Source organism: Achromobacter xylosoxidans (assembly GCF_002192695.1).
GTDB lineage: Bacteria > Pseudomonadota > Gammaproteobacteria > Burkholderiales > Burkholderiaceae_B > Achromobacter > Achromobacter xylosoxidans_C.
In genome coordinates, this window is the sequence record NZ_MTLG01000052.1 from 56,403 (window position 1) to 166,992 (window position 110,590).

The following is a 110,590-nucleotide window of genomic DNA, read 5'->3' on the forward strand; positions in this document are numbered from 1 at the left end:
TCTGCACCGTCAACGCCAACATCTGCGTCAGGTAGCTCATGGTCGATTCGCCGCCATAGCCCTGCCAGTTGGTGTTGGCCACGAAGCTGATGGCGGTGTTCAGGGCGGAATCCGGCGATACCGCGCCCAGGCCGGCGGGATTGAGCGGCAGCGCGCCCTGCAGGCGCTGCAAGGCGTACACGGCCGCGATGCCGATGATGTTGAAGGCCAGCACTGCCACGGCGTAGCGCTTCCAGCCCATCTCGGCCTGCGGGTCTATGCCCGCCAGGCGGTAGATGCCGCGCTCGATGGGGCGGCCCCAGGCGGTCAGCCGGGACTGCCCGTTTTCCATGGCGATGCGGATGTAGCGCCCGAGCAGGGGCGCGATCGCAAGCAGGACTGCCAGGTACACGACCAGCAATCCGACGAATTCGGCGGTCATCAGAATTTCTCCGGTTTGAACAGTGCGACCAGCAGGTACACGAACAACAGGGCGGCCGTCAGGCCGCTCAGCCAATAGAGCCAGTTCATGGTTGCTCTCCCGAAGACAAGGTTTCGCAGAACCGCAGCAGGGCGAAAGTCAGCCCGGCCATGACGGCAAAGATGACGATATAGATGGCATCCACGTATTTCCTCCCGGGAGCGGCGCTCCCTTCGAACGACGGGCCTGCGCGGCGTATAGGGATGCGCGCCGGGCAGGCGTAGTGACCAATCAGGACACCGGCAGGTTACGGAGCGGGGGGTAAAAACGGGGTATACGTTTGGGAGGGGGGTATAAATGAAACGTAAACGCGGCCCGCTGCCCGAATGCGGGCATGGCGCGCACGCGGCCGCGTTCCATCCTGGGGCGGCCCGGCGGTGGGGAATGAAGGCGGGGAGCGCGGGAACTGGAATGGCCGCAAGGCCTCCCAGAAAATCCCAATATTTAGAACATCGAACTCAAATTGCACCAATGTGGTGCAGGAAATATGTAAATGAATGCTCCTTCTTAGGGCATTCCCCTAGTGTGACAATCCCGCATCTGGTGCAGAATCTCATCCCATGCAGGTGAGGAGACAAAGCCCTGCATGGGCAAATACCGGCGGCACCGGTACATAAAAAAAGTAAAGCAGTACCCAAAAAAAGCAAAACGCACAGCGGCTGGCACCAGGAAGTGCCAGCCGTTGTCGCATAAAAAGCTGGCATTTCAAGTGCATAGGCTTTTCAAGCGCCGCGTTTCGCGATAATTAGACAGGGTTCGCTCATCCTAGTTATGTCGGAATCGCGCCTTTCATCCTCGAAGCCAGCCACGACTCCCTATTGGCGCCGCAACCTGCGGCTGATCCTGGTGTTGCTCGTCGCCTGGGCCGCGCTGACTTTCATTCCCGCCTTTTTCGCCCGCAGCCTGAGCTTCGACTTCATCGGCTGGCCGTTCGCGTTCTGGATGGCTGCCTATGGCGCGCCGCTGGCCTACCTGATCATCATCGGCATCTATGCCCGGGTCATGAACCGCGCCGATGAACGCTCCGAAGACGCTGGAGGGCGCCGCTGATGCCGTTTTTCAGCGGAGACACGCCCCAGCAATTCAGACTCCGGCTGCGCCGCATCTATGTGCTGTACACGGCGGGCTTTGCGCTGATGATCCTCTTGATGGCGCTGGCCGAGATCCTGGGCATGCCGCGCAACTGGATCGGCTATGTGTTCCTGCTGGTCACGGTCAGCTTGTACGCCGGCATCGGCATCGTCTGCCGGACCTCGGATCAGGTCGAGTACTACGTGGCCGGCCGGCGGGTGCCGGCGATCTACAACGGCATGGCCACGGCCGCCGACTGGATGTCGGTGGCTTCCTTCATCGGGGTGGCGGGCACGCTCTACCTGACGGGCTATGGGGGGCTGGCCTACATCATGGGCTGGACCGGTGGCTACGTGCTGGTGGCGATGCTGCTGGCGCCTTACCTGCGGCGCTTCGGCCAATACACCATTCCGGACTTCATGGGCGCGCGCTATGGCGGCAACATGCCGCGCCTGGCGGGCGTGGCCTGCGCGATTCTCTGTTCCTTCACCTACCTGGTGGCGCAGATCTATGGCGTGGGCATCATCACCACGCGCATGACCGGCATTTCCTTCGAACTCGGCATTTTCGTGGCGCTGGGCGGCATGCTGGTCTGTTCGTTCCTGGGCGGCATGCGCGCGGTCACCTGGACGCAGGTGGGGCAGTACATCATCCTGGTCATCGCCTATCTGGTGCCGGTGGTCTGGCTGTCCGTCAAGCACACCAACATGCCTGTGCCGCAGTTGTCGGCCGGCGTGGTGCTGCAGCAGGTCACCGAAAAAGAGGTCTACCTGCAGAACGACCCGTCCGAAATCGAGGTGCGCCGGCTTTGGCAGGAGCGCGCCGACGAGATGGGCCGCCGGATGGCGGCATTGCCCGAATCCTGGACGCTGGAAAAGGACAAGCTGCGCAGCCGGCTGGCGCAGTTGAACGCCAACGACGCGCCCATGGTCGAGATCCGCTCGGCCGAGCGCGAGCTGGCCGGCTACCCCGGCAGCGTGGAAGAGGCTCGCATCGCATGGGCGCAGGCCAAGGCCACCTTCGAGGCGCGGGCCGCGCCGGCCACGCCGCATGCGGAACCGTTTCCGTCCAAAGATCCGGAAGAGCAGCGCAACATGCGCATCAACTTCCTGGCGTTGGTGCTCTGCCTGATGTTGGGCACTGCCGGCATGCCGCACATCCTGATGCGTTCATACACCACGCCCTCGGTCATCGAGGCGCGCAAGTCGGTGTGTTGGTCGCTGCTGTTCATCCTGCTGCTGTATTTCATGGCGCCAGCGCTGGCGCTGCTGGTGAAGTACGAGGTCTATACCCAGGTGGTGGGATCCAGCTTTCTCAGCCTGCCCAACTGGGTGCATGCCTGGAGCGCCGTCGACAGCAATCTGCTGGACGTGACCGACGTCAACCGCGACGGCATCGTGCAGTTGAGCGAGATCAGCATGGGCGCCGACGTGGTGGTGCTGGCCATGCCGGAAATCGGCGGCTTGCCCTACGTGATTTCGGCCCTGGTGGCGGCGGGCGGCCTGGCCGCGGCGCTGTCTACTGCCGACGGCCTGTTGCTGACCCTGTCCAACTCCCTGTCGCACGACATGTGGTACCGCATGGTGTCGCCACGCATGTCGGCCGCGCGCCGCGTGATGGTGTCCAAGATCCTGCTGCTGCTGGTGGCCTTCGGCGCCGCCTGGGTGGCGGCGCGCAAGCCCGCAGACATCCTGTTCATGGTGTCGGCTGCGTTCTCGTTCGCCGCCTCGTCATTCTTTCCCGCGCTGGTCATGGGCGTGTTCTGGCGCCGCGCCAACAAATGGGGCGCGACGCTGGGCATGGCGGCGGGGCTGGCGGTGACGTTCTCCTATATGACGCACACGCATCCGTGGCTGCGCGAATGGGTGCTGGGCATTTCGCGCACGCAGCCGGTGGATCTGTGGTGGGGCATCCAGCCGATCGCGGCGGGCGTGTTCGGCGCGCCGGTGGCTTTCCTGACGATCATCGTGGTGTCCTTGCTGACGCCGCCGCCCGACCGCGCCACTCTGGCGCTGGTGGACTACCTGCGCCATCCGGGCGCGCCCAAGCCGCAGGGCGAGCGCGTCTAAGGCGTTCCGCAGGCGTCGGCGTTGCGGTTTTCCGGGTTGACGCAGGAAGCCCACAGCGCCGCGGGCATGGCTTGCAGCAAGGTATAGGTCTGGCCAGGCGCCCATAGCCAATGCACGCCGCCCGGCGTCTGGCCGGCGGCGTCCCAGATGCGCTTGCGTTGCGTGGCAGTCATGGTGAATTGCCGGTGGTCGCCGCTATTGCCTTGCGCCAATATTTGCGCGGAATCCCGCTTGGCGGCATAGATGCTGGCAAGCCCCTCGGCCGTCTTTTTGGGCCGCACGATGGCCCAATCGTAGTTGTACGAGTCCAGCTCGGGCGCTTCCCAGGCGGGGCCCGGCAGCACCAGCGCGGGGTAGGGATCCAGGCTTGCGCGGTACGGCAGCCCCAGCACGGGAGGCTCGTCCGCCCATGTCTGCCGTTGGCGCAGATAGCGTTGCGCCTTGCTGCCCTGGGCGTCATGCGTCACGACTTCAAACGCGTCGCCGGACTGGTCTTGATAGGAAATGGTGCGCAGCAGCCGGCCCGCGGCGTCGTGCACGTAGCGGGCCAGGGGCCGGGAGGGCGCCGAGCAATCGTTGGCGCCCAGTTCGGCCAGCCAGCCGTGGGCGTCGTAGCGCAGGCAGTAGCGCGCCGGCCGGTTGCGGCGGCCGTCCCAGGCGCGCGAGCGTTCCTCGTAGCCAGTCAGCCGGCCGGCGGCGTCATAGTAGAAGCGCGTTTCAGCGTCTGGCGGGGGCAGCGCGGCCTTGCCCGATTCGCGGGTTTCGTGGACGGCGTTGGCACTGTAACGGGCGATGCCGCACAAATGCTGGCGGCCGCCGGGAGCGCTTTCCCAGCGCAGCATGGTGGCGCCGATGCGGGCGTGCGGCGCGGCGGCGTAGACGGACCAGTCCACCTGTTCGGCCCAGATGGTGGCCAAGGCGCGTCCGTCCGTGGCGATGGCGACCTCAGGCAGCCATGAGCGGATGCGCGAGCCGTCCAGCGCCAGCAAGGTATTCGTGTCGTCCAGGGAAATATCCATCACCCTGGTATGGCGCTGCGCGGACACCGCCAGCGGTTCGCAGAGCGCGCTGGCCAGCCCCGGCGCTGTTGACAGTGCCGCCAGCGCAAGCAGGCGCCGCCCGGAGTCAAAGCGCGGCATTGTGCAGGTAGGCGATCAGCCCCCAGAGTTCGCTGCCGACCCCGCCCAGGCGCAAGGCGTTGTCGCGGGTGTCCATCAGCAGGAAGGGGTAGGCGTTGCGCTCCAGCTTGCCTGGAGGCGGCAGTCTGTAGGGCGTGAAGTGCTCGCCCGACAGCAGGTAGGTATTGGTCATGTCGCCGACATCCACATGCAGGTACCAGACGGTCAGGTCCGCGGCGTTCAGGGCCGCGTCCGATTCCGGATACAGGCCGCCCTGGCCGGCGGGGATGGCGCTGTCCAGCACGGCCATGAACACCGCGCGAGGACCGGATTTGGGAAAGTAGGCCCCTTCACCGCTGCGCTGCGTGAACGCTTGGCGGATGAATCCCGCGCCGCGCGTACCGGGCACCACCGTGCGGGCGAACAGCGCGTCCAGCTGGGCTTGCGACAAGGGGCCAGGCGTGGCGGACAACAGGTCCAGGTCCTGCTTGAAGGCGGTCAACCAGGTCCGGTAACGCACGAGCTCGGCCGCGCGGTTGAACTCCTGGGCCAGGGCATCGCCGGCGGGCAGCAGGCCCAGACAGCCCAGGCACAGCCAGGCCGCCAGCCAGCGGCGGATCCAGGAACTCGCCGTCGACCCGTCGCGGGGTTTCAATGGGAAACGGACTTCGAGAAGACGTTCATCACCACCACGCCGGCGATGATGAGGCCGATGCCGATGAGAGCGGGCGTGTCCAGGTGCTGCTTGAACAGCACCGCGCCCACGATGGAGATCAGCACGATGCCCACGCCGGACCAGATGGCGTAGGCGATGCCCACGGGGATCTCGCGCAGCGTCAGCGACAGGAAGTAGAACGAGATCAGGTAGCCGACCACCGTGATGATGGACGGCGTCAGGCGGGTGAAGCCTTCGGACCCCTTGAGCGCGCTGGTCGCGAAGATCTCGGCGATGATGGCCACGCCCAGGTAGAGCCATTTCATTTGCGCGTTCCTTCGGATTGCCGCAGCAGCACCAGCAGGGCGCCCGCGCCGCCTTCGCGCTCGGGCGCCTCGGAAAACGCCAGGACTTCGCTTTTCTGCACCAGCCAGGTGCGGGCCTTGTCCTTCAGCACCGGTTCCAGCCCCTGCGAACCGTAGCCCTTGCCGTGCACGATGCGCACGCAGCGGATGCCGTGCTCCTGGCATTCGTCCAGGAACGACAGCAGGGCGTGGCGCGCCTGTTCCACGCGCAGGCCGTGCAGGTCCAGTTCGGCGCCGGCGCGCCATTGGCCGCGGCGCAGGTTGCGCGCGGTGTCGGGCGCGGCGTCGCTGCGCACGAAGGCGGTGCCGCCTTCGGACAGCAGGTGCGTGATCTCGCCGCCGTCGGACACGCCGGCATCGGCGCGCGTGGGCGCTTCACCCAGTGCGTTGGCGCGGCGCAGCGCGGGCGCGGGTTCCGCCACGGGCTTGTGCTCCACCCGGGCGGCCTGCTTGATCGGCGTGACCGACTGCATCGTGCGTTTGAATGCCGCCATGTCGTCCACGGGGGCGGTTTCGGGCTTTTTCAGCACCGCCACCCGCTGGGCGAGGGCGGCGCGTTCGCGCTCGGCCTGCAGGTCTTTCTTCAGGCGTTTCAGGTCGGCCAGGCCGACCTTACTGCCCCGCATTCTCCAGCCACCGTTGTGCGTCCAGCGCGGCCATGCAGCCCGTGCCGGCGCTGGTGATGGCCTGGCGGTAGACGTGGTCCTGCACGTCGCCGGCGGCGAACACGCCTGGGACCGAGGTCATCGTGGCCATGCCGGACAGGCCGCTCTTGGTGACGATGTAGCCGTCCTTCATTTCGAGCTGGCCCTGGAAGATCTCGGTGTTGGGCTGGTGGCCGATGGCGATGAACGCGCCGGTGACCGCCATGTCCTCGGTGGCGCCGGTGTCCACGTGGCGTACGCGCACGCCGGTGACGCCGCTGTCGTCGCCCAGCACTTCTTCCAGGGTATGGAACAGCTTCAGTTCCATATTGCCGGTCTCGACCTTGCTCATGAGCTTGTCGACCAGGATGGGCTCGGCGCGGAACTTGTCGCGGCGGTGGATCAGGGTGACCTTGCGGCAGATGTTCGACAGGTACAGCGCTTCTTCCACGGCGGTATTGCCGCCGCCGACCACGACCACGTCCTGGTTGCGGTAGAAGAAGCCGTCGCAGGTGGCGCAGCCGGACACGCCGCGGCCCATGAAGGCCTCTTCAGACGGCAGGCCGAGGTACTTGGCCGAGGCGCCGGTGGCGATGATCAGGGCGTCGCAGGTGTAGATCTTGCCGGTGTCGCCCGTGAGGGTGAACGGGCGCTTGGACACGTCGACCTTGGCAATGTGGTCGAAGATCATTTCGGTGTTGAAACGTTCGGCGTGCTTCTGGAAGCGCTGCATCAGGTCCGGACCCTGCACGCCATCGGCGTCGGCCGGCCAGTTGTCGACGTCCGTGGTGGTCATGAGCTGGCCGCCTTGGGCCAGACCTGTAACAAGAACAGGGCTCAAATTGGCGCGTGCCGCATAGACGGCCGCCGTGTAACCGGCAGGGCCGGAACCGAGTATCAAAACTTTAGCGTGCGTAGGCGTGGACATGGGCGGGTATCTTTAGGTTAACGCCCAATTATAATGAGCCGCATGCCGCGTATCTCGACTGCTTCTCCGCGCGCCTCGCGCAACACCCGTAACGGGCCTTCCCCCCTGCAGACGCGCTTGTCCGCCCTGCTGCGTGAAGCCCGTTGGATCCTCTTCGCCGCCCTGGCGGCCTGGCTGACGCTGGTGCTGGCCACCTGGAACTCCGCCGATCCGGGCTGGTCGCATTCCGTCCCCGCCGGCGCCATTCACAACAAGGGCGGGACGCTGGGCGCCTATCTGGCGGATATCCTGCTCTATCTGTTCGGTTTTTCCGCCTGGTGGTGGGTGATCCTGCTGCTGCACCGGGTGCGCGCGGGCTACCGCCGCCTTGCCAGCCATCTTCGCGTTACCAATAGTAAACAGCCGGAAGTGTTGCCCCGCGTCCACTGGGAAGAGGGCATCGGCTTCTTCCTGTTGCTGGTCGGCTCGCTGGGCATGGAAGCGCTGCGCCTGGCCAGCCGCGGCACGCATCTGCCCGGCGCCTCGGAAAACACCAGCGGCGCCGGCGGCGTGATCGGCCAGACGCTGGCCGACCTGATCGGCCGTAGCATCGGCTTTACCGGCAGCACCCTGGCCTTCCTGGTCATGCTGGCCATCGGCCTGAGCCTGTTCTTCTCGTTCTCGTGGCTGTCCATCGCCGAACGCGTGGGCTCCTGGCTGGAAGGTCTGGTGCGCCGCGTGCGGGATTCCTATGCCGCCCGCGAAGACCGCAAGGTCGGCGAGGTCGCCAAGGCCGTGCGCACCGAACAGGTCGTGGCCAAGCAGGAAAAACTGGTCCACGAACAGCCGGTGCGGATCGAACCCGCGATCACCGTGGTGCCGAAGTCCGAGCGGGTCGAAAAGGAAAAGCAGCAATCGCTGTTCTTCGCGCCCTCGGGCGGCGCCGAAGGCGATCTGCCCGCCATCAGCCTGCTGGATCCGCCCCTGGCCAACCAGGAAACTGTGTCGGCCGAAACCATAGAATTCACCTCGCGCCTGATCGAAAAGAAGCTGGCCGACTTCGGCGTGTCGGTCACCGTGGTGGCGGCGCAGGCCGGCCCGGTCATCACGCGCTACGAAATCGAGCCCGCCACGGGCGTGAAGGGCAGCCAGATCGTCAACCTGGCCAAGGACCTGGCGCGCGCGCTGAGCCTGGTCAGCATCCGGGTGGTGGAAACCATTCCGGGCAAGAACCTGATGGGCCTGGAACTGCCCAACCCGCGCCGCCAGATGGTGCGCCTGTCCGAGATCCTGGGTTCGCAGACCTACCACGCCAGCCATTCCGTCGTGACGATGGCGCTGGGCAAGGACATTGCCGGCAATCCGGTGGTGGCCGACCTGGCCAAGATGCCCCACCTGCTGGTGGCGGGCACGACCGGTTCGGGCAAGTCCGTGGGGATCAACGCCATGATCCTGTCGCTGCTGTACAAGGCGGACGCGTCCCACACCCGGCTGATCCTGATCGATCCGAAGATGCTCGAAATGAGCGTCTACGAAGGCATTCCGCACTTGCTGGCGCCCGTGGTCACCGACATGCGCCACGCCTCCAACGCGCTGAACTGGTGCGTGGGCGAAATGGAAAAGCGCTACCGCCTGATGAGCAAGATGGGCGTGCGCAACCTGGCGGGCTACAACACCAAGATCCGCGACGCGATCAAGCGCGAGGAACCCATTCCGAATCCGTTCTCGCTGACGCCGGACGCACCGGAACCCTTGTCGCCGCTGCCCACCATCGTGGTGGTCATCGACGAACTCGCCGACCTGATGATGGTGGTGGGCAAGAAGATCGAAGAGCTGATCGCCCGCCTGGCGCAGAAGGCGCGCGCCGCCGGCATCCACCTGATTCTGGCCACGCAGCGTCCCAGCGTCGACGTCATCACTGGCCTGATCAAGGCCAACATCCCGACGCGCATCGCGTTCCAGGTGTCGTCCAAGATCGACTCGCGCACCATTCTGGACCAGATGGGCGCCGAAACCCTGCTGGGCCAGGGCGACATGCTCTACATGCCGCCGGGCACCGGCTTGCCGGTGCGCGTGCACGGCGCGTTCTGCAGCGATGACGAAGTGCACCGCGTGGTGGAAAGCCTCAAGGCGCAGGGCGAACCCAACTACATCGAAGGCCTGCTGGAAGGCGGCCTGGACGGCGACGCGGGCGAAGGCGCCAGCAGCGTCACCGGCATCGGCGGCGACGCCGAATCCGATCCGATGTACGACCAGGCTTGCGAAGTGGTGCTCAAGCACCGCCGCGCGTCCATCTCGCTGGTGCAGCGCCACCTGCGCATTGGTTACAACCGTGCTGCCCGGTTACTGGAGCAGATGGAGCAATCGGGTATGGTGTCGGCGATGCAGTCCAATGGCAACCGCGAGATCCTCGTTCCCGCAGCCGCTGCCGCCCGAGAGGAAGCTTGATGAAGATGTTCCGCCGACTGGCCGCCGTGGCGGCCCTGAGCCTGGCGCCCGCCATGGTGTTCGCAGCCAGCGCGCAGGAGCAACTGCGCGCCTTCGTGGCCACGGTGACCTCGGCCACCGGTTCCTTCTCGCAGTACACGGTGAACAACCAGGGCCGCACGCAGCCCGCCCAGACCGGCGTGTTTTCGTTCCAGCGCCCCGGCAAGTTCAAGTGGGCGGTGCAGAAGCCTTATGAGCAACTGGTGATCTCGGACGGTCGCCAGGTGTTCCAGTTCGATCCGGACCTGGCCCAGGTGACCGAGCGCAAGGTCGATGCCGCCATCGGCACCTCGCCCGCCGCCATCCTGTTCGGCTCGGGTTCGCTGGAGCAGTCGTTCGACGTTTCGGCCCTGCCGTCCAAGGATGGGATCGATTGGCTGCGCGCCAAGCCGCGCACCGCTGACGCGGGATTCTCGCGCGTGGACATCGGCATGAAGGACAACCTGCCGGTGCGCGTGGAACTGCTGGATTCGTTCGGGCAAACCACCCGCGTGGATCTGTCCGGCATTGCTGCCAACCCGCAGCTGCCGGCCAAGGAATTCCAGTTCGTCGCGCCCAAGGGTGTGGATGTAGTGAAGATGTGATGGAAAAAGCCTGGCAACGCCAGGCTTTTTTCTTGTGGTGACCCGCAAGACGCGGCCTTTCCCCGCCGGGCCGCCCCAAGGGGAAAGCGCCCCCTCGGGGGGCAGCTAGCCCGCGTTAGCGGGCGCGGCGTGGGGGCGCTTATACGCGATGCAGTCTACCTCGACTTTTGCATCCACCACGAGCGACGACTGCACGCAGGCCCGCGCCGGCGGGTTCTCCCCGAAGTACTCCTTGAACACCTTATTGAACGACGCGAAATCGCGCGCGTCGTCCAGCCATACGCCGCAGCGCACGACGTGTTCGGGGCCGTAGCCGGCTTCCTTCAGGATGGCCAGCACCTGCTGGATGGCCTTGTGCGATTGGGTCACGATGCCGCCTTCGACGACTTCGCCGTTCTCCATCGGCACCTGGCCGGACACGTGCAGCCAGCCGTCGGCCGCGACCGCACGAGAAAAGGGCATGTGCGAGCCGCCCTGGCCCGTGCCGCCGGCGACGCCGTAGCGGGTGATGCCGTTGCTGTCGGCGGTGGGAGCATGGCTCATGGTTCTCTCCTTGAAATGAATGGCCTGGGTGGCGCCGGGTTTTCGCCCGTTGCCTACTGGAAGTTCTTGCGCAGGTCGCCGCTGCGCGGCAGCCAGCGGCCGGCGCGGTCGCCGGTGGCCTCGCCCTGGCGGTACGACAGGGCGCCGTTGACCCAGACCGCCTCGATGCCGGCGGCGGTCTGCACCGGCGCGGCGAAGGTGGCGCGGTCGATGACCGTGGCCGGATCGAACAGCACCAGGTCCGCGTGGTAGCCCTCGCGCACCAACCCGCGCTCGGCCAGGCCGAAGCGGGAGGCGGACAGGCCGGTCATCTTGTGCACGGCCTCGGTCAGCGGGAACAGGCCCACGTCGCGGCTGTAGTGCCCCAGCACGCGCGGGAAGGCGCCCCAGAGCCGCGGGTGCGGCATGGGATCGTTGGGCAGGCCGTCGGAGCCCACCATGGTGAGCCGGTGCGACAGCACGCGGCGCACGTCGTCCTCGTGCATGTTGTGGTACACGGCGCCGGCAGGCTGCAGGCGCGCGGCCGCTTCCAGCAGGGTCAGGCCCCAGTCGGCGGCAATGTCGGCCAGCTTGCGGCGGGCCTGTTCCGGATGCGGCACGGACCAGGTGATGTCGATGTCGAATTCGTCCGTGACCTGCTTCAGGTCCAGGGTCGAGGAGCTGGCGGAATATGGGTAGCAGTCGCAGCCCACGTGCTGCAGGCGGCCGGCGGTCTCCAGCGCGGACAGCACTTCTTTCGTGCGGCCCCAGTTGCCGGCGCCGGCGCATTTCAGGTGCGACACCACCACCGGCACGCGGGCATGCTGGCCGATGTCGAAGGCTTCCTGCATGGCTTCCAGGATGGCGGCGAATTCCGAGCGCAGGTGGGTCGTGTAGAGCGCGCCGAACTCGTCCAGCGCCTCGGCCAGCAGCTTGACCTCTTCGGTGTCCGCGTCGAAGGCGGAGGCATAGGCCAGGCCGGTGCTCAAGCCGATGGCGCCATGGGCCAGCGCGTCGCGCAGCTGCTCGCGCATGGCCAGCACTTCCTCGCGCGTGGCGGCGCGGTCCAGCCGGTCCATGTGGTTGCTGCGCAGGGCGGTGTGGCCGACCAGCGCGGCCACGTTCACGGCGGGCCGCGCGGCCTCGATGGCGCGGGTGTAGTCGGCGAAGGTGGGGTAGCTGAAGTCCGCGCGCGCGCCCAGCAGGTTCATCGGGTCCGGCGGTTCGCCGCGCAGGGCCACGGGCGAGGCGCTGATGCCGCAATTGCCCACCACCACGGTGGTCACGCCCTGGGACAGCTTGGGCAGCATGTCCGGCGTGCGGATGACATTGGTGTCGTCATGCGTGTGCACGTCGATGAAACCCGGGGCCAGCGCCAGGCGGGTGCCATCGATGATCTGGCGCGCCGCCGCGCCGGGCAGGTCGCCGATGGCGGCGATGCGTCCGTTGGCCAGCGCCACGCTGGCGCGGTAGGCGGGTTCGCCGGTGCCGTCCAGGACCAGCACATTGCCTATGAGGGTGTCGTACATCTTGTGTTCCAGTTCAATCGCCCAGCGGCAGGCGGTTCGGGCCGCCGCGGTGTTCGTCCAGCGCCAGCTTGATGCGCCGCAGGCGCTCCCGGTTTTCTTCCTGGTTCAGCATGGCCAGTTCGGTCGAGAGCAGGTCTATGGCAAGCATCATCGCGTAGCGCGATGCCGAGGGTTTGTAGATGAAGTCGGTTTCGTCGGTGCGGATGGGCAGCACCACGTCGGCCAGTTCTGCCAGGGCGGAAGTCGCGTCGGTGATGGCGACGATGCGCGCCTGGTATTGCTTGACGATGCGGGCCGCGCCCACGATTTCAGGCGTGAGGCCCGAGGCCGACAGGATCAGCACCGCATCGCGCTCGTCCAGCGTGGCCGCGACCATGCGCAGCAGCACCGCGTCGCTGTACACGGCGATGGGATAGCCCAGGCGCACCAGGCGCGACTGCACTTCCTGCGCCAGCACGGCCGACGCGCCGCCCATGCCGAAGACGTAGATCATGCGCGCGCCGTCGACGATGCCGGCGGCCGCTTCGAACAGCTGTTCGGTGAAGTTGGGCAGATGCGCGCGCAGCGTGCTTTCGATGTCGGCGTAGATGCGGGCGTAGAAGGTGCTTTCCTCGGGCGGCGCGCTGGGGTCCAGGAAGCGGCTGCCGACGGTGCTGGCCTGGGCCAGTTTCAGCTTCAGGTCGCGCGTGTCGTCGCAGCCGACCGTGCGCGCGAAACGCGAGATGGTGGCGATGCTGACGCCGGCCTTGGCGGCCAGCTGGTCGACGGTGGCGCTGGCGCCCCAGATGATGTCGTCCAGAATGGCGTCGGCGACCTTGCGTTCAGTCACGCTCAGCGAGTCCCGCCGACTGCGTATCTGGAAGACGATGTCGCGGATGATGTTCATGTGGGCTTCCTGGGTCTGTTCTGGACTGGGCGGCTATCAGGCGGCCAGCTCGGCGTCGCTGATGCGCGAACACGCCACATAGTGGCCGGGACCGACGTTGGCGGCCTGCGCCTCGGTGGTCGCGCAGCTGTCGATGGCGTAGGGGCAGCGGGTGCGGAACACGCAGCCGGAAGGCGGATTGACCGGGCTGGGGATGTCGCCCTTCAACAGGATACGCGAGCGCGGGGCGCGCGGGTCCGGCACCGGCGCGGCGGATAGCAATGCGCGGGTGTAGGGATGACGCGGACGCGAGTAGACCTCGCTGGTCGGGCCACGTTCCATGACGCGGCCCAGGTACATCACCACGACCTCGTCGCACAGGTAGTCCACCACCGCCAGGTCGTGGGCCACGAACAGCATGGTCAGCCCCAGGTCGCGCTGCAGGTCCTGCAGCAGGTTCAGCACCTGCGCCTGCACCGACACGTCCAGCGCGGACACCGGTTCGTCGGCCACGATGAAGTCGGGTTCGACCGCCAGCGCGCGGGCGATGCCGATGCGCTGGCGCTGGCCGCCGGAGAACTCGTGCGGGTAGCGGCGGCTGTGGTCGGCGTTCAGGCCCACGCGTTCCAGCAGTTCGCCGATGCGCGCCATGCGGCGGTTCTGGGCGAGCTGGTGGGTGTCCAACGCTTCGCCAAGGATCTCGGCCACCGTCATGCGGGGGTTGAGGCTGGCGTAGGGATCCTGGAACACGATCTGCATGCGGCGGCGCCAGGGCAGCATCTGCTTTTCGGACAGCTTGGTGATGTCCTGGCCGTCGAACAGGATGCGGCCGGCGGTGGGCGCGAACAGGCGCAGCAGGGCGCGGCCCGTGGTGGTCTTGCCGGAGCCGGATTCTCCGACCAGGCCGACGATGGTGTTGCGCGGCACGTCGAAGCTGACGCCGTCCACGGCCTTCACGACCGGTGCGTGGCGCGCCTGCGAGGTGGGGAAGTGGACCTTCAGGTCCTGGATCCGCACCAGCGGCTCTTCGGCGCGGATGGGAATGGGGCTACTCGTCATATCGGATTCACCTTGATGCAGCGCGCGCGGTGGTCGGTCTGCACCGGCAGCAGTTCGGGCACGGCGGCGCGGCAGTCGTCGGCGGCCAGCGGGCAGCGCGGCGCGAAGGTACAGCCGGCGGGCAGCGACAGGACGTTGGGCACGTTGCCGGGGATGGCGCGCAGGCGTTCGCCGGAGGCCAGCAGGGCGGCCGTGGGGATGCAGGACAGCAGGCCGCGGGTGTAGGGGTGCGTGGGCTTTTCGAACAGGTCGTAGACGCCGGCGTCCTCGACCACGCGGCCGGCGTACATGACCGCCACCCGATGCGCGATCTCGGCCACCACGCCCAGGTTGTGCGTGATGAACAGGATGCTCATGTTCATCTCGGCCTGCAGCCGGCGCAGCAGGTCCAGGATCTGCGCCTGCACCGTCACGTCCAGTGCGGTGGTGGGCTCGTCGGCGATCAGCACGGCGGGATTGCAGGCCAGGGCCAGCGCGATCATCACGCGCTGGCGCATGCCGCCCGACATCTGGTGCGGGTACTCGTTGATGCGCCGCTCGGCCGCCGGGATTTCCACGCGCTCCAGCATCTCGCGGGCGCGCCGCAAGGCTGACTCGCGGGATCCGCCCTCGTGCTGCAGCACGGCTTCGGCGATCTGGTCGCCCACCGTGTACAGCGGGTTCAGGCTGGTCATGGGTTCCTGGAAGATCATGGCGATTTCGGCGCCGCGGATCTTGCGCAGGGTGGCGGGCGACGCCTGGGCCAGGTCGTGCTGCACGCCCTGGCGGTCGCGGAACAGGATCTTGCCGGCCTCGATGCGGCCGGCCGGCTTGGGCAGCAGGCCCATGATGGACAGGCTGGTCACGGACTTGCCGGAGCCGGATTCGCCGACGATGGCCAGCGTTTCGCCGCGGGCCAGGTCGAAGGTCACGCCGTCCACGGACTTGGCGATGCCGTCGCGGCTGTGGAACCAGGTCTTCAACCCTTCCACGGAAAGCACGACGTCTCGGGTGCTTGCGGTCATGATTACAGCTCCTTGCGCAGGCGCGGATCGAGGACGTCGCGCAGGCCGTCGCCGACCAGTTGCAGCGACAGCACGGACAATACGATGGCGATGCCGGGGAAGATCATGATCCAGTCGGCCGAGCCCATGTACTGCTGGCCGGCGTTGATCATGGTGCCCCAGGTGGGGATGTCGGGCGACACGCCCACGCCCAGGAACGACAGGCCCGCTTCGGCCAGGATCGCGTAGGCGAAGATGAACGTGCCTTGCACCAGGATGGGCGACACCAGGTTGCGCAGCACGTGCACGGTGACGATGCGCCAGGTGGGCACGCCCAGCGCGCGGGCCGCCTCGACGAAGGGCAGTTCGCGGATCACCAGGGTCGAGGCGCGCACGATGCGCGCCAGGCGCGGCGTGTAGACGATGCCCAGCGCGATCACCACGTTGACCAGCGAAGGCCCCAGCGCGGCCACCAGCGAGATCGCCAGCAGGATGTCGGGGAAGGCCATCATGGCGTCGATCAGGCGCGACACGAACTTGTCCGCCGTGCGGAAGAAGCCCGCGATCAGGCCCAGCGCGATGCCCAGGATGCTGGACACGATCACGACCGAGAAGCCCACCATCAGCGACAGGCGGCCGCCGTGGATGACGCGGCTGAACACGTCGCGGCCGAAGTCATCGGTGCCGAACCAGTGCGCGGCGCCCGGCGCCTTCAGCCGGTTCATGATGGACAGCTTGAAAGGATCGTAGGGGCTGATCCAGGGCGCCAGCAGCGCGGCCAGGACCAGCACGACGATCACGATCAGGCTGATCAGCACGGTCTTGCGCGACACCAGCAGGCGCAGGACCTGCCAGCGGTCGGCACCCGTGCCGGAATTTGCGGTAGTTGCGATAGCCATATCAGTAACGCACCCGGGGGTCGACCAGCAGGTACAGCAGATCGATGATGAGATTGATCAGGACATAGATGGCCGCGATGATCAGCAGCGCGCCCTGGATGACGGGATAGTCGCGGCGCAGCACCGCCGACACCACCAGGCTGCCCACGCCGGGCAGGCCGAACACGGTTTCGGTCACGACCGCGCCGCTGATCAGCAGCGCCGTGGTCAGGCCCAGCACCGTCAGGATCGGAATCAGCGCATTGCGCACGGCGTGCTTCAGGATCACCTTGCTTTCGGGCAGGCCTTTGGCGCGCGCGGTGCGCACGTAGTCGTCGCGCAGCACGTCCAGCATGCTGGCGCGGATGAAGCGGGTGATCAGCGCCGAGTTCACCAGGCCCAGCACCACGGCGGGCAGGATCAGGTGCGACAGGCGGGTCATGAGCGAGGCGTCGGGTCCGCCGTAGCCGGCCACGGGCAGCCATCCCAGCTTGACCGAGAACACCTGCATCAGCAACAGCCCCAGCCAGAAGCTGGGCACGCTGGAGGTGAACATCGAGAACGACAGCACTGACTGGTCCAGCGTGGTGCCGCGCTTGACCGCGGACAATATCCCCACCGGCAGCGCGATGGCGCTGGCGATCAGCAGCGACATGAGCGTCAGCAGGATGGTGGGCTCGGCGCGGTCGGCCAAGGCCGACAGGACCGGCTTGTTCATGAAGATGGATTGGCCCAGGTCGCCTTGGGCCAGCTTGCCCAGCCACGACACATATTGCACGGCCATCGGCTGGTCCAGCCCGAGCTGGGTGCGCAGCGCGGCGATGTCCTGCTGGCTGGCCTGCGGACCCAGCATCACGGCGGCGGGGTCGCCCGGCGTGACGCGGATGATCACGAACACGATGGTCGCGACGATGAACATCACGGCCACCAGCCCGACCAGCCGGTTTAAGAGATAACGCAACACGATGGATGTCCTAAAAAAGCGTCGTATCGTGGGGAATGGGTGGCGCGCTTGTGGAGATGGCGCGCTCTGTGCGAGGCATGCGTGGCGGGCTGCGCGCGGCAGGCAGGCTCATGCTTGCCTGCCGCGCGGATCCCTCTTACTTGGACTTCCAGGCGTTCCAGAAGTAGGGCCACGGCACGGCCTTGGTGCCTTGCAGCGACGGCGAGCGCGCGGCCTGGGCGTTGAAGTCGCCGACCTTGATGAAGGGCACTTCGTCGTACACGGCCTGCTGCACGTCAGCCCAGCGCTTGATGCGTTCTTCCTGGTTGCCGGCCTGGTTGAAGGCATCCAGCGCCTGGTTGCGGCGCGGCGTGTCCCACCAGCCCGGCGCGTCCTTGGACGGGAAGTCGATCAGGGCAGGCTCGGGCAGGAAGGGGCTGTGCGTAATGAAGATGTCCCACAGGGCCGGGTCCTGGCGACGCTGCGTCAGCGTGGCCCAATCCACCACCTGCATGTCCACGGTGAAGCCGGCGGCCTTCAGGTATTCGGCGGCCACCAGGGCCATCTTGTAGTGGAACTCGTACTGCTGGCTGGTCAGGATGCGGATCTTGCGGTCCTGCACGCTGGCGCCATCCACCAGCTTCTTGGCGCCGGCGGCGTCGCCCTTGTTGTAGACCTTGCCGCCCAGGGACGTGGCCCAGGGGTAGCCCTCGGGGTACAGATCGCCGTTGAGCTTGTAGAAGTTCTTGTCGCCGAAGGCGGCGTACAGCATGTCTTCTTCATTCAGCGCGAGCTGCACGGCCTGGCGGACAGCCAGGTTCGACATGATGCCTTGCTTGGTGTTGAGCACCAGGCGCGGCCAGCCGAAGGGCTTGAGCATGACGGGATCGGAGCGGCCGTTCTTGAGCTTGGGCAGCGATTCCACCGGCAGCGAGTCGACGTAGTCGAACTGTCCGGCCACCGCGCTTTCGACGCGGGTGTTGGCATTGCTGACCGGCACGAAGCGGATCTCGTCCAGGTACTGCTTGCGCGCGCCGCCAAAGCCGTCGGGCTCGCCTTCGCGTTGCTTGTAGCCTTCGAAGCGGACCAGCTGGATGTACTGGTCGGGCACGCGCGCCTTCAACTGGTACGGGCCGGTGCCGACGAATTCGGTCAGGGCCGGAGCGATCTTGCCCTTGGGCATGATGACGGCGGCGCTGTTGTTCATGGCCAGCAGCGCCGTCAGCGGCGCATAGGGCTGCTTGAGCGTGATGCGGATGGTGTTGGCGTCGGGCGCTTCGATGCCGGTGATGATCTTGGCGGCCATCTTGCCGCGCGTGGCGGTCTCGGTCCAGCGCTTGAGCGAGGCCAGCACGTCGGACGAATCCATCTTGGAGCCGTCATGGAAAGTGATGCCCTGGCGCAGCGGGATCGTGTAGGTCAGCCCGTCGGCCGAGACTTCCGGCAGCTTGTCGGCCAAGAGCGGGGTCAGGTTCCACTTGCCGTCGAAGGTGTACAGCGTTTCGAAGAAGTGCTGGGTCAGGATGCCCACCAGGTCGGCCGTGCTGGTCATCGGATCCAGCGTGGGCGGCTCGCCTATGGTGGCAACCGAGATCGTGCCTCCCTTGATCGGCGTGGCACAGAGGGCGGGGGTCGACAATGCGGTCAAGCCAATTGCGCCGGCCAGCAGCAGGCTATTGAGCCCACCGCCTCGCCGGGAGGTACGGAAGTTCATGATTCTCTCTCCAGAGGGTCAAAAACGGGTTTTTGCTTGTAGTAGTTAGAGGTTTGCGCCGGAATCCCGCGATTCCTCCTGCCCGCCGGGTACCGGCGCGGTGCGGCGGGCAGGGCCGTTCAGAAGAAGGTTTCAGCCACGTCGGTGACGCGGTATTGCTCGTCCACCAGCAGCACCTGGCGCCACTTGTCGAAGGTCAGGCAGGGGTGGGAGATGTCGAAGGCGATCATGTCGCCGACCTGGATGTCGTCGCCCGCGCCGATCTGCATGAAGGCGTGCTGGTCCATCATCGCGCTCAGCTTCCAGTGGGCGGGAGCCTGGCCCGGCGCGGCGTCGCGGCCGGGGCGGTACAGCGCGGCGGGCGTGGGCAGGCCGGCATCGAAGGCGGCGTCGCGCTTGCCCATGGCGATGATGGCGCGGCCCGGTTCGGGCAGCGACTGCACATAGGCCCAGACCTGCAGGGCGGGCTGCAGGCCGGGTTCCATCTTTTGCGCGACCGGGTTGTGGGCATTGATGCGCTCGGCGGCCGAGCGGTAGATGCCGACGTCGTGCGACAGGTAGCAGCCGGGGCGCAGCACGATTTCCAGCGGGGCGCCGATGTCCAGCTGCGAGAATTCCTCGGCCACCACGTCGAACCAGGCGGAGCCGGCGCCGGAGATCAGCGCCGGGCCGTTCTTGCGCAGGCGGCCGGCGGCGGCCAGGCCGCGCAGGGCGTCGGCGGCGCGGCGCAGGAAGGCGCGGATGGCCTCTTCTTCCTGCAGCACGCCCTCGTAGACTTCGATGCCGGCCAGGGCCAGGCCGGGCCATTTGCCGATTTCGTCGACCAGGGCCTGCAACTGGGCGTCGTCGCGCACGCCGGTGCGGCCGCCCTGGGGACCCAGTTCGATCAGCACCGGCAGGGTCAGGCCCTGTTCGCCGAAGTAGGCGCCCAGTTGCGCCGCGTTGGCGGGCGAGTCCACGATGCAGAAAAAGGTGAAGGCCGGGTCGCGCAGCAGGTGCGCGATGATGGCCATGTTGGCGCGGCCCACTAGTTGATTGGCCATCAGTATCCGGCGCACGCCATGCTGGTAGGCCGCCCGGACCTGCGGCGCGGTCGCCAGCGTGATGCCCCAGGCGCCGCCTGCGATCTGGCGCTGGAACAGCGCCGGGCTCATAGTGGTCTTGCCGTGCGGCGCCAGCTTGACCTTGTACGCTTCCATGAAGCGCTGCATCCATTGCAGGTTGTGGCGCACGCGGGCTTCGTACAGCACGGCCACGGGCAGGCTGACGTCCTCGTCGAGCAGGTTCCAGTTCAGCGCCGCCACGCCGGCGGTGGTACAGGATGCCGGAAAGGCGCCCAGGCCTTTGCCGTTCATGTCCAGGGGGGCTGCGGGGAAGGAGGAGTTCGTCATGGGAGGCGCCTGCTATGGAAAATATTTACGTCAAATCTGGTTTTTTTCATTATCGTGAAAAGAATTTACAAGCGGGAGTTAGGAGTTTCCCGTAGTCGGCGCTGGCCGCCGGTTGGCGCGACAATAGGAAAAACCTCCGACACAAGGAAGCGTCATGCTGAAAGTTGCTTTGGGCCAGTTCGCCGTCAGCCGCGTCTGGGAAGAAAACGCCCAGGTCTGCATCGACCTGATGGAACGCGCCCGCGCCGGCGGCGCCGGCCTGCTGGTCTTGCCTGAAGGCATCCTGGCCCGCGACATCACCGATCCGCAGATCGTCCTGAAGGCCGCCCAGCCCCTGGACGGCCCGTTCATGAGCCGCCTGCTGGAAGCCAGCCGCGGTTCGCAATTGGCGACGATGATGTGCGTGCACGTGCCCACCGGGGAGGGGCGGGTCTGGAACACGCTGGTGACGCTGCGCGACGGCCAGATCCTGTCGCAATACCGCAAGCTGCACCTGTACGACGCCTTCAACATGAAGGAATCCACCAACGTCACGCCCGGCGTCGACATCCCGCCGCTGCTGGACATCGGCGGCCTGCGCGTCGGCCTGATGACCTGCTACGACGTGCGCTTCCCCGAACTGGCGCGGCGCCTGGCGCTGGACGGCGCCGACCTGCTGGTGCTGCCGGCGGCCTGGGTGCGCGGCCCGCTGAAGGAAATGCACTGGGAAGTGCTGGTCACGGCGCGCGCGCTGGAAAACACCTGCTACGTGGCCGCCACGGGCGAATGCGGCGAGCGCAACATCGGCTGCAGCATGGTGGTGGATCCGCTGGGCGTGGTGACGGCGCGCGCGGGCGAGGCCCCGGCGCTGGTGTTCGCCGATATCGACCCCGAACGCCTGGCCCATGCCCGCAAGGTGCTGCCGGTGCTGGCGAACCGGCGCTTCGGGCCGCCGGGTCTGGCCTAGCGGTGCGCGGGGCGGGGAAGGCTTGCGGCCATGGTGTAATGCTGACTTGAATTACTTGCTGTCTTCCCTCATCTCCTGCCAATGAGCAACGATCTCTTCGCGGCCGATCCTGCGCATCGGCCTTACGTGCCCCTGGCCGAGCGGCTGCGCCCGCGCACCCTGTCCGACGTGGTCGGGCAGTCGCATCTGCTGGGGCCGGACAAGCCCTTGCGCGTCGCCTTCGAGTCGGGCCGCCCGCACTCCATGATCTTCTGGGGGCCGCCCGGCGTGGGCAAGACCACGCTGGCGCGCCTGATGGCGGATGGTTTCGACGCGCAGTTCATCGCCATCTCGGCGGTGCTGGGCGGGGTCAAGGACATCCGCGACGCCGTCACGGTGGCGCAGGTGGCGCAGGGCCAGGGACGCCGCACCATCCTCTTCGTCGACGAGGTGCACCGCTTCAACAAGGCGCAGCAGGACGCGTTCCTGCCGTATGTGGAAAGCGGGCTGTTCACCTTCATCGGCGCCACCACCGAAAACCCCTCGTTCGAGGTCAATTCGGCGCTGTTGTCGCGGGCGCGGGTGTACGTGCTGCAATCGCTCACGGCCGAGGAACTTCAGTTGCTGGTCGACCGCGCCGAGCAGGCCTTGAACGACGGGCTGGACGAGGGCGAGCGCATCCACATCGATCCCGACGCGCGCGAACAGCTGGCGGCCTGGGCCGACGGCGATGCGCGCCGCCTGATCAGCGCGGTCGAAGTGGTGGCTGAATCGGCGCAAGCCGCCGGCCGCGACACGGTGGACGCGGCCTGGCTGGAGATCTCGCTGTCGCAGAACCTGCGCCGCTTCGACAAGGGTGGCGACGCGTTCTACGACCAGATCAGCGCGCTGCACAAGTCGGTGCGCGGCTCCAACCCCGACGCCGCGCTGTACTGGTTCTGCCGTATGATCGACGGCGGCGCCGATCCCAAATACTTGTCGCGCCGCCTGGTGCGCATGGCGGTGGAGGACATCGGCCTGGCCGATCCCCGCGCCACGGACCTGGCCGTGAACGGCGCCGACATCTACGAGCGCCTGGGCTCGCCGGAGGGCGAACTGGCGCTGGCGCAGGCGGTGGTCTACATGGCCTGCGCGGCCAAGTCCAACGCCGTCTACAACGCCTACAACCAGGCGCGCAAGTTCGCGGCCGAACACGGCAGCGCGCCGGTGCCGATCCACCTGCGCAACGCGCCCACCAAATTGATGAAACAGCTGGGCCACGGCAAGGCCTACCGCTACGCGCACGACGAGCCCCATGGCTATGCCGCCGCCGAGCAATATTTCCCCGATGGACTCAATCCCTCCTTCTATCGGCCGACTGATCGCGGCCTGGAGGCTAAAATCCAGCAAAAGCTGGCATTCCTGCGCGAGCTGGACGCCCAGGAACGCGCCAAGAAACGGTAACGGGCTGCGCCCGTTGCTTCACGCAACCTCACCGATATCACCATGCTAGACCCGATACTGCTGCGCAAAGACCTGCAAACCGTCGTTGACCGCCTCAAGAGCCGTGGCGTGTCCTTCGACACGGAACGGTTCAATGAGCTGGAATCTCGCCGCAAGGCCGTCCAGACCGAAACCGAGTCCCTGCAAGCCCGCCGCAACGCGCTGGCCAAGCAGATCGGCCAGCTCAAGGCCAAGGGCGAGGACGCCAGCGCCGTCATGGCGGAATCCCAGGCCGTGCCCGTGCGCCTGAAGCAGCTGGAAGAAGAGCTGGCCGCGCTGCAGCAGCCGCTCAATGAACTGCTGATGTCGGTGCCCAACCTGCCGCACGCCAGCGTGCCGCTGGGCGAATCCGCCGACGACAACGTCGAAGTGCGCCGTTGGCTGCCCGGCGCGGCGGGCGCCGACGGCAATCCGCCGGCCCTGGCGTTCGAGGCCCGCGACCACGTCGCCATCGGCGAACCGCTGGGTCTGGACTTCGACATGGCCGCCAAGCTGTCCGGCGCCCGCTTCTCGTTCATGCGCGGCCCGATCGCGCGCCTGCACCGCGCGCTGTCGCAGTTCATGCTGGACCTGCAGACCGGCACGCACGGCTATACCGAGTGCTACACGCCCTACATCGTCAACGCCTCGACGCTGTACGGCACGGGCCAGCTGCCGAAGTTCAAGGACGATATGTTCGCCGTGTCCAAGGGCGGCGGCGACGACGATCCCAAGGTCGACGACCAGGGCAAGCCGTACGTGCGTGAAGACCAGTACCTGATCTCCACCTCGGAAATCACCCTGACCAGCGTGGCGCGCGACACCATCCAGGCCGCCGCCGACTTGCCGCTCAAGCTCACCGCGCATACCCCGTGCTTCCGTTCGGAAGCCGGCAGCGGCGGCCGCGATACCCGCGGCATGATCCGCCAGCACCAGTTCGACAAGGTCGAAATGGTGCAGATCACGCAGCCCGAGCAGTCCTACGATGCACTGGAAGACATGGTCGGCCACGCCGAGCGCGTGTTGCAGCTGCTGGGCCTGCCGTACCGCGTGGTGCTGCTGTGCACGGGCGACATGGGCTTCGGTTCGGCCAAGACCTATGACCTGGAAGTGTGGCTGCCGGCGCAGAACACCTGGCGCGAGATCTCGTCGGTGTCGAACTGCGAAACCTTCCAGGCCCGCCGCATGCAGGCGCGTTTCCGCAATGCCCAGGGCAAGCCGGAATACGTGCACACCCTCAACGGTTCCGGCCTGGCCGTGGGCCGCGCGCTGGTCGCCGTGCTGGAAAATCACCAGCAAGCCGACGGCAGCGTGCTGATTCCGCAAGCGCTGCAGCCGTATATGGGCGGCCTGACGGTGCTGAATCCGGCGTCGAAAGCCTGACGTTTTTCAGCTGTCCATCCGTCATTTGGCGGAATGGAAGACGGAGCCTGAGGGCTCCGTTTTTTTTTATTATCTGTACATATTCCTGTCGCCTCAGGCTATTAACCTGCCGGCGAGAGTGTTTGATTATGATGTGAGCAATTGTGTATTCCAATAAAAGGGCCGGATAGTTACGGCACAATATGCCCCGTGTGCTACACGCTTCATTCACTTAAATAACAAGGAGTTGCCCATGACTTCAAGAATGATTGGAGATTTTCGTGTGAGATGCTCCGTGGCTCAGGAAGACGAGCAGGGCTACCGCGTGCAGATATGGACCCGCCGGGTCGGCGGCACTGCGCCGGAAAAATGCTGGACCGTGCCTGGGCAGGCGCCGTTTTCAAGCCTGGACGAAGCCGAGCAGGAAAGCCGGCAGCTGTTCCAGGGCATCAACGGCGTGCGTTTCAACGGTGAACCGGAGTTTGCCCATGCGTCCGCATAATGGTTGGTGGCGGTCGTCGAGCGAGCCCCGCCGTTGGATCGATCTCGTTCAGGAAACGCCGCGGTGGAGCGATGGCAAGGCCAGCAAAACCCCGCAGCAACCGGCCGTGCTGGCCGGCAAACCCGTGCAGGCTCCCGCAGCCTGAAGGGTATTTCGCCGGGCACCGGACATTGCCCGCAGAAAAAAAGGCCACTCTTGCGAGTGGCCTTTGTCATTTCCCGGTTCAATGGGCCTGCGTGCGATGCACGGCCTGCCACTTAATCATCGTGGTCGTGTCCGCGGCCGCGGCCACGGTAATAGTCGTGTCCGTGCCCGCGTCCGCGGCCATAGTAGTAGCCTCGGTCATAGTAGCGGCCGCCGCCGCGGTAATAGACCGGCGCGGGGTAGACCACCGGCGGCGCGACATACACCGGCGCAGGGCGGTAATAGACGGGGGGCGGGGGCGCTACGTACACCGGCTGCGGCGCGACGTAGACCGGCGCGGGGTACACGACGCCCGGTATGCCGATCGAGATGCCGACGTCCACCCGAGCCAGGGCGACGCTGGAGATCAGCAGACCAGCGGCACCAGCACCAGCGATAAGCCATTTTTTCATGTTGCACCTGCCTGCCGCATGACGCAGCAAAGTTGAGTATTCGTTGATGCCATTTTCGGGCTTTTTGCGCTGGCAGAAGTAAGCGCACAGGCGTCAATCGCGACAATCCGCAACCGTCCCCGATGACGTGGCATGCAGTTTGCTGCTTCGCAGCACCGCGGGTCCGCCCGGGCGCGGCCGCGATTGAAATGGATTGAAATCGCCTGGAATCAGATGAAGCCGGACGGGCAGTTACAGCCGGTCACCATCCGCCCCTGTTTCCGGGTAACGGCGTTGCGCGGGCGCACCAGTCTTGCGGGCCCGCGACGGGCGCGCATCTAGGCGTCGGGTTCGCCGTCGGCCTGCTGGCGACGGAATTCGACGACCCATACCCAGGGGTTCGCAGCCCAGGCATGCGAGCCGTAACGCTCGCACCAGGTCAAGGCGAAGGCCGTTTGCAGCGGCACGCCCGGCAACAGGGCGGAACTTTGATACAGGGCCTGCGTGCCTTCGGCGCGGGCATCGGCCTCGGACAGCGTCTGCAGGCGTTGGATGCGCACGCCCACGATCACGGCGGTGGCGAAGGCATTGCCGGTTTCGTCGGTCAATTCGATGCTATCGCCCGATTTTCCATAAGGGCATCTGACCCAGCTGGAGGTCTTGCGCAGCTCGGACGGATTATCCAGCGATGGACCCATGGCTACCCATCTGCCGGAATCGGCGGCGTCCGCATACCAGACCGTGGTGAGTTTGGTCGGTTGCGGTTTCAGAATGCGCCGGCTTTGTATCTTGTGACCGTCCAAGACAGCTTGTTTAAGCGGCTCGCTGAATTGAAGAGACTGCCTTTTCATACGCTCGCGGTTCCTCTCACGATCAAAGCATATGCGCCAATGCGGCGACAGCCTGGTCGACGCATGCCTACTGTGCGGGCGGTTTGGGCCTGGAATCGGGAAGTATGCCGCCTCAAGCCCATCATGTCAGGCATGACCTGGATTTATGTGTCTTTTTGAATACGGCGCGGGGATGTTTGTATACTCGAAACATGACTACGAACCTGCATGATCTCAAGCCGGGTTACTACTGGTACACCATGGCAAACGACCCGCTGGCCATCATTCATATCCATGAGGACGGCGGCGCCACGCTGATGGGCACGGATTACCGCATCGGCGCCGAAGGCGTGGCCGACATGGTCCGCCAGGGCGAACGCTTTTTCTGGATAGAACCGCCTCAAGCCTGAGCTTGAGGGCGCGTGCCGCCTGGTCTGCGCAAGGCCGGCCGCCACGCGCGGCGCCTGGATTCCTGCCATGACCGATCTGTTGTTGAAGAATGTCCGCGCGCCGCAAGGCGCCGCGGTGGACCTGCTGGTGCGCGACGGGCGCATCCAGGGCCTCGGGCCCGGCCTCGCCGCCGAGCCCGGCGTGCCTGTCGAGGACGGCGCGGGCGCCTTGCTGCTGCCCGGCCTGGTCGAAGGCCACACGCACTTGGACAAGACCACCTGGGATTCGCCCTGGTACGTGAACCAAGTGGGACCGGCGCTGACCGACCGCATCGAGAACGAACGCAGCTGGCGCGCGCGCAGCGGCCATGACGCGGCCAGCCATTCGCGCGCCCTGGCGCTGGCCTTCCTGCGCGAAGGCACGACCCGCATCCGCACCCATGTCGATATCGACACCGACGCCGGGCTGCGCCACCTGGAGGGCGTGCATGCCACGCGCCAGGAGCTGGCCGGACGCGTGGAAATCCAGACTGTCGCCTTTCCCCAGTCGGGCCTGTTGATCCGGCCCGGCACCGCCGAGCTGCTGGACCAGGCCCTGGCGCAGGGGGCGGACGTGCTGGGCGGACTGGATCCCTCGGCCATAGACCGCGATCCGGCGCGGTCGCTCGACGTGTTGTTCGGCATCGCCGATAAGCACGGCAAGCCCGTCGATATCCACCTGCACGAGCCGGGCGAACTGGGCGCCTTCACGCTGGACCTGATCCTGGACCGCGTCCAGGCGCTGGGCATGCAGGGCAAGGTCGTCATCAGCCACGCCTTCTGTCTGGGCGGCGTGGACGCGAAGCGGCTGGACGGCTTGCTGCGGCGGCTGGCCGCCCTGGAGGTGGCCTTGCTGACCACCGCGCCGCCGTCGCGGCCGGTGCCGGCCGTGCGCGCCTGCCGCGAGGCCGGAGTGACGATCTTCGGCGGCAACGACGGCATCCGCGACACCTGGACTCCCTACGGCAGCCCCGACATGCTGGCGCGCGCCATGCTGATCGGCCTGCGCAATGATCTGCGGCGCGACGATGAGGTCGAGTGGGCGTTCGACTGCGTGACCGCGGCCGCGGCCCGCGCCTGTGGTTTCGCGGATTATGGCTTGGCGCCGGGCGCGCGCGCCGATCTGGTGCTGGTCGACGCCAGCTGTATCGCGCAAGCCGTGGCGACGCGCGCGCCGCGCCGCCTGGTTGTTTCCGGCGGCGTGGTCGTGGCCCGCGATGGCCGCGACGCGAGTCCGCAGGGCTGATTTCCCGGGCTCAGTCCAGGCCGAGCTGGGTCTCGGCCATTTCCACGAACGCCTGCATCAGCGCCGCGCGCACGCCGGAGCGCAGCCAGACCGCGCCCACGGTGCGCACTGGGCAGGGCGGCGGCAGGGGCCAGCGCCTGACGGGGGCGGACGGCTCGCCCGTGGTCGCCCAATCGGGCAACAGCGCCACACCCAATCCTTCAGAGACCAGCTTGGCGATGGAATCGATTCCATCGAGCTCGAAGCGCACATGCGGCCGCAAGCTGCGCGCACGCAGATAGTCATCGGCCATTTTGCCGCCCACCACGCTGCGGTCATAGCAGATGTAGGGTTCGCGCGCGATGACTTCCAGCGGATCGCGCACCTTCATGCCGGCCGGCGTGACCAGCACCAGGGGTTCCTGCCGCAGGTCGCGCCAGGCGCAGGTCTTGGGGATGGCGAACAGCGGATGCACCAGCAGCGCGCCGTCCAGCTCGCCTGACAGCACCTTGCCGTAGAGCAGGGTGGTGGGCGCGGGTTCTATGTAGATCTCGATGTGCGGATGGCGCGCGGTCCAGGTGCGCAGCACGGGCGGCATGATGCCGGTCAGCGCGGTGGGGGTGGCGCCCAGGCGCAGCGGACCGGCCGGCAGTTCGGTGTCGGACGCGGCGGAACGCAGGTCGCGCACGTCGCGCAGGATGGCGCGGGCGCGCTCGAGGATCCGCAGGCCGGCCTGCGTGGGTTTCACGGTGCGGCCGGAACGCGCGATCAGGGCGCTGCCCACGTCTGCCTCCAGCGCGCGCAGGCGCTGCTGCACCGTGGCGGGCGTCAGTCCCTGATGGCGCGCGGCCTGGGCGATGGAGCCCAGTTCCACCACATGCACATAGGTTTGCAGAAAGCGTGAATCCACGGGCAGGACCCTCCTGAAAAGACGTTTTTTCCATATTCTAAAGATGGATGAAGATAATTGTTGTTTTCTTTGGCCGCGGCAAGAATACGGTCAGCGCGTTGAGGCCGCGCACGCTGCGCCGGCCCCGCCCGACCATCCCGATTACCAAGGAGCCTGTTGTGCCCATTATTGAATCCATAGACGTGTGCGCCGCCGCGGTGCCTCTGGACAAGGTCACCTCGTTTTCGAACCGCAGCGTGTCCACGCGCCACTACGGCCTGGTGAAAGTTCGTTCCACCGACGGCGTGGAAGGCATCGGCTTCTGCTACGTGGGCAGCGCCGGCGGCGCCATTTTCGAGGCCGCGGTGCAGAACCTGCTGGGCCCCGTGCTGCTGGGCAAGGATTCCCATGCCGTCGAAGGCCTGTGGCAGGCCATGTACCAGGAAGCCCTGCTGCAGGGCCGGCAAGGCACGGTGATGCGGGCGCTGAGCGCCCTGGATATCGCGTTGTGGGACCTGAACGCCAAGACCGTCGGCCTGCCGCTGCACAAGTACCTGGGCGCGGTCGAACTCGACACCGTGCCGGCCTACGCCAGCGGCGGCTACTACCTGGACGGCAAGACGCCCCAGCATTTGGGCGAGGAAATGGCGAGCTACGTCGACAAGGGCTTCCGCGCCGTGAAGATGAAGACCGGCCGCTTGTCCCCGGCCGAGGAAGAGGCGCGCCTGAAGGCGGCGCGCGAGGCCATCGGGCCCGACGTCGAACTGATGATGGACTGCAACAACGCCTGGCAGGACGTGACCCAGGCCATGCAGTACATCCGCCGCTTTGAACAGTACGATCCGTACTTCATCGAAGAGCCCTTCGGCCCCGACGACATCGACAGCCACGCCAAGCTGGCGCGCCTGACGCGCCTGCCCATCGCCACCGCCGAGATCGGCTATGGCCGCTGGTATCACAAGGAACTGCTGGACAAGGGCGCCGCGGGCATTCTGCAGACCGACGCGGCCGTCTGCGGCGGCATCACCGAATGGAAGCGCATCGCCGCCACCGCGGCCAGCTACGGCGTCGTGGTCTGCCCGCACTGGTTCCATGACGTGCACGCGCCCCTGGTCGCCGCGACGCCCAATGCGCGCTACGTCGAATTCTTCTGGGACGACCAGGTCCTGAACTTCCGCAGGCTGGTCGACCGCCAGCTCACGCACAAGCAGGGGCGCGTGGTGCTGCACCAGGAACCCGGCCTGGGCTTCGGCTTCGACGAGCGCATGGTAGAACGCTACGGCAAGTGGAGCCGCGTCGCCCGCTGAGCGCGGCAGCGCGGGAGCATCGCAGCCAGGCCGCGCCAGACGGCCGGTTGCGGTGCGCAGTGGCAGTGTTTCGATAATCAGTCGCCGGCCATTGGACCGGCGCGCGAGGAGACGGCAATGCAACGTAGGCAATTCATGACCGGCGCCGCGGCGCTGGGGGCTGCGCTGGTCCTGCCGGCGGCGGCGCGGGCGCAAGACCTGCCGCAGGGGCCGGTGAAGATCGTGGTGGGCTTTCCCGCCGGCGGCGGCACCGATGTGCTGGCGCGCCTGCTGGGGCAGAAGCTGGGCGTGATGTGGAACATTCCCGTCATCGTCGAAAACCGCGCCGGCGCGGCCGGCATCATCGCCGCCGAACAGGTGGCGCGCCAGCCCAACGACGGCAATACGCTGCTGATGGCGCACGTCAACAGCCACGGCATCGCGCCGGGCCTGCAGCCCAAGCTGGCCTATTCGGTGGAGCGCGACTTCACGCCCATCGCCCTGGTCGGCAAGACGCCTACCATCCTGATCGGCGGCGCCTCGCAGCCGGCCAAGACGCTGCCCGACCTGGTCGCGCTCTGCAAGGCGCAGCCGGGCAAGATCGTGTTCGGGTCAGCCGGCAGCGGCTCGGCGCAGCATCTGGCGCTGGAAATCTTCAAGGCCCGCGCCGGCATCGACGTGCTGCACGTGCCCTACAAGGGCTCGGCTCCCCTGATGAATGACCTGCTGGGCGGCCACGTGCAGTACTGCTTCGAAGGCATGACCACCGCCACGCCGCTGGTGCAGTCCGGCAAGGTGATCGCGCTGGCGCAGACCCTGCAGCAGCGCTCCAAGAGCCATCCCGGCGTGCCCACCGTGGCCGAGCAGGGCTATCCCGGCTTCGAGGCCAGCATCTGGTTCGGCATGGTCGGTCCGGGCAAGATGCCGGCCGCCATGGTCCAGCGCATGAACCAGGACATCGACCGCGTCCTGGCGATGGCGGACGTGCAGGAAAAGCTGGCGCAGGTGGGCGCGGAGGACGGCGGCGGCAGCGTCCAGCGCTTTGCCGACTTCATGAAGCAGGAGCAGCAGAAGTACGCCCAGACCATCCGCGACGCCAAGATCGTCGCTGAAGGCTGAGGCGCCGTCCGCGAGCGGAAATTGATGGAGACACTGGCCCCCCAAAAAGTGTAAAAAGATATAACCTCGCCAGCCGGCGATCCCTGGGGACGGCCTCGATGCCGCGCAAGTTTGTAATCGGCATCGCCATCGCTCTCGCTGCCGCCGCGGCGCTGCTGCCCATCGGCTTCGCGCTGCACATGTCCTGGTCCCGCGCCGTCGCGGGCGAACAGCGCTACCTGGACGACCAGGCCCAGCGCATCCTCAGGGACACCCAAGACTTGCTGGACCAGACCGTGGCCACGCTGCGCGACCTGGACGAGCTCGCCTTCGATCCCTGTTCGCCGCAGCACATCCGCCATATGCGGGCCCTGGCCCTGCGGGACCGGGCCGTGGACGACCTGGCCTATGTGGCGGGCGGAGTCGTGCAGTGCACCACCTGGGGCGTGCCCAGCTACGAAGAGCCGCTGATTCCGGCCCAGGTCGAACTGGCCAACGGCGCGCGCCTGCTGCTGGACGCGGTGCCCGTCTTGAGCCCGGGCATCAGGATGGTCGCGGTGCGGCACGGCGATTACAGCGCCCTGTTCGAACCGGGCCGGTTCACGGAAAAAACGCTCACGGACGGCGCGCAGCTCGCCGTGGTGCTGCCGGGCGTGGGCATGTTGGGCACCCGCAACGACCCCGATCTCGTACTGGTGTCGCAGGCGCTCAACGGCGGCAAGCTGGACATCGACGAAGCCTATCTCAGCGCCGTCGCGCGCAACGCGGACCTGGCCGTCGTCCTGCTGGAGCCGCAAACCGAAGCCTTGGACATGTTGCCCCGCGAACGCCTGTTCTGGCTGCCCATGGGGACGCTGGTCGCGGCCGCCATGATCGCGCTGGTGGTCTGGCTGTCGCGCCGGCGCCTGTCCATCGCGGGCGAACTGGCCGCCGCCATCAGGCGGCGGGAGTTCGTCGTCCACTACCAGCCCATCATCGACCTGCGCACCGGCCGCTGCATCGGCGCGGAGGCGCTGGTCCGTTGGATCCGGCGTTGCGGCAACACGTTGCGGCCCGACCTGTTCATCTCCATCGCCGAGGACAACGGCCTGATGCCCCGCCTCACCGAAGAGGTGTTCCGCCTGGTGATACGGGACATGGAGGACCTGCTGGGCGAGGACCGTGGGGCGCACATCTCGGTCAACCTGAGCGCCAGCGATCTCAAGGACGGCCGGGCGTTGCGCATGCTGCAGCGCAAGCTGGAAGGCACGGCCATCGATCCTGGGCAGATCTGGCTGGAAGCCACCGAGCGTGGATTCATGGACGTGGACAAGGCCTGCAGCGTCATCGAGCAAGCCCGCGCGCAAGGCCACGCCGTGGCCATTGACGACTTCGGTACCGGCTACTCCAGCCTGTCGTACCTGCAGCGCCTGCCGCTGGACTCGCTGAAGATCGACAAGTCCTTCGTCGACACCATCGGCACCGATTCCGCCACCCACAAGGTAACGGACCACATCATCGACATGGCCAAGTCGCTGAACCTGCTGACCGTGGCCGAAGGCATCGAGCGCCAGGAACAGGAAGACCACCTGAAATCGCGCGAAGTGGATTTCGGCCAGGGCTGGCTGTACGGCAAGCCCATGCCGGCGCCGGAGTTCATTGCCTACTACAAGAAAAACGTGGCCAGCACGCCGCCGCCCAGCCGGCTGCCCGACGCGCGGAGGTAAGGGCGGCAGATGCGCCTAGCGCGCCTGCGGCTCCACCCAGCCCGCCGTGGCGGAAATCGAGCGGGCTTTTTCACTGAGCAGCCGCGCGGTGTCGGATTGCAGGTCGTCGTCGATGGCGCCCACCGGCCCCATCAGGGTGATGGCCGCCTTCATCTCGCCCAGCATGTCGAAAATGGGCGCCGACAGCGACGTGAAATGCGGCAGCAGCGCGTCGCGGCAGCGGCTCAGGTGGTGTTCGAGCACTTCCTCGCGGATGGCCTGCACGTCTTTCTGCGTGTAGGACTTGCCGCCGTATCCATCGGAACCGGCCGAGGCCATTTCCTGTTCCAGCAGTTCGCGCGTGCTGGCTTCCGGCAGGTGGGCCAGGAAGTTGCGGCCCAGCGCCGAGGACAGCAGCGGCAGCACGCTGCCCACTCGTAGCTCCAGCAGGGGACGGCTGCGGGCGCCTTCGACGCGGTAGACGATGGTCGGCCCCTTGTTGCCCCATACGCCCAGGAACACGGTGTGGCCGGTGATCGCGGCCACTTCGGCCATGATGGGCCGGGCGGTGGTGAACACGTCGAATTGTTCAAGGGCCGCCAGGCCCAGCCGCAGGGCGTAGGGTCCCAGGCCGTAGTGGCCGGTATCCGCATGCTGCTGCACCACGCCCACCTTCTGGAAGCTGACCAGGTAGTAGTGGACGTTGGGCACCGTCAATTCACAGGCGTCGGCGATTTCCTTCAGAGGCAGGGGGCGGCCGGCGCGGCGAATGACGTCCAGGATCCGGAATCCCACTTCGATCGACTGGATGCCCCTGCGCGCGGCGGCGGGCGCCTGTTCCGCATTCTTTTCCATCTTGCCGGCGGGCCTTGCCATTGCTGCCTCCACTGATTTTCTGGCGCGAGTGTAGCAGCGGGGCGCGTCGCTTCCGGCCAGGAGGCGCGGCGGTCGCGCCGGGTTTTCCCTAGCTTTTTCGGGTCCTGGTTTAAGTTTGATAATAGTTAATGACTACAGCATTATCAATCTAAAGCGATTGGGGAAAGCAGGCATGGAAGCGAATGTGGCAATGCAGCGGATCGACGCCGGTCCGACGCTCAGCAGGAAAGAGGAACGCCAGGTGGTGGTGGCCTCGACCCTGGGCACCTTGTTCGAGTGGTACGACTTTTTCATCTACGGGACCTTGGCCGTCTTCATGAGCCAGGTGCTGTTCCCGCAGGACAACCCCACCGTGGCGCTGCTGGCCGCGCTGGGCGCGCTGGCGGTGGGCTTCATCATCCGGCCGCTGGGCGCGGTGATGTTCGGCTACCTGGGCGACAAGCTGGGCCGCAAGTACACCTTCCTCATCACCGTGGTGATGATGGGCGGCGCAACCGTCCTGATCGGCTGCCTGCCCACCTATGAATCGGCCGGCCACCTGTCGTGGATCCTGCTGCTGACCCTGCGCGTGGTGCAGGGCCTGGCGGTGGGAGGGGAATACGGCGGCGCGGTCATCTATGTGGCCGAACACTGCGAGCCCAAGCGCCGCGGGCTGCTGACGGGCTGGATCCAGATCACCTCGTCGGCGGGCCTGATCCTGTCGCTGATCGTGATCCTGTGCACCCAGGCGTCCATGAGCGCGGAGGATTTCCGCCAGTGGGGCTGGCGCCTGCCGTTCATCCTGTCGATCGTGATGCTGGCGATTTCGATCTACGTGCGCGCCAAGCTGCACGAGTCGCCCGTGTTCACGCGCATGAAGCAGCAGAACCGCCTGTCCAAGAACCCGGTCAAGGAGACCTTCGGACAATGGTCCAGCCTGCGGCTGGTGCTGCTGGCGCTGATCGGCGTCACCGCCGGCCAGGGCGCGACCTACTTCACTGGCCAGTTCTACGTCATGATCTTCCTGCAGCAGGCCGTGCAGCTGGACCAGACCAGCGTCTACACGCTGATCCTGATCGGCTTCATCATCGGCGCGCCGACCTTCGTGCTGTTCGGCTGGCTGTCGGACCGCATCGGCCGCAAGTGGATCATGATGGTCGGCCTGTTCGTCGCCGCCATCGGCTACCACTCCATGTTCGACGTGCTGCTCAAGGCCGGCAACCCGGCCCTGGCGCAAGCGATGCAGAGCACCCCGGTACGCGTGCATGCCGATACCAGCGGCGGCGCCTGCGACTTCGGGCTGCAGGCGGCCATGATCGGCAGCCATGCCGACCACAAGAAGGTCTGCGTGCAAGCCAAGAAATTCCTGGTGGGCAAGGGCATCAACTTCGAATACGCCGCGCCGCTGCCCGGCCAGAGCATCGCCATGAGCGTGGGCGGCACGACCGTCAACGGCTTTGACCGCGCCGCCTACACCAGCGCGTTGACGGCCGCCGGCTATCCGGAGCGCGCCGATCCCGCGCGCGTCAACCGCACTACCATCATCCTGATCCTGGTGCTGATGACGGCCGTGGTCGCCATGGTCTACGGCCCGGTGGCGTCCTATCTGGTCGAACTGTTCCCGGCCCGCATCCGTTATACGGCGCTATCCTTCCCGTACCACATCGGCGCCGGCATCTTCGGCGGCATCGTGCCCTTTACCGCCACCTACCTGGCCCAGGCTAGCGGCAATATCTTTGGCGGCCTGATGTATCCGGTCGTGGTGACCGCGGTGGTCGGCGTCATCGGCAGCCTGTTCCTGCCGAATACCCGCGCCCGCGCCATCGACGAAGACGCTGCACACTGAGAAAAAAGGAGAGACATGTCCACGCAACAGAGCTTCAAGGCTGCCGTCATCCAGGCGGCCTCCATTCCCACCGACAGCGTCGCCTGCGCCGAGAAGGCGGCATCCCTGATCCGCCAGGCGGCGGAGCAGGGCGCCCGGGTGCTGGTGTTCCCCGAGGCCTTCCTGGGCGGTTATCCCAAGGGCAACTCCTTCGGCGCGCCCATCGGCATGCGCAAGCCCGAAGGCCGCGACGCCTTCGCCAGCTATCACCGCCAGGCCATCCGGCTGGACGGCGAGGAAGTCGCGCTGGTGGCCCAGGCCGCAGCCGACACCGACAGCTTCGTGGTCATGGGCTGCATCGAGGCCGATGGCGGCACGCTGTACTGCACCGTGTTGTACTTCAACGGCCGCGAAGGGCTGGCGGGCAAGCACCGCAAGCTCATGCCCACGGCCGGCGAACGCCTGATCTGGGGCTTCGGCGACGGCTCCACCATGCCTGTCTTCGACACGCCTTACGGCAAGATCGGCGCCGTCATCTGCTGGGAAAACTACATGCCCATGCTGCGCATGTACATGTACAGCCAAGGCGTGGCGCTGTATTGCGCGCCGACCGCCGACGACCGCGATTCCTGGATACCCAGCATGCGCCATATCGCGCTGGAAGGCCGCTGCTATGTCCTCACGGCCTGCCAGCACCTGCGCCGCGACGCCTATCCCGACGATTTCGAATGCGCGCTGGGCGACGCGCCCGACACCGTGCTGATGCGCGGCGGCAGCGCCATCATCGACCCGCTGGGCGAAGTGCTGGCCGGCCCGGATTTTTCAGCCGAGACCATCCTGTACGCCGAGATCAATCCCAACCAGATCCTGCGCGGCAAGTACGACTTCGACGTCTCCGGCCATTACGCCCGCCCCGACGTGTTCCAGCTGCAGGTCGACACCCGTGAAAAGCGCGCCGTCTCGGCGCTGAATGCCGGGGAGGCTTGAATCATGCATTTTGATTTCAGCGCCTTGCCGACGCAGACGGTCTACAACGTGCTGACCTCGACCGTCACCCCGCGCCCGATCGCGTGGCTCACCACGATTTCCGGCAAAGGCGTTGTCAACGCGGCTCCCTTTAGCTTCTTCAATGTCATGGGGCCTCAGCCGCCGACGGTCGCCATCGGCCTGATGCGCCATGCCAGCGGCGAACTGAAGGATTCCGGCGCCAACATCATCGAGAACGGCGAGTTCGTGGTGAACCTGGTGCCGGAGTCGCTGGTCGCGCAGATGAACCAGACCTGCGCCGATTACCCGGCGGACGTGGACGAGTTGGCCGCGGCCGGCCTGACCGCGCTGCCGGCAACGCATGTGCGTCCCCCGCTGATCAAGGGCTCTCCCGTGTCGCTGGAATGCGTCAGCCAGGCGACCATCGTGACCGGCCCGCGCCAGCTCGTGGTGATCGGCCGGGTGCTGGGCGCGCACGTCGACGATGCCTACGTCCAGGACGCCGAACGCGGCTACATGGACACGCCGGCCATGGGGCTGATCGCGCGCATGCACGGCGGCGGCTGGTACGCGCGCAGCACGGACCTGTTCCAGTTGGCGCGGCCGACCGCGCCGTTGTAAGGCAAGGTGTGGTCGCCGGCGCTGTTTGCGGCGCCGGCACCGCTTCAGGGGAATCCGCCGGCCTGCCGGCGATTCCCCTTTTTTCTTGTCAGGCGAGGACGTACACCCACGCTTCCTTGCCCGATTTCAAGAGCACCCGCACGCGCTTGTAGTCCGAAACCTCATAGCTGTCGGCCGCGGCGAGTTCCTGTTCGGTGATGCTGAATACCTTGCCGGGGACTTCGTCCTGCGATTGGCCGGTGGGTTTGACGATGGGATGGAATTTCTGCCCGCTCTTGCGCAAGACCTCGGGATCGGTGATCTCGACCATGGACCGCTGGTAGCCCAGCATGGCGTCATCCTCGCCGTCCAGCAGGCGGCCGAAGGATTCCAGCTGGACCTTTTCCAGCTGCAGGGTTCCGTAGGAAAACAGCAGGCAATTCCGACCATCAGACACGTTCCGTCGCTCCTGTAGGTGGCGGGCTCCAGTACGTCGCCCGCGCTGGCGGAATTTTACCGGCGTGTCTGTTCTCGCCATCCCGCTTGCGTGGCGTCAAGGCCGCGAACGGCGGAGGATGCGAGATTGATGGCCGGCAGTCTGGCGTTGGTTACGCAAAGGGAAGAGCTTGCGTCAATTCGCTCTTCATTTCCCCGGATGCGAGCCAAATCCGCGCTGATAGCATTCCGCCGGTTGTCTCGATTGTCCTCGCAACAGAGGCTCGCGGCGGCATTTTCCATATACAACGGACATAATTTTTGGGGGCGGATATCCAGGGGCTTGCGGGCATCTGGCTTGCATTGGCGGGGGCGATAGTCCGGCGTCGAGGCTTCTGCCTGAGTGCGTATCCGTGCTTGCCCCGGGAGTAGCCGGGAGCAATATGAACAACATGAAGCTTGGAACCCGCCTTGCGGGTGGATTCTCCATCCTGCTGGCCATGATCATCGTCATGTGCGTGGTGGGCCTGGTCAGCCTGGCCAACATCAACGAATCAGTCGAGACCGTCACGCAGCGTTCCCTGATCAAGGAACGCCTGATCAACGATTGGGCCCGCAACATCCAGTCCGGGGTGACCCGCACCACAGCGATCGCCAAGAGCGCCGATGCGAGCCTGGCCGGCTTCTTCGCGGAAGAGGCGGCAGCCTCCACCCGGAATTCCTCGGCGCTGCAGCAGCAGATCGAGCCGCTGATCCAGAGCGATCAGGAAAAGGAGCTGTGGGAAGGCATCCGGAAATCCCGGGCGGACTACCTGCGCACCCGCGACGGCATATTCAAGGCCAAGCAGGAAGGCAATGTGCAGGCAGCGGACACCATATTCAATCGGGAATTCCTGCCGGCCACGCGCCAGTTCATCGATCAGATCACGCGTCTGTCCAGCCTGCAACGCGCGGAAATCGACGCCCGCGCGGCCGACATAGCAGGCGCTTACGGCACGGCCAATCTCTGGATGATCATCATTGGCTCCGTTGCAGTAGTCAGCGGCCTGTTGCTGGCCGTTCTGCTGACGCGCAGCATCACGCGCCCGCTGTCCGAGGCTGTGCGCGTGGCGCGCACGGTGGCCGCCAGCGACCTCACTAGCGCCATCGCCGTGACCTCGCGCGACGAGATCGGGCAGTTGATGCGGGCGCTGGAGTCCATGAACGCCAACCTGGCCGGCACCGTCGCCAGGATACGGGCGGGCGTGGACAGCATCGCGTCCGCTTCCGGCGAGATCGCCGCGGGCAACACCGACCTGTCTTCGCGGACCGAGCAGCAGGCCGCGTCCCTGGAGGAGACCGCGGCGTCCATGGAGCAGTTGTCTTCCACCGTGAAGCTGAACGCCGACCGCGCCGTGCAGGCGAACCAGCTGGCCTCGGCCGCGTCTGAAACCGCGGCGCTGGGCGGCTCCACGGTCACCGAAGTCGTCAGCACCATGAGCGCGATTTCGGCCAGTTCCGTCAAGATCGCCGACATCGTCTCCGTGATCGAGGGCATCGCCTTTCAGACCAACATCCTGGCCCTGAACGCGGCCGTGGAGGCGGCGCGGGCGGGCGAGCAGGGCAAGGGCTTCGCCGTGGTCGCCGCCGAGGTGCGCACCCTGGCGCAGCGCAGCGCCCAGGCCGCCAAGGAGATCAAGACCCTGATCGAAGACACCGTGCGGAAGATCGACCAGGGCTCCGGCAGCGCGGAGCGCGCCGGCTCGACCATGCAGGAGATCGTCAGCGCGGTGCGGCGCGTGACGGACATCATGCGCGAGATCGCCGCGGCCTCCGCTGAACAGGCCGACGGCATCGGGCACGTCAATCTGGCGGTGTCGCAGATGGACGAGGTGACCCAGCAGAACGCGGCCCTGGTGGAGGAGGCCGCCGCTGCTGCGGGGTCCATGCAGGACCAGACGGCGGAACTGACCCGGGCGGTTAGCGCGTTCAAGCTGCCGGGGGTGACCCGGGCGGGCGCCGCCATTGCTGCGCCGGCGGCCTTGCAGCTCGCGGCCTACTAGCCGGGAAGCGCGGAAAAAGCCCCTCGGAAGGGGGCTTGCGCAGAAAAAACAAAAGCCCCTCGGAAGGGGCTTTTGAGTCGCACTTTTGACTGAATCATCAGTGCAGGAATACTGGCGGAGAGGGTGGGATTCGAACCCACGGTACGGGGATACCGTACGCCTGATTTCGAGTCAGGTACATTCGACCACTCTGCCACCTCTCCTTGCTGGGTTTCGTAACGGCGGAGTTCCTGGCTGGTCTGGGTTACCCCAAGGGCCGGGTCTTCCACTAAAGACCCCTGGTCGGAAGGATCTCGTTGTCGAAGCAGCGAAGCCCGCAATTCTACAGGATTTTTTTTGTTTGTGTAAAGGGGGTAGTTGAAAGTCCCCCACAGCGGGTTTCAACTGGCTTTCAGTGGCTGCGATCTTTGCCCAGAATTCCGACATGCCCGGCGTTCCTGTCCAGGCAGTCTTCCGTCTCGGCGCTCATCCCGGAACCGCTAGTCCCATGGATCTCATCCTTATCCTTCTGCTTGCGGCCGTGCTGTGTGTGCCCCTGACCCAGCTGTTGGGCCTGGGCGCCATCCCGGGCTACCTGCTGGCTGGCGTGCTGGTGGGGCCGTCCTGCCTCAGGCTCGTCACCAATGTGGACACCATGATCAATGTGTCCCAGTGGGGTGTGGTGATGATGTTGTTCATCATCGGGCTGGAGCTTTCTCCCAAACGCCTTTGGGCCATGCGTAACGAAGTCTTCGTGCTGGGCTCCTTGCAGATGCTGGCTTGCGGACTGCTATTGGCCGTGGTGTTCGGCGCGGCGCTGCGGCATCTGGCCGGCATGGAGTGGCAGGCGGCGATCCTTTGTGGCCTGTCGCTGGCCCTGTCGTCCACCGCGGTGGCGTTGCGGCTGCTGGACGAACGCGTGCTGACGCGCACGCCGCTGGGCAGGTCGGCGCTGGGGATACTGCTGTTCCAGGACATGGCGGCGATCCCGATGCTGGTGGCGGCGGGCCTGCTGGGCTCCGACGGCACTTCGGCGCCTTCCTTCAAGGAAGCGCTGATCGCCGTGCTGGTGGTCGCGGCCGCTTACCGTCTGCGATTGCTGGGCTGGGCAGCCAAGGCGCAACTGAACGAATTGTTTACTGCCGCCGCCTTGTTGATGGTGGTGGGCGCCGCCCAATTGTTCGACTTCGCCGGCCTGTCCGCGGGCCTGGGGGGATTCCTGGTGGGTGTGCTGATGGCCGAATCGCGCTACCGGCACGATCTGGAAAAAGCGATCGACCCCTTCAAGGGCCTGTTGCTGGGCCTGTTCTTCGTGGCCATCGGCATGTCCGTGAACTTGAAGGTGGTGGCCAACCATTGGCCTTTCATTCTTGTGGGCGTGTTCGCGCTGCTGCTGGTCAAGGCCTTGATTCTGTACGGCTTTTCGCGCTTCCTGGGTCTGCCGCGCTATCACCGCCTGCTGTTCGCCCTGGCGCTGGCGCAGGGCGGCGAGTTCAGCTTCGCCATCTTCAACGAAGCCTGGGACAACCAGCTGATGAACCTGGAACAGCGCGACCTGCTATCCGTCATCGTGGCGATTTCGATGGGCGTGGTGCCGATGCTGATCAAGCTGCTGGAACGCATACCCGAGAACCGGGGCGGCATGGCCGATCTGCCGGCGGCGGAACCGGCCCAGGACGAGACGTCGAAACCTACCGCGCCGCGCGACCCGCCGCCCGCCGCTTGACCCTGCGGGTCGTACGGGCATGGCATGATTGCCGTCATGCCGGGCAGCTACACTTGACCCTTGCTTGGCCCGTCCAATGTGCCTGTCCACAGGAGAATGCTCATGCTTAAAGGAAAAGTCGCCCTTGTCACCGGTTCCACCAGCGGCATCGGCCTGGGTATCGCCACTGCCTTTGCCCAGCAAGGCGCCGATATCGTCTTGAACGGTTTCGGCGATGCCGCCGAAATCGAAAAGCTCCGCGCCAGCCTGGCCGACAAGCACGGCGTCAAGGTCATCTACGACGGCGCCGACCTGTCCAAGGGCGCCGCCGTGCGCGAGTTGGTCGAGAACACCGTGCGCCAGCTGGGCCGCATCGACATCCTGGTCAACAACGCCGGCATCCAGCACACCGCCTTGATCGAGGATTTCCCCACTGAAAAATGGGACGCGATCCTGGCCCTGAACCTGTCGGCCGTGTTCCATGGCACCGCCGCCGCCTTGCCGCACATGAAGAAGCAAGGCCACGGCCGCATCATCAACATCGCCTCGGCCCACGGCCTGGTGGCCTCGGCCAACAAGTCGGCCTACGTGGCGGCCAAGCATGGCGTGGTCGGCTTCACCAAGGTCACCGCGCTGGAGACGGCAGGGCAGGGCATCACCGCCAACGCCATCTGCCCGGGCTGGGTGCGCACCCCGCTGGTTGAAAAGCAGATCACCGCGATGGCGGAAAAGGACGGCGTCGACCAGGAAACCGCCGCGCGCGAACTGCTGAGCGAAAAGCAGCCGTCGCTGCAGTTCGTGACGCCGGAGCAACTGGGAGGCACCGCGGTGTTCCTGGCTTCGGACGCCGCCGCGCAAATCACAGGTACGTCCGTCTCGGTCGATGGCGGCTGGACGGCACGCTAAAAAGGAATTCCCGAATGCTGTTTCTGCTTTCTCCCGCCAAGAAGCTGGATTACGACTCGCCGCTGCACATCGAGACGCATACCCAGCCGCTGTTCGTGGACCAGGCCGCGGGCCTCATCAAGGTGCTGAAGACCAAGTCGGCCGAGGACATCTCCGAGCTCATGAGCCTGAGCCCGGCGCTGTCCGAGCTGAACGTGCAGCGCTATGCCCACTGGAAGCGCAGCTTCACGCAGGCCAATTCGCGCCAGGCGGTGCTGGCCTTCAACGGCGACGTCTACGAAGGGCTGGAAGCCGCCACCCTGTCGGCCAAGCAGCTGGATTGGGCGCAAGAGCACGTGGCCATCCTGAGCGGCCTGTATGGCGTGCTGCGCCCGCTGGACCTGATGCAGCCCTACCGCCTGGAAATGGGCACGCGCCTGGCCACGCCCAAGGGCAAGAACCTGTACGAGTACTGGGGGCCGGCCATCGCCGATTACCTGAACGAGCGGCAGGCCGGCCAGAAGACGCCCGTGATCGTCAACCTGGCGTCCGAGGAATACTTCAAGTCGGTCGACCTGAAGACGCTGAAGGCGCGGGTGGTGCAGTGCGTGTTCCAGGATTGGAAGAACGGCGCCTGGAAGATCATCAGCTTCCACGCCAAGCGTGCGCGCGGCCTGATGGCGCGCTACGCGATCCTGCACAAGGTGTCCAAGCCCGAAGGCCTGCAAGGCTTCGACCTGGAAGGCTACAAGTTCGACGCCTCCGCCTCGTCGCAAGACAAACTGGTCTTCCGCCGCAAGGTCTGACCCGGCCCCGGGCCTCGCGCCCGGGACTTCCCGATCCCGCCAGCTCGACCCAAGGCGGTCACGCTGCCGCCGCCACCCGCGGCGCGTGCGTGGGATCGGCCAGCGCGTGCAGTTCCTGGCGGATCATGTGCGCCGCCTTCAGCATCTGCTTGACCGGATAAACCAGCGCGGCCTGTTCGCCTTCGGTGTCGAACTGGGTCGGCAGGCCGGTCGGCGCCTGTGCCCGATTCTCGTCCAGCAGGTCCACCATGCCGGTCAGCGCGCGCTGCACGGCCTCGGGCGTGGCCGGCAGGGCGGCCAGGATGGGTATGGCAGCGGTGATCTGCGAGGCCAGGATGTGGTTCTGGATCAGCAGGTTGTTCAGCTCGGGCACGCTCACCTGGTGCGACGTGGGCTCGCTCATCATGCGGTAGAACGCCTCGGCGAAATTGCTGAACGAGATGTGCACGTTCTTGCGCGCCAGCCGCCAGGCCAGATCTGCGTCCGTCACCGCCGGGGTTTCGCCGGCGGCGGCGCCCACCGGCGCGCCGTGGGCCTGCATGGCCTCGACGTAGCGCAGGCCCGCGATCAGGTATTCGCGGTTGGCGCGCGTGGCCGCGGCCGCCAGCGGCTTCAGGTAGCGGGCCTCCCACCAGGGCAGGATGTAGCTGCAGATCAGCGCCAGCGCGCAGCCGATCAGCGTGTCGATGGCGCGTTCGCCGATCACCGCCATGGAGACGGTTCCTGGCGACACGAAGTGGAACACCAGCACCACGAACAGCGTGTTGAAGGTGGCGCTGGCCATGTAGTTCAGCTGCACCAGGCTGTTGCCCATGACGCAGGCGCCCAGCAGCGCCGCGAACAGCAGTTCCGGCCGGTCGGTCAGGTTGAACAGCAGCAGGGCCAGGATGCAGCCGATCAGCGTGCCCGTCAGGCGCCAGCTGTTGCGCTGGCGCGTCAGCGCGAAGCCCGGCTTCATGATGATGACGATCGTCAGCATGATCCAGTAGTTATGCGCGGAAAACGCCGGCGACAGCCACTGGCTGGCCAGCGTCATGGCGATGGCCGCGGCGGCCGTCACGCGCAGCGCGTAGCGGAAGTGCGGCGAATCCAGGCGCAGGTTGCTGGTCAAGAGCCCCACGCGGAATTCCTGGCGTGAAATGAAGCGCGTGAGCGACTTGTTGATGCGCAGCACGTCGGTCGGCTTGGCGTCGGGCGAGGCGGCGGTGTGGTCGGCCAGGCGGTCGACGATGCGCGCCGAATTGCGCAGCCGGCGCAGCACCTGGACGATCAGCGCCAGCATCTCCGGCTCGCGCTCGCCCAGGCCCTGCTGCTTGAGCTGTTCGATCTCGTATTCGATGGCGCGCAGCTCGGCCTTGGCGCTGCTGCGGTACTGCACCTTGCGTCCGCGCGACACGTCCAGCGCGATGCGGTTGAGCTCCAGCGACATCTTCACCAGCGCGTCGCGCATGAACATCAGGCAGTCGCTGCCCGCCAGCGCGCGGCGCAGCGCGGGGTAGTCGGTGTGCGTGGCCACCAGCGTGTCCAGCAGCTGCAGCATGTCCACGAACATGTTCCAGATCATCACGCGCTGGCGGTCGCCCAGACCCTTGCCGCGGGGCAGGGCGCGCAGCACCATGTCGCGCGCCGCCTGGTGCTTTTCGGTCATGACGGACTGGCGCTGGATCAGCTCGCGATAGGCGTCGTCCAGGTCGGCGGTTTCATCGTAGAAGGTGGCGCGCGCCGCGACATAGTCGGCCGTGGCGAACAGCGCCACCGACATGGCCTGCTGTTCCTCGCGCAGCCAGAACAGGCGCGAGAATCCCAGGCTGAACACGACATAGAACAGCGCCCCGCCCAGCGTGGCCGCGGCGTGCGCCAGCACCTCGTGCGGCGCCAGCGGCGAATGCATGGTCAGGGTCATCAGCAAGAGCCCGGCAAAGCCGATCAGCCCGCCGCGCTTGCCGAACACCGTGAACATCGAATAGACGAAGCACTGCGCGATGACCGCCAGCCAGATCAGCACGGGATGCGAGGATGCGAAGCCGGTGATGATGACCGTCAGCGTACCCAGCGCGGCGCCGCCCAGCATCTCGTTGGTGCGGTGGCGCTGCGGCCCGCCCGGCTGGTCGATGATGGCCAGGCATTGCGCCCCGAACGTTGCGACCAGACCCGTGGTGTAGTTGCCGAACAGGCCGCCCAGCACAAGCACGGGCAACAGCATCCCCACCCCCTGCCGCACCCCTCCGAAGAAGTAGTGGCTGTAGAGGAAGCGGCGGATGCTGGCAATGCGCAAATCCATGAGGCGGCGGCTCGGTTTCGGATGACGAAACAAGTATAGAGAGACTGTCCAAATTTTTGGGGTCGGATAGTTACCGAACCTTCCAAGCAACGGTCGTAGAAAGGCCGATTTGCTACCTTTGACGCAACGCGGTAAATTGCTCCACTTGCATCGGTCTGCCTATCCGAAACCGGTGCGTTGAGGCGGATTGCCAGGGTCACCTCCCAGCCATCCCGCAGCAGTTACACCTGCCGTTGGCCGCGCCACAAGCGTGTGTTGCCAAGGCTTCCATTTCGACCTCCAGCGTCCCCCAGGGGCGTTTGCACTGCGTTCTGTCGAGCGTGTGCCGGGTCGGCAAGGTGTCCGGGTGGCGTGGCTCCGTGAGCCGCAAAGCGCCGGATCATGTTGTCGGGACCGGTATGGGTTCAGTTGCCGCCGTATCCGGGCGAGCAGCAGTCAGGGTTGCAGGGCCGGTACTGAAAGGAATGACAACATGGAACTGAATGGCGCCGATATCGTCGTGCGCTGCCTGGCCGATGAAGGCGTGGAACACGTTTTCGGCTACCCCGGCGGCGCGGTGCTTTACATCTACGACGCGATTTTCAAGCAAGACAAATTCCAGCATATCCTGGTTCGTCACGAGCAGGCCGCCGTGCACGCCGCCGATGCCTATTCGCGCTCGTCGCAAAAGGTCGGCGTCTGCCTCGTGACCAGCGGACCGGGCGTGACCAATGCCGTCACCGGCATCGCCACCGCCTACATGGATTCCATCCCCATGGTCATCATCAGCGGGCAGGTGCCCACTGCGGCCATCGGCGAGGACGCCTTCCAGGAATGCGACACCGTCGGCATCACGCGTCCCTGCGTCAAGCACAATTTCCTTGTGCGCGACGTCAAGGACCTGGCCGAAACCATGCGCCGCGCGTTCTACATCGCGCGCACCGGCCGTCCCGGTCCGGTGCTGGTGGATATCCCCAAGGACATCACCATTGCGCAGTGCAAGTACACGCCGCCCAAGGGCGAGATCTCGATGCGTTCCTACGCGCCCGTCAACAAGGGCCACCAGGGGCAGATCAAGAAAGCCGTGCAGATGCTGCTGGCCGCCGAGCGGCCGATGATCTACACGGGCGGCGGGGTGATCCTGTCGAACGCCGCGCCCGAGCTGAACAAGCTCGTGTCGCAGCTGGGCGCGCCCTGCACCAGCACCCTGATGGGCCTGGGCGGCTACCCGGCCAGTAGCGGCCAGTTCGTCGGCATGCCCGGCATGCACGGCACGTACGAGGCCAATATGGCGATGCAGCACTGCGACGTGCTGCTGGCCATCGGCGCCCGTTTCGATGACCGCGTGATCGGCAACCCCAAGCACTTCGCCCAGAACGCGCGCAAGATCATCCATATCGATATCGATCCCTCGTCGATCTCCAAGCGCGTGCGCGTGGACGTCCCGATCGTCGGTAACGTCAAGGACGTCCTGGCCGATCTCAGCGCGCAGTACGAGATCGCCGCGGCCGAGCACAAGCCCGCCCCGATCACCAAGTGGTGGGAGCAGGTCGAGTCCTGGCGCGGCAAGGAATGCCTGAAGTTCGCCAACTCGGACGAGGTCATCAAGCCGCAATACGTGGTGGAAAAGCTCTGGGAAGTGACTGGCGGCGACGCCTTCGTGACTTCCGACGTGGGCCAGCACCAGATGTGGGCCGCGCAGTACTACAAGTTCGACAAGCCGCGCCGCTGGATCAACTCCGGCGGCCTGGGCACCATGGGCGTGGGCCTGCCGTACGCCATGGGCGTGCAGATGGCCAATCCTGGGCACGACGTCGCCGTCATCACCGGCGAAGGGTCGATCCAGATGAACATCCAGGAACTGTCGACCTGCCACCAGTACCGCCTGACGCCGAAGATCATCTGCCTGAACAACCGCTTCCTGGGCATGGTCCGGCAGTGGCAGCAGATCGACTACGGTTCGCGCTACTCCGAGTCCTACATGGATTCGCTGCCCGATTTCGTCAAGGTGGCCGAGGCCTATGGCCACGTGGGTCTGCGCATCGAGCGCCCGGCGGACGTCGAGCCGGCGCTGCGCGAAGCGTTCAAGAAGCACAAGGATCGCCTGGTCTTCCTGGACTTCATCACCGACCGCACCGAAAACGTGTGGCCGATGGTCAAGGCCGGCCGCGGGCTGACCGAAATGCTGCTCGGCTCTGAAGACCTGTAAGGAGGCCACCCATGAAGCACGTGATTTCCGTCCTCCTCGAAAACGAACCCGGCGCGCTGTCGCGCGTGGTGGGCCTGTTTTCCGCGCGGGGCTACAACATCGAGACCCTGACCGTGGCGCCCACCGAGGACTCCACGCTGTCGCGCATGACCATCGTGACCACCGGCTCCGATGAAATCATCGAGCAGATCACCAAGCACCTGAACCGCCTGGTGGACGTGGTCAAGGTCGTCGACCTGACCGAAGGCGCCCACATCGAGCGCGAGCTGATGCTCGTGAAGGTGCGCGCGGTCGGCAAGGAGCGCGAGGAAATGAAGCGCATGGCGGATATCTTCCGCGGCCGCATCATCGACGTGACCGACAAGTCCTACACCATCGAATTGACGGGGGTGCAGGAAAAAGTACAGGCCTTCCTGGAGGCCCTGGACCGCAGTGCAATCCTTGAAACCGTGCGCACCGGCGTGTCCGGCATCGGACGCGGTGAACGGATTTTGAAGATTTGACCGGCCTTCCAGGCCAAGCCGCACCCTACATCTGAATTAAACAAATATCCAAAATACTGGAATCTGGAGCACAACCATGAAAGTTTTCTACGACAAAGACTGCGATCTCTCCCTGGTCAAGGGCAAGACTGTTGCCATCATCGGCTACGGCTCGCAAGGCCACGCGCACGCGCAGAACCTGCATGAATCCGGCGTGAAGGTCGTGGTCGGCCTGCGCAAGGGCGGCGCCTCGTGGAACAAGGCCGCCAACGCCGGCCTGGAAGTCAAGGAAGTCGCCGACGCCGTCAAGTCCGCCGACATCGTCATGATGTTGCTGCCCGACGAGAACATCGCCTCGGTCTACAACAAGGAAGTGCACGCCAACATCAAGCCCGGCGCCGCCCTGGCGTTCGCCCACGGCTTCAACGTGCACTACGGCCAAGTCGTGCCGCGCGAAGACATCGACGTCATCATGATCGCCCCGAAGGCTCCGGGCCACACCGTGCGCAACACGTACAAGCAAGGCGGCGGCGTGCCCCACCTGGTGGCCGTGTACCAGGACAAGTCGGGCGCCGCGCGTGACGTGGCCCTGTCGTACGCCAGCGCCAACGGCGGCGGCCGTGCCGGCATCATCGAAACCAACTTCCGCGAAGAAACCGAAACCGACCTGTTCGGCGAACAGGCCGTGCTGTGCGGCGGTACCGTCGAACTGATCAAGGCTGGTTTCGACACGCTGGTGGAAGCCGGCTACGCGCCCGAAATGGCGTACTTCGAGTGCCTGCACGAGCTGAAGCTGATCGTCGACCTGATCTATGAAGGCGGCATCGCCAACATGAACTACTCGATCTCGAACAACGCCGAGTTCGGCGAGTACGAAACGGGTCCGAAGATCGTCACCGACGAAACCCGCAAGGCCATGCGCCAGTGCCTGACGGACATCCAGACCGGCGAATACGCCAAGAAGTTCATCCTGGAAAACACCGCCGGCGCCCCGACGCTGACCTCGCGCCGCCGCATCAACGCGGAATCGCAGATCGAGCAAGTGGGCGGCAAGCTGCGCGCCATGATGCCCTGGATCGCCGCCAACAAGCTGGTGGACAAGTCCAAGAACTGATCCATGCCACTGCGCGGGGCCTGCCCCGCGCAATCAGGGTCGAAGCGGCATGCCTGCGAGGGCATGCCGCTTTTTTTTGCAGGCTTCCCGTCGATTGCTCAGGCACGCGGCTTGCTCCGCCCCGCAAGCGGGGCCAGATGGGTTAACCTTTCAATGTTCGTTGTAAGTTATTGAGACCATGCCCAATTTTTCCATGCGCGATTCCGAGAACCGCCACCGCGGCATTTACCTGCTGCCCAACGCGTTCACCACCGCGGCACTGTTCGCGGGGTTCTACGCCGTCGTGCAGGCCATGAACGACCGCTTCGAAGTGGCCGCCATCGCCATTTTCGCGGCCATGGTGCTGGACGGCATGGACGGCCGGGTCGCCCGCCTGACCAACACCCAGTCCGCCTTCGGCGAGCAGTACGACTCCCTGTCCGACATGACCTCCTTCGGCGTCGCGCCCGCGCTGGTCATGTACGAATGGATCCTGAACGACCTCGGCCGCTGGGGCTGGCTGGCCGCATTCGTCTATGTGGCGGGGGCCGCGCTCCGCCTGGCCCGCTTCAATACCAATATTGCCGTGGTGGACAAGCGCTTCTTCCAAGGCTTGCCCAGCCCGGCAGCGGGTGCGCTGGTGGCGGGCTTCGTCTGGCTGGCGGTGGACAACAAGCTGCCGATCCATGACAGCCTGATGGCCTGGGCGGCGTTCGGGCTGACCATGTACGCGGGCATCTCCATGGTATCGAACGCGCCGTTCTTCAGCGGCAAGAGCTTTGCCCTGGGCCGCAGCGTGCCGTTCTGGGGCATCCTGCTGGTGGTGGCCGTGTTCGTGTTCGTGTCCAGCGATCCTCCGGTCGTGCTGTTCGGCCTGTTCGTGCTGTACGGCCTGTCGGGCTGGATCATGTGGGCCTGGCGCTGGAACCGCGCGCGCCGCCTGACGCAGGAACGCCGCAACCAATCTTCGTGATTGGCGGCAGCCCTGAAAGACAAGACCCGCCATCAGGCGGGTCTTGTCTTTCAGGGGGCGGGAAATCAGCGCCACATGAACCGGTCGTCGTCGTACATGGGGTCCGGGCCCGGATGGAAGTGCGTCAGCCTGTTGCCGTCGCGGCTCATGTACACGTACATCAGCGAGTTCCAGACGCCGTTTTCCTTGTAACGGTACGACCAGACCACCTCGCGTTTCTCGCCCAGGCCGGCTTCCTCGATCTTGGCGGGCGGCCCGAACTCGCAGCGCACGCGGTCGGGACCCCATTCGCCTTCGCTCAGCACCTTGAAATGCGCATCCGTCAGCAGCGGCACTACCTGACCGACGCGGCCGTCGGCGCCGACATTGGTGCCCCAGGCGTACTGGCCCATGGGCTGCTGGGTCCAGATCACGCGCCGTCCGCCATTGGCCTGCGGGCATTCGAAGTTGGGCCGGCCGAACTGGGCCTGCACATCGGCGTAGGGCGTGCCGGGCGGAATCTGGGCCATGTTGGCGCATGCCGCCAGACCGGCCAATGCGGCGGCGGCGAACGCGAGGCGGGCGCTTCTGTAATATCTAGACATGATTCTCTCCTGACGTCGGATTGCGGCCCCGCAGCGGGGCGGGCACCCGTCACTGGGGTAATTCTATCGAATCGGCTATAATCATCGAGCTTTATCAAGTGTATTGATTTTGCAACATCCTTTGCGTAGGCCGCAGAGCTGGTCCAGGTGCCAGGCCCCGGTGTCGAAACACCGCGTCCACACCAAGTTCCGGGCTTCTGTTTGAGTCATCAATGGCAGCAGTGAGAAAGCGAATTCCGCCAGGTCCGCGCAAAAATTTTCCAAACCACGTCAGGGCGCCTCGGCCCTGTCGCATGTCCGAAGAGGTCATAAATGTCTGTAGCTGACATCAAGAAATCCGATATCGTCGCGCAATTCCAACGCGCTCAAGGCGATACCGGCTCCCCCGAAGTTCAGGTGGCTCTGCTCACCGCCCGCATCAACGAACTGACCGGTCACTTCAAAGAACACATGAAGGACCATCACTCGCGCCGCGGTCTGCTCCGTATGGTCAGCCGTCGCCGCAAGCTGCTCGACTATCTCAAGGGCCGCAATCCCGATTCGTACCGCGCACTGATCGAAAAACTCGGTCTGCGCAAGTGATCGACGGGGCTGGCTCCCCATGACGCAACCGTGGTCGGTGCGACGTATGTCGCGACGGCCACGGTTTTTCATTTGTAAGGAATAATCGTCATGTTCAACAAAGTGACAAAATCGTTCCAGTACGGCCAGCACACGGTCGTCCTGGAAACTGGCGAGATCGCTCGCCAGGCCTCCGGCGCCGTTGTGGTGTCGGTCGAGGACACCGTCGTCCTCGCCACTGTCGTGGCTTCCAAGAAGGCCAAGCCGGGTCAGACGTTTTTCCCGCTGACCGTTGACTACATCGAGAAGACCTACGCCGCCGGCCGTATCCCGGGTGGGTTCTTCAAGCGCGAAGGCAAGCCCTCCGAGAAGGAAACGCTGACCTCGCGCCTGATCGACCGTCCCCTGCGTCCGCTGTTCCCCGAAGACTTCTACAACGAAGTCCAGGTGGTCATCCACACGCTGTCGGTCAATCCCGAAATCGATCCCGACATCCCCGCCATGATCGGCGCCTCGGCCGCGCTGGCCATTTCCGGCATCCCGTTCAACGGCCCGATCGGCGCCGCGCGCGTGGGCTACATCGATGGCCAGTACGCGCTCAACCCGACCGCCTCGCAACTGAAGTCGTCCAAGCTGGACCTGGTTGTCGCCGGCACCGAAAACGCCGTGCTGATGGTGGAATCGGAAGCCGACCAGCTGTCCGAAGAAATCATGCTGGGCGGCGTGGTCTACGGCCACCAGCAAATGCAGGCCGTCATCAACGCCATCCACGAACTGGTGAAGGACGCTGGCAAGCCCGATTGGGACTGGCAAGCGCCCGCCAAGGACGAGGCCCTGATCGCCGCCGTGACCTCGGCTGCCCAGGAAGGCCTGAACGCCGCCTACCAGATCCGCGAAAAGCAGGCCCGCACGACCAAGCTGCGCGAAGTGTCGGCCGACGTGTCGGCCAAGCTGGCCGCCGCCGCCGCCGAAAAGGGCGAAGCGCTGCCGGACGCCGTGACCGTCGACAACATCATGTTCTCGCTGGAATCCGCCATCGTGCGCGGCCAGATCCTGAACGGCGAACCGCGTATCGACGGCCGCGACACCCGCACCGTGCGCCCCATCAGCGTGCGTCTGGGCGTGCTGCCCCGCGCACACGGCAGCGCGCTGTTCACCCGTGGTGAAACGCAAGCGCTGGTCGTGGCCACGCTGGGCACCAAGCAAGACGAACAGATCATTGACGCGCTCATGGGCGAGTACCGCGACCGCTTCATGATGCACTACAACATGCCTCCGTTCGCCACCGGCGAAACGGGCCGCATCGGCGTGCCCAAGCGCCGCGAAATCGGCCACGGCCGCCTCGCCAAGCGCTCGCTGATCCCGCTGCTGCCGGCGCCTGAAGACTTCCAGTACACCATCCGCATCGTGTCGGAAATCACCGAGTCCAACGGCTCGTCGTCGATGGCTTCGGTCTGCGGCGGCTCGCTGGCCATGATGGACGCCGGCGTGCCGGTCAAGGATCACGTGGCCGGCGTGGCCATGGGCCTGATCCTGGACGGCGGCAAGTTCGCCGTGCTGACGGACATCCTGGGCGACGAAGATCACTTGGGCGATATGGACTTCAAGGTCGCGGGCACCGAAAACGGCGTCACCGCACTGCAGATGGACATCAAGATCCAGGGCATCACCAAGGAAATCATGCAAGTGGCGCTGGCTCAGGCCCGCGAAGGCCGCCTGCACATCCTGGGCAAGATGAAGGAAGCGCTGGACGGTTCGCGCGGCGAGCTGTCGGCTTTCGCTCCGCGCATGCTGACCATCAAGATCAATCCCGAGAAGATCCGCGACGTGATCGGCAAGGGCGGCGCCACCATCCGCGCGCTGACCGAAGAAACCGGCACGCAGATCGACATCTCCGACGACGGCACGATCGTGATCGCCAGCGTCGACGAAGCGCAGGCCAAGGAAGCCCAGCGCCGCATCGTCGAACTGACCGCCGACGTCGAAGTGGGCCAGATCTACGAAGGCGCGGTGCTGCGCCTGCTGGATTTCGGCGCCATCGTGCAAGTGCTGCCGGGCCGCGACGGCCTGCTGCACATCTCGGAAATCGCCAACTACCGCATCGCCAACATCAACGATGTGCTGAAGGTCGGCCAGCAAGTCCGCGTCAAGGTCATCGAGGCCGACGACAAGGGCCGCCTGCGCCTGTCCATCAAGGCCATCGGCGGCATCGAGCAGCAGCAAGCCGCTGCGGCCCCCGAAGCCGCCCCGCAATCGGAACCGCAAGCTGAATAAGCCTGCTTGACCGGTTGCATGAGACGGCGCCTTCGGGCGCCGTTTTCATGGGCCGGCGCCGCGCCTCGGGGCCGGCTGGATTCATCTTCTTGCTTCTTCAGGCCCCGGACATCTCCCAACTGCGCCTAGCTTCCTGTAAAGTCTTGCGCGTGAGCATGGCCCCCCGACCTCGGAGGATGGCATATGCGACGTGGCGGACAGGGGGAACGGATGGGCAAGGCATGACGGCGTGGGCCAGATCCGCCAGTGCCGCGGCGCTGCTTGCGGCGCTGCTGACCGGCTGCACCAGCAGCCCTGCGCCGGGTAAGGGCAGTCCCAAGAGCGAAGACATGTCCGCCGACCAGTTCGGCCAAACGGACTTCAACCGCACCGTCACGCTGGAGGTGCGCGACAACCTGGCCAGCCTGTACGTCCTGCTGGACAAGCTCTACCGCCGCAATCCGCGCGAATGGCGCAAGTCGGGCGCGCCCGACCTGGCCAAGGCGGTCTCGCTGGTCAAGCATTCCATCGAGGTCCGCATCCCGCCCAAGGACCTGGCGGGCCTGCGCGACATCCAGATCCTGGCCGTGTCCCTGGACCCCAACTATTCGGGCGACCGGGTCGGCGCCTTCATCTACGGCCTGGCCGACACCATCATCGCGGCCCACAACGGCAAGACCCGCCTGTACGCCACCGACGCGCTGGACGGGCAGCGGGTCTACAATGCCGCACGGAACGTCGAGGCAGCCGCCTGGCTGCTGGCGTCGCGCCGCAATGCCCAGGGCGAACCCTTGCTGCTGGCCAACGAAATGTCCCAGAACGCCACCAACCTCAGCTTTGAACGCGAATTCGGCGCCATCATTGGCCGCCTGGACCTGATCGCCAATCTGCTCGGCGAGAACGCGCGGCGTATCGGGATCAACTACGCGCAAGGTTTGCTGCTGTTCAATTTCCTGCCAGTGCGCTAACAGGATTTCCATCGTGATCGATATCGCTTCCATTCAGACCGCCCGCGAAAACCTGCGCGGCCAGGTGCTGAAGACCCCGTTTACCCTGTCCCGCACGCTGTCCGACATCTTCGGCGCCGAGATCTGGCTGAAGTTCGAGAACCTGCAGTTCACGGCTTCGTTCAAGGAGCGCGGCGCGCTCAATCGCATGCTGACGCTGTCGGACGACGAACGGGCCAAGGGCGTGATCGCGGTGTCCGCCGGCAACCACGCGCAGGGCGTGGCCTACCATGCCCAGCGCATGGGCGTGCCGGCCGTGATCGTGATGCCGCGCTTCACGCCTACCGTCAAGGTCGCCAACACGCGCCGCTTCGGCGCCGAGGTGGTGCTGGCCGGCGATACCTTCGACGACGCCAAGGCGCGCGGCTACGAGCTGGCGCAGGAGCGCGGCCTGATCATGATCCACCCCTATGACGACGAGGCGGTCATATCGGGGCAGGGCACGGTGGCGCTGGAGATGCTGGAAGACCAGCCGCAACTGGACACCCTGGTCATCGCCATCGGCGGCGGCGGCCTGATCTCCGGCATCGCCACCGCGGCCAAGGCGCTCAAGCCGGGCATCGAGATCGTCGGCGTGCAGACCGAGCGTTTCCCGTCCATGTACGCCGCCGTCAAGGGCGTGTCCATGCCGCAGGGCGCCTACACCATAGCCGAGGGCATTGCGGTGAAGTCGCCGGGCGCGCTGACCCAGCCCATCGTCACCCAGCTGGTCGATCGCCTGGAACTGGTCAGCGAAAGCGATATCGAGCACGCCATCGTGGTGCTGCTGGAGATCGAGAAATCCGTGGTCGAAGGCGCCGGCGCCGCTGGCCTGGCCGCGCTGCTGCGCGCCAAGGAAGAAGGCAGCGACCGCTACAAGGGCAAGCGCATCGGCCTGGTGCTGACGGGCGGCAACATCGATCCCCTGATGCTGGGCGAACTGATCGAGCGCGGCATGGTGCGCGCCGGCCGCCTGGCCCGCATCCGCGTGGACCTGCGCGACCTGCCGGGCGCGCTGGCCCATGCCACCAAGCTCATCGCCGACGCGCAGGCCAACATCACCGAAGTGCACCACCAGCGCGCCTTCACGTCATTGCCGGTGCGCAACGTCGAGGTGGATTTCGTGCTGCAGACGCGCGGCCATGAGCACATCCAGGAAGTGATCGACGTGCTCAACGCGGCGGGCTTCGCCGCCAGCAACCACGACCACTGAGCGCGCCGGCGCGGTTCAGGCGGCGCCGTTCTGCGCGGCGTCGCGCGCCAGCAGGTTCTTCAGGCCGTACAGGCGCTCGCGGTGCAGCGTCGTGGACAGCGGCTCGGGTTCGCGCCCCAGCGCCACGTAGTCCGCGGGCACCTGTGCCGCCGCCGCGCGGATGGCATCGGGCGCGGCCTGCCACCATTGCGTCAGCATGCGGTCGGGGTTGTAGACGTCCAGCCCCTGGCGCCGCAGCTCCGAGCGGTTGAAATCCTTCAGGTTCCAGGTCAGCACCTGCACCACCGGCGGCTGCTGCAGGCCGCAGCGCGCGCGCCGCGCCAGGCCGGCCGCGATCACGTGGAAGTCCTTGGGGTCGCTGTAGCGCAGGGAAGCCTCGTAGACCTGGGTGTCCGCCTCGCGGGCGCCAGGAAAGCGCGCGTTCATGTCGTCCCACATCTCCATCATCACTTCCGGCGGGATTTCCCAGATGCGCGAGGCGTTGCGGCGCCATTCCTCGCCGATGCGGTCGGTCCAGACCGGCGTGTACACGCCAGCGTCGGCCAACCTGAGCAGCAGGCGGCGCAGGATGCCGGACATGAGGACGCAGGCGTCGAGGACGATGAAGGGCGGGGAGGTGGAGGTGGCGGTCAAGTGAGGTCTGGGGCATTGCCGGCGCAGGGCGGGCAGGGCGGAAACATGGAAAACGAGGCGCAAGAATAACGCTTTTTGGAAGCCGCCCGGGGCCGGTGGCCGTGTGCAGGAGCGGCGGCAGGTCCTAGCCCAATTCGGCGCGCACGGCGTTGCAGTGGCTCACCAGATTGCGCCGCGCCACCAGGCATTGCTTGAGCGGCGTGTCGATGGCGTAGAAATAGATATTGGCGAGAAAGCCGTAGATCCCCGCGTCCACGCTGCCCGGATTGGGGCCGAACATGAAGCCGTCCTCGCCCAGCAGGCTGGAGATGGCCTCCAGGTCGGCGATGCCGCGGGCATAGGCGTCCTCGGGCGCATAGCGGCCTATGCCTTGGTAGTGGTAGCGCTGGAAGTTGTATTGGCGGGCGGCTTCCAGCTGCTCGGGCGTGACATCCGGATGGGTGTCCAGCAGCGCTTTGCGGAACGTTGGCCAATAGCGGTCGTCGCGCCAGCGCGAATAGGACATGACCCAGTACAGATCGTCCAGCGCGCGGCGCACCAGCAGGTCCTGCCGCTGCTGCTCGGGCGTGAGGGAATCGTCGACGGTCAGTTCGTACTGGCGCTTCAGGTGCGCGATGATGGCGTCGCTGTCGCCGATGCGCAGATCGCCGTCGGCAATATAGGGCAGCTGGCCGCGCGGGGCGGACTGCACGTCGAGCGTGTGCCGATGGTCGAAGGGCAGCCGGCACAGCTTCAGGAAGGCGTAGATCTTCAGGCCGTACGGATTGTTGTCTTCCAGCCCATAGAGCCCGGGATAGGAGTAGAGGGTGATCATGGCGCGCTCCCTGGTTACCGGACTAGATTAGAACGGCGGGGGGAATTTTGCGCGCTTCAGTTTGACTGACGAGGCAGGCGTTTCGCCGGTTTGCGACGAAGGAGGGACGCCTGGCCTGTGGCAGGGTGGTGCCCGAGACCGGAATCGAACCGGTACGGCCGCGAGGCCGAGGGATTTTCTTACCACTTCGGCTTTCGCCGCCAGCGCGGATGCGCTGTTCGTGGTCTGGAGCACGCCTTCACCATAGCCTTGCGGCCTTAGGTGCCCGCCGTCTGCTCTCTACACCTTCCCCGGCCATGCGACCTGGGCTTGGCTCGGCGTTGGCTCGGAACGGGTCCAGGGCATTCGCCGAGTTTGACGGGCTACACCTTTGGAGTTTCCCCCAAAGGGCTCAAATTAGTTCAAGTCCCTTGTGTCTACCAATTTCACCACTCGGGCGTTGCATGGCCCTGGAAGGGCCGGCAGCGGGCGAGACTATACCATCCCGGCGCCAGGGGCCCAGATTGCGGGCTCCTGGTGGACGGGACATTCAGGAGACGAAACGCACGGCGGGGCGCGGGCGTTCGTCCACGGTCAAGGAAAAGACGTCGGGGCGCGAGTAGTGGCCCACCACGTCGAAGTCGTAGCGGGCGCGCACCAGTTCCGCCGTGTCGACCTGGGCGGTCAGCAGGCCGGCCTTGCCGCGCAGCGGGCCCGCCAGCACGTCGCCCAGCGGGCCGACGATGACCGAGCCGCCGTTGATCAGCGGTCGGTTGGCGTCCCAGCCCGGCACGTCCTGGCCCAGTTCGGCGGGCGAGGGCTGCACCTGGCAGGCGCTGACCACGAAGCAGCGGCCTTCGTGGGCGATGTGGCGCATCGAACACTGCCAGATGTCGCGCTCGTCCACCGTGGGCGCGCACCAGATTTCCACGCCCTTGGCGTACATCGCGGTGCGTAGCAGCGGCATGTGGTTTTCCCAGCAGATGGCGCCGCCGATGCGGCCGGCCCCGGTGTCGACGACCGGCAGGGTCGAGCCGTCGCCCTGGCCCCAGATCAGGCGCTCGGTGCCGGTGGGCATGAGCTTGCGGTGCTTGGCGGCCAGGCCGGTCGCGGGTTCGAAGAACAGGGCGGTGCAATACAGCGTGTTGCCGCCGCGTTCGATCACGCCCACCACCAGGCTGGCGCCGGTGCGCTGCGACAGGGCGGCCAGCGCCTCGGTTTCGGGGCCGGGCACGTCGATGGCGTTTTCGTAATAGCGGGCGTAGGCCTCGCGGCCTTCGGGCAGGCGGTAGCCCAGGCGGGTGCCGAAGATCTCGCCCTTGGGATAGCCGCCCAGCAGCGCTTCGGGCATGACCACGAGCGAGGCGCCGGACGCGGCGATCTCGCTTTCGTAGGCGAGGATGTTTTCCAGGGTGCGGGCTTTGCCTTCGGGGGAGGAGCCGATCTGCAGTGCGGCAACGGTTTTCGTGGTCATGGCGGGTCTTGGGGGCGTGGCAACAGGCTGCAGTTTCCGGTGCGCTCTAAAATCAATCAATCCTGGTCAGAGATAAATGATATGAACCAGATTGATATCGAGTCGGCCGACCTGAACCTGCTCAAGGTCTTCGAGGCCATCTACGACGAGGGCGGAGCGGGGCGTGCGGCGCTGCGCCTGGGCGTGACGCAGTCGGCCGTCAGCGCGGCGCTGGGCCGGCTGCGCGCGCTGTATGGCGATCCGCTGTTCACGCGCACGGGCAGGGGGCTGTCGCCCAGCCTGCGGGCGCGCGAACTGCGGCCCGTCATCGGCGAGGCGCTGGACAAGTGCCGCCAGAGCCTGTCGCTGGCGCGGCCGGGCGCGGCGGGCTTCGCTGGCCGCTCGGTGACGCTGGGGCTGTCGGACGATTTCGAGATCGCATTGGGGCGGGATGCGATCCGCGCGCTGGCGGACAGCGCGCCGGGCCTGCGCATCATTTTCCGGCAGACCCATAGCCGGCTGGCGGCTGACATGCTGATGGCGCGCGAGGCCGATCTGGTGATCGCCTCGGGCGGATTGACCACGCAGGCCTTGCAGCGCGTGACGGTCGGGCAGGGCGGCTATGCCTGCCTGCTGGATCCCGCCAGTCTGGAACCGGGCCAGACCTCGCTGTCGCTGGAGGAATTCATCCGCCGCGAGCATATCCTGGTGTCGTCCGGGGGCTTCATCGGCGTGGTGGACGAAGTGCTGCATGGGCTGGGACTGACGCGCCGGGTGCAGGCATCGACCACGCATTTTTCGGCGCTGGCGTTTCTGCTGCCGGGCAGCGATGCCTTGTCGACCTTGCCCGCGCATGCGGCGCGCGGCCTGGCCGCGGCCTCCGGCCTGCGCATGCTGCCTTGCCCGGTCGCCATGCCGGGATACGCCATCGAAATGGGCTGGCGCGCCGACGCCTTGCGCGATGAGGCGGTGGCCGCGGCCAGGCGCGGCTTGCTGGCCTTGCTGAATGGCTATGAGTGGGAGCGCGCCACCTAGGCGCGCAGCACCCCTATGGAGGGGCTAGGGAGCCGAGGCGCCGGCTTCGTGGCGGCAGCTGTAGGGGCGGTCGGCGCGCGGGATATCGTCGCTGCCGCACTGCCAGCGGCGGATGCCGCCGCCTTTCTTTTCCGAACGCAGTTCGGGCAGATAGACGAGATGCTTGCCGCCAAGCGCGGGCGCGTCCGCGGCGCCGGGTTCGCCCGCGATGGTGAAGCGCAGCACGCCGTTGACCGGATTCAGGCTCAGCGCGCTGAAGCCGCTGCTGTTCAACGATTCCTGGGTGACGCCGAGCGCCGCCATGTCCGGGGCGTAGGCCCCGGTGCGCCGGTAGTGGTTTTCGGCCAGCATGCGCACGGGTTGCGACACCAGGTCCAGGCGGATCACCTCGGCGCGCAGGGGATTGTCTTCCTGCTTGGGTTCCATGACGATGGCGCCGATGATCATGCCGCCCGCGACCAGCAACAGCACGCCAAGCACGATGAAGATGAACTTGCCCGCGCCCGTGATGGAGCGGGTCTTGGCGATGGCGGGCCGGATGGCGCGCGGGTCCGCCTGGCTGGACACCACGTAGGTGCCGGACATCCAGTTGTGCATGGCGCGTTCGCCGAAGATGGTCCGCTGGATGCGGTAGAAGATGCCGGGCAGCGCGATGTTCAGCACGTACTTCATCAGGTGCCGCCAACTGGCGCGCAGGACGCCAGGGTGATCGCCATTGCGGTTCACGACGCGCAGCTTCAGCACCCGCTTGCCTGGGGATCCGCCGGCCCAGGCGTCCATCAGGGCCGGCAGCATCAGGCCGATGAAACCGGCGGCCATGGCCAGCAGGACGGGGCGCGCAGCGCCGGCCAGGGATTCGTAGGTCAGATTGGCGGCGGTGCTGAATCCGATCATGGCCGCGACCATCACGGCGGCGTCGATCGCGGTGGCGCCAAGCCGCGGCCAGATGCCGGGGAAGACCGGGGCATTGCCGGCGCGGGCCGGGGCGGCCTTGGCGGTTTTCGCAGCCTTCGCGGCAGGCGCGGCCGCTGTGGCGGCGGCCAGCGGCGCATTGCAGCTGAAGCACAGGGTGTTGGAGGCCGGATTCTGCCAGTTGCAGCGGGGGCATTGCATGGGCGGCGGTGGCGGCCTGGAAATGCCGCAAGAGCGTGGGGAGTGCGGATGTTACCGGGAAAACCCCGATCCCAGGACGCTGCCACTAAGCACGACACTTCCCGCCATGAAGCCCGTCCAGCCCCTTTCACCGCATCCCCGCGATATCGATCCCGTTTCCCTGCGCCTGTTCCTCGCGGCGCTGGAGGAGGGCAGCCTGGCGCGCGCCGCCGCCCGCGAGAACATCGTCCCTTCCGCCGTCAGCAAACGCATGTCGGAAATGGAGGACGCCTTCGGGGTGCCGCTGCTGGAACGCGGGGTCAAGGGCGTGCAGGCCACGCCGGCGGGCAATGCCCTGGCCACGCATGTGCGCATGGTGCTGCAGAGCATGGACCGCATGCGCCGCGAGATGGCGGGCTACGCGACCGGCGTGCGCGGCAGCATCCGGCTGGCGGTCAGCGTGGCGGCGCTGTCCGGCGAACTGCCGGCGCAGATCCAGTCTTTCCGCCGCGCCTATCCCCAGATCGATATCTCCCTGGAAGAAGGCACGACCCAGGAGGTGTTCCGCGCGGTGCTGGACGGCCAGGCCGATGTGGCCGTGGGTTCCGACTTCGGCCACGACGGCTTGCAGGTGTTCACTTGCGGCCGCTGCGATCTGGCGGCGGTGGTGCCGGGCCAGCATTTGCTGGCCGACCGCGACACGCTGGACTACGCGCAGCTGCTGCCTTTCGAGCAGATCGAGCTGAACCGCGACAACGGCATCAGCGCGGTGTTCGAGCAGGCGGCGCAGGACGCGGGCGTGGCGCGGCGCATCAGCGCGCGGGTCAGCTCGCACGAGACCATCTGCATGCTGGTGGCGCGCGGCATGGGGGTGGCCGTGGTGCCCATGTACCTGAAGGCGCGCCATGCCAATCTGGACATCCGTTTCATTCCGCTCTCCGGAGCCTGGTCCAGCACCTCGCTGTGCATCGCCGTGCTGGGGCTGGAGGCCTTGCCGCCCGCCGCCCGCGTGCTGCTGGCGCACCTGGGCGTGGCCGGCGCAGCCTGAAACGGCGGGGTCAGGGCTTTCCCGGACGTTCCCAAACGAGAATGCCCCCGTGCTGAAAGAGCGCTACCCGCTGATCCGGCTTGCCGCCGATGATGGAGGCATAGGGGCGGCGGCATGCATCGATCTTGCCTCCGCCTGTTTTCCAGCGCATCAGGCCCGAGGATATGCAGATGGCAGCAACACCGGCGTCACCCTTCATGGACCACACCCAATTGCCGCTGCGCGGCATCAAGGTGTTGGAGCTGTCCCACATGATCATGGGACCGGCGGCCGGCCTGGCGCTGGCCGACCTGGGCGCCGAAGTCATCAAGGTGGAACCCATCGAAGGCGACCGCACGCGGCGGCTGAAGGGCTCAGGCAGCGGCTACTTCCCCGTCTTCAACCGCAACAAGCAAAGCCTGGCGATCGACCTGAAGGCGCGCGAGGGGCAGGCCGTGGTGCGCCAGCTGGCCTTGCAGGCTGACATGGTGGTGGAGAACTTCCGCGATGGCAGCCTGGCCCAGTACGGGCTGGACTATGAGTCGCTGTCGGCCGAGAACCCCGGGCTCATCTACGTGTCGCTCAAGGGCTTTCTGTCCGGTCCCTACAAGCAGCGCACCGCGCTCGACGAAGTGGTGCAGATGATGGGCGGGCTGGCCTACATCAACGGCGGCGCGGATAGTCCGCAACGGGTCGCAGCCTCGGTCAACGACATCCTGGGCGGCACCTTCGGCGTGGTGGGCGCGCTGGCGGCGCTGCACGAGCGTCACGCCACGGGGCGCGGCAGGCATGTGCGCTCCGGCCTGTTCGAGAACAATCTGCTGCTGGTCGCGCAGTTCATCGCGCAGTACCAGTTGACGGGCGCGGCGCCCAAGCCCATGGGCGCGGAGCGTCGGCCGCCCTGGGGCGTGTACGACGTGTTCGAGACCGCGGACGGCAGGGTGTTCGTCGCCGTGGTGGGCGATGCGCAATGGCGCAACTTCGCCCAGAAATTCCTGCCGCCCGAGTGGGCCGCCGATCCGCGCCTGGCCACCGCCGTCGACCGCGAGGCCGCGCGTCCCTGGCTGGTGCCGGGCGTGGGCGAGATCCTGAAGGCCTGGAAGACCGACGAGCTGTGCGCGGCATTGGAAGCCGCTGGCCTGTCCTATGGCCCGATACGCCAGCCGCACGACTTGCTGGACGACGCGCACCTGAACGCCGGCGGCGCGTTGCTCAAGACCCGGCTGCCGGACGGCGGGGAAATATCCGCCGCCGCGCTGCCGATCGAGTTCGATGGCCTGAAGGCCGGCAAGCGTTCCGATCCGCCGCGGCAGGGCGGCGACACGCAGGCCATCCTGCAGGGCCTGGGCTGGGATGCCGCGCGCATCGAGGCCCTGCGCGGCGCAGGCGTCATTGCATGAGCGGGCGGTAGCGCCCGATATCGGTCGAGGCGGCGCAGACCGCCAAGACTTCCATCGAAGAGGAGACAAGATGATCCGCAAACTGTTCGCGGTGGCCGCGCTGGCCGCCGCCTGTGCCGCACACGCCCAGGACTATCCCAGCAAGCCCATCCGCATCATCATCCCGTCCACGCCGGGCGGAGGCACCGACTACATCGGCCGCCTGATGAGCACCAAGCTGCATGAACTCAACGGCTGGTCCGTGATCCCCGAAAACAAGCCGGGCGCGGGCACGGCGCTGGGCCTGGCCGAAGCGGCGCGCGCGCCCGCCCAGGGCTACGACCTGGTGATCGGCCAGTCCGACAACGTCACGCTGATTCCCTTGCTGATGAAGGTATCGTACGACCCGGTCAAGGACCTGGCCCCGGTGGCGCTGGTGGCCACCACGCCCATGGTGCTGCTGGTATCGGAGAGTTCGCCCTACAAGACGCTGCCCGAAGTGATCGACGCCGCCAAGATAGATCCCAACAAGATCTCCTACGGCACCTCGGGCACGGGCGGCGGCGTGCACATCGCCATCGAAATGCTGCAGCACGCGGCCGGCTTCAAGATGCAGCACGTGCCGTACAAGGGCTCGGCGCCGGCGCTGGCGGACCTGATGGGCGGGCATCTGCAGTTCGCGGGCTCATCGATCTCGTCGGCGGCCACGCTGATCAAGTCCGGCAAGGTGCGCGCGCTGGCGGTCACTTCGCCCAAGCGCAATCCGGCGTTGCCGGACGTGCCCACGGTCGCGGAGCTGGGCTACAAGGATTTCAGCGTGGTGACCTACTACGGCGTGCTGGCTCCGGCCAAGACGCCGTCCGCCGTCGTGTCGCGCCTGAACAGCGACTTCAACAAGCTGCTGGCGCGCAAGGACGTGCAGGAGGCGCTGGCGGCGCAGGGGCTGGAAACCGATCCCGTATCCACCGAGCAGTTCGCCGCGCTGATCCAGTCGGACATAGGCAAGGCGCGCCAGACCATCGAAAGCGCGGGCATCGTGGTGCAGCAATAGGCTGGCCAAGAACAGACAGGACGGCACATGAACCAGGAAGTCAGGCTTTGCGAAGTGGGTCCCCGCGACGGGCTGCAGATGGCCAAGGGCATGATGTCCGCGGCCGACAAGCTGCGCTGGATCCGGCAATTGGCGGACGCCGGCTTGCGCGAGATCGAGGCCGGCAGCTTCGTTTCGCCGCGGCTGGTGCCGCAGATGGCGGATACGGGCGACATCCTGCCCGAAGTCCTGAAGATCGACGGGCTGACCGTCGTTGCGCTGGTCTGCAACCTCAAGGGCGCCATCGCCGCCTACGAGGCTGGCGCGCATGCGCTGTCGTTTCCCGTTTCGGTCAGCGATACGCATAGCCGCGCCAACGTCGGCAAGGGCACCGATGCGCAGGTGGATGTGCTGGCCGCCATCGTCGATTGGGCGCGGGCGCAGCCGCGGCCCATGCGCATCGACGCGGCCGTCGCCACCGCCTTCGGCTGTTCGCTGGAAGGCGCGGTGCCGCTGCGTCGCGTCGCGCAAGTCGCCGCTTCCGCCGCGCTGGCAGGCGCCGACGAGATCGCGCTGGCCGACACCGTGGGCTATGCCCATCCGGCGCTGGTGCGCGACGCGGTGCGCGCCGCGCAGGACGCCGTGGGTGCGCGGCTGGTCAAGCTGCATCTGCACGACACGATGGGGCTGGGCCTGGCCAATGCGTTGGCCGGGCTGGACGAGGGCATCCGCGCTTTCGATTCTTGCCTGGGCGGCCTGGGGGGATGTCCCTTCGCGCCTGGCGCGTCGGGCAACATCGTCACCGAAGACCTGGTCTTCATGCTGGAAAGCATGGGATACCGCACGGGCGTGGATCTGTCGCGGCTGTTGCAGGCGCGGCCCTTGCTGGCCCAGGCGCTGCCGCAGGAAAGCCTGCGCAGCGGCGTGGCCGCCGCCGGCATACCGAAGACCTACGGGACGCGCGCCGCGGTCTAGCGCAAATTCGGCAAAGGCGCGGGTTCTAGCGGTAGACGATTACTGGCAGCGTCGAATGCGCCATCACCTTCTGCGTCTGGCTGCCCAGCAGCACGGCCGCCAGCCCGCCGTGGCCGCGCGAGGCCATGGCGATCAGGTCGCAGCCTTGCGTCATGGCGATATCGATGATGGTCTGCGCCGGGTTGTTGCTTTCGCGCATTTCGGTGGCGCAGGGCACGCCCGCGGCGCTGGCCTGGGCGGCCGCTTGCGACAAGTACGACTTGGCGAGCTCCTTGGCCTCGCGCTCATATTCCGTGTGCACGCCTTCCAGGTGCACCGTTTCCATGGAGGTCGGGCGGTAGGCGCTGTACACCGTCAGCACCGTGACGCTGGCGCCCAGGGCGCTGGCCAGGCCTAGTCCTTGCGCCAGGCCGGCATAGGAGCGTTCGGATCCGTCAATGGGGATGAGTATGTGCTTGTACATGACAACCTCCTGAGGGTGTGGAGGGCGGCGCGACTGCGCGCGGCCCTAGGAGCGTGAACAGCGGCTGTCCTCATACTACGCCTTGTGGCGATTCTCGGCGAACCGCGAGGAAAACGCGCGGGACGAGGCCGGCGCACCCATGGCCGCGGCACGGACCGTACCTACTGCGTCGGCATCCCGCTACCTACACTTCCTCCTGAAGCCTTATTTTGCGCAGCGCGGCTGCAGGGGAGGGAGTAGTGAGCGGAACGGTTTACCTGGTTGGCGCCGGTCCGGGCGATCCCGAGTTGCTGACGGTGCGCGCCTTGCGGCTGTTGCAGCAGGCCGATGCCGTGGTCTGCGACAGGCTGGTGGGCGCCGGCATCCTGCCCCTCATCAATCCCGCCGCACAATTCCATGACGTAGGCAAAATGGCAGGCGACTGCCGCCACCGGCAGGAAGACATCCATCAGTTGCTGTTGGAACTGGCGGGATCCTGCGCCCGCGTCGTGCGCTTGAAGGGCGGCGATCCGTTCATTTTCGGCCGTGGCGGCGAGGAGCTGCTGTTCCTGTCGCGGCATGGCGTGCCGGTCGAGGTCGTGCCCGGCATCAGCGCCGCCAACGGCTGTGCGGCTGCGCTGGGCATCCCTTTGACGCATCGGGGCGTGGCGGCCAGCGTGCGTTTCATCACGGGCCATCTGCGGGACGATGCTGGCCTCGAACTGGACTGGAGTTCGCTGGCCGACCCCACCTGTACCCTGGTGTTCTACATGGCTGTGGCCAACGCCACCGAGATTGTCGCGGCCTTGCAGCGGCACGGGCGCGGTGGCGACACGCCGGCCGCGCTGGTTCATTCCGGCACCACCGAAGGCCAGGACTGGACGGTGGCCCCCTTGCGCCAGATTCCGCAGTTGGTGGCCGGCTTCAAGTCGCCCACGCTGCTGGTGGTCGGCGACGTGGTGCGTCTGGCGCAGCGCGCCTGGTCCGCCGCCGCGGCGGGACAGCTGCTGCTGCGTGACGCGGCCGAGCCATGCACCCCGGTCGCGGCCTGACATGCCTGGCGCTGGCCTGTTGCATGGGGCTGGGAGCGGCGGCGGCCCGGGCGCAGGCGGCGCCGGACATCGATCCCGTCGATCAACAGCGGCTCATCCACCTGGTACGGCAGGACTGCGGCTCCTGTCATGGGTTGCGCCTGAACGGCGGCCTGGGGCCGGCGCTGACGCCGCAAGCGCTTGCCGGCAAGCCGCCGGCCTATCTCGAACAGGCGATTCTGCGCGGCTTGCCGGGGACCGCCATGCCCGGGTGGCGCGGCATGCTTGCGCCCGACGAAGCCACCTGGATCGCTGCGCGTCTGCTCAAGGGCTTTCCAGAGGAATAGAACGTTCATGAAACTGCGTCTCCTGCTTGTCCTGGCCGCCATAGCGCTGGCCGGCTGCGCCGCCGCCACCGACCCGCGCGGCACCAACGACCTGGGCATGGTGATCGAGCGCGCCGACGGCGCCGTCTCCATCGTCGAAACCAGCGGGCAGACCCGCTTGGCGAGGGTCGAAGGACTGGGCGATCTTTCCCATGCGCACATCGCCTATTCTCGCGATGGCCGCTACGGCTACGTCTTCGGCCGTGACGGCGGGCTGAGCAAGGTGGATCTGCTGCGGGGGCGGGTGGACCGCCGCATCATCCAGTCCGGCAATGCAATCGGCGGCGCCATTTCGCAGGACGGGCGGCTGGTCGTGGTGCAGAACTACACGCCCGGCGGCATCAAGGTATTCGATGCCCAGACCTTGCGCCAGATCAGCGAAGTGCCGGCCGAGTATGCGCCGGGCAAGCGTTCCAAGGTGGTCGGCTTGGCGGACCTGCCCGGACAGAAGTTCGCCTACGCGCTGTTCGACGCGGGCGAAATCTGGATCACCGATCTGTCGGACCCTGCCCGCCCGGCCACGCAACGCTATGAGGCCGGCCGTCAACCCTACGATGCGCTCGTCACCCCCGACGGCCGCTATTACATCGCCGGGCTGTTTGGCGAGGATGCGCTGGCCATGATGGACCTCTGGCATCCGGAGGCCGGCGTGCGCAAGATCCTGCAGGGCTATGGGCGGGGCGAGGAAGCGCTGCCGGTCTACAAGATGCCGCACCTGCGAGGCTGGAGCGCGGCGGGCGGCCGGCTGTTCCTGCCCGCCATCGGCAGGCACGAGGTGCTGGTGGTGGATACCGCCACCTGGCAGGAAACCGGCCGCATCGCCACGCTGGGCCAGCCGGTGTTCGTCATGGCGCAGCCCGATGGCCGCCGTGTCTGGGTCAATTTCGCGGTGCCCGACAACGGCCAGGTGCAGGTCATCGACACGGAAACCCTGGCCGTGGTCCGGACGCTGGCGCCCGGCCGCGGCGTGCTGCACATGGAGTTCACGCCGCGCGGAGAAGCGGTATGGCTGTCGGCGCGCGACGATGACCGGGTGGTGGTGTACGACACCCGGACGCTGCAACGCGGCGCCACGCTGGACATTCCCAAGCCCAGCGGCATTTTCTTCACCAACAGGAGCGGCCGCATTGGATTCTGAGCTGTCCGCTTCCGATTTGCGTCTGCTCGATGGCTGGCAGCGCGACTTCCCGCTGGTCTCGCGCCCCTACGCCTTGCTGGCGGAGCGCGTCGGCCTGGATGAAGATGCGGTGCTGGCGCGCTTTCGCCTGTGGCAGCGAGCGGGCGTGGTGAGCCGGATTGGCCCGGTGCTGCACCAGTCCTGTTTCGCCAGCGCGCTGGTCGGCATGCAGGTGCCGGCCGGCCAAGTGGATCAGGTCGCCGCCTACGTCAGCAGTCTGCCGCAGGTCAATCACAACTACGAGCGCGAGCATGCGCTGAACCTGTGGTTCGTGACCGCCTGCCGCACGCCTGTCGGGTTGGCGCGCTTGTTGGCGCGGATCGGGCAAGACACCGGCTGCGAGCCGCTGGCCTTGCCCATGGAGGCCGAGTACCACATCGACCTGGGTTTCAGCCTGAGCTCGCCGCAACGCTGCGCTGCGCCGCAGCGGCGCAGCGGTCCAGCCGTGTTGCCGCCGGCCGGCAGCGCGCAAGAGGTCTTGCTCCACGCCGTGCAGGATGGCTTGGACCTTTGCGCGCAGCCCTATCGCCGGTTGGGGCTTCTTGCGAGGCTGGATGAGGACGAGACGCTGCGCCTGCTGGAGCGCTGGCAGCGCGCAGGCCTGTTCCGCCGCTTCGGCGTGGTGCTCAGGCATCGCCAGCTGGGTTTTCGCGCCAATGCGATGTGCGTCTGGAACGTGGACGACGCGCGGGTGGATGCGCTGGGGGAGCGGCTGGGCGCAGAGTCCGGCGTCACGCTCTGCTACCGGCGCTCGCGGCGCTTGCCGCAGTGGCCCTATAACCTCTTCTGCATGATCCACGGCAAGGAGCGGGAAGCGGTGCGAGCGCTGCGCGATGCCATCGCCCGCCGGCTCGGACTGGATGCCTGGCCGCATGCCGTGCTGTTTTCGACCAGATGCTTCAAGCAGCGCGGCGCGAGGTTCGTGCCTGAAGAGGCGGCGCATGCTTAGGCCCAAGAACATTGCCGCGAGCGTGCCGCTGGCGCTGGACGCTGCCGACCGCAAGCTGATCAACCGCCTGCAGGGCGGCTTTCCCATCAGCCCGCGTCCGTTCGCGGACGTCGCTCAAGCGCTGGGGCTGGACGAAGACGCCGTGATCGCGCGCGTGGCCCGCTTGCGCGAGTGCGGCGCATTGAGCCGTTTCGGCCCGTTGTTCCAGATCGAGCGCGCCGGCGGCGCGTACTGCCTGGCGGCGATGGCCGTGCCGCAGGCGCAATGGGAGCGGGTCGTGGCCCTGGTCAACCGCCGGATCGAGGTGGCGCACAACTACCGCCGCGAGCATGCGCTGAACATGTGGTTCGTGTTGGCGGCGGCTGATCCCGCCGATGTGGCTGTTTGTTTGCGCGCCATTGAACAGGAGACGGGCCTGCCCGTGCTGGCGTTTCCGAAGGAGCGCGAGTACTTCCTTGAAATGAAGCTGGAGGTCTGAGATGGACGCAGCCGGCCTGACTCCGTTCGAGCTGTCCCTGGTCCACGCCACGCAGGCTGGGCTGCCTATCCGGCGGGATCCGTACCGGGCCGTGGCCGAACGGCTGGGCGTCACCGAAGCCGCGGTGATGGCGCATTTGCGCGACATGCTCGCGCGCGGCGTGATACGGCGCATCGGCGTGGTACCCAATCACTACGCGCTGGGATTCGTGGCCAACGGCATGACGGTCTGGGATGTGGACGACGGCCAGATCGACGCCGTGGGAGCCTGGCTGGGCCAGCGCGCGGACGTGAGCCATTGCTACCAGCGTCCCCGGCATCCGCCGCTGTGGCGCTACAACCTCTACGCCATGCTGCACGGCGCCGACCGCGCGGCGGTGCTGGCGCGCATCGATGAAGTCGCCGAGGCCTTGCGCGCGCGCTTTCCGGAAGCCCTGCGCGCGCACGACGTGCTGTTTTCCTCGGCCATCCTGAAAAAGACCGGCCTGCGCCTGAAAGAAGGCCAGGGGCCGGCCGCATAGCGAGGAATTCCGCATGTTCCGCATCTCCGCCTTCGTCTCCGAACTGCTGCGCCCCACGCCGCTTGCGCCTCGCCGGGGGCCGGCCGGACCCGTGGTGATCTGGAACCTGATCCGGCGCTGCAACCTGCATTGCCGGCATTGCTACTCCGCTTCGGTCGACAAGGACTTCGCCGGCGAATTGGACTACGCCGAGGTCTGCGCGGTCATGGACGATCTGCATGCCTACGGTGTGAGGGCGCTGATCCTGTCTGGCGGCGAACCGCTGTTGCGGCCGGACATTTTCGATATTGCGCGCCGGGCCAAGGCCATGGGCTTTTACGTCGGCCTGTCGTCCAATGGCACCCTGATAGACCGGCGCAACATTGAGTCTATCGCCGGTTGCGGCTTCGACTATGTGGGCATTTCGCTGGACGGCCTGGGCGCGACGCACGACCGCTTCCGGGGCGAGGCGGGCGCCTTCGATGCCTCGCTGGCAGGCATCCGGCTGTGCCGGGACCGCGGCCTGAAGGTCGGCATCCGCTACACCATGACCCAGGGCAACGCCGACGATCTGCCCGGGCTGCTGGCCTTGCTGGACGCCGAGCGTGTCGACCGCTTCTACTTTTCACACCTGAACTACGCAGGCCGCGGCGGCCGCAATCGGGGCGAGGACAGCCATCACCGCATGACGCGCGCGGCCATGGAGCGGATCTTCGAAACCTGTCTGGAACATGCCGCGGCCGGCAGACCCCGCGAGTTCACGTCCGGCAACAACGATGCCGACGGCGTGTTCTTCCTGCACTGGGTGCGTCGCCGCTTTCCGCAGAGCGCGCCGCATATCCAGGCCAGGCTGCGCCTGTGGGGCGGCAACGCCAGCGGCATGAACGTCGCCAACATCGACAACCGGGGCAATGTCCACGCCGACACCATGTGGTGGCACTACACTCTGGGAAACGTGCGCCTGCGGCCCTTCTCAGCAATCTGGTCGGATCCCGCCGAACCCTTGCTCAAGCTGCTGCGGCTGAGGCCGCGGCCCGTCAAGGGGCGCTGCGCCGGCTGCGCCTACCTGGACATCTGCAACGGCAACACCCGCATCCGTGCGCAGAAGCAGTCGGGCGACCTCTGGGCCGAGGATCCCGGCTGTTATCTGACCGAAGACGAGACAGGAGTGTGAATGGAATTCCCGCCCAACCTGGTGAATGCAGAAGACGCACCGCTGCAGCGCGCCTGGCAGCTGTTCGATGAATACAACCGGCGCGATCCCAATCTGGTCGCCTGGGATGGCGCGATGCAGCCGCGCGAATGGCTGCACGCCCAATTCCTCCACGCCTGGGTGGCGAAGCTGGCCCCGCAGGCCGGCGCTGCCTTGCGCCTGGCCGCTCGCTGCCAGCACATCGGCCGCTGGGAAATTCCGCGCGAAGCCTGTCCGGCCGGCAGGGCGGGCTATCTGCAATGGCGCAATACGCTCAAGGAGCACCACGCGGACGTCGCCGCAAGGCTGCTTGCCAGCGCAGGCCATGACGCGCAAACCATACAGGCGGTGCTGAAGATCGTGCGCAAGCAGGGCATCAAGCGCGATGCCGACGTGCAATGTATGGAGAACGCGCTGTGCCTGGTGTTCCTGGAGCATCAGTACGAGGAATTCTGCGAGCGTTATCCGGACAAGGTCGTCGCGGTGCTGCAGAAGACCTGGAACAAGATGGACGAAGCCGGCAGGCTGGCGGCAGCTGCGCTGTCCTTCAGCGAGCGGGGCCAGGCTTATCTCGCGGCTGCGCTGGCGGGCGGTGAGGAAGCCGGGAACGCAAGTTCCTGATCGCGGCGCTGGCCTGGGGCCGGATGGCTACAGCACGCTGCATGCCACGCCGCAAGCCAGCATTCGTCGCGCCAGCAGCTTCGGGTCCTGCGCGGTTCCCAGCAGCAGGACGGCGCGTTGGCCCGCCTGCACCTGACGGGCCAGCCAGTCCAGTCCCGCGCCCGTGGCTACGGTTGCATCGGGCTGCAGGCCCGGACCTTTCAGCTCGATCCTCGTCGCGTCCCGCCGCGCCTTGTCCAGGATGGCCGGATTGACCGCCGGCACGTGCGCAACCAGGTCGGCCTGGTTCAGCAGGCGCAAGGCGCGCAGGGTCAACAGGTCGGCGGGGCCGTCGGCGGCCGCCAGTATCGTCGCGCTGCCTGTGCGGGGCAGGGTATCGGCCTGCATCGCGGCTTCCAGGGCCAGACCGGCCTGCCTGCCGTCTCCCGCTGCCAGCAACGAGGGCAGCGGACCGTCCAGCATCCAGTCGTAGAAGTCGCGGCGTTGGTCCAGGTTGCGGAAGCGCGCGACGATGCGGTTGCGGTAGCGCGCCGCAAGCCGGGCCAGATCTCCGGTGCTTTCGTCGAGCAAGGCTTCGAGGCGTTCGCGGATGCGCCGCGCCAGCACCGGGGCGCAGCCTCCTGACGATATCGCCACCACCAGCGGGGAGCGGTCCAGGATGGCGGGCACTTGTATCGTCGAAAGAACGGGATCGTCGACCACGTTGCAGGGGATGCGCCGCGCAAGCGCCGCCGCGGCAACCGCCTGGTTCGTGCCGCCGTGATCGGTCGCGGCCACCGCCAACCAGGCGCCGTCCAGGCAGGCTGGCGAGAAGGCCTCCGGCATATGCTGGAACTGGTCCTGGTCAGCGGCTGCGTGCAGCCAGGACGTCAGGGCCGGCGCCGCCACGGCAATGGCGGCGCCGGCCCTGAGCAGCAGCCTGATCTTGCGTTCGGCCACGGCCCCGCCGCCCACCACGACCACCCGCCGGCCGGCCAGGTTGAAGTACACCGGGAAGAGCATCGCGGATGGCGTAGTCATCGCGGTCTGCTCCCTTACTTGCGGCTGGAGAAGTACTGGGCCAGCTCCTGGATGGCTTCGGGGCTCAAGGGCTCGGCCATGGAACTCATGACCGGGTCATTGCGTTCCCGGGTCTTGAAGGCATTGAGCTGTTTCACCAGGTACTCGGTCTTCTGCCCCGCAAGATTGGGGTACAGGCCGACGGCGCTGATGCCGTCCGCGCCATGGCAGGACGCGCATAGCGGCAGCATGGCGGAGACGTGGGGCGAGAGCGTGTCGGGATTGCCGCCGGCGACCAGGGCGGGTTGCCCGTCGGCGGCCAGCGCGTGCACGGCGGCCTGGGACAGCAGCAGCGCTGCGAGTATGCGGAATGGCGTTTTCATGTGTCGGTTCCTCAGCTCAGAATTTGCGCGTTTCGGACAGGCCGATGGTCAGCCAGCGGGTGCGGGCGCGGGAGAAGATGCCCGAGGGGCTTTCCATCTTGTGTTCCGCCACCAGCTCCAGGGTCTTGCTGTCGTAGATCTTGACGCGGTCGCCCCAGTAGCCCGAGCTGACATAGAGGTAATTGCCGGTGCGGTTATAGTCCGGGAAGAAGGCATGTCCGCCCACGTCCAGGGTCTTGGCCACTTCCAGCGTGTTCTTGTCGATCAGCTGGATCCAGGCCGCGCGTTTGTCCTTGTCGACGATGTCCACCGCCACGTATGGCGCGTTCGGATGGGCGGCGGGCGATTCGGTGGCTCCGGCCACCGGGATCTGCTTGACCATGGAAAAGTCCTTGGTGTCCCACACCGTGACCACGGAGCCCTTGTCGCAGGTGCCGATGTTGGTGCCGAAGGCCAGGAAGCGTCCGTTGACTTCGGTCACCGCGCCCGAGCCGACGTGAGGCTGGCAGCCGGCGGGGATGTCGCGCACCACCTTGTCGTCCTTGAAGTCGATCGCGACGATCTTGTTGTCGTCATAGGACGCGACCATGGAATAGCGCCCGTCGGGCGTGAGGAAGGTGTCATGCAGCATGCGGCCGACCTTGGTCAGCTTGGTCACGGGCATGTCGGGCTTGTCGGGGTCGATGATCCAGATCTGGCCCGCCTGGCGCAACGTCAGCGCGAACTTGTTGTTGATCCGGCTGCCGATGACGGGCCCGCCGGCTGATTTGACGAACTTGCCGTCGGGATCCTCGCCCTCCAGGTCCATGTACTTGACCGGTTCCAGCGTGTCGGCCTTCAGGATGGCGACGCTCTTGGGCACGAACGAACTGATGGCCAGCCACTTGCCGTCGTTGGACAGGGCGATGCCGGGACCCGTCAGGCCGACCTTGGCCTTGCGCACGATCTGCAGCGAGTACAGGTCGATCTTGTAGACCATGCCGTCGTCGCTCTTGAGCCAGGCCCAGCGTTCCGCCACGGGGCTGAAATCCATGATGTGCGGCGCTACCGGCGTGGCGATCTCGCCGACCACCTTGTTGGTCTTGCCGTCCAGGAACACGGTGCGCGCATTGTTGCCTGCATCGCCGCGCCCATAGCGTCCGCGCGCCATGACCACCATCAGGTCGTATACGGTGTCGATGGCGTAGGTCGGCTTGGCGGGCAGGGTGGCTTCATCGACCACCACCTGCACGCTGGCGCGGATCTGGTCCAGCCCCCATTTGGGATCGTCCGCCGCCTGCGTTTTGATGAGGCGGGCCAGCGCACGGATCTCCTCGTCGGACAGGCGTCCCACGAAGGGCGGCATCAGCGTGTCGGGGATGCCGGTCATGATGGTGCCGCGCAACGCCGCCTCGCTCTGGACCAGGCGGTCGCTGGTCAGGCCCGGCGCGATGTAGCCGCCGCGGTCGGCGCCATGACAGACGGCGCAGTTCTGCTGGAACAGCTGATTCGCCTTGAGGTACTCCTCGGTCGGCGCACTCCAGGCGGCGCCGGCCGAGACGAACAGCAAGGCCGCGCTCAATAGCTTGGTGTGCATGTCGATCTCTCCGTAAGGTTTTTTGCCGAACTGCGGCACATGCACTGTGTCATCGCGGCGTCGGGCCCATAAGGCACGGCTCACGCCTGCGCGATGGTTACGGTCCAATCAGTTTTTTGACATAGGACAAAGTGGGGCTGTGGCCAAAGCACTACCGTGATAGCAAACGGAGCGCGGCCGGCCCGCGCCGCTTCGAAAGGCCGGCGCCATCTTTGTCCTGTGGTTGTCCGCCATGTTTTCACTCCCGCTTTCCCTATCCCGCCAGGATGCAAAACCCTACAAGCAGCAGATCGCCGACCAGATCGAGGCGCTGATACGCGCCGGACGGCTGCAGGAAGGGGACAGGCTGCCGGCGATCAACCGCATGTCATCGCTGCTGCAGGTATCGAAGAACACCGTGCTGGGCGCGTATGAACTGCTGATCGATTCCAGCCTGATCCAGAGCAAGCCCAGCCGCGGCTATTTCGTGACGTTGAACCGCAGCCTGGTCATCAATGCGCGTTGTCCCGATTTCGTCCAGGACCGTCCACCGGTCTATGCAGACGCCGTCAGCCTGGCCCTTTCCAGCGGCGTCTGCGGCCAGTCGCCGCCGATGCCCCTGCGCTATGACTTCAAGGTCGGCCGTCCCTCGGTCCATGCCTTTCCGCTGCGTCAGTTCATTACGCTGTCGAACCAGCTGCTGCGGCATGCGGGCTGTGCCATGGCCGAATATGCGCCGCCGGCCGGCCTATGGGGTTTGCGCGTGCAGATTGCCGATTACCTGTCGGCGGCCAAGGCGCTGAAGGTCGAGCCGGAACAGGTGCTGATCACGGCCGGCAGCCAGGAGGCTTTGAGCCTGATCGCCTCGCATTTCCTGGACCGCCATGGCAGGGCGATATTCGAGTCGCCCTGCTATGCGGGGTTCAGGAATCTGGTGCGGCGGCATGGCGCGCAGGAGGCGCCAATCCCGGTGGACGCTCAGGGACTGCGCACCGACCTGTTGCCGGAAGGACCGGCCAGGCTGGCCTATGTGACGCCGTCGCACCAGTACCCGCTGGGCCACGCCATGTCCCTGTCCCGGCGGCGGCACTTGCTTGAATGGGCGGCCCGCAGCGGCGCGCTGATCATCGAGGACGACTACGACGGCGACTTTTGCTATGAATCCGTGCTGCCCTTGCCGCTGGCCGCGATGAGTCCGCGGCAGGTCGTGTACCTGGGTACGTTCTCCAAGACGCTGGGACCCGGCCTGAGGCTGGGATACATGGTTTGTCCGCCTGCGCTGGTCGACGATTTCGCTGAGCGCAAGGCGCTGCTCAACAACGGCAGCCCATGGCTGACGCAGGCGGTGCTGGCGCGCTACTTCGACGAGAACTGTTTCGCGCGCCATCTGCAAACCTTGCGGCGGCGCTACCAGGCGCAGCGCGACGAACTGCTGCGCGGCATCCGCAATGTCTGGGGCGGACGCGGCCGGGTCAGCGGGCAAAATTCAGGGATGCACCTGGCCTTCGAACTGCCGGCGGACAGCCCCGGCGCCGACGCAGTCGCCGCTGCCGCGCTGGCGCAGGGCGTCAGGCTGTATCCGCTGGCCCAGGCCGCCGCCAGCGCGGCCGAGGGCGCCGAGTCCCGGCATCTGCTGTTCGGCTACGCCGGCCTGGAAACCGGCGAAATCGCTCAGGCCATGGCGCGCGTGCACGCGGCCTGCAGGCAATTGCAGGAATCCTGTCCGGAGCGGGCGGCGCCCCGCCTGTCTCTGGACGAAGCGCGCTGCGCGGGCGTTTAACACGGTTGCGGCGTTTCCGGTAGGGATGGCGGCGCAGCGCGGGGACCTGCCGCGTCGCTATGCAGCGTTGCCGTGTCGTTTTTAGAATGAATTTGTCCTATGACAATATTCGATTCGTTCGGCCTATGGACAACCTGGGACGGACGGTCACGCATGGAGATGCCGCGATGCCGCTTACCGCCACCAGGTCCGTCCCGCTGACTTCCCGCCGGTCCGTGCCGGAGGTTCCGAATGCCGCCGCCCGGACCGTCAGGCGCTTGAACCGGACCGATGCCGCGTTCCTGCTGATCTGCCTTGCCGGCTGCGCCTATGCGCTGGCGGAGTTCGGCCAGTTCCTGAACGGCTACGAGCAAGCGATGCTGGTCGGCGCCGTGCCGGCCCTGGCCTGGCTGGGATGGTTGTGGCGCCCCTTGCGGACTCTGGCCCTGGCCAGCGGCGCCAGCGCGCTGCTGGCGGTGTGGCTGTATGCGGGCGGGGCAGAGCTGCTGCCGGGCGACCTGGGGCGCGCCGAAAGCGTCTTCCTGCTCAAGTATCTGCTGTCGTCGCAGTCGGCCATACTCTGGATGAGCTGCCTGTTCGTGCTGGGTACGCTCTGCTACTGGGCCGGACTGGCCCGGCCCGCGATCGCCTGGTTGGGCACGGTCCTGACCTGGGGCGGGGTATGGGCGGGGCTGACCGGCTTGCTGGTGCGCTGGCGCGAAGGGCATTTGCTGGGGCCGGATGTCGGACACATTCCGGTCAGCAACCTGTACGAAGTGTTTGTTTTCTTCGCGCTAGTCACGGCGCTGTTCTACCTCTACTACGAGGCCCGCTACGGTACGCGGGCGCTGGGCGGCTTCGTCATGCTGGTGGTCGCCTCGATGGTCGTGTTCCTGTCCTGGTATTCGCTCACGCGCGGCGCCCATCAGATCCAGCCGCTGGTCCCCGCGCTGCAGAGCTGGTGGATGAAGCTGCACGTGCCGGCCAATTTCGTGGGCTATGGCACGTTCTCGCTGGCGGGCGCGGTGGGCTTCGCCTACCTGGTCAAGCTGCACGGGCAGAGCGCCGCGGGCAAGCGCCTGATTCCGGTTTTCCTGCTGGGCGCGCTGCTATGCGCCGAGCCGATGATCTTCGGCTCGCGGCGGCTGTCGCCTGTGTGGATGCTGTATTTCGGCGCGGGCGCCATGCTTGTGGGCGCGGTGCTGGCGCTGCGCCGGCCCATTGCCCGCCGGCTGCCGTCCCTGGAGGTGCTGGAGGACATCATGTACCGGACCATCGCGCTGGGCTTTGCCTTCTTCACCGTGGCCACGGTATTGGGCGCGCTGTGGGCGGCCGACGCCTGGGGCGCGTACTGGCAATGGGATCCCAAGGAGACCTGGGCGCTGATCGTATGGCTGAACTATGCCGCCTGGCTGCACATGCGGCTGCTCAAGGGGCTGCGGGGCGAGGTGGCGGCCTATTGGGCGCTCGCCGGGCTGGTGGTGACGAGCTTCGCCTTTCTGGGGGTGAACATGTTCCTGTCGGGGCTGCATTCGTACGGCAGCCTGTAGGACCCTGCCGCCTTGCGGGCGGCGATGCCAACTGGCATCGGGTGTCTTGGCGGAAGCGGTGAGATTCGAACTCACGAACGGTTGCCCGTTGCCGGTTTTCAAGACCGGTGCAATCGACCACTCTGCCACGCTTCCTGGTACTGCGGTATCGTCCGGCGTTCCGGCCACCAGGCAAGCAATCTGCCAGGCGGGAACACGATACGCCGTAAAGGGCGCAATAATAATCCATTTGCTGCAAAGGAGGCACGCGATGCACGCCGTAGAAATCTCTCGCCCTGGTGGCCCCGAGGTCCTGGTCCCCGTGGAGCGCCCCACGCCGGAAACCGGCGCCGGTGAAGTCCTGATCAAAGTGAGCGCCGCAGGCGTCAACCGCCCCGACGTGTTCCAGCGCAAGGGCAACTACGCGCCGCCGCGCGGCGCCTCGGATCTGCCGGGCCTGGAAGTGGCCGGCGAGATCGTCGGCGGCGACCTGGCCGGCAGCGGTTTCGCCCTGGGCGACAAGGTCTGCGCCCTGGTGGCGGGCGGCGGCTACGCCGAGTATTGCGTCGCGCCCGCGGCGCAATGCCTGCCCATCCCCAAGGGCTTGTCCGACATCGAGGCCGCCGGCCTGCCGGAAACCTATTTCACGGTCTGGAGCAACGTGTTCGACCGCGGCCGCCTGTCCGAAGGCGAGGCGCTGCTGGTGCACGGCGGCGCCAGCGGCATCGGCACCACGGCCATCCAGTTGGCCCGCGCCATGGGCCACAAGGTCTATGCCACCGTCGGCAGCGACGACCGGGCCCGCGCCGTGGAAGCGCTGGGCGCCGAGCGCGGCATCAACTACAAGACCCAGGATTTCGTGAAGGAAGTGCTGGACGCCACCGGCGGACGCGGCGTGGACGTGATCCTGGACATGGTGGCGGGCGACTACATCGGCCGCGACATGCAGTGCCTGGCCGATGACGGCCGCATCGTCATCATCGCCCAACTGGGCGGGTCGCACGCCAATGTGGATACGGCCCAGGTCATGCGCCGCCGCCTGACCATCACCGGCTCGACCTTGCGTCCCCGCCCGGTCGCTTTCAAAGGCGCCATCGCCCGCGCCCTGCGCGAACAGGCCTGGCCCCTGCTGGAAAAAGGGGCCATCAAGCCCATCGTGCACGCCACCTTCCCGCTGGCCGAGGCTTCGCGCGCCCATGCCATGATGGAAAGCGGTGAAAACATCGGCAAAATCATCCTGACCGTGTAAGAAATGGGGGGCGCTCGGCGTAGCGTCCCGCAACAGGATACAATCACGGGTTTCGCCTGGAATTTTTTCCAGGCAGGCCCGTGGGCGGTTGCTACGCAGCCCTTGGCTCGCCCCAGTCCAACCGATACAGATACCTCGCCATGACTTCAGTCGAAAACCGCGCCCGCCTCGTGCTGGGCAACTGGAAGATGCACGGCAACCTGGCCGAGAACGCCGCGTTGCTGACCGAGCTGCGCGCCGCGGATGCTGCGAGCCACTGCGAAATCGGCATCTGTGTGCCGTTCCCGTACCTCGCGCAAGCGGCGTCGGCCCTGACCGGCAGCAGCGTGTCCTGGGGGGCGCAAGACGTCAGCGCCCACGAAAAGGGCGCCTACACCGGCGAAGTCTCCGGCGCCATGCTGAAGGAATTCGGCTGCCGCTGGGCCCTGGCCGGCCACTCCGAGCGCCGCGTGCTGCACGGCGAGACCGACGAAGTCGTCGCCGCCAAGGCCCAGGCCGCGCTGGCCGCCGGCCTGACCCCGGTCGTGTGCGTGGGCGAGTCCCTGGCCGACCGCGAAGCCGGCAACACGCTGACCGTGATCGAACGCCAGTTGAAGCCCGTTCTGGCGCTGGGCGCCGAGGCGGTTTCGCGCATGGTCCTGGCCTATGAACCCGTCTGGGCCATCGGCACCGGCCGCACCGCCAGCCCCGAGCAGGCGCAGGAAGTCCACGGCGCCATCCGCGCCGCCCTGCGCGCGCTGGGCGCGGCGCAAGTGCAAGTGTTGTACGGCGGCAGCGTCAAAGCTGCCAATGCCGCCAGTTTGTTCGCCATGACTGATATCGACGGGGCCTTGGTCGGCGGCGCGTCGCTCGTGGCCGAAGAATTTTTGCGAATCGCCGCTATCTAAGTTTCCGTTCCGGAGTCTGTAATGCCCTTGATGCTCAAAATCCTGCTGGCCGTCCAAGTGATCTCGGCGCTGGCTATCATCGTCCTGGTCCTGCTTCAGCAGGGCAAAGGCGCCGACATGGGGTCCGCCTTTGGCAGCGGCTCGGCCGGCAGCCTGTTCGGCGCCACCGGCGCGGCGAACTTCCTGTCGCGCGCAACCAAGTGGGCCGCCGTGGTCTTCTTTGCGTCCACTGCTGGCCTCGCCTATGTCAGCCACAAGGGCAACAGCGGCCCGGCCGTTGATTCGGGCGTGATGCAAAGCTTCCCGGCCGACCGTTCGGTGCCGCAAGTGCCGGGCGCGGCGCCCGCTCCCGCCGGCTCGTCGGTTCCCGGCGCGGCCTCGGTTCCTGGCGCGGGTTCCGTGCCCGCCGCTCCGGCCAAGCCCGACGCGTCGGTGCCCTCGGCCCCGGCCATGCCTGCCACCCCGGCCGCGCCTGCCGCAGGCGACAAGCCCGCCGAAACGCCCGCGACGCCGGCGAAGTAAGGCATAGCAAACGGAAAGGCCGGCACATGCCGGCCTTTTTCATGGGCGGCGCGCGCCTGCCCGGATATCCTGTCATCGGCGGCCGTTAGCATGCGCCGTCGCCGCGCCGGCAGCGGGTAGGGTATCGTTGCCTGCGCATCCGGTTTCCGTTTCTCGATCTCCGCCATGGCCACATCCAAACGCTCTCCCCGCACGCAACCCGCCGCCGATCCGCAGCGGGGCTCGCCGCAGGCCATGCTGGCGCGCATCCAGAGCCTGTTGCCGTCGATGGGGGCGGCCTCGCAGCGCATCGGCGAGTTCGTCATACGCAATCCGGCCGAGGTGGTGCACATGTCGGTCAGCGAAGTGGCCGAACGCACCCAGTGCAGCGAAGGCAGCGTGGTGGGCTTTTGCAAGCTGCTGGGCGCCACGGGATTTCAGCAACTGAAGATCGCGCTGGCGCAGCAGATCGTGCAGCCGGTGCAGTACATCCACGAAGACCTGGCCGCCCAGGACACGCCCGAGCAGGTCGTCAGCAAGATCTTCCACAGCAATATCCAGACGCTGCAGGATACCGAATCGGTGCTGGACGTGGCCGCGCTGTCGGCTGCCGTGGAGCTGATCCGCGGCGCCCGCCGCGTGGAAATCTATGGCATCGGCAGCTCGGCCGTCATCGCGCACGATGCGCACTACCGCATGCTGCGCATCGGGCTGCATGCCACGGCAGTGACCGATTCCCACGTGCAGGCCATCAGCGCGTCGCTGACCGGGCCGGACGTCGCCGTGCTGACCATTTCGCACTCGGGCAGCACGCACGAAACCGTGCTGGCGACGCGGCTGGCCAAGGAAGCCGGCGCGCGCACGATCTGCATCACCAATTTCGGCAAGTCGCCGATCCAGGAACACGCGGACGTGGTGCTGCACACCATGTCGCGCGAGACCCGTTTCCGCACCGAGGCCATGACCAGCCGGCTGGCGCAGCTCGCCATCATCGACACCCTCATCGCCTGCCTGGCCCTGTCCGATTACGACAAGGCCGTCTCCACGCTGCGCAGCACCTTCGACGTGCTGTCGAACAAGCGCTACTGATCGCCTTCGATGCCCGCCGGCAGCGCGTGCCGGCGCGGGCATGCGCTATCCAGCAGGCCCGCCACGTCCGGCGCATCCGCGTAGGGCGCATTGCCGACCAGCAGATAAGCGATGCCCAGGCGCACTGCGCCCAGCGCATCGGTGCGCACGTTGTCGCCGATGACGGTGGTGTCCGCCGGCGCCAGGCCCAGCCGGCGCAATCCTTCCTCCAGCAGCATGGCTCCCGGCTTGCCGAGTATGTACGGCCGTGCATCGGGCGCGCAGGCCAGCACCGACTGCAAGAGCGCGCCTGTCTCGGGAACGATGGCGCCTTGCGGACCAGGATGGGTGAGGTCGCCATTGCTGACCATCAATGCCGCGCCCCGCGCCAACTCGGTTGCGAGGGTCTGCAGCGTGCTGTAGCCGAAGGACAGATCGCGCGCCAACAGCACGATGTCCGCATCGCGCGCCACCAGCGCCAGCCCCAGGCTGGCGGCCAGGGTGCGCAGCGCGTCCGAGGCACAGAGCAGCACCGCAGCGCGCGGGTGCTGCCGGGCGATATGACGCACCGCCTGCTCGCCGGCGAGGACCAGCGTTTCGGCTTGCACCGGCAGGCCCATCGCCTGTAAACGCGGCGCCAGGCCCGCCGCCGTGTCGGTGGAATTGTTGGACACGATGACGCAGCGTCCCGCCCAACGGGTCAGCAGTTCGCTGGCGCCCGGTATCACTTCATGCCCCCGTATCAACGTCCCGTCCAAGTCCAGGATCAAGCCGCGCGAGCGTGCGGTCCAGGGCGGTTCTGCCGCCGGCGCTGGGGGGAAGGAAGCGAGGGGAGTGCGGGCAATGCGGGTCATGGATCGGCGTGGTGGCGTCGAAGCGCGTGGAGGGTTGAAAGAAGTGGGCGCCCGCTACGGTTCGGGCCTGCCCGGCGGCTGTGATTCTATCTGAACAAAATTCAAAAAATCATTTTTTTGATTTGAGAAATTTTCATTTGCCTGTCATGTGCGGTGACTAATCTGCGTTCCGGAATCAGGGCCGGACACACAGCGCCCCGATGGCAACCTCAACAAGACCAGGAACAGACAAATGAAAATCCGCACCTGCGCGCCCGCACTGGCGCTCGTTTCCCTGCTGGCCGCCGCGCCTCTGGCGCAGGCCCAAGCGCTGGCCGATGGCTCGCAGCAGCGTCCGCTGCGCGTGCTGCTCATTCCCGCCGACGGCGGCACGGAGTCGGGCACCAAGGCCGACTACGCGCCGATCTTCAACGCGATCACGCGCAGCACCGGCCTGCATTTCCAGCTGACGGTGGGCCAGTCCTACGGCGCCGTGGTCGAAGGCATGTGCAACCAGCTGGCCGAGGTCGCGTTCCTGGGCCCGGTTTCCTACGTGCAGGCGCATGAGCGCCAATGCGCGCAGTTGCTGGCCGTGGGCGTGCAGAAGGGCGAGTCCGCCTACTACGCCGCGATGTTCGCCAAGGCCGGTTCGCCCATCAATACGCTGGCCGACCTGAAGGGCAAGCGCGCCGCGTTCGGCGACGTGAATTCGGCCTCCAGCTTCACCTTCCAGGTGGCGTCCATGATCAAGGACGGCATGGACCCGGCCAAGGACCTGGCGGCGCTGCAACTGACTGGCAGCCACGCCAGCAGCCTGGCCGCGCTGGTGCAGGGCCAGGTCGACGCGGCCGCGCTGTCGTTCGACTCCTTCGACAAGGCGGTGCGCCAGGGCGCGGTGGACCCGAAGTCCGTGAAGGTGATCTTCAAGAGCGAACCCATACCCTATCCGCCGCTGGCCATGAACACCAAGCTGCCGGAGCCGCTGAAGGCCACGCTCAAGCAGGCCTTTGCCACGGTGCACCAGGCGCCCGGCGTGACGCCGGACATGGTGCGCGGCTACGGCGGCGCCAAGCTCGACCGCTTTGACACCGAGTTTTCCGAGGCGCAGTTCGCCGGCCCGGCGTCGAAGATGGCCCTGCTGACCGACGAGATCAAGGGCGAAATCCTGCAGAAGGCGGCACAGCGGTGATCGCCGGAACAAGCGAAATGGACATGCTGCGCTACGACGCCGTAGGCATGCGCTACGCCGACGGCACCACGGCCCTGAACTCGGTGTCGTTGCAGGTGCCGCGCGGCCAGTTCTGCGTGATCCTGGGCGCCTCGGGCGCGGGCAAATCGACCTTGCTGCGCATGGCCAACGGACTGACCGCGCCGACCCAGGGCGCCGTGTGGGTCGATGGCACGCAGGTGCAGCCCTCGACGCTGGCTGCCGTGCGGCCGCGCATCGGCATGGTGCATCAGCACTTCAACCTGGTGTCGCGCGCCACGGTGGCGACCAACGTGCTGTCGGGCGCGCTGCCCGGCCTGCCGGCATGGCGCGCCTACCTGATGCGTTTCCCGGCGGAATTGCGCGAACGAGCCTGCCGGCTGGTGCGCGAAGTCGGCCTGCAGCCCGAACATCTGCAACGCCGCGTGAGCGAATTGTCCGGCGGCCAGCAGCAGCGCGTGGGCATCGCCCGCGCCTTCATGCTGGCGCCCGCCTTGCTGCTGGCCGACGAACCCGTGGCCAGCCTGGATCCGCGCATCAGCCGCGACATCCTGGAGCTGTTGCGCAATCAGGCGCGGGAACGCGGCGCCACCGTGCTGTGCAGCCTGCACCAGGTCGACCTGGCCCGGGAGTTCGCCGATCGCATCGTGGCCTTGCGCCATGGCGTCATGGTGTTCGATGGACCGGCGGGCGCGTTCGATGAGGCCACCTCCCACGCGCTCTATCAGGCCCCGCTGCCGGAGAGTGGCATGGCGGGCGCCGATCTTGCGGGCCGCGGCCATGCCGAGCCCCGCGCCGCCAGGCCGATCCGGCCGGCGGTGTTGTCGGCGGGGGGCGCGCAATGAACACGCAGGCATTGAAAACGCCGGCCGGCAACGCGGCCTGGCGCCTGGATCCGCCCTACGGCGCCCGCGCGCTGCTGATCGTGATCGCCGCGCTGATGCTGTTCCTCTACACCGGCCAACGGGTCGAGATGGGCCGCATGGCGGCACTGACCCTGGACGGCGCGCTGGCCGCGGTCGGCCTGAAAGAGCAGTCCCAGGTCACGTCGGGCCTGGGCGCCCTGGCCGACAACTTGTTTCCGCTGCAGGTTTCGTATCGCACCGAGACCTCGCGCATAGAGGGCTTCGACCCGGACAGGCTGCCGTGGCTGGCGCATGTGGAAACGGTGCAGGTAACCGAGAGCCGGCTCAATCCGCACACGCTGAAGATGGAAGACGAGGTGTCCACGCAGACCTATCTGGTCGAGCCGCTGGGCTATCTGTGGCGGGTGGCGGTGAAGATGGTCGAGACCTTCGAGATCGCGATCTGGGCGACCCTGCTGGCCGTATTGGGCAGTGCGCCGCTGGCCTATTGCAGCGCCCGCAACTACGCGCCCAACCGGCTGCTGTACGTGGCGGCGCGGGCCATCGTCAGCATGTTCCGCGCCATGCCTGAGCTGATCTGCGCGCTGTTCCTGGTGCTGGCCTACGGCTTCGGCCCGATTGCCGGGGTGCTGGCGCTGGCCATCCATTCGATGGGATTCCTGGGCAAGTTCTACGCCGAGGACATCGAAACGGCCGATACCAAGCCGCAAGAGGCCCTGGCCGCGATCGGCGCCAGCAAGCCGCGCGTGCTGGCCTACGCCGTGCTGCCGCAGGTCATGCCCAAGTTCACGGGCTACACCCTGTACATCCTGGACCGCAACGTGCGCATGGCCACGGTCGTGGGCCTGGTGGGCGCGGGCGGCATCGGCCAGGAATTGAAAGGCCGCTACGACATGTACCAGTACGCGCACGTCGGGACCATCCTCGTCGTGATCTTCATCACCGTGTTCTTGCTGGACCAGGTTGCCGCCCGCTTGCGGCGCCGCTTGAGCTGAGCCGGCGCGGCGGCCAGCCAGGCCGCCGCGCCCCGATAGGTTTTCTGCCGGACGGACCCGGCAACGTTCCCTGACCAGGAGTTTTCATGACCCCGTACTTTGCACTGGGCCGCGCCCTTGTTGCGGCCATCGCCCTGAGCCTGACCCTTGCCGCCTGCGGCGGCGACGACGACTCGGATGACGGCGCGACCACGCCGCCCGAGACCGGACAGCCCGAGACGCCGCCGCCCGCGCCGCAACTGCGCTGCGCGCCTTGAACGCCCGATCCGTCCAACCCCACGCAAGAGTAGCCCCATGACCAAGACCCATACCTCGCAGTCCGCCATCGCGTCCCCGGCCTTGCCGGGCCGGCGGCAATTCTTCCGCGCCTCGGCCCAGGCCGCCGGCGCCTTGTCGGCGATGGCCTTGCTGCCCGCCTCGATCCAGCGCGCGCTGGCGGTGCCCGCGGCGGTGGAAAGCGGCACCATCAAGGACATCAAGCACATCGTGATCCTGATGCAGGAGAACCGCTCGTTCGACCACTACTTCGGCACCATGCGCGGCGTGCGCGGCTTCGGCGACCGTTTCCCGATTCCGCTGGCCAGCGGCAAGTCGGTGTTCTTCCAACCGAACCCCAAGGGCGGCCAGGATATCCAGCCTTTCCGCCGCGACTCCAGGACCAGCAACGCGCTGATCGGATCGGGCACGCCACACAATTTTCCCGACCAGCAGGCGGCCTGGAACCAGGGCAAGATGGACCAGTGGATCCAGTACAAGAACCAGGCCACCATGGGCTTCTTCATGCGCGAGGACATTCCGTACCAGTTCGCGCTGGCCGACGCCTTCACGGTCTGCGACGGCTATCACTGTTCCATCCTGACCGGCACCGACCCCAACCGCATCGTGTTCTGGTCGGGCGCCAACGCCAATCCCGAACTGCGCAAGCTGGGCGTCAATAGCACGGACACCGATTCGGAACCCGTCAATTCGCGCTGCTGGCCCAGCCCGTCCAACTGGGTCGCGGGCCGCGCGCAGCTGGCAGACGGGTCGGGCCAGGTCGACCCCGTGACCGGCGCCTACAACTACAAGTACAAGAACAGCGCCTTCAAGTGGGACACCCTGCCCGACCTGCTGCAGCGTGCCGGGGTCAGCTGGCACATCTACCAGAACATGAACAACAACTGGACGGGCGCCATGCACGGCTGCCTGGCCTTCAAGAGCTTCCGCACCGCGCAGCCGGGTTCGCCGATCTATGAACACGGCCTGACCGGCGGCCCCGAGAAGAACGACGGCGCCGTCAACTTCCTTGCCCAGCTCAAGCAGGACGTGGCCAATGGCACCTTGCCGCAGGTGTCGTGGGTGCTGCCCACGCAGGCCCTGGCCGAGCATCCGGGCAGCAGCGAAGGCGTGGCCGGCGCGGCCGACTTCATCGCCGACGTGCTGGACGCGCTGACCTCCAATCCCGAAGTCTGGAGCAAGACCGCGCTGTTCGTGACCTTCGACGAGAACGACGGCTTCTTCGACCATGCGGCCATGCCCGCGGTGCCGTCCTATGACGCCAACGGCGTGCTGATGGGCAAGTCCACCGTGCCGCTGGAGGGCGAATACTTCGATGCCTCGGTGGGCAACTACCTGAAGGCCGAGGACAAGATCACCGGCAACATCCGGCCGTGGGGCCTGAGTTCGCGCGTGCCCATGTATGTGGTGTCGCCGTGGAGCAAGGGCGGCTGGGTCAACTCGCAGGTGTTCGATCACACCTCGGTGGGCCGGTTCCTGGAGCAGCGCTTCGACATCAAGGTGGACGCCATCAGCCCGTGGAGCCGCGCGGTCTGCGGCGACCTGACCACCTGCTTCGATTTCGTCAGCCCCAACGATCCCCGCGTGCCCACGCTGCCCGACACCAGCAACTTTCCCGCGGTCAACGCGGCGCAGAAGCTCCTGCCCACGACCGCGGTGACCCAGGCGCCCGCCATCCCGCAGCCGCTGTTCCAGGAGACCGGCACGCGGCTGTCGCGCGCGCTGCCCTACGAACTGCACACCAGCGCCCGGCTCGGCGCGGACGGCGCAGTCGAACTGCTGTTCAGCAACACGGGCACAGCCGGCGCCGTGTTCCATGTGTACGACAAGCGCAACCTGAACCTGATCCCGCGGCGCTACACCGTCGAAGCCGGCAAGACACTGTCCGACACCTGGACCGGCGGCGACTATGACCTGTGGGTCTACAGCAGCAACGGCTTCGTGCGGACCTTCGCCGGCAACACGCAGCGCGGCGCGGCCCTGGAAGTGCAGGTCTGCTACGAGCCGGCGGGCGGCGCCCTGTACGTGAAGGTTTCCAACCGCGGCACGGCCAGCCTGCAGGCAAACCTGCAGTCCAACGCTTACCGCAAGGACGGCCCCTGGGCCCTGGCGGTCGAGCCTGGCAAGGTGGCCGAACACCACTGGTCCATCAAGGAAAGCGGCAATTGGTACGACTTCACGGTCACCGCCGAGGGCTTCGAGCGCCGCTTCGCCGGGCGCATGGAGAACGGCCGCGCGAGCGTCAGCGATCCCGCCATGGCGCTGCATCTGTGATGGTCCTGGCATGAACGGGCCGGGCGCGCATCGGGGTGCGCGTCCGGCCAGTCCGCAACAACAAACTACCAACATACTCATGAAGCACACATACGCAATTCTGGCCGCCAACGGCTTGTCGGTGGCGGTTCTGGTGGGCGCGCTGGCCGGGGGATCGGCCGCGCAGGCGCAGACGGCGCCGCCCGTGAAGTGGGACGGCAGCAACCTCGGCTACGGGCCGGGCGCCGGCCAGGGCGTGACGGGCAAAGGCAATCACGCCATCGGCAAGAACGCCGGCGCCAACGTGGCCGGCAGCAACAACATCGGCCTGGGCAATGGCGCGGGCCAGGACGTCAGCACCAACTGGAACCTCGCGATAGGCGAGGGCGCCGGCTCCAAGGTCGGCGGCAAGAACGCCAACCAGGCCATCGGCTACTACGCCGGCACCAATGTGCAGGGCGGCTGGAACCAGTCGTTCGGCCGCAGCGCCGGCCAGAACGTCACGGGCGACTACAACGATGCCTTCGGCTTCTGGGCCGGCACGGACACGGCGGGCAACAACAATGCCGCCTATGGCACCAACGCAGGGCGCAACGTCACCGGCAACGGCAACTCGGCCTTCGGCCAGGAAGCGGGCCGCAATGTCGTCGGCGACGGCAACCTGGCGCTGGGCCAGAACGCGGGCCAGAACGTGGAGGGCGAGGGCAACCTGGCGCAGGGCAAGAACGCCGGGCAGAACGTGACCGGCGCCAACAACCTGGCTGCCGGCGCCTACGCGGGCTATGGCGTGCAGGGCGATGGCAACACGGCAAGCGGCCTGGCCGCCGGCCGCGAGGTCGTCGGCCACAACAACGTGGCGCAGGGCACGGCCGCGGGGTCGGGCGTGCGCGGCAGCGACAACGTGTCCATGGGATCGAATGCCGGGCGCGGTTCCGTTGCCGACCGCAGCGTGTCGGTGGGCGCGGACTCGTCCGCGGCCACGCAGAGCGTCGCGGTCGGCGCAGGCGCGGTGGCCAGCGCGGGCAATAGCGTGGCGCTGGGCGCAGGATCCACGGCGGCGCGCGGCGCACAGGAGAACTACGAGGCTTACGGCATGGCACAGCCCCAGAATTCCACGGGCGAGGTGAACGTGGGCGGGCGTCAGATCACGGGCGTGGCGGCAGGCAGCGTAGACACCGACGCCGTCAACCTGGGGCAGTTGCGCGCCGCCAGCAGCGCGGGCGAGGCCAGGGTGGGCGCCGTCGAGCGCTCCCTGCAGGACCTGCGTGGCGACCTGGACTCCCAGGAGCGCATGCTGAGCGCCGGCGTGGCCGCCGCCATGGCGACGGCCTCCCTGCCCCAAGCCTACCTGCCGGGACGCAATATGCTGTCCATGGCGGGCGGCACCTGGAACGGCGAATCGGGTTACGCCATGGGGCTGTCGCGCGTGTCCAGCGGCGGGCGCTGGGTCTACAAGGTCTCGGCCAACGGCACCTCGCGCGGCGACTTCGGCGGCGCGGCGGGGGTCGGCTACCAATGGTGAGCGCGGGCCTGCGATAATGCCGCAAGCGCGGCGGCCGGCGATGGAACGCGGGCCGCCGCCAGCACAGGCATACCCGGATCGGCCCCATGGAAAAGCGTTTGATGCCATCGATGATGGCGCTGCAATGTTTCGAGGCGGTGGCGCGGCACATGAGCTTCACGCGCGCCGCCGAGGAACTGCACATGACCCAGAGCGCGATCAGCAAGCAGATCGCGCAGCTGGAGGCGCTGCTGCGCAATCCGCTGTTCCTGCGCGTGCGGCGGCGCCTGCAGCTCACGCCCGCGGGCGCCCTGTACCAGTCCGAGGTCAAGACCATCCTGAACCAGGTGGACATGTCCTCGCGCTACATCCTGACCTACGGTAGCGAGACCCAGGTGCTCACCATCGGCACCCAGCCCACTTTCGGCGCGCGCTGGCTGATCCCGCGGCTGCAAGGCTTCATGGCCGCGCATCCGGACATCCAGGTCAAGGTGCGCAGCGAAACCCGGCCCTTCGACCTGATGCAGGCCAAGATCGACATCTCCTTCTTCTTCGGCCACGGCACCTTGCCGGGGGCCCAATGCCGGGAATTGTTCGAAGCCGAGGTCGTGCCGGTGTGCGCGCCCGGCTTCTTGCCGGCAGACCGGGTAGACAGCCTGGAGGCGTTGAGCGCGCAGGCGCTGATCCAGTGCGCCTCGCGCCCGGAAGCCTGGCATGACTACTTCTCGCGCCAGCGCTTCCAGTCCGACCGCAGCTACCACGGCCCGCGCTTCGATACCTTCTACATGTGCGTGCGCGCGGCGGAGGGCGGCTGCGGCGTGGCGTTGACGCCGCGCCTGCTGGCCGAAGAGGAGCTGCAGGCCGGCAAGCTGGTGATTCCCTGGGACTACGTGCAGCCCAGCGACGGCGCGTACTTCGTCGCCTACTCCGAACACTCGGCAGAGGTGCCGAAGATCAAGCAGTTCGTCGCCTGGGTGGAACAAGAGGCCGCGCGCAAGCGCGAGCGCGACGCCCAGCGCGCGCGATCCATGAAAAAACGGACTGATTAAGCCGATTTTTTTCATTTGATTGCGCGCGCGGCGCATGATGTCATGCGGGCCATCCTTGTTTACCGATGTGCCGAGCCCGCCATGAGTCAGAATTTCGTCAATCCGGATCAGATCCGCGCCTGGTTCTCCCGCGCCATGTCCGACATGTACAAGTCGGAAGTGCCGCTGTACGACACGCTGCTGGACCTGGTCGCCCAGGTCAACGCCAAGACGCTCACTGAGCAGCCCGAGCTGGCCGCGCAATTGGCGCGCACGGGCGAGATCGAGCGCCTGGACATCGAGCGCCACGGCGCGATCCGCGTCGGCACCGCGCAGGAATTGGCCAATATGCGGCGCGTGTTCGCCGTGATGGGCATGCAGCCCGTGGGCTATTACGATCTGTCGCCAGCCGGCGTGCCGGTGCATTCCACCGCCTTTCGCGCCACCCACGAAGCCTCGCTGCAGGCCAGCCCGTTCCGCGTCTTCACCTCGCTGCTGCGGCTGGAGCTGATCGCCGACGAAGTCCTGCGCGAGAAGGCCGCCCGCATCCTGGCCGCGCGCCAGATCTTCACCGCGCGCACGCTGGAACTTGCGGCCCGCTTTGAGGCGCAGGGCGGACTGGTTGTAGCGGATGCCCGCGAATTCGTGGCCGAGGCCCTGCATACCTTCCGCTGGCACAGCGAGGCGACCGTCAGCCTGGAAGACTACGAGGAACTGCACGGCCAGCACCGCCTGATCGCCGATGTGGTGGCCTTCAAGGGCCCGCACATCAATCACTTGACTCCGCGCACGCTGGACATCGACGAGGCCCAGGCCGAGATGCCGCGCCGCGGCGTGTCCGCCAAGGCCGTGATCGAAGGCCCGCCGCCGCGCAAGTGCCCGATCCTGCTGCGCCAGACCAGCTTCAAGGCGCTGGAGGAAGCGGTCCTGTTCGCCGGCGCCGACGGCCAGTCCGCGGCCGGCAGCCATACCGCGCGCTTCGGCGAGATCGAGCAGCGCGGCGTGGCGTTGACCCGCAAGGGCCGGGCGCTTTACGACCAGTTGCTGGACCTGGCCCGCAGCCGCATCAGCGGCGCGCCCAACGAAGGCAATGCCGCGGCCTACATGCAGAACCTGCAGGACTGTTTTGCCGCCTTCCCGGATGACTACGACACGCTGCATGCGCAGGGACTGGCCTATTTCCGCTACTTCCTGACCGGCAAGGAGGGCGCGGATCCCGAGGCGGGCCTGCGGGACCTGATCGCCCAGGGCTACATCCGCTTCGAGCCGCTGGTGTACGAGGACTTCCTGCCCGTCAGCGCGGCCGGCATCTTCCAGTCGAACCTGGGCGACAAGGCCCAGGCCGAATACGCGCAGAATGCCAGCCAGGCCGCCTTCGAGCAGGCCCTGGGCGCCCAGGTGCAGGACGAATTGGCGCTTTACCAGGACACGCAGGACCGTTCGCTGGCCGCGTGCATGCAGGCGCTGGGCGCGCAGGCCGGCTCGCCGGTGGCTGCATGAGCCGTCTGGACCGTTGCCTGTCCGTGCGCGACTTCGAACGCGAGGCGCGGCGCATCATGCCGCGCTGCGTCGAAGGCTACGTCTGCGGCGGCACCGAGGATGGCGCCTCGCTGGCCGAGAGCGTGCGCGCGCTGGGCGACGTCGGCTTCCGGCCGCGCGGCCTGCGCGTGGTGGACCAGCGCAGCAGCGGGGTCGAACTCTATGGCCAGCGCTACGCCATGCCGGTGGGTTTCGCGCCCACGGGGTTTTCCGCCATCGTCATGCATGAGTGCGACCTGGCGCTGGCGCAGGCCGCCCAGCAGGCCGAGATTCCATTCATCATCAGCGGCGCTTCCAGCGTGCCGCTGGAACGCTTGCAGGAGGCCACCGGCAAGCGCTGCTGGTACCAGGCCTATCTGCCGGGCAACACCGAGCGCATCGCCAAGCTGCTGGCGCGGCTGCGCCAGGCCGAGATCCCGGTGCTGGTGGTGACCATCGACACCTGCGTGGGCGCCAACCGCGAGAACCTGCAGAAACTGTCTTTCACCGTGCCCTTCAAGCTCAGTCCCAGCGTCATGCTGGACGGCATGCGCCACCCGCGCTGGAGCTACAACGTCTTCCTGCGCACGCTGCTGGGCAGCGGCATCCCCAGGTTCTCGAACCTGTACGAGGAAATCGGCCCGCCCATCACGCAAGACCCGCCCAACGGCTTTCGCGGCGAACGCGACAAGCTGTCGTGGGAGCATATCCGCTGGATCCGCGAGAACTGGCCGGGCAAGCTGGTGCTCAAGGGCGTGATGCATCCCGACGACGCGCGCCTGGCCTGCGCGGCGGGCGCCGACGGCGTGATCGTGTCCAACCACGGCGGACGCCAGCTCGACGGCTGCATTGCGCCGCTACAGGCGCTGCCCGACGTGGTGGCCGCGGTGCCCGCCGGTTTCCCGGTCATGGTCGATGGCGGCTTTCGCCGCGGCTCCGACGTGCTCAAGGCCGTGGCCCTGGGCGCGCGCATGGTCTTCACCGGCCGGCCTCAATTGTTCGGCGCGGCCGTGGGCGGCAGCGCCGGCATCCGCAAAGTGGCGGAGATATTCCGCAGCGAGATCTCGACCAACATGGCGCTGCTAGGCTGCGCGACGTTGGCCGACCTCACCTCGGACCTGATCGCGCCCTTGCGGCCAGCGGGCGCCGCCTGACACGGGCGGCGCCGCCGCCCCGGACAGGACTGCCCGCACAACAACAAAAAACGGCGCGCATCCCCCTGCGCGCCCATCCGTTTTCGACAGGAGGAAACATGAAAAAGATCTATACCAAACTGGCCGGCGCGGCGGCGGTGCTGGCGTGCATCGCCAGCGGAACGGCCCAGGCCCAGGCCGGCGCCTATCCGGCCAAGCCGGTGCGGCTGGTCGTGGGCTACGCGCCGGGCGGCACCACCGACATCAGCGCGCGCATGATCGCCGACGTGCTGGGCAAGGAATTCGGCCAGACCTTCGTGGTGGAGAACAAGCCCGGCGCCAACAGCAATATCGGCGCCGAGTCGGTCGCCCGTTCGGCGCCCGACGGCTACACCCTGTTCGTCGGATCGATTTCCACCGCGATCAACCAGTCGCTCTATTCAAAGATGTCCTATGATGCGCTCAAGGACCTGGACGCGGTTGCCCTGTTGAACGTGGTGCCCAACATCCTGGCCGTCAACGCCAGCGTGCCGGTCAAGTCGGTGCAGGAATACATCGCCTACGCCAAGAAGAATCCCGGCAAGCTCACCTGCGCCTCGCCCGGCAACGGCTCGTCCGCCCACCTGGGCTGCGAACTCTTCAAGATGAAGACCGGCATCGACATCCTGCACGTCCCGTACCGCGGCAGCGGCCCGGCCGTGGCCGACCTGCTGGGCGGCCAGGTGGACTCCATCTTCGACAACCTGCCGCCGCTGCTGCCGCATGTGCGCGCCGGCAAGCTGACCGGCCTGGCCGTCACCACCGCCAGCCGCGTGCCGTTCGCCCCGGAAATTCCCACCATCGCCGAATCCGGCGTGGAGGGCTTCGACGTGGCGGCCTGGTTCGGCGTGTATGCGCCGGCCGGCACCCCGCCCGAAATCGTCCAGAAGGTCAACGCCGCCATCAACAAGGCCCTGACTTCCGACGCCGCGCTAGCCGCCAGCTACCAAACCAACGGCTTCCTGATGCCCCCGCCGCCCAACACGCCGCAAGCGTTCAAGGCCTTCATGGAAAGCGAAACCCGCAAGTGGGGCGAAGTCGTCAAGGCGACCAACCTGCAGATCAACTGATAGGCCGGGGGAGGAGCCGTCCATGGCCCCTCTGGAGAGTTCTTGGGGACGGATTGGTGGCGTTCCGGCGACACAACAGCACGGAACCACCCGATTCCCAATTTGCGTGATAGAATGTTCGACTTTCCAGGAAAGCACGCTTTTCTGGCTGAAGTTAGCCGACGTGGTGAAATTGGTAGACACGCTATCTTGAGGGGGTAGTGGCGAAAGCTGTGCGAGTTCGAGTCTCGCCGTCGGCACCAAGAATTTGTTCCGGGCCATCCCTGGAAATACACAAAACCCGCATTTCTCGTCAGAGAGTGCGGGTTTTTTGTTGCGGTCGGCCTGATGCGCCTATTGAGGTTCCAGGCCCGCCTGCTTGACGATGCCGCCCCAGCGCGGCAACTCCTGGCGCAGCATGGCCTCAAAGCCTTCTGGGGTGGTCGTGTGGGCCACGACTCCCAGTCCCTCCAGTTTCTCGATGACCTCTTTGTCCTGAAGCACGGCATTGAATACGCTGTTCAGCTTCTGGACCACTGTGGGCGATGCTCCCTTGGGCAGCAGGAAACCGATCCAGACGTGGGCCGGCACGGTGCCGAAGCCGCTTTCCTTCATGGTCGGCACTTGCGGAAACAGCTTGAGACGCTGTTCCGAACCGATAGCCAGCGCCTTCAATTTTCCGGAACTGACAAACGCCTGCACCGCCGGCACGGTGTCGAAGGCGACGTCGACCTGTCCTGCCAGCAGGTCGGTCATGGCGCGCGCGCTACCGGGGTACGGGATGTGTTCAATGCGCAGTCCGTTCTGGAACTTCAGCGTTTCCATCGCCAGGTTGGATGAAGTGCCTGTGCCCGGGCTGGCGTAGTTCAGCTTGCCGGGGTTCTGCTTGGCGTAGGCGACCAGGCCGGCTATGTCGTTGAACGGCATGCCGGGGCGGGCCACCAGCACCAGAGGCAGATCCGCCACCTGGCCGACCGGGGTGAAGTCGTCCGGGGTCTTGTAGTTCACTGTCTTGTACAGGAAGTGATTGGTGACCGCGGCCCCGGTTGCGGCAATCGTCAGCGTATAGCCGTCCGGCGCTTGGCGCACGAATGACGATAGCAGCACGCTGCCGCCCTGACCGGGCTTGTTTTCCACGATCACGGGCTGGCCTAACCGGGGTGCGGCGCGCTCGGCCAGCATGCGGGCCACGGTATCGGTGGCCTGGCCTGGCGGGAAGCCGAGCTGCAGCGTGATTGGTTTGTGCGGATAGTCATCCTGGGCCGCATGCGCGGCCAGCGGCGCCGCGGCGATGCTCGCGGCCATGATGAGGCGGGCTGCCGATAGCTTCATGTTGTCTCTCTCCTGTGCGCTGGCTTGAGCGCTTTTTCGTTATTCGGTCGGGCGTTTCTTCAGCAGGTAGGTCTGGGTTCCATCCATTACGGTTTCGCCGCGCTGGTTCACCACGCGGGTCGCCATGCGGACAGTGCCGGTGCTGCGGCCGGGCTTGAGTTCCACGATTTCCAGCGAGCTGTACAGGGTGTCGCCCACGTAGACGGGGCCGAGGAAGCGCGAGCTTTGCTCAATGAAGCCCTTCATCGACGCTTCGGTCATGTGCGGAAACAGCCCTGCGCCCGCAGCTGTCTGGATCGCCACCTGGAAACCGTGGGCCAGCATGTGCGGCATGCCGTTGGCGCGGCAGTACTCGATGTCGTAGTGAATGGGGTGGTTGTCGCCGCTGGCCAGCTGGAACGCGGCGAACAGGGCGTCGGTCATCGTGCGCGAGGGTAGGACAAAGCGTTCGCCAATCTTGAAATCGTCGAAATAGCGTTGCTCGCACATCTGGTGGGAAGTGGGGTCGAAGCCTGTGTTCGGCATTGCTCGTGTCTCCTGTCCTTGAGGTTGAAAGCGAGGCCAATGTACATTACGAAAATTGTTTCCGCAATTAGCCAAATGAATTTCTATGGGAGAAGTTGCCCAGGGCTTTTCTCTAATTGCAGAGGAAATGAGCTTTCGGATATATTTGCGGAAATTATTTCTGCATTTTTTAAATGCCGCGTACGATCGGATGCAGACAGCAATGCGGCGGCATCGAACAACACACGAGACTGGAGACCTGGATGGATTTGGGATTGGATGGGAAAGTGGCCGTCGTCACGGGCGGTGGAAGCGGTATCGGCGCCGCGATATGCGCGCAGCTGGCCCGTGAAGGCGCCGCGGTCGTCGTGGCCGACATCAACGGCCAGGCGGCCCAGGCTCAGGCGGACGAGCTGGTTCGCGCAGGCGGGCGCGCCCATGCCTGCCAAGTGGATGTCACTGACGAGGCTTCCGTGCTCAAGCTTTTCGAGCGCGCTGGCGCCGAGTACGGAGGCGTGGACATCCTGGTGAACAACGCCGGCTTCACTCGCGATATGCGCATCACCAAGATGGGCCTCGAAGACTGGGACAGCGTGGTCGACGTCATTCTCAAGGGCGCCTTCCTGTGCACCCGCGAAGCCGCGCGGCATTTCGCCCAGAAGCACTGGGGGCGTGTCATCAACATCTCATCGCGCGCCCACCTGGGGAATCCCGGCCAAGCCAATTATTCAGCCGCGAAGGCCGGCCTTATCGGCTTTACGCGCGCCATGGCTCTGGAGCACGGCCGCTACAACGTAACGGTCAATGCCGTGGCGCCGGGCATCATCGACACCGAGGCAGTGCGGCGGCTGCCGCACTACGAAAAAATCCGAGAGGCGGCTCAGACGACGACGCCCATCCCCCGTATCGGCCATGTGAATGACGTGGCCAGCGTCGTCACGTTCCTGGCGTCCGAGCCCGCGGGCTACCTGACCGGGGATGTCATCCATGTCACTGGCGGCCGCTACTGAACGGCCCGGGGGGAACACACCATGTCCATCAAACCTCTCACGGGCATACGCATCCTGGATTTCAGCAAGGTGCTGGCCGGCCCCATCTGCACCCAGGCATTGCAAGACCTGGGCGCCGAAGTCATCAAGGTGGAAGCGCGGGATGTCGGCGACGACACGCGCGGCTGGCCTCCCTTCCGCAATGGCGAAGGCGCGGTTTTCCACTATGCCAACCGGGGCAAGCGCAGCATCGCGCTGGACCTGAGATCCGCCGAGGCCCTGGCGGTAGTGCGCAAACTGGTCGAAAGCGCCGACGTGATCGTCGAGAGCTTCGGCCCGGGCGTGGCCGAACGGCTGAAGATCGACTTCGAGACCTTGTCCGCCATCAATCCGCGGCTGGTGTATTGCAGTATTTCTGGCTACGGACGCAGCGGTCCGCTGGCGCACGGCAAGGGCTATGACATGATTCTGCAAGCCTTCGTCGGCATGTGCTCGATCATGGGCGAGCAGGGCAGCGGTCCGGTGCGCGCACCCTTTTCGCCGGTGGATCAGGGCACTGGCATGCAGGCCACCAGCGCCATCCTGGCCGCATTGATGCAGCGCAGCCAGACTGGCGAAGGATGCCACATCGAAGCCTCCCTGTTCGAAACCGGCATGGCCTTTCTGGGCTACATGTTCCAGAGTTTCTGGGAGCGGGGCACCGAACCGCAGCGCTTTGGTTGTGCTCACGAATCTCTCTGCCCCTACGAGGCCTACCAGGCGCGTGACAAGAAAATCCTGATTGGTGTCGCCAGCGAAGCCTTGTGGCGGCGCTTGTGCGACGTGTTGGGCCTGGACGGCATGCGGGACGATCCGCGTTTCGAAAGCAATGCCATGCGCGTGCAGAACCGCAGCCTGGTCGCGCAATGCCTGAACGAGGTGTTGGCGAGGGAGGACGCGGCCCATTGGCAGGACTTGCTGACGGAAAACGGCATCCCGGGCGCGCAGATCAATACATTTGCCGATGCGTTGAACCACCCTCATACCCTGGCCAGCGGCATTCTGGTGGACGTGGACAGCGAGCGCCACGGTCCCATGCGCACTGTCGGACAGCCGGTCAAATTCAATGGCCAGCGCAGTATCGCCAACGCGCCGGCGCCTGCCCACGGCGAACATACGCGCGCCATCCTGGATGAGCTGGGATACGCCGACGAACAGATCGAAGCCCTGCGCCAGCGTGGCGTGGTCAAGCTGGCCTGACCGGCCAATCAAAGAATAGAGAGAGACATGAGCGAGACGTATATTGTCGGCATAGGCATGACGCCGCTGGGCAAGCATCTGGGCCTGAGCGTGAAACAGTTGTCGGCTATGGCCGTGGACCAGGCGCTGCAGGACGTCGGATTGGAACGCGAGGCCATCGAGGCCGCCTGGTTTTGCAATACGCGCCAGGGCGCGCTGGAGGGCCAGCACGGCGTGCGCGGGCAATGTTCGCTGCGCGCCTATGGCTTCCAAGGCATTGCCATCTTCAATACCGACAACGCCTGCGCCAGTTCGAGCTCGGGCTTGATGCAGGCCCACGCCGCGGTCAAGGCAGGGCTGTACGACGTCGCCCTGGTCGTGGGCGCGGAAAAAATGAACTACCCCGAAAAGCGCCAACAGATGTTCGAGGCCTTCAAGGGCAGCTGGGACCGGGATCTGGCCGAGCAACACATGGAGGCCTTGCTGGCCATGGGCGAAGGCATGGCGCTGCCGCCCGAAGCGCTGGCCGATGCGGGCGAGCGCTCGGTCTTCATGGACATCTATGCCGCGCAGGCGCGTTTCCACATGAAGACCTTCGGTACCACGCAACGCCAGATTGCCGCCGTGGCCGCCAAGAACCACTGGCATTCGCAATTCAACCCGCTGGCTCAATACCGCACCCCCATGACAGTGGAGGAAGTGCTGGCCGACAAGCTGGTCGCCTGGCCCATGACCCGCTCGATGTGCGCACCCATGAGCGACGGAGCCGCCGCCCTGGTCGTCGTGTCCGAGAAAGCGCTCAAGCGCCTGGACGCCCGCCGGGCGGTGAGGATCCGCGGCATCGCGGTGAGCAGCGGCTCGCAGCGTACCGCCGAACAGGTCGATCGCCACTTGACCCGGGTTGCGGCCTGGCGCGCCTACGAGGCCGCGGGCGTCGGTCCGCAGGACATCTCATTGGCCGAACTTCATGACGCATCGGCCATCGCCGAGATCCTGCACAGCGAGAATTGCGGCTTTTGCGACTATGGCGACGGCGGCGCGCTGGTCGAAAGCGGTGCGACACGCCTGGGCGGGCGCTTGCCGCTGAACGTATCCGGCGGCCTGCTTTCCAAGGGGCATCCCATTGGCGCCACCGGCGCCATACAGGTGCACGAGATCGTGACGCAGCTGCGCGGCGAGGCGGGCCAGCGCCAGGTGGCAGGCAATCCGCGCCTGGGCATGACCGAGAACGGCGGGGGCTTCTACGGGCTCGAAGAAGCCGCTTGCGTGGTCGGCATCTTCGAAGCGCCGTCGCGCCAGTAAGGCGCTGCCCACAGGAGCCACGCGATGCCCATCGACCGTGAACTGCTATTGAATTGGACCATCCCCGACGTCCGCCATGCCTATACTGAGCGCGACACCATGCTGTACGCGCTGGGCCTGGGGGTTGGGGACAATCCGCAATCCTCCCAGGCCATGCGCTTCGCCTTCGAGCGCGATCTGCTTGCCTTGCCCACCATGGCGGTGGTGCTGGGTTACCCAGGGCTATGGATGCGCGATCCCGGGCTCGGCCTGCAATGGCACAAGATGCTGCACAGCGAGCAAGGCATGGCGCTTTACCGGCCGCTGCCCACGGCCGGTACGGTGATCGGCCGTACCCGTGTCACCGATGTGTACGATCGCGGGCCCGAGAAGGGCGCGGTCGTGCATACCCGGCGCGACGTCGTCGACGCGACGACGGACGAACTGCTGTGCAGCCTGTTCGTCACGTCCGTGCTGCGCGCCGACGGCGGCTTTGGCGGGCCGCCGCCGCCGGCGCGCCACAGCGCGGCCATGCCTGAGCGCGTTCCCGACTACGTGCGGGATCAGGCCATCCTGCCGCAGGCCGCCTTCATCTATCGTCTATCGGGCGACTACAACCCTCTGCACGTGGATCCGCAACTGGCGGCGGACGCAGGTTTCAAGGCACCCATACTGCATGGCCTGTGCACGTTCGGCATGGCCGGCCGCGCCTTGCTCGACGCAGTCTGCGGCAACGAGCCGCGACGCTTGCAGTCCATGGATGTGCGCTTCTCCGCGCCGGTATACCCGGGGGAAACGTTGCGCACGGAAATCTGGATCGACCGTGGCTCGGCGGTGTTCCGCAGCAGTGCGCTGGAGCGCGGCACTGTCGTCCTGAACCACGGCAGGGCCGGGCTGGAGGCCTGAAATGACATTGAACAAGGAGAAAGCAATGGGTCCCTTGGCAGGACTGAAAGTGGTGGAGTTCCCGGCCATCGGCCCGGTTCCGATGTGCGGCATGCTGCTCGCCGATCTTGGCGCTACCGTCATACGGCTGGAGCGGCAGCAACCGGCGACTGACCTGGGTGTGGAACGTCCGCTCAAGTACAACTTGCTGCTGCGCAACCGGCCCAGCATCAGCATAGACCTGAAGACGACCGACGGTGCGCGCTTCGCCATGGAGCTGCTCGACTCCGCCGACGCGCTGCTCGAAGGCTTCCGGCCCGGCACCATGGAGCGCATGGGTTTTGGACCGGAAGCCTGCCTGGCCCGTAACCCGCGCCTGGTGTACGGCCGCATGACCGGATGGGGGCAGACCGGCCCCTACGCCGCCATGGCCGGCCACGACCTCAACTACATCGCCCTGACCGGCGCGCTTGACGCCATCGGCCGCAAGGGTCAGCCGCCCACGCCGCCCTTGAACCTGGTGGGTGACTTTGGCGGCGGCGCGCTGTACCTGGCCCTGGGGGTCATGGCAGCGGTCTACACCGTGCGCAGCGGCGGCGCGGGCCAGGTGGTCGACGCGGCCATGGTGGACGGGGCCGCGTCGCTCATGACTCCGTTCTTCGGCATGGCGGCGGCCGGACTGCTCAATCCCGAGCGCGGCACCAATGTCCTGGATTCCGGCGCGCCGTACTACGACGTCTATCGCTGCGCTGACGGCAAGTACCTTTCCGTTGCACCCATTGAAACCCGCTTCCGGAAGACCTTCTTCGACAAGCTTGGGCTTGGCAGCGATATCCAGGCGGGCGATCCGCGCGCCGGCTGGGAAGCCTTGCGCGAGCAGATCGCGGCGCGCATAGCGTCCCGCACACAGGAGCAATGGTGCGCAGTCTTCGACGGCACCGACGCCTGCGTTGCTCCAGTCTTGTCCATTGCCGAGGCTCCCCTGCACCCTCACACCCGGAGCCGTGCCACGTTCATCGACGTGGACGGCGTTTCCCAGCCCGCGCCGGCTCCGCGCTTCAGTGGCACGCCCAGCGCCACGCCTCGTCCGCCCGAACCCGTCAACAGCAGCTACGAACAATGTTTGCGCGCGTGGGGCTGGCCGGATACGGCGATTTCCCATTGGCGCGGGAACCCTGCAGTCGGCCCTGCTGCGTAGGCTCGGCCGCCCAACCCGTCTGCTAGACTCATATGCCTGAATCCGGAATTTCCCCATGAGCAAGACTGACCGCATCCCCGCGCCCGCGAATGGCCGGCGCCGCAAGGCGATGGGCGCCAGCCCCGCCGACAATACGGTCGCCCGTGACGATTTGAAAGACAGTTCCGACAGGCAATTCGTCGTGGCCCTGGCGCGCGGCCTGGACATACTCAAGGCATTCCGGTTGCGCGAGGGTCCGCTTGGCAATCGCGAATTGTCCGAGCGCACCGGCATGCCCGCTGCAACGGTATCGCGGCTGACCTATACCCTATGCCGTCTCGGCTATCTGGAATTCAATGCGCGCCAGGAAAACTACGAACTGGGTAGCAGCACAGTAGCGCTGGGGCAGGTCGCCTTGGCCCGGCGCAGCATCCGCCAGGTCGCCGCGCCCCTCATGCAGGAGCTGGCCGACCGCAGCAACGGCAACGTCGGCCTGGGCATCCTGCACAAGCGCATGATGCTCTACATCGAGACCTGCGAAGGCTCGGGTCTGATCGGCTTGCGCCTGTTCAATGGCTCGCGTATCCCCGTCATCACCAGCGCCATGGGGCGGGCGTATCTGGCCCGCATGGAAGAAGCCGAGCGCGAAAACCTGCTCGAAGACCTGCGGCCCCAGTTCGGCGCCGATTGGGCTACCGCCCTGGTTGGTCTGCAGAAAGCCATGCGCGATATGGATCGCTACGGATTTTGTACTTCGCTGGGCGAATGGCAGAGCTATATCCACGGCGTAGGCACGGCCATACGTCTCTCCGATGGCAGCCTGTACGGCTTGAATCTGGGCGGTGCGGCCTATCTGCTGCCCGAACGCGAACTCGTCGAGGTCTACGGCCCGCAACTCGTGGAAGTCGCCGAGAAAATCCGCAGGGCGATGAGCGTGCCGGACGAGGCGTGACAGGTCGATCGCGGCTTCCCGCCGCAGGCCCGGTGTCGAGGGTCCGCGCAGCGGATTGGCGCGCCTGCCGCTATCTGGATCGCAATGCCAGCCAGGCCAGCCCGCCAAACACCAGAAGAAAAACCCCAGCAAGCAGCACGCCATCCGACCCTGCATCCCCTGCATAAAGATCCTGCGCCGTCACCAGCGGCACCAAGGGAAAGGTGAGAAACACCACCGAAGTCGGCAAATGGGCGTGGGGGGGATTCAGGCTGACGGACAGCACCGTCATCACCAGGCTGGCTGCCAGATACGCGGCGATGAGCTTGAGCGCAATTTTCATGAGGATGGCGCATCCAAGGCAGTGTTCGGGGACGAGGTCGGCCGTTGCAATGTGCTTGCAGCGGCATGATAGGTTTGCCAGCGTCGGATTGCCGGCTGCGGCAGTCTAGTCTGCAATCCGGGGCGCCGCCAAAGGTCGCCAACTCTCTTGCTCTCTGGCCGGCAACGTTTCGAAGCAATTGCCAGGGGAACCCTGATTTGAAGAGCCTGCTATAAAAGCGCCTATAGCTTTTTCTGCAGGACCAGGAAATGTCCATTCAAACGTTGAGCCGCTGTGGTGTGGCGATTTTTGCGGCTACGCTGATCGCCGGCTGTTCCTCCAGCGGTTCCAAGACCCCCGACCAGGCTGCGGCCAAGTCTTATTCCTCCACCGCCCGCAGCGGCGGCGAGTGCGCAAGCCGCGGCAAGTGCATCTACAAGGGTGCATACGAATCAGGGGAACGGAACTACGCCGAAGCGGAAGCGAAGCGCCTGAACATGGCCGAACTGGAGCGCCTGCGCCGCGCTTTCGGCAATTGACCCAGGCAGGGAACCGGCGCGCGCCCACGCCCGAAGAAATCATGCGGCACTACGAAGCGGACCCGGACGTGGATCCCTGGGTTCGCGGCAAGCCTGCGCCAGAGATGGTTGCTGTCGTACCCTATGACCCCGATTGGCCGGTCCGCTATGGCCGGCTGAAGGCGCAGGTGCTCGAGGCGTTGGGACCGGCCGCGCTAGCGGTCGAGCATATGGGGTCGACGGCGGTGCCCGGGCTGCCCGCCAAGCCGGTGATAGACATCGACCTGACGGTCGCCGACCCCGTGCGGGAAGACGCTTATGTTCCCGCGCTGGAAGCCGCCGGTTACCTGCTGATCTTGCGGGAACCGTCGTGGCACCAGCACCGCCTTTTGCAGCTGGCCGCTCCGCGCGTGAACCTGCATGTGTTCGGCCCGGACTGTCCCGAGAACGTCCGGCACAGGATGTTCCGCGACTGGCTGCGCCAGCATGACGCCGACCGAGATCTGTATGCCCGGGCCAAGCGCCAGGCGGCAGTCGGCGCGATGCAGGTCATGGAATACAACAAGCGCAAGGAAGCGGTCCTGCGCCAGATCTACGAGCGCATGTTCCGCGCCGCCGGCTTCATCTGAGGCGCGCCGGCGCGGATCGTCCCTGGCCGCTTCAGTAGTGGCTCTTCAGCGGCACGGCCGGGTCGGCCAGCACGTCGCGGGGCGGGTTCAGGCCCAGTTCCAGCAGTTTGCGCGCGGCCAGGTGGTCCATCGGGGCGTTGATCGACTCGACGCAGACCAGATGGCCGTCGGCGAAGTGCAGGATCGAGAAGCTGCCGGGCTTGGCGCCCGGGCGCAGGACGCGCTCGGTATCGGGCGGCGCCAGGCCGGCGATCTGCAGACGCAAGGCGCCTTGGTCGGACCAGAACCAGGGCAGGGCGTGATACGGCGTTTTCGTGCCGAGCAGCACGCCGGCCAGGGTGCGGGCCTGGTCGTTGGCGTTCTGCACCGATTCCAGGCGCAGGGTCTTGCCCCAGCGCGCATACGGGAAGGAGGTGCAGTCGCCGATGGCGTAGATGCCCGGCGCCGAGGTCTGCATGAGCCCGTCCACCACGATGCCGTTCAGGCAGTCCAGGCCCGCGGCCTGCGCCAACGTGATCTCGGGCACGGCGCCGATGCCGGCGACCAGCAGGTCCACCGGATGCTCCGCGTCGTTGACCACGACGCTGCGCACGCGGCCGTTCTCAGTCCGGATGTGTTGCAGGTCGGAGGACAGGCGCAAGTCGACGCCGGATTCGTGCAGCACGCGGGCGACGTGTTCCGAAGCCTCGGGCGACACCGAGCGCGCCAGCAGGCGCGGCGCGGATTCGAAGACGGTGACCGGCCGGCCCAGGGCGCCCGCCGTGGCGGCGATCTCCAGGCCGATGAAGCCGCCGCCCACGACCGTGACGGAAGGCGCGTCGGCGATCGCGGCGCGTAAACGCGCGGCGTCGCCGGCGTTGCGCAGGTAGATCAGGTTCTGCAGCTCGTCGGGGACGTCGGGCAGGCGCCGCGCGCGCGTGCCGGTGGCCAGCACCAGCGCGTCATAGTCCAGCTGCTTGCCCGAAGCCAGCGTCAAGCGGCGCGCGTCGCGGTCTATGCCGGTCGCGGGATCGGCCAGCAGGACCTGCACGCCGGCGTCGGCGTAGACCGCCTCGGGGCGCAGCAGCTGGATCGGGGCTTCCGGATCCTTGATGTAGGTCTTGGAGAGCGGCGGGCGGTGGTAGGGCAGCGAGGCCTCTTCGCACACCAGCGTCAGGCTGCCGGGAAAGCCGCCTTCTATCAGGCTGGCGCACAATTGCGCCGCCGCGTGGCCGCCGCCGACGATTACCACCTTCTGCATGCATGACTCCTGTTCTGCCTGGCCCGGTTTCGGGCCGAATCGGCAATGCTACCGCAGGTGGCAGCAGGAGGAACTGCATGCAGGACAGGGAGGGCGCTGCGCGCCTGGGGAGATCAGGCCGCGGCGTTTGGGGACGGGCTCAGGCGCCCGGCAGCATGTAGCGGGCGGAGACGGCCAGGATGCGCTGGGCGGATTCGCGCAGCTTGCGGGCTTCGCGGTGGGCGTTGAGGGAAATCACGGCGTCGTAGCGGCGCGCGCTGAGCGGACCAGCCAGCAGCACCGGGCGGCGGGTAAGAATCGGGGATATCAAGCGTTGCATGTGGAGCATTCCTGCGGGCGTCAGGCCCAGTCGATGCCAGGTATCGTAAGGCGGCCAGGGGCGGCGGCCAACGAATTACCTTTTATATGAATATCCGGCGCGCGCCCGGGATTGGGGGGCTGGCGGATATCCGAACGCCAGTATCGCCGGCGAGTATGACAGCCATATGCCAGCGTTCACGGGGGCTCCTCCACGTGCCGGGCGTGCTTGGGGCGGGGGGTTGTTAATTTTAATACTACGCGGTAGCATTAAAAAAAGATGCGGGATCGGAGACAAATATGGCATTGCCCTTGAAAGGTCTGCTTGTAATCGCTGTGGAGCAGGCAGCCGCGGCGCCTTACGCCTCGTCGCGGCTGGCCGATGCAGGCGCGCGCGTCATCAAGATCGAACGAGAGGCCGGCGATTTCGCGCGCGGCTACGACGGCGCGGTCATGGGCGACAGCACCTATTTCGTCTGGCTCAATCGCGGCAAGGAATCCATCGTTCTCGATTTCTCGCAACCTGATGATCTGGCGCTGCTGCGCACGCTGATCCTGCAGGCCGACGTGTTGATTCAGAACCTGGGACCGGGCGCGGCCGAGCGCGCGGGATTCGGCTGGAAGGAGATGCGCGCCGCCAATCCTCGACTGGTCACCTGCGACATTACGGGCTACGGCGAGTCGGGTCCCTATGCGGACATGCGGGCCTATGACCTGCTGGTGCAGGCCGAATCGGGCATCGCTTCGGTAACCGGCACGCCGGAAGCGCCCGGCCGGGTAGGCATATCCGCCTGCGACATAGGCACAGGCATGTATGCGCACGCAGCCATCCTGGAAGCACTGCTGCAGCGCGAGCGGACCGGGCAGGGCAGCGCCCTGCACGTGTCGCTGTTCGACGCGATGGCAGACTGGATGACCGTACCCTTGCTGCACTACGACTATGCCGGCACGGTGTGGCCGCGAGTAGGCCTCGGCCATCCGACCATCGCTCCCTACGGTGCGTTTGCCTGCCAGGGGGGGCAGTCGCTCCTGATCGGCGTGCAGAACGACGGCGAGTGGCGCCGCTTCGCCTGCGACGTGCTGCTGAAGCCCGAATGGGTCGGCGACGAGCGCTACCGCAGCAATCGCGACCGAGTTGCGCACGCGGAGACTTTGAAAGCTGCCATCGAAGCCGTATTGAGCACGGTGACTCTGGAGGAATTGCGGCGGCGTCTGACGCTGGCGAAGATTGCCTATGCGTCCGTCAACGGCGTCAAGGAACTGTCGGCGCATCCGCACCTGCGCCGCTCGGAGGTGCGCACCGTGCACGGGGTGGCGTCCATCGTGGCGCCGCCTGTCCAGGTCCGCGGCGAGCCGCGCCGCCTGGGCGAGGTGCCCGCCATAGGCGCCCACACGCAGGCGATCCGCGACGAGTTCGCGGGCGCCGGCCGGCGGGCCTGAGGTTAGAATTTCGCGTTTGTTTCCGCCACAGCAAGGACATTATGGGACGGCCTAGCCTGATAGACAGCACGGAAGGGATCGAGAAGCGGCTCGGCATTCTCGATGCTGCCGCGTCCGTATTCATGAACCTGGGCTTTTCCGCCGCGTCGCTGGACGACATCAGCGTGGCCTACGGCGCCACCAAGGGCATCATCTATTACTACTACCGGAACAAGTCGGCGCTGTTCTTCGCCGTGCAGCGGCGCGCGATGGAGCTGACCCGCGAAGCGATCGAACCGCATGCGCTGTCCGCCGATCGGCCGGCGGTCAAGCTGCGGAAGATGGCGCACGATCACACCGTGCTGATGATGGAGCACCTGGCCTACCTGCGCGTCGCTGCGCAAGGGCTGGAGCTGCATCTGACGGGGCGCACCACTGCGTCCGAGCGCGCCGAGCTGGAAGACATCCTCAAGTTGCGCGCCGCGAATGAAGCGCTGTATGTCGGAGTGATCGAGGAAGGGGTGCGGAGCGGCGATTTTCGCCCCATGGATGCGAAGCTTCTGGTCAAGCCGTTGCTTGGGGCCCTGAACTGGACCTCGCGTTGGTATCACCCGCGCAAGAGCGAAACCGCAAAGGACCGCGAGCGCGTGGCCAGCGAGTTGGCGGGTTTCGCGGTCAGCGCATTATTGCCCCATCCGCAGTAACGACGGGCCGCGCGAACGGAACCGTTCCGCGCGGTTTTTTTTTAATCATTTTAATACTGCTTGGTATTATTCAAATAACAGGACGACAGCGACTCATGGCTCCGAAAATCCTGGTGGAACGCGCAGGCTTTGTGACCACGGTCATCATCAATCGACCCGAGGTGCGCAATGCGCTGGATCGCGAGGCAGCCTCCGAACTTGCGCGAGCGCTACGCGAGTTCGATGCCGACGAACAGGCCCGGGTAGCCGTGCTGTGCGGCGCCGGGGGCGCCTTCTGTTCGGGCGCCGATCTGAAGGAACTGGCCGGGGGCACCGATTACGAGCCCTGGGCAGGCAGCCCGGATGGCCCGCTCCATGCACCGTTGTCCAAGCCTGTCATCGCGGCAGTGGCCGGGCATGCTTGCGCAGGAGGGTTGGGCGTGGCGCTGTGGTGCGACCTGCGCATCGCGGAGGAAAGCGCCTCGTTCGCCGTGCTGTCGCGCCGCTGGGGCGTGCCGATGAGCGACGGCACAACCGTGCGACTGCCGCGTCTGATAGGCATGAGCCGCGCCCTGGACATGCTGCTGACCGCCCGTATCGTCCCCGCCCCGGAAGCCGAGCGCTTCGGCCTGATCAACCGTGTGGTGCCGGACGGGCGCGCGCGCGCCGAGGCTGAGGCGCTGGCCCATCAAATCGCGCAGTTCCCACAGATAGCAATGCGCTCGGACAGACAGTCGGCCTATGCCCAGGCAGCCATGTCCGAGCGCGATGCGGTGGCTGCGGAAATGGCGTTTGCCGCCGCTGCACGTCAGCTGGAGGCGCGCGCCGGTGCGCAACGTTTCGAACAGGGCGAGGGGCGCCATGGCGCATTGCCCGAAACCGATTAGGAGAGAGACATGCGAGCCGTCATCTGCCGGGCGTTGGACGACCCCGGCCAAGTCAGCGTCGAGACCTGCGCTGCGCCGCCCTTGCAGGCGAACACCGTGCGTATCGAAGTGCATTCCTGCGGCGTGAGTTTCGCCAACCTGCTGGTATTGCAGGGCAAGCACCAGAACCGGCCGCCGCTACCTTTGACCCCCGGCACCGAGGTCGCGGGCATCGTACGGGAGTGTGCCCCGGGCGTGACGCTGTTCCGTCCGGGAGACCGGGTGGTGGCCGGGGTGCAGTCGGGCGGCTTTGCAAGCGAAGTAGTGGCGCCGGTCGACACGACCTTCGCTTTGCCTGACGGTGTGGATTTCGACAGCGCCGTGCAGTTTCCCACCATCTACGCCACGGCCTACGGCGCGCTGCGTTGGCGCGCGCATCTGCAGCCCGGCGAGACCGTGCTGGTGCACGGAGCGAGCGGCGGCAGCGGGCTGGCGGCCATCGAGATCGCCAAGCGTCTGGGAGCGCGCGTGATCGCATGCGCCAGCGCCCAGGCCAAGCTCGATGCGGCGCGGGCGCATGGCGCCGACGAGGGACTGAACTACCGGGAAGGAGGCTTCCGCGATGCGGTGCTGTCGCTGACCGGCGGGCGCGGCGCTGACGTGATCTTTGATCCTGTGGGTGGCAAGGCCTTCGAGGAATCCTTGCGCTGCGTCGCACCGGAAGGGCGGCTGATTCCCATGGGCTTCGCCAGCGGCGATATTCCGCAGATCCCCGCCAACATCCTGCTGGTCAAGAACGCCACCGCGATAGGCATCTATTGGGGCTACTACATGGGCTGGGGCAGAGTGCCCGTCTCGCCCGAGCGCAGGGCGGCGGTGCGCGCAGCCTTCGCCACGATGTTCGATTGGGTCGTTGAAGGGGCGCTGAATCCCTACACCCAGCAAACCTACCCGCTGGAGGCATACGAGGCCGCGCTGGCCGCGCTGGCCTCTCGCGAGGTCATCGGACGGGTCGCCTTGCGTCCGCAGTCATCTACCTGACCGCGGACGCGGACGCCCACAGTTTCAAAGAACGACAACAAAGCACATCAAAGGAGCTGGAGACATGAAGCGATTGATCACCTTGCTGGTCGGTGCCGCGCTGGCGCTGGGCGCACAGCTTAGTCACGCATTTCCGGACAAGCCGATCCGGCTGATCGTCCCGTATCCCCCAGGCACGGGCACCGACACGCTGGCGCGCTACACCGCGCGCCAGTTGGAGGCCAAGCTGGGCCAGCCCGTGATCGCCGAAAATCGCCCTGGCGCGAGCGGCATCATCGCCACCCAGGCCGTCGTGTCGGCGGCGCCCGATGGCTACACGCTGCTGCTGGCGGCCAACGCGCCTGTCGCGACCAATGTTGCGGCGTTCGCCAAGCTGCCTTACGACCCCTTGGTCGACCTGGCGCCGGTGGCGGTGTTGGCGCAGGCGCCCATGGGCTTTTATGTTTACCAGGATTCGCCCTACAAGACAGTTGCGGACCTGGTGGATGCTGCCAGGAAAGACCCGAAGAAGCTGAACTACGGGGCGGGCAGCGCTACCTACCAGATCGCCACCGAGTGGTTCCTGTCGCTGGCGCAGGCCAGCGCCAATGGCATTTCCTACAAGGGCGCGGGCCCGGCTCTGAATGATCTGGCAGGCAAGCAGGTCGACTTCGTGATCGCCGAGTACAGCGGGGCGCAGGCGCTGGTGCAAGCGGGCAAGCTGCGCTTGCTGGCGGTTACGACAGACAAGCGGCTGGCCAGCGCGCCGGACGTGCCGACCTTGCAGGAGCTGGGATACAAGGACTTCTTCAAGGTGGCGTGGTGGGCCATGTTCGCGCCGGCGAAGACGCCCGCGCCGGTTGTGAAGACCTTGCAGGACGCCTTGCTGGAAATCTACGCTGACCCCAAAACGCAGGCCTTCCTGGCGCAGAGCAATTTCATCTCCTTCATCGGCGACGCGGCCGCGCTGGCCAAGTTCCAGAAGAAAGAGATCGAGCTTGAGATCGCCACGGCCCAGAGCGCCAACATACCCAGGCAATAGCGCGCGGCCCACACGACAGGACGTTTCTCCATGAACATGCAAGCTACGCTCGCGTGGCCGTTCTTCGAGCCTCGGCATCGGGACCTGCTGCGGCAGGCCGATGCCTGGTTGCAGACAATGCCCGCAGGGACTGCGCCGCAAAGCCGGGCAGAGATGGACGAAGAGTGCCGGTTT

At 66.5% G+C, this 110,590-nt stretch carries 109 protein-coding genes and 3 tRNA genes (2 of these 112 only partly in view); 72 read left to right on the forward strand and 40 right to left on the reverse strand.

Annotated elements, in window-relative coordinates; all coding sequences use genetic code 11:
* Positions 1–421, reverse strand: the 5' portion of a protein-coding gene (gene kdpA, locus BRO63_RS05245) for a potassium-transporting ATPase subunit KdpA (protein WP_088138723.1). The gene continues 1,382 nt to the left of window position 1, outside the view; the window shows 421 of its 1,803 coding nt (coding positions 1–421); its start codon is at positions 419–421; its stop codon lies off the left edge, out of view.
* On the reverse strand, positions 421–510 hold the full coding sequence (gene kdpF / locus BRO63_RS05250) for a K(+)-transporting ATPase subunit F (protein ID WP_013391886.1): 90 nt from the start codon (positions 508–510) through the stop codon (positions 421–423). The genes kdpA and kdpF overlap by 1 nt, the downstream gene beginning before the upstream one ends.
* Positions 511–1,231: 721 nt before the next feature.
* Between kdpF and BRO63_RS05255 the strand changes: the two genes are divergently transcribed.
* Both BRO63_RS05255 and BRO63_RS05260 read left to right on the forward strand, forming a co-directional pair.
* Positions 1,232–1,510: a DUF4212 domain-containing protein gene (locus BRO63_RS05255; RefSeq protein WP_088138724.1), complete on the forward strand. Its 279-nt coding sequence runs from the start codon at positions 1,232–1,234 to the stop codon at positions 1,508–1,510.
* Positions 1,510–3,600, forward strand: coding sequence for a sodium:solute symporter family protein (locus BRO63_RS05260; RefSeq protein ID WP_088138725.1), 2,091 nt, complete (start codon positions 1,510–1,512; stop codon positions 3,598–3,600). The genes BRO63_RS05255 and BRO63_RS05260 overlap by 1 nt, the downstream gene beginning before the upstream one ends.
* On the opposite strand, the gene BRO63_RS05265 is transcribed toward BRO63_RS05260, so the two are convergent.
* Genes BRO63_RS05265 through trxB form a run of 5 tightly spaced genes read right to left on the reverse strand, consistent with a single transcriptional unit; the run spans position 3,597 to position 7,310 of the window.
* Positions 3,597–4,739 carry a hypothetical protein gene (locus BRO63_RS05265; protein ID WP_088138726.1) on the reverse strand — a complete coding sequence of 381 codons (1,143 nt, stop codon included), beginning with the start codon at positions 4,737–4,739 and terminating at the stop codon, positions 3,597–3,599. The two genes, BRO63_RS05260 and BRO63_RS05265, sit on opposite strands and share 4 nt — an antisense overlap.
* A complete protein-coding gene (locus BRO63_RS05270; protein ID WP_088138727.1) occupies positions 4,726–5,373 on the reverse strand; it encodes a hypothetical protein in 648 nt (215 codons plus the stop codon). The genes BRO63_RS05265 and BRO63_RS05270 overlap by 14 nt, the downstream gene beginning before the upstream one ends.
* A complete protein-coding gene (locus BRO63_RS05275; protein ID WP_013391892.1) occupies positions 5,370–5,699 on the reverse strand; it encodes a DMT family transporter in 330 nt (109 codons plus the stop codon). Before BRO63_RS05275 ends, BRO63_RS05270 begins: the two co-directional genes overlap by 4 nt.
* Entirely contained in the window at positions 5,696–6,364 is a 669-nt protein-coding gene (locus tag BRO63_RS05280) for a Smr/MutS family protein (RefSeq protein ID WP_088138728.1), read from the reverse strand. Before BRO63_RS05280 ends, BRO63_RS05275 begins: the two co-directional genes overlap by 4 nt.
* Positions 6,351–7,310 (reverse strand): thioredoxin-disulfide reductase, encoded by a 960-nt coding sequence (gene trxB, locus BRO63_RS05285; protein WP_088138729.1) that lies wholly within the window; start codon positions 7,308–7,310, stop codon positions 6,351–6,353. The genes BRO63_RS05280 and trxB overlap by 14 nt, the downstream gene beginning before the upstream one ends.
* 42 nt (positions 7,311–7,352) lie before the next feature.
* Here trxB and BRO63_RS05290 point away from each other — a divergent pair, with 42 nt between their 5' ends.
* Both BRO63_RS05290 and lolA read left to right on the forward strand, forming a co-directional pair.
* A complete protein-coding gene (locus tag BRO63_RS05290; protein WP_088138730.1) occupies positions 7,353–9,737 on the forward strand; it encodes a DNA translocase FtsK in 2,385 nt (794 codons plus the stop codon).
* Positions 9,737–10,360 (forward strand): outer membrane lipoprotein chaperone LolA, encoded by a 624-nt coding sequence (gene lolA, locus BRO63_RS05295; RefSeq protein ID WP_054450098.1) that lies wholly within the window; start codon positions 9,737–9,739, stop codon positions 10,358–10,360. Before BRO63_RS05290 ends, lolA begins: the two co-directional genes overlap by 1 nt.
* A 105-nt stretch (positions 10,361–10,465) precedes the next feature.
* On the opposite strand, the gene BRO63_RS05300 is transcribed toward lolA, so the two are convergent.
* The 9 genes from BRO63_RS05300 to BRO63_RS05340 form a co-directional block, all read right to left on the reverse strand.
* Positions 10,466–10,903, reverse strand: a complete 438-nt coding sequence (locus BRO63_RS05300) for a RidA family protein (protein ID WP_088138731.1) — start codon at positions 10,901–10,903, stop codon at positions 10,466–10,468.
* 53 nt (positions 10,904–10,956) lie between these two features.
* Complete coding sequence (locus BRO63_RS05305; RefSeq protein ID WP_088138732.1) at positions 10,957–12,411, reverse strand: N-acyl-D-amino-acid deacylase family protein; 1,455 nt, start codon at positions 12,409–12,411, stop codon at positions 10,957–10,959.
* 13 nt (positions 12,412–12,424) lie between these two features.
* Positions 12,425–13,297: a MurR/RpiR family transcriptional regulator gene (locus BRO63_RS05310; protein WP_088138733.1), complete on the reverse strand. Its 873-nt coding sequence runs from the start codon at positions 13,295–13,297 to the stop codon at positions 12,425–12,427.
* A 36-nt stretch (positions 13,298–13,333) separates the two neighbouring features.
* Complete coding sequence (locus BRO63_RS05315; protein ID WP_088138734.1) at positions 13,334–14,335, reverse strand: ABC transporter ATP-binding protein; 1,002 nt, start codon at positions 14,333–14,335, stop codon at positions 13,334–13,336.
* Entirely contained in the window at positions 14,332–15,339 is a 1,008-nt protein-coding gene (locus BRO63_RS05320; protein ID WP_088138735.1) for an ABC transporter ATP-binding protein, read from the reverse strand. The genes BRO63_RS05315 and BRO63_RS05320 overlap by 4 nt, the downstream gene beginning before the upstream one ends.
* A 2-nt stretch (positions 15,340–15,341) precedes the next feature.
* Positions 15,342–16,217, reverse strand: a complete 876-nt coding sequence (locus BRO63_RS05325) for an ABC transporter permease (RefSeq protein ID WP_088138736.1) — start codon at positions 16,215–16,217, stop codon at positions 15,342–15,344.
* A 1-nt stretch (position 16,218) separates the two neighbouring features.
* A complete protein-coding gene (locus BRO63_RS05330) occupies positions 16,219–17,160 on the reverse strand; it encodes an ABC transporter permease (RefSeq protein ID WP_059373812.1) in 942 nt (313 codons plus the stop codon).
* Between the two features lie 136 nt (positions 17,161–17,296).
* Entirely contained in the window at positions 17,297–18,853 is a 1,557-nt protein-coding gene (locus tag BRO63_RS05335) for an ABC transporter substrate-binding protein (RefSeq protein WP_088138737.1), read from the reverse strand.
* A gap of 119 nt (positions 18,854–18,972) precedes the next feature.
* Positions 18,973–20,244, reverse strand: a complete 1,272-nt coding sequence (locus BRO63_RS05340; protein ID WP_088138738.1) for an amino acid deaminase — start codon at positions 20,242–20,244, stop codon at positions 18,973–18,975.
* A gap of 154 nt (positions 20,245–20,398) precedes the next feature.
* On the opposite strand from BRO63_RS05340, the gene BRO63_RS05345 reads away from it, so the two are divergent.
* From BRO63_RS05345 to BRO63_RS05360, 4 genes are all read left to right on the forward strand, one after another.
* A complete protein-coding gene (locus BRO63_RS05345) occupies positions 20,399–21,190 on the forward strand; it encodes a deaminated glutathione amidase (RefSeq protein ID WP_088138739.1) in 792 nt (263 codons plus the stop codon).
* A gap of 81 nt (positions 21,191–21,271) precedes the next feature.
* Positions 21,272–22,612, forward strand: coding sequence for a replication-associated recombination protein A (locus BRO63_RS05350; RefSeq protein ID WP_088138740.1), 1,341 nt, complete (start codon positions 21,272–21,274; stop codon positions 22,610–22,612).
* Between the two features lie 42 nt (positions 22,613–22,654).
* On the forward strand, positions 22,655–24,013 hold the full coding sequence (serS, locus tag BRO63_RS05355) for a serine--tRNA ligase (RefSeq protein ID WP_088138741.1): 1,359 nt from the start codon (positions 22,655–22,657) through the stop codon (positions 24,011–24,013).
* 232 nt (positions 24,014–24,245) lie between these two features.
* Complete coding sequence (locus BRO63_RS05360; protein ID WP_088138742.1) at positions 24,246–24,494, forward strand: hypothetical protein; 249 nt, start codon at positions 24,246–24,248, stop codon at positions 24,492–24,494.
* A gap of 257 nt (positions 24,495–24,751) precedes the next feature.
* Here BRO63_RS05360 and BRO63_RS05365 read toward each other — a convergent pair whose 3' ends face one another.
* Positions 24,752–25,090, reverse strand: a complete 339-nt coding sequence (locus tag BRO63_RS05365) for a virulence factor (protein ID WP_088138743.1) — start codon at positions 25,088–25,090, stop codon at positions 24,752–24,754.
* 317 nt (positions 25,091–25,407) lie between these two features.
* Positions 25,408–25,920 (reverse strand): hypothetical protein, encoded by a 513-nt coding sequence (locus tag BRO63_RS05370; protein ID WP_088138744.1) that lies wholly within the window; start codon positions 25,918–25,920, stop codon positions 25,408–25,410.
* Positions 25,921–26,111: 191 nt separating this feature from the next.
* Here BRO63_RS05370 and BRO63_RS05375 point away from each other — a divergent pair, with 191 nt between their 5' ends.
* Both BRO63_RS05375 and BRO63_RS05380 read left to right on the forward strand, forming a co-directional pair.
* A complete protein-coding gene (locus BRO63_RS05375; RefSeq protein WP_013391913.1) occupies positions 26,112–26,309 on the forward strand; it encodes a hypothetical protein in 198 nt (65 codons plus the stop codon).
* Between the two features lie 67 nt (positions 26,310–26,376).
* Positions 26,377–27,573, forward strand: a complete 1,197-nt coding sequence (locus BRO63_RS05380; RefSeq protein WP_088138745.1) for an amidohydrolase family protein — start codon at positions 26,377–26,379, stop codon at positions 27,571–27,573.
* 10 nt (positions 27,574–27,583) lie between these two features.
* Here BRO63_RS05380 and BRO63_RS05385 read toward each other — a convergent pair whose 3' ends face one another.
* A complete protein-coding gene (locus BRO63_RS05385) occupies positions 27,584–28,462 on the reverse strand; it encodes a LysR family transcriptional regulator (protein WP_088138746.1) in 879 nt (292 codons plus the stop codon).
* A gap of 158 nt (positions 28,463–28,620) precedes the next feature.
* Between BRO63_RS05385 and BRO63_RS05390 the strand changes: the two genes are divergently transcribed.
* From BRO63_RS05390 to BRO63_RS05400, 3 genes are all read left to right on the forward strand, one after another.
* The gene (locus BRO63_RS05390) at positions 28,621–29,748 is read left to right on the forward strand and encodes a mandelate racemase/muconate lactonizing enzyme family protein (protein ID WP_088138747.1); all 1,128 of its coding nucleotides are present in this window, start codon (positions 28,621–28,623) and stop codon (positions 29,746–29,748) included.
* Positions 29,749–29,865: 117 nt separating this feature from the next.
* A complete protein-coding gene (locus BRO63_RS05395) occupies positions 29,866–30,846 on the forward strand; it encodes a Bug family tripartite tricarboxylate transporter substrate binding protein (protein WP_088138748.1) in 981 nt (326 codons plus the stop codon).
* A 98-nt stretch (positions 30,847–30,944) separates the two neighbouring features.
* Entirely contained in the window at positions 30,945–32,531 is a 1,587-nt protein-coding gene (locus BRO63_RS05400) for an EAL domain-containing protein (protein WP_088138749.1), read from the forward strand.
* Between the two features lie 15 nt (positions 32,532–32,546).
* On the opposite strand, the gene BRO63_RS05405 is transcribed toward BRO63_RS05400, so the two are convergent.
* Positions 32,547–33,386, reverse strand: a complete 840-nt coding sequence (locus tag BRO63_RS05405; RefSeq protein ID WP_088138750.1) for an IclR family transcriptional regulator — start codon at positions 33,384–33,386, stop codon at positions 32,547–32,549.
* A gap of 172 nt (positions 33,387–33,558) precedes the next feature.
* On the opposite strand from BRO63_RS05405, the gene BRO63_RS05410 reads away from it, so the two are divergent.
* From BRO63_RS05410 to BRO63_RS05420, 3 genes are read left to right on the forward strand one after another with little or no spacing between them, the layout of a single operon-like run.
* Complete coding sequence (locus tag BRO63_RS05410; RefSeq protein ID WP_088138751.1) at positions 33,559–35,211, forward strand: MFS transporter; 1,653 nt, start codon at positions 33,559–33,561, stop codon at positions 35,209–35,211.
* Between the two features lie 15 nt (positions 35,212–35,226).
* Positions 35,227–36,177: a carbon-nitrogen hydrolase family protein gene (locus BRO63_RS05415; RefSeq protein WP_088138752.1), complete on the forward strand. Its 951-nt coding sequence runs from the start codon at positions 35,227–35,229 to the stop codon at positions 36,175–36,177.
* 3 nt (positions 36,178–36,180) lie between these two features.
* Complete coding sequence (locus BRO63_RS05420; protein ID WP_042796637.1) at positions 36,181–36,798, forward strand: flavin reductase family protein; 618 nt, start codon at positions 36,181–36,183, stop codon at positions 36,796–36,798.
* An 88-nt stretch (positions 36,799–36,886) separates the two neighbouring features.
* On the opposite strand, the gene BRO63_RS05425 is transcribed toward BRO63_RS05420, so the two are convergent.
* A complete protein-coding gene (locus BRO63_RS05425; RefSeq protein ID WP_256943244.1) occupies positions 36,887–37,234 on the reverse strand; it encodes a gamma-glutamylcyclotransferase family protein in 348 nt (115 codons plus the stop codon).
* A 430-nt stretch (positions 37,235–37,664) separates the two neighbouring features.
* On the opposite strand from BRO63_RS05425, the gene BRO63_RS05430 reads away from it, so the two are divergent.
* The gene (locus tag BRO63_RS05430) at positions 37,665–39,254 is read left to right on the forward strand and encodes a methyl-accepting chemotaxis protein (RefSeq protein WP_306425668.1); all 1,590 of its coding nucleotides are present in this window, start codon (positions 37,665–37,667) and stop codon (positions 39,252–39,254) included.
* A 112-nt stretch (positions 39,255–39,366) separates the two neighbouring features.
* On the opposite strand, the gene BRO63_RS05435 is transcribed toward BRO63_RS05430, so the two are convergent.
* Positions 39,367–39,457, reverse strand: a tRNA-Ser gene (locus tag BRO63_RS05435).
* Positions 39,458–39,741: 284 nt separating this feature from the next.
* Here BRO63_RS05435 and BRO63_RS05440 point away from each other — a divergent pair.
* The 3 genes from BRO63_RS05440 (at position 39,742) to yaaA (ending at position 42,629) form a co-directional block, all read left to right on the forward strand.
* Entirely contained in the window at positions 39,742–40,959 is a 1,218-nt protein-coding gene (locus tag BRO63_RS05440) for a cation:proton antiporter domain-containing protein (RefSeq protein WP_088138755.1), read from the forward strand.
* Between the two features lie 102 nt (positions 40,960–41,061).
* Positions 41,062–41,844 carry a 3-hydroxybutyrate dehydrogenase gene (locus tag BRO63_RS05445; protein WP_088138756.1) on the forward strand — a complete coding sequence of 261 codons (783 nt, stop codon included), beginning with the start codon at positions 41,062–41,064 and terminating at the stop codon, positions 41,842–41,844.
* Between the two features lie 14 nt (positions 41,845–41,858).
* Positions 41,859–42,629 carry a peroxide stress protein YaaA gene (gene yaaA / locus BRO63_RS05450; protein WP_088138757.1) on the forward strand — a complete coding sequence of 257 codons (771 nt, stop codon included), beginning with the start codon at positions 41,859–41,861 and terminating at the stop codon, positions 42,627–42,629.
* A 58-nt stretch (positions 42,630–42,687) separates the two neighbouring features.
* Here yaaA and BRO63_RS05455 read toward each other — a convergent pair whose 3' ends face one another.
* The gene (locus BRO63_RS05455) at positions 42,688–44,910 is read right to left on the reverse strand and encodes an FUSC family protein (RefSeq protein ID WP_088138758.1); all 2,223 of its coding nucleotides are present in this window, start codon (positions 44,908–44,910) and stop codon (positions 42,688–42,690) included.
* Positions 44,911–45,328: 418 nt separating this feature from the next.
* Here BRO63_RS05455 and BRO63_RS05460 point away from each other — a divergent pair, with 418 nt between their 5' ends.
* From BRO63_RS05460 to pssA, 4 genes are all read left to right on the forward strand, one after another.
* The gene (locus BRO63_RS05460) at positions 45,329–47,098 is read left to right on the forward strand and encodes an acetolactate synthase 3 catalytic subunit (protein ID WP_256942837.1); all 1,770 of its coding nucleotides are present in this window, start codon (positions 45,329–45,331) and stop codon (positions 47,096–47,098) included.
* Positions 47,099–47,109: 11 nt separating this feature from the next.
* Positions 47,110–47,601 carry an acetolactate synthase small subunit gene (gene ilvN / locus BRO63_RS05465; RefSeq protein ID WP_054450173.1) on the forward strand — a complete coding sequence of 164 codons (492 nt, stop codon included), beginning with the start codon at positions 47,110–47,112 and terminating at the stop codon, positions 47,599–47,601.
* A 76-nt stretch (positions 47,602–47,677) separates the two neighbouring features.
* Positions 47,678–48,694 carry a ketol-acid reductoisomerase gene (gene ilvC, locus BRO63_RS05470; RefSeq protein ID WP_013391929.1) on the forward strand — a complete coding sequence of 339 codons (1,017 nt, stop codon included), beginning with the start codon at positions 47,678–47,680 and terminating at the stop codon, positions 48,692–48,694.
* Between the two features lie 178 nt (positions 48,695–48,872).
* Positions 48,873–49,646 carry a CDP-diacylglycerol--serine O-phosphatidyltransferase gene (pssA, locus tag BRO63_RS05475; protein WP_088138760.1) on the forward strand — a complete coding sequence of 258 codons (774 nt, stop codon included), beginning with the start codon at positions 48,873–48,875 and terminating at the stop codon, positions 49,644–49,646.
* Positions 49,647–49,711: 65 nt separating this feature from the next.
* Here the strand turns inward: pssA and BRO63_RS05480 are convergent, their stop codons facing one another.
* Positions 49,712–50,230 (reverse strand): hypothetical protein, encoded by a 519-nt coding sequence (locus BRO63_RS05480; RefSeq protein WP_088138761.1) that lies wholly within the window; start codon positions 50,228–50,230, stop codon positions 49,712–49,714.
* Positions 50,231–50,542: 312 nt separating this feature from the next.
* Between BRO63_RS05480 and rpsO the strand changes: the two genes are divergently transcribed.
* From rpsO to BRO63_RS05500, 4 genes are all read left to right on the forward strand, one after another.
* Entirely contained in the window at positions 50,543–50,812 is a 270-nt protein-coding gene (gene rpsO, locus BRO63_RS05485) for a 30S ribosomal protein S15 (RefSeq protein WP_006223612.1), read from the forward strand.
* 90 nt (positions 50,813–50,902) lie between these two features.
* The gene (gene pnp / locus BRO63_RS05490) at positions 50,903–53,065 is read left to right on the forward strand and encodes a polyribonucleotide nucleotidyltransferase (protein WP_088138762.1); all 2,163 of its coding nucleotides are present in this window, start codon (positions 50,903–50,905) and stop codon (positions 53,063–53,065) included.
* A gap of 221 nt (positions 53,066–53,286) precedes the next feature.
* On the forward strand, positions 53,287–54,012 hold the full coding sequence (locus BRO63_RS05495) for a hypothetical protein (protein WP_088138763.1): 726 nt from the start codon (positions 53,287–53,289) through the stop codon (positions 54,010–54,012).
* A 13-nt stretch (positions 54,013–54,025) separates the two neighbouring features.
* Entirely contained in the window at positions 54,026–55,243 is a 1,218-nt protein-coding gene (locus tag BRO63_RS05500; RefSeq protein WP_088138764.1) for a threonine ammonia-lyase, read from the forward strand.
* Positions 55,244–55,258: 15 nt separating this feature from the next.
* Here the strand turns inward: BRO63_RS05500 and BRO63_RS05505 are convergent, their stop codons facing one another.
* From BRO63_RS05505 to BRO63_RS05515, 3 genes are all read right to left on the reverse strand, one after another.
* Positions 55,259–55,822 (reverse strand): PIN domain-containing protein, encoded by a 564-nt coding sequence (locus BRO63_RS05505; protein WP_373557764.1) that lies wholly within the window; start codon positions 55,820–55,822, stop codon positions 55,259–55,261.
* A 178-nt stretch (positions 55,823–56,000) separates the two neighbouring features.
* The gene (locus tag BRO63_RS05510) at positions 56,001–56,690 is read right to left on the reverse strand and encodes a glutathione S-transferase family protein (protein WP_088138766.1); all 690 of its coding nucleotides are present in this window, start codon (positions 56,688–56,690) and stop codon (positions 56,001–56,003) included.
* A gap of 529 nt (positions 56,691–57,219) precedes the next feature.
* Positions 57,220–58,143, reverse strand: a complete 924-nt coding sequence (locus BRO63_RS05515; protein WP_088138767.1) for a carbon-nitrogen hydrolase family protein — start codon at positions 58,141–58,143, stop codon at positions 57,220–57,222.
* Between the two features lie 81 nt (positions 58,144–58,224).
* Here BRO63_RS05515 and BRO63_RS05520 point away from each other — a divergent pair, with 81 nt between their 5' ends.
* A complete protein-coding gene (locus BRO63_RS05520) occupies positions 58,225–59,157 on the forward strand; it encodes a LysR substrate-binding domain-containing protein (protein WP_088138768.1) in 933 nt (310 codons plus the stop codon).
* 24 nt (positions 59,158–59,181) lie between these two features.
* On the opposite strand, the gene BRO63_RS05525 is transcribed toward BRO63_RS05520, so the two are convergent.
* Positions 59,182–60,270, reverse strand: coding sequence for an RDD family protein (locus BRO63_RS05525; RefSeq protein WP_088138769.1), 1,089 nt, complete (start codon positions 60,268–60,270; stop codon positions 59,182–59,184).
* A gap of 106 nt (positions 60,271–60,376) precedes the next feature.
* On the opposite strand from BRO63_RS05525, the gene BRO63_RS05530 reads away from it, so the two are divergent.
* Positions 60,377–61,297: a LysR family transcriptional regulator gene (locus tag BRO63_RS05530; RefSeq protein ID WP_088138770.1), complete on the forward strand. Its 921-nt coding sequence runs from the start codon at positions 60,377–60,379 to the stop codon at positions 61,295–61,297.
* Positions 61,298–61,307: 10 nt separating this feature from the next.
* Here BRO63_RS05530 and BRO63_RS34140 read toward each other — a convergent pair whose 3' ends face one another.
* Complete coding sequence (locus tag BRO63_RS34140; RefSeq protein WP_179215038.1) at positions 61,308–61,496, reverse strand: hypothetical protein; 189 nt, start codon at positions 61,494–61,496, stop codon at positions 61,308–61,310.
* Between BRO63_RS34140 and BRO63_RS05535 the strand changes: the two genes are divergently transcribed.
* The 3 genes from BRO63_RS05535 (at position 61,495) to BRO63_RS05545 (ending at position 64,660) form a co-directional block, all read left to right on the forward strand.
* On the forward strand, positions 61,495–62,676 hold the full coding sequence (locus tag BRO63_RS05535; protein WP_088138771.1) for a CaiB/BaiF CoA transferase family protein: 1,182 nt from the start codon (positions 61,495–61,497) through the stop codon (positions 62,674–62,676). The genes BRO63_RS34140 and BRO63_RS05535 overlap by 2 nt on opposite strands.
* A gap of 70 nt (positions 62,677–62,746) precedes the next feature.
* Positions 62,747–63,706 carry a Bug family tripartite tricarboxylate transporter substrate binding protein gene (locus BRO63_RS05540; protein WP_088138772.1) on the forward strand — a complete coding sequence of 320 codons (960 nt, stop codon included), beginning with the start codon at positions 62,747–62,749 and terminating at the stop codon, positions 63,704–63,706.
* A 27-nt stretch (positions 63,707–63,733) separates the two neighbouring features.
* A complete protein-coding gene (locus BRO63_RS05545; protein WP_088138773.1) occupies positions 63,734–64,660 on the forward strand; it encodes a hydroxymethylglutaryl-CoA lyase in 927 nt (308 codons plus the stop codon).
* Between the two features lie 25 nt (positions 64,661–64,685).
* Here the strand turns inward: BRO63_RS05545 and BRO63_RS05550 are convergent, their stop codons facing one another.
* On the reverse strand, positions 64,686–65,123 hold the full coding sequence (locus BRO63_RS05550; protein WP_088138774.1) for a universal stress protein: 438 nt from the start codon (positions 65,121–65,123) through the stop codon (positions 64,686–64,688).
* Positions 65,124–65,362: 239 nt separating this feature from the next.
* Here BRO63_RS05550 and cobA point away from each other — a divergent pair, with 239 nt between their 5' ends.
* From cobA to BRO63_RS05590, 8 genes are read left to right on the forward strand one after another with little or no spacing between them, the layout of a single operon-like run.
* Positions 65,363–66,154, forward strand: a complete 792-nt coding sequence (gene cobA / locus BRO63_RS05555) for a uroporphyrinogen-III C-methyltransferase (RefSeq protein WP_088138775.1) — start codon at positions 65,363–65,365, stop codon at positions 66,152–66,154.
* Positions 66,133–66,480: a c-type cytochrome gene (locus BRO63_RS05560; RefSeq protein ID WP_218824084.1), complete on the forward strand. Its 348-nt coding sequence runs from the start codon at positions 66,133–66,135 to the stop codon at positions 66,478–66,480. The genes cobA and BRO63_RS05560 overlap by 22 nt, the downstream gene beginning before the upstream one ends.
* A gap of 7 nt (positions 66,481–66,487) precedes the next feature.
* Positions 66,488–67,657, forward strand: a complete 1,170-nt coding sequence (locus tag BRO63_RS05565) for a cytochrome D1 domain-containing protein (RefSeq protein ID WP_088138776.1) — start codon at positions 66,488–66,490, stop codon at positions 67,655–67,657.
* On the forward strand, positions 67,647–68,645 hold the full coding sequence (ahbB, locus tag BRO63_RS05570; protein WP_088138777.1) for a siroheme decarboxylase subunit beta: 999 nt from the start codon (positions 67,647–67,649) through the stop codon (positions 68,643–68,645). The genes BRO63_RS05565 and ahbB (BRO63_RS05570) overlap by 11 nt, the downstream gene beginning before the upstream one ends.
* Positions 68,638–69,123, forward strand: coding sequence for an Lrp/AsnC family transcriptional regulator (locus tag BRO63_RS05575; protein WP_088138778.1), 486 nt, complete (start codon positions 68,638–68,640; stop codon positions 69,121–69,123). The genes ahbB (BRO63_RS05570) and BRO63_RS05575 overlap by 8 nt, the downstream gene beginning before the upstream one ends.
* Position 69,124: 1 nt before the next feature.
* Positions 69,125–69,643 (forward strand): siroheme decarboxylase subunit beta, encoded by a 519-nt coding sequence (gene ahbB / locus BRO63_RS05580; protein ID WP_088138779.1) that lies wholly within the window; start codon positions 69,125–69,127, stop codon positions 69,641–69,643.
* A 13-nt stretch (positions 69,644–69,656) separates the two neighbouring features.
* Entirely contained in the window at positions 69,657–70,796 is a 1,140-nt protein-coding gene (gene nirJ / locus BRO63_RS05585) for a heme d1 biosynthesis radical SAM protein NirJ (RefSeq protein ID WP_088138780.1), read from the forward strand.
* The gene (locus tag BRO63_RS05590; RefSeq protein ID WP_088138781.1) at positions 70,797–71,435 is read left to right on the forward strand and encodes a DUF4202 domain-containing protein; all 639 of its coding nucleotides are present in this window, start codon (positions 70,797–70,799) and stop codon (positions 71,433–71,435) included.
* Between the two features lie 27 nt (positions 71,436–71,462).
* Here BRO63_RS05590 and BRO63_RS05595 read toward each other — a convergent pair whose 3' ends face one another.
* From BRO63_RS05595 to BRO63_RS05605, 3 genes are read right to left on the reverse strand one after another with little or no spacing between them, the layout of a single operon-like run.
* Positions 71,463–72,455, reverse strand: coding sequence for a precorrin-2 dehydrogenase/sirohydrochlorin ferrochelatase family protein (locus BRO63_RS05595; RefSeq protein ID WP_218824085.1), 993 nt, complete (start codon positions 72,453–72,455; stop codon positions 71,463–71,465).
* A 14-nt stretch (positions 72,456–72,469) separates the two neighbouring features.
* Positions 72,470–72,817: a c-type cytochrome gene (locus BRO63_RS05600; RefSeq protein ID WP_088138783.1), complete on the reverse strand. Its 348-nt coding sequence runs from the start codon at positions 72,815–72,817 to the stop codon at positions 72,470–72,472.
* Positions 72,818–72,833: 16 nt separating this feature from the next.
* Complete coding sequence (locus BRO63_RS05605; protein ID WP_088138784.1) at positions 72,834–74,393, reverse strand: nitrite reductase; 1,560 nt, start codon at positions 74,391–74,393, stop codon at positions 72,834–72,836.
* Between the two features lie 232 nt (positions 74,394–74,625).
* On the opposite strand from BRO63_RS05605, the gene pdxR reads away from it, so the two are divergent.
* Together pdxR and ccsB are read left to right on the forward strand one after the other, a co-directional pair.
* Positions 74,626–76,152 carry a MocR-like pyridoxine biosynthesis transcription factor PdxR gene (gene pdxR / locus BRO63_RS05610; protein WP_088138785.1) on the forward strand — a complete coding sequence of 509 codons (1,527 nt, stop codon included), beginning with the start codon at positions 74,626–74,628 and terminating at the stop codon, positions 76,150–76,152.
* Positions 76,153–76,319: 167 nt separating this feature from the next.
* Positions 76,320–77,681 carry a c-type cytochrome biogenesis protein CcsB gene (gene ccsB, locus BRO63_RS05615; RefSeq protein ID WP_088138956.1) on the forward strand — a complete coding sequence of 454 codons (1,362 nt, stop codon included), beginning with the start codon at positions 76,320–76,322 and terminating at the stop codon, positions 77,679–77,681.
* Positions 77,682–77,728: 47 nt separating this feature from the next.
* Here the strand turns inward: ccsB and BRO63_RS05620 are convergent.
* Positions 77,729–77,816, reverse strand: a tRNA-Ser gene (locus tag BRO63_RS05620).
* A 115-nt stretch (positions 77,817–77,931) separates the two neighbouring features.
* Between BRO63_RS05620 and BRO63_RS05625 the strand changes: the two genes are divergently transcribed.
* The 4 genes from BRO63_RS05625 to BRO63_RS05640 all read left to right on the forward strand — a co-directional run bounded on the left by BRO63_RS05625 (position 77,932) and on the right by BRO63_RS05640 (position 81,386).
* Positions 77,932–78,909, forward strand: coding sequence for an NAD(P)H-quinone oxidoreductase (locus BRO63_RS05625; RefSeq protein WP_088138786.1), 978 nt, complete (start codon positions 77,932–77,934; stop codon positions 78,907–78,909).
* A gap of 140 nt (positions 78,910–79,049) precedes the next feature.
* A complete protein-coding gene (tpiA, locus tag BRO63_RS05630) occupies positions 79,050–79,796 on the forward strand; it encodes a triose-phosphate isomerase (RefSeq protein WP_088138787.1) in 747 nt (248 codons plus the stop codon).
* Positions 79,797–79,817: 21 nt separating this feature from the next.
* Positions 79,818–80,318 (forward strand): preprotein translocase subunit SecG, encoded by a 501-nt coding sequence (gene secG / locus BRO63_RS05635; protein WP_088138788.1) that lies wholly within the window; start codon positions 79,818–79,820, stop codon positions 80,316–80,318.
* 165 nt (positions 80,319–80,483) lie between these two features.
* Complete coding sequence (locus BRO63_RS05640) at positions 80,484–81,386, forward strand: MurR/RpiR family transcriptional regulator (protein WP_254241921.1); 903 nt, start codon at positions 80,484–80,486, stop codon at positions 81,384–81,386.
* On the opposite strand, the gene BRO63_RS05645 is transcribed toward BRO63_RS05640, so the two are convergent.
* Entirely contained in the window at positions 81,380–82,219 is an 840-nt protein-coding gene (locus BRO63_RS05645; protein WP_088138789.1) for an HAD-IIA family hydrolase, read from the reverse strand. The genes BRO63_RS05640 and BRO63_RS05645 overlap by 7 nt on opposite strands.
* 232 nt (positions 82,220–82,451) lie before the next feature.
* Between BRO63_RS05645 and BRO63_RS05650 the strand changes: the two genes are divergently transcribed.
* From BRO63_RS05650 to BRO63_RS05695, 11 genes are all read left to right on the forward strand, one after another.
* Complete coding sequence (locus BRO63_RS05650) at positions 82,452–83,387, forward strand: phosphate/phosphite/phosphonate ABC transporter substrate-binding protein (RefSeq protein WP_088138790.1); 936 nt, start codon at positions 82,452–82,454, stop codon at positions 83,385–83,387.
* Between the two features lie 17 nt (positions 83,388–83,404).
* Positions 83,405–84,250 carry a phosphonate ABC transporter ATP-binding protein gene (locus BRO63_RS05655; protein WP_088138791.1) on the forward strand — a complete coding sequence of 282 codons (846 nt, stop codon included), beginning with the start codon at positions 83,405–83,407 and terminating at the stop codon, positions 84,248–84,250.
* Complete coding sequence (gene phnE / locus BRO63_RS05660; protein WP_088138792.1) at positions 84,247–85,266, forward strand: phosphonate ABC transporter, permease protein PhnE; 1,020 nt, start codon at positions 84,247–84,249, stop codon at positions 85,264–85,266. Before BRO63_RS05655 ends, phnE begins: the two co-directional genes overlap by 4 nt.
* An 86-nt stretch (positions 85,267–85,352) precedes the next feature.
* Complete coding sequence (locus BRO63_RS34145; RefSeq protein WP_166738396.1) at positions 85,353–85,523, forward strand: hypothetical protein; 171 nt, start codon at positions 85,353–85,355, stop codon at positions 85,521–85,523.
* Positions 85,524–85,560: 37 nt separating this feature from the next.
* The gene (locus tag BRO63_RS05665) at positions 85,561–87,816 is read left to right on the forward strand and encodes a phosphocholine-specific phospholipase C (RefSeq protein WP_088138793.1); all 2,256 of its coding nucleotides are present in this window, start codon (positions 85,561–85,563) and stop codon (positions 87,814–87,816) included.
* Between the two features lie 79 nt (positions 87,817–87,895).
* The gene (locus BRO63_RS05670) at positions 87,896–89,317 is read left to right on the forward strand and encodes a YadA family autotransporter adhesin (RefSeq protein ID WP_088138794.1); all 1,422 of its coding nucleotides are present in this window, start codon (positions 87,896–87,898) and stop codon (positions 89,315–89,317) included.
* Between the two features lie 86 nt (positions 89,318–89,403).
* A complete protein-coding gene (locus BRO63_RS05675; RefSeq protein ID WP_088138795.1) occupies positions 89,404–90,345 on the forward strand; it encodes a LysR substrate-binding domain-containing protein in 942 nt (313 codons plus the stop codon).
* Positions 90,346–90,426: 81 nt separating this feature from the next.
* The gene (gene hglS, locus BRO63_RS05680) at positions 90,427–91,824 is read left to right on the forward strand and encodes a 2-oxoadipate dioxygenase/decarboxylase HglS (protein WP_088138796.1); all 1,398 of its coding nucleotides are present in this window, start codon (positions 90,427–90,429) and stop codon (positions 91,822–91,824) included.
* Positions 91,821–92,996 (forward strand): alpha-hydroxy acid oxidase, encoded by a 1,176-nt coding sequence (locus BRO63_RS05685; protein ID WP_088138797.1) that lies wholly within the window; start codon positions 91,821–91,823, stop codon positions 92,994–92,996. The genes hglS and BRO63_RS05685 overlap by 4 nt, the downstream gene beginning before the upstream one ends.
* Before the next feature lie 98 nt (positions 92,997–93,094).
* Positions 93,095–94,084 carry a Bug family tripartite tricarboxylate transporter substrate binding protein gene (locus BRO63_RS05690; RefSeq protein ID WP_088138798.1) on the forward strand — a complete coding sequence of 330 codons (990 nt, stop codon included), beginning with the start codon at positions 93,095–93,097 and terminating at the stop codon, positions 94,082–94,084.
* Positions 94,085–94,241: 157 nt separating this feature from the next.
* Positions 94,242–94,326 (forward strand) — tRNA-Leu (locus BRO63_RS05695).
* 91 nt (positions 94,327–94,417) lie between these two features.
* On the opposite strand, the gene BRO63_RS05700 is transcribed toward BRO63_RS05695, so the two are convergent.
* Together BRO63_RS05700 and BRO63_RS05705 are read right to left on the reverse strand one after the other, a co-directional pair.
* On the reverse strand, positions 94,418–95,395 hold the full coding sequence (locus tag BRO63_RS05700; protein ID WP_088138799.1) for a Bug family tripartite tricarboxylate transporter substrate binding protein: 978 nt from the start codon (positions 95,393–95,395) through the stop codon (positions 94,418–94,420).
* 39 nt (positions 95,396–95,434) lie between these two features.
* Positions 95,435–95,920: a MaoC family dehydratase gene (locus BRO63_RS05705; RefSeq protein ID WP_088138800.1), complete on the reverse strand. Its 486-nt coding sequence runs from the start codon at positions 95,918–95,920 to the stop codon at positions 95,435–95,437.
* A gap of 242 nt (positions 95,921–96,162) precedes the next feature.
* On the opposite strand from BRO63_RS05705, the gene fabG reads away from it, so the two are divergent.
* The 6 genes from fabG to BRO63_RS05735 are packed head-to-tail and all read left to right on the forward strand — an operon-like array spanning position 96,163 to position 102,401.
* A complete protein-coding gene (gene fabG, locus BRO63_RS05710) occupies positions 96,163–96,909 on the forward strand; it encodes a 3-oxoacyl-ACP reductase FabG (RefSeq protein WP_088138801.1) in 747 nt (248 codons plus the stop codon).
* Between the two features lie 21 nt (positions 96,910–96,930).
* The gene (locus tag BRO63_RS05715; RefSeq protein WP_088138802.1) at positions 96,931–98,127 is read left to right on the forward strand and encodes a CaiB/BaiF CoA transferase family protein; all 1,197 of its coding nucleotides are present in this window, start codon (positions 96,931–96,933) and stop codon (positions 98,125–98,127) included.
* A gap of 27 nt (positions 98,128–98,154) precedes the next feature.
* Complete coding sequence (locus BRO63_RS05720) at positions 98,155–99,408, forward strand: thiolase family protein (RefSeq protein ID WP_088138803.1); 1,254 nt, start codon at positions 98,155–98,157, stop codon at positions 99,406–99,408.
* Positions 99,409–99,432: 24 nt separating this feature from the next.
* The gene (locus BRO63_RS05725; RefSeq protein ID WP_088138804.1) at positions 99,433–100,293 is read left to right on the forward strand and encodes a MaoC/PaaZ C-terminal domain-containing protein; all 861 of its coding nucleotides are present in this window, start codon (positions 99,433–99,435) and stop codon (positions 100,291–100,293) included.
* 25 nt (positions 100,294–100,318) lie between these two features.
* A complete protein-coding gene (locus BRO63_RS05730; RefSeq protein ID WP_088138805.1) occupies positions 100,319–101,470 on the forward strand; it encodes a CaiB/BaiF CoA transferase family protein in 1,152 nt (383 codons plus the stop codon).
* Positions 101,471–101,525: 55 nt separating this feature from the next.
* Entirely contained in the window at positions 101,526–102,401 is an 876-nt protein-coding gene (locus tag BRO63_RS05735) for an IclR family transcriptional regulator (RefSeq protein ID WP_088138806.1), read from the forward strand.
* Between the two features lie 70 nt (positions 102,402–102,471).
* On the opposite strand, the gene BRO63_RS05740 is transcribed toward BRO63_RS05735, so the two are convergent.
* A complete protein-coding gene (locus BRO63_RS05740; protein WP_088138807.1) occupies positions 102,472–102,723 on the reverse strand; it encodes a hypothetical protein in 252 nt (83 codons plus the stop codon).
* Between the two features lie 248 nt (positions 102,724–102,971).
* Between BRO63_RS05740 and BRO63_RS05745 the strand changes: the two genes are divergently transcribed.
* Both BRO63_RS05745 and BRO63_RS05750 read left to right on the forward strand, forming a co-directional pair.
* A complete protein-coding gene (locus BRO63_RS05745) occupies positions 102,972–103,241 on the forward strand; it encodes a hypothetical protein (RefSeq protein WP_088138808.1) in 270 nt (89 codons plus the stop codon).
* Between the two features lie 41 nt (positions 103,242–103,282).
* Positions 103,283–103,849 carry a GrpB family protein gene (locus BRO63_RS05750; protein ID WP_088138958.1) on the forward strand — a complete coding sequence of 189 codons (567 nt, stop codon included), beginning with the start codon at positions 103,283–103,285 and terminating at the stop codon, positions 103,847–103,849.
* Positions 103,850–103,880: 31 nt separating this feature from the next.
* Here BRO63_RS05750 and BRO63_RS05755 read toward each other — a convergent pair whose 3' ends face one another.
* Positions 103,881–105,089 (reverse strand): NAD(P)/FAD-dependent oxidoreductase, encoded by a 1,209-nt coding sequence (locus BRO63_RS05755; RefSeq protein ID WP_088138809.1) that lies wholly within the window; start codon positions 105,087–105,089, stop codon positions 103,881–103,883.
* 139 nt (positions 105,090–105,228) lie between these two features.
* Positions 105,229–105,408 carry a hypothetical protein gene (locus tag BRO63_RS05760; protein WP_088138810.1) on the reverse strand — a complete coding sequence of 60 codons (180 nt, stop codon included), beginning with the start codon at positions 105,406–105,408 and terminating at the stop codon, positions 105,229–105,231.
* Positions 105,409–105,686: 278 nt separating this feature from the next.
* Here BRO63_RS05760 and BRO63_RS05765 point away from each other — a divergent pair, with 278 nt between their 5' ends.
* The 6 genes from BRO63_RS05765 to BRO63_RS05790 all read left to right on the forward strand — a co-directional run.
* Positions 105,687–106,826, forward strand: coding sequence for a CaiB/BaiF CoA transferase family protein (locus BRO63_RS05765; protein WP_088138811.1), 1,140 nt, complete (start codon positions 105,687–105,689; stop codon positions 106,824–106,826).
* Positions 106,827–106,867: 41 nt separating this feature from the next.
* A complete protein-coding gene (locus BRO63_RS05770; protein WP_088138812.1) occupies positions 106,868–107,509 on the forward strand; it encodes a TetR family transcriptional regulator in 642 nt (213 codons plus the stop codon).
* A 95-nt stretch (positions 107,510–107,604) separates the two neighbouring features.
* Positions 107,605–108,375 (forward strand): crotonase/enoyl-CoA hydratase family protein, encoded by a 771-nt coding sequence (locus tag BRO63_RS05775; RefSeq protein ID WP_088138813.1) that lies wholly within the window; start codon positions 107,605–107,607, stop codon positions 108,373–108,375.
* A 9-nt stretch (positions 108,376–108,384) separates the two neighbouring features.
* A complete protein-coding gene (locus BRO63_RS05780; RefSeq protein ID WP_088138814.1) occupies positions 108,385–109,395 on the forward strand; it encodes an NADPH:quinone oxidoreductase family protein in 1,011 nt (336 codons plus the stop codon).
* Positions 109,396–109,459: 64 nt separating this feature from the next.
* Positions 109,460–110,416, forward strand: a complete 957-nt coding sequence (locus BRO63_RS05785) for a Bug family tripartite tricarboxylate transporter substrate binding protein (RefSeq protein WP_088138815.1) — start codon at positions 109,460–109,462, stop codon at positions 110,414–110,416.
* Positions 110,417–110,446: 30 nt separating this feature from the next.
* A protein-coding gene (locus tag BRO63_RS05790; protein ID WP_088138816.1) for an acyl-CoA dehydrogenase family protein crosses the window boundary here: on the forward strand, positions 110,447–110,590 show its start. Its footprint extends 1,098 nt past the window's final position; 144 of the gene's 1,242 nt are visible here — the first part of the coding sequence; the start codon lies at positions 110,447–110,449; the stop codon falls past the right edge of the window.

What these genes read in the sequence shown, in the direction of transcription:
- kdpF (WP_013391886.1), bottom strand. Translation starts at nt 510, where the DNA reads ATGAACTGGCTCTATTGGCTGAGCGGCCTGACGGCCGCCCTGTTGTTC.
- BRO63_RS05255 (WP_088138724.1), top strand. Translation starts at nt 1,232, where the DNA reads ATGTCGGAATCGCGCCTTTCATCCTCGAAGCCAGCCACGACTCCCTAT.
- BRO63_RS05260 (WP_088138725.1), top strand. Translation starts at nt 1,510, where the DNA reads ATGCCGTTTTTCAGCGGAGACACGCCCCAGCAATTCAGACTCCGGCTG.
- BRO63_RS05265 (WP_088138726.1), bottom strand. Translation starts at nt 4,739, where the DNA reads ATGCCGCGCTTTGACTCCGGGCGGCGCCTGCTTGCGCTGGCGGCACTG.
- BRO63_RS05275 (WP_013391892.1), bottom strand. Translation starts at nt 5,699, where the DNA reads ATGAAATGGCTCTACCTGGGCGTGGCCATCATCGCCGAGATCTTCGCG.
- BRO63_RS05280 (WP_088138728.1), bottom strand. Translation starts at nt 6,364, where the DNA reads ATGCGGGGCAGTAAGGTCGGCCTGGCCGACCTGAAACGCCTGAAGAAA.
- trxB (WP_088138729.1), bottom strand. Translation starts at nt 7,310, where the DNA reads ATGTCCACGCCTACGCACGCTAAAGTTTTGATACTCGGTTCCGGCCCT.
- BRO63_RS05290 (WP_088138730.1), top strand. Translation starts at nt 7,353, where the DNA reads ATGCCGCGTATCTCGACTGCTTCTCCGCGCGCCTCGCGCAACACCCGT.
- lolA (WP_054450098.1), top strand. Translation starts at nt 9,737, where the DNA reads ATGAAGATGTTCCGCCGACTGGCCGCCGTGGCGGCCCTGAGCCTGGCG.
- BRO63_RS05300 (WP_088138731.1), bottom strand. Translation starts at nt 10,903, where the DNA reads ATGAGCCATGCTCCCACCGCCGACAGCAACGGCATCACCCGCTACGGC.
- BRO63_RS05305 (WP_088138732.1), bottom strand. Translation starts at nt 12,411, where the DNA reads ATGTACGACACCCTCATAGGCAATGTGCTGGTCCTGGACGGCACCGGC.
- BRO63_RS05310 (WP_088138733.1), bottom strand. Translation starts at nt 13,297, where the DNA reads ATGAACATCATCCGCGACATCGTCTTCCAGATACGCAGTCGGCGGGAC.
- BRO63_RS05315 (WP_088138734.1), bottom strand. Translation starts at nt 14,335, where the DNA reads ATGACGAGTAGCCCCATTCCCATCCGCGCCGAAGAGCCGCTGGTGCGG.
- BRO63_RS05320 (WP_088138735.1), bottom strand. Translation starts at nt 15,339, where the DNA reads ATGACCGCAAGCACCCGAGACGTCGTGCTTTCCGTGGAAGGGTTGAAG.
- BRO63_RS05325 (WP_088138736.1), bottom strand. Translation starts at nt 16,217, where the DNA reads ATGGCTATCGCAACTACCGCAAATTCCGGCACGGGTGCCGACCGCTGG.
- BRO63_RS05335 (WP_088138737.1), bottom strand. Translation starts at nt 18,853, where the DNA reads ATGAACTTCCGTACCTCCCGGCGAGGCGGTGGGCTCAATAGCCTGCTG.
- BRO63_RS05340 (WP_088138738.1), bottom strand. Translation starts at nt 20,244, where the DNA reads ATGACGAACTCCTCCTTCCCCGCAGCCCCCCTGGACATGAACGGCAAA.
- BRO63_RS05345 (WP_088138739.1), top strand. Translation starts at nt 20,399, where the DNA reads ATGCTGAAAGTTGCTTTGGGCCAGTTCGCCGTCAGCCGCGTCTGGGAA.
- BRO63_RS05350 (WP_088138740.1), top strand. Translation starts at nt 21,272, where the DNA reads ATGAGCAACGATCTCTTCGCGGCCGATCCTGCGCATCGGCCTTACGTG.
- serS (WP_088138741.1), top strand. Translation starts at nt 22,655, where the DNA reads ATGCTAGACCCGATACTGCTGCGCAAAGACCTGCAAACCGTCGTTGAC.
- BRO63_RS05360 (WP_088138742.1), top strand. Translation starts at nt 24,246, where the DNA reads ATGACTTCAAGAATGATTGGAGATTTTCGTGTGAGATGCTCCGTGGCT.
- BRO63_RS05365 (WP_088138743.1), bottom strand. Translation starts at nt 25,090, where the DNA reads ATGAAAAAATGGCTTATCGCTGGTGCTGGTGCCGCTGGTCTGCTGATC.
- BRO63_RS05370 (WP_088138744.1), bottom strand. Translation starts at nt 25,920, where the DNA reads ATGAAAAGGCAGTCTCTTCAATTCAGCGAGCCGCTTAAACAAGCTGTC.
- BRO63_RS05375 (WP_013391913.1), top strand. Translation starts at nt 26,112, where the DNA reads ATGACTACGAACCTGCATGATCTCAAGCCGGGTTACTACTGGTACACC.
- BRO63_RS05380 (WP_088138745.1), top strand. Translation starts at nt 26,377, where the DNA reads ATGACCGATCTGTTGTTGAAGAATGTCCGCGCGCCGCAAGGCGCCGCG.
- BRO63_RS05395 (WP_088138748.1), top strand. Translation starts at nt 29,866, where the DNA reads ATGCAACGTAGGCAATTCATGACCGGCGCCGCGGCGCTGGGGGCTGCG.
- BRO63_RS05400 (WP_088138749.1), top strand. Translation starts at nt 30,945, where the DNA reads ATGCCGCGCAAGTTTGTAATCGGCATCGCCATCGCTCTCGCTGCCGCC.
- BRO63_RS05405 (WP_088138750.1), bottom strand. Translation starts at nt 33,386, where the DNA reads ATGGCAAGGCCCGCCGGCAAGATGGAAAAGAATGCGGAACAGGCGCCC.
- BRO63_RS05410 (WP_088138751.1), top strand. Translation starts at nt 33,559, where the DNA reads ATGGAAGCGAATGTGGCAATGCAGCGGATCGACGCCGGTCCGACGCTC.
- BRO63_RS05415 (WP_088138752.1), top strand. Translation starts at nt 35,227, where the DNA reads ATGTCCACGCAACAGAGCTTCAAGGCTGCCGTCATCCAGGCGGCCTCC.
- BRO63_RS05420 (WP_042796637.1), top strand. Translation starts at nt 36,181, where the DNA reads ATGCATTTTGATTTCAGCGCCTTGCCGACGCAGACGGTCTACAACGTG.
- BRO63_RS05430 (WP_306425668.1), top strand. Translation starts at nt 37,665, where the DNA reads ATGAAGCTTGGAACCCGCCTTGCGGGTGGATTCTCCATCCTGCTGGCC.
- BRO63_RS05440 (WP_088138755.1), top strand. Translation starts at nt 39,742, where the DNA reads ATGGATCTCATCCTTATCCTTCTGCTTGCGGCCGTGCTGTGTGTGCCC.
- BRO63_RS05445 (WP_088138756.1), top strand. Translation starts at nt 41,062, where the DNA reads ATGCTTAAAGGAAAAGTCGCCCTTGTCACCGGTTCCACCAGCGGCATC.
- yaaA (WP_088138757.1), top strand. Translation starts at nt 41,859, where the DNA reads ATGCTGTTTCTGCTTTCTCCCGCCAAGAAGCTGGATTACGACTCGCCG.
- BRO63_RS05455 (WP_088138758.1), bottom strand. Translation starts at nt 44,910, where the DNA reads ATGGATTTGCGCATTGCCAGCATCCGCCGCTTCCTCTACAGCCACTAC.
- ilvN (WP_054450173.1), top strand. Translation starts at nt 47,110, where the DNA reads ATGAAGCACGTGATTTCCGTCCTCCTCGAAAACGAACCCGGCGCGCTG.
- ilvC (WP_013391929.1), top strand. Translation starts at nt 47,678, where the DNA reads ATGAAAGTTTTCTACGACAAAGACTGCGATCTCTCCCTGGTCAAGGGC.
- pssA (WP_088138760.1), top strand. Translation starts at nt 48,873, where the DNA reads ATGCCCAATTTTTCCATGCGCGATTCCGAGAACCGCCACCGCGGCATT.
- BRO63_RS05480 (WP_088138761.1), bottom strand. Translation starts at nt 50,230, where the DNA reads ATGTCTAGATATTACAGAAGCGCCCGCCTCGCGTTCGCCGCCGCCGCA.
- rpsO (WP_006223612.1), top strand. Translation starts at nt 50,543, where the DNA reads ATGTCTGTAGCTGACATCAAGAAATCCGATATCGTCGCGCAATTCCAA.
- pnp (WP_088138762.1), top strand. Translation starts at nt 50,903, where the DNA reads ATGTTCAACAAAGTGACAAAATCGTTCCAGTACGGCCAGCACACGGTC.
- BRO63_RS05495 (WP_088138763.1), top strand. Translation starts at nt 53,287, where the DNA reads ATGACGGCGTGGGCCAGATCCGCCAGTGCCGCGGCGCTGCTTGCGGCG.
- BRO63_RS05505 (WP_373557764.1), bottom strand. Translation starts at nt 55,822, where the DNA reads ATGTCCGGCATCCTGCGCCGCCTGCTGCTCAGGTTGGCCGACGCTGGC.
- BRO63_RS05510 (WP_088138766.1), bottom strand. Translation starts at nt 56,690, where the DNA reads ATGATCACCCTCTACTCCTATCCCGGGCTCTATGGGCTGGAAGACAAC.
- BRO63_RS05515 (WP_088138767.1), bottom strand. Translation starts at nt 58,143, where the DNA reads ATGACCACGAAAACCGTTGCCGCACTGCAGATCGGCTCCTCCCCCGAA.
- BRO63_RS05520 (WP_088138768.1), top strand. Translation starts at nt 58,225, where the DNA reads ATGAACCAGATTGATATCGAGTCGGCCGACCTGAACCTGCTCAAGGTC.
- BRO63_RS05525 (WP_088138769.1), bottom strand. Translation starts at nt 60,270, where the DNA reads ATGCAATGCCCCCGCTGCAACTGGCAGAATCCGGCCTCCAACACCCTG.
- BRO63_RS05530 (WP_088138770.1), top strand. Translation starts at nt 60,377, where the DNA reads ATGAAGCCCGTCCAGCCCCTTTCACCGCATCCCCGCGATATCGATCCC.
- BRO63_RS05535 (WP_088138771.1), top strand. Translation starts at nt 61,495, where the DNA reads ATGGACCACACCCAATTGCCGCTGCGCGGCATCAAGGTGTTGGAGCTG.
- BRO63_RS34140 (WP_179215038.1), bottom strand. Translation starts at nt 61,496, where the DNA reads ATGAAGGGTGACGCCGGTGTTGCTGCCATCTGCATATCCTCGGGCCTG.
- BRO63_RS05540 (WP_088138772.1), top strand. Translation starts at nt 62,747, where the DNA reads ATGATCCGCAAACTGTTCGCGGTGGCCGCGCTGGCCGCCGCCTGTGCC.
- BRO63_RS05545 (WP_088138773.1), top strand. Translation starts at nt 63,734, where the DNA reads ATGAACCAGGAAGTCAGGCTTTGCGAAGTGGGTCCCCGCGACGGGCTG.
- BRO63_RS05550 (WP_088138774.1), bottom strand. Translation starts at nt 65,123, where the DNA reads ATGTACAAGCACATACTCATCCCCATTGACGGATCCGAACGCTCCTAT.
- BRO63_RS05560 (WP_218824084.1), top strand. Translation starts at nt 66,133, where the DNA reads ATGCACCCCGGTCGCGGCCTGACATGCCTGGCGCTGGCCTGTTGCATG.
- BRO63_RS05565 (WP_088138776.1), top strand. Translation starts at nt 66,488, where the DNA reads ATGAAACTGCGTCTCCTGCTTGTCCTGGCCGCCATAGCGCTGGCCGGC.
- BRO63_RS05575 (WP_088138778.1), top strand. Translation starts at nt 68,638, where the DNA reads ATGCTTAGGCCCAAGAACATTGCCGCGAGCGTGCCGCTGGCGCTGGAC.
- ahbB (WP_088138779.1), top strand. Translation starts at nt 69,125, where the DNA reads ATGGACGCAGCCGGCCTGACTCCGTTCGAGCTGTCCCTGGTCCACGCC.
- nirJ (WP_088138780.1), top strand. Translation starts at nt 69,657, where the DNA reads ATGTTCCGCATCTCCGCCTTCGTCTCCGAACTGCTGCGCCCCACGCCG.
- BRO63_RS05590 (WP_088138781.1), top strand. Translation starts at nt 70,797, where the DNA reads ATGGAATTCCCGCCCAACCTGGTGAATGCAGAAGACGCACCGCTGCAG.
- BRO63_RS05595 (WP_218824085.1), bottom strand. Translation starts at nt 72,455, where the DNA reads ATGACTACGCCATCCGCGATGCTCTTCCCGGTGTACTTCAACCTGGCC.
- BRO63_RS05600 (WP_088138783.1), bottom strand. Translation starts at nt 72,817, where the DNA reads ATGAAAACGCCATTCCGCATACTCGCAGCGCTGCTGCTGTCCCAGGCC.
- BRO63_RS05605 (WP_088138784.1), bottom strand. Translation starts at nt 74,393, where the DNA reads ATGCACACCAAGCTATTGAGCGCGGCCTTGCTGTTCGTCTCGGCCGGC.
- pdxR (WP_088138785.1), top strand. Translation starts at nt 74,626, where the DNA reads ATGTTTTCACTCCCGCTTTCCCTATCCCGCCAGGATGCAAAACCCTAC.
- ccsB (WP_088138956.1), top strand. Translation starts at nt 76,320, where the DNA reads ATGCCGCTTACCGCCACCAGGTCCGTCCCGCTGACTTCCCGCCGGTCC.
- BRO63_RS05625 (WP_088138786.1), top strand. Translation starts at nt 77,932, where the DNA reads ATGCACGCCGTAGAAATCTCTCGCCCTGGTGGCCCCGAGGTCCTGGTC.
- tpiA (WP_088138787.1), top strand. Translation starts at nt 79,050, where the DNA reads ATGACTTCAGTCGAAAACCGCGCCCGCCTCGTGCTGGGCAACTGGAAG.
- secG (WP_088138788.1), top strand. Translation starts at nt 79,818, where the DNA reads ATGCCCTTGATGCTCAAAATCCTGCTGGCCGTCCAAGTGATCTCGGCG.
- BRO63_RS05640 (WP_254241921.1), top strand. Translation starts at nt 80,484, where the DNA reads ATGGCCACATCCAAACGCTCTCCCCGCACGCAACCCGCCGCCGATCCG.
- BRO63_RS05645 (WP_088138789.1), bottom strand. Translation starts at nt 82,219, where the DNA reads ATGACCCGCATTGCCCGCACTCCCCTCGCTTCCTTCCCCCCAGCGCCG.
- BRO63_RS05650 (WP_088138790.1), top strand. Translation starts at nt 82,452, where the DNA reads ATGAAAATCCGCACCTGCGCGCCCGCACTGGCGCTCGTTTCCCTGCTG.
- BRO63_RS05655 (WP_088138791.1), top strand. Translation starts at nt 83,405, where the DNA reads ATGGACATGCTGCGCTACGACGCCGTAGGCATGCGCTACGCCGACGGC.
- phnE (WP_088138792.1), top strand. Translation starts at nt 84,247, where the DNA reads ATGAACACGCAGGCATTGAAAACGCCGGCCGGCAACGCGGCCTGGCGC.
- BRO63_RS34145 (WP_166738396.1), top strand. Translation starts at nt 85,353, where the DNA reads ATGACCCCGTACTTTGCACTGGGCCGCGCCCTTGTTGCGGCCATCGCC.
- BRO63_RS05665 (WP_088138793.1), top strand. Translation starts at nt 85,561, where the DNA reads ATGACCAAGACCCATACCTCGCAGTCCGCCATCGCGTCCCCGGCCTTG.
- BRO63_RS05670 (WP_088138794.1), top strand. Translation starts at nt 87,896, where the DNA reads ATGAAGCACACATACGCAATTCTGGCCGCCAACGGCTTGTCGGTGGCG.
- BRO63_RS05675 (WP_088138795.1), top strand. Translation starts at nt 89,404, where the DNA reads ATGGAAAAGCGTTTGATGCCATCGATGATGGCGCTGCAATGTTTCGAG.
- hglS (WP_088138796.1), top strand. Translation starts at nt 90,427, where the DNA reads ATGAGTCAGAATTTCGTCAATCCGGATCAGATCCGCGCCTGGTTCTCC.
- BRO63_RS05685 (WP_088138797.1), top strand. Translation starts at nt 91,821, where the DNA reads ATGAGCCGTCTGGACCGTTGCCTGTCCGTGCGCGACTTCGAACGCGAG.
- BRO63_RS05690 (WP_088138798.1), top strand. Translation starts at nt 93,095, where the DNA reads ATGAAAAAGATCTATACCAAACTGGCCGGCGCGGCGGCGGTGCTGGCG.
- BRO63_RS05700 (WP_088138799.1), bottom strand. Translation starts at nt 95,395, where the DNA reads ATGAAGCTATCGGCAGCCCGCCTCATCATGGCCGCGAGCATCGCCGCG.
- BRO63_RS05705 (WP_088138800.1), bottom strand. Translation starts at nt 95,920, where the DNA reads ATGCCGAACACAGGCTTCGACCCCACTTCCCACCAGATGTGCGAGCAA.
- fabG (WP_088138801.1), top strand. Translation starts at nt 96,163, where the DNA reads ATGGATTTGGGATTGGATGGGAAAGTGGCCGTCGTCACGGGCGGTGGA.
- BRO63_RS05715 (WP_088138802.1), top strand. Translation starts at nt 96,931, where the DNA reads ATGTCCATCAAACCTCTCACGGGCATACGCATCCTGGATTTCAGCAAG.
- BRO63_RS05720 (WP_088138803.1), top strand. Translation starts at nt 98,155, where the DNA reads ATGAGCGAGACGTATATTGTCGGCATAGGCATGACGCCGCTGGGCAAG.
- BRO63_RS05725 (WP_088138804.1), top strand. Translation starts at nt 99,433, where the DNA reads ATGCCCATCGACCGTGAACTGCTATTGAATTGGACCATCCCCGACGTC.
- BRO63_RS05730 (WP_088138805.1), top strand. Translation starts at nt 100,319, where the DNA reads ATGGGTCCCTTGGCAGGACTGAAAGTGGTGGAGTTCCCGGCCATCGGC.
- BRO63_RS05735 (WP_088138806.1), top strand. Translation starts at nt 101,526, where the DNA reads ATGAGCAAGACTGACCGCATCCCCGCGCCCGCGAATGGCCGGCGCCGC.
- BRO63_RS05740 (WP_088138807.1), bottom strand. Translation starts at nt 102,723, where the DNA reads ATGAAAATTGCGCTCAAGCTCATCGCCGCGTATCTGGCAGCCAGCCTG.
- BRO63_RS05745 (WP_088138808.1), top strand. Translation starts at nt 102,972, where the DNA reads ATGTCCATTCAAACGTTGAGCCGCTGTGGTGTGGCGATTTTTGCGGCT.
- BRO63_RS05750 (WP_088138958.1), top strand. Translation starts at nt 103,283, where the DNA reads ATGCGGCACTACGAAGCGGACCCGGACGTGGATCCCTGGGTTCGCGGC.
- BRO63_RS05755 (WP_088138809.1), bottom strand. Translation starts at nt 105,089, where the DNA reads ATGCAGAAGGTGGTAATCGTCGGCGGCGGCCACGCGGCGGCGCAATTG.
- BRO63_RS05760 (WP_088138810.1), bottom strand. Translation starts at nt 105,408, where the DNA reads ATGCAACGCTTGATATCCCCGATTCTTACCCGCCGCCCGGTGCTGCTG.
- BRO63_RS05765 (WP_088138811.1), top strand. Translation starts at nt 105,687, where the DNA reads ATGGCATTGCCCTTGAAAGGTCTGCTTGTAATCGCTGTGGAGCAGGCA.
- BRO63_RS05770 (WP_088138812.1), top strand. Translation starts at nt 106,868, where the DNA reads ATGGGACGGCCTAGCCTGATAGACAGCACGGAAGGGATCGAGAAGCGG.
- BRO63_RS05775 (WP_088138813.1), top strand. Translation starts at nt 107,605, where the DNA reads ATGGCTCCGAAAATCCTGGTGGAACGCGCAGGCTTTGTGACCACGGTC.
- BRO63_RS05780 (WP_088138814.1), top strand. Translation starts at nt 108,385, where the DNA reads ATGCGAGCCGTCATCTGCCGGGCGTTGGACGACCCCGGCCAAGTCAGC.
- BRO63_RS05785 (WP_088138815.1), top strand. Translation starts at nt 109,460, where the DNA reads ATGAAGCGATTGATCACCTTGCTGGTCGGTGCCGCGCTGGCGCTGGGC.